Source organism: Ruegeria sp. CDSC051 (assembly GCF_059610665.1).
Window position 1 is genome coordinate 508,326 of sequence record NZ_JBXWOC010000001.1, and the last position, 109,123, is coordinate 617,448.

Genomic DNA, 109,123 nt, shown 5'->3' on the forward strand with positions numbered 1-109,123 from the left:
CATAGGCGTCTGGACTGCCGAGATTTACGCGATGTTTTCTCTGGGCCGTGCCGATGTGATTGCGCCGGGCGACCTTGCGCTGCAAGAGGCCGCGCGCATCCTCTATGATTTACCCAAGCGACCTACGGATAAAGAACTGCGCCAGATGGCCGAAGCGTGGTCACCCTGGCGGTCGGTTGCAGCGCGGGTGTTGTGGGCCTATTACCGGGTCGCAAAAGAACGAGAAGGGATCAGATGACACGGGTTTTGAATGCGCTCCGAAAAGAGCCGGTTTCGGGCGATACGCGCTCGGTCGTGGTGTTCGTGCATGGCTATGGCGCCAACGGGGCCGACTTGCTGGGCCTGGCCGATGTGTTAGGTGAGCATCTACCGGACACTCTGTTCGTTGCCCCTGACGCGCCCGAGCAGATCCCGGGTATGCCCAATGGCTTTCAGTGGTTCCCGATCCCGTGGATTGATGGCTCTTCCGAAGAAGAATCGCGCCGCGGGATGGAAATGGCGGCGGATGACTTCGACGCTTTCCTCGATGCGTTGATGGTGGACGAAGATGTTCTGCCCGAGCAGGTGGTTCTGTTCGGTTTCTCGCAGGGCACGATGATGAGCCTGCATGTCGCCCCGCGCCGCGAGGACCCAGTGGCCGGGATAGTAGCCTTTTCAGGACGCCTTCTGGAACCCGATCTGCTGCCGGATGAAACAGTCAGCCGCATGCCGGTCCTACTGGTACATGGCGACGCCGATGACGTCGTGCCGCCACAATCCTTGCCCGAAGCCGCCGAGGCCCTGCAAGCGGCTGAGTTCAAAGAGGTCTATGCCCATGTCATGAAGGGCACCGGCCACGGTATTGCCCCGGATGGTCTTAGCGTCGCACTGGCTTTCATGCGTGACAAGCTGAGCCTTTAAGCGATGATTGCGGTCCGCCCCATGATGCCCGAGGATGTCGCAGCAGCTTGCGATTTGCTCAACCAGATCATCGCCATTGGTGGTACGACTGCGTTCGAAACCCCTTTCTCCGAGGCGCAGTTTGCGCAGAGTTATCTATTGGGTCTCGATAAGATTTGCAGCCATGTGGCGATGGACGCGCAAGGTGAGGTTGCCGGGTTTCAATGGCTTGGGGTGAATGACGCACTGCCCGACGATTGTGCTGACATTGCGACCTTCACCCGCCGCGAACCGGTTTTGAAGGGGGCAGGGCGTGCCTTGTTTGAAGAAACCGCCAAATTTGCCGTAGGGGTTGGGCTCGGTTCCATCAGCGCGACAATAAGGGCTGATAACCGGATGGGCCTGAACTATTATGAGAAGATGGGATTCCAAGATTACTCGGTTGATTTTGGTGTGCCCCTTCGTGACGGCACGCCGGTCGACAGGATTACCAAACGGATTGATCTGAGATTGGAGATACCATGCTGATCGTAACCGGAACTATCGAAATTACGCCGGAAGGTGTCGAGGCTGCCAGAAAAGCTGCGCAGGAAATGGTTGCCGAGACGGTGAAGGAAGCAGGCTGCACGGTCTATGAATTCAGCCAGATTCTGGGTCATGCCAATCGGTTTCGGATCTACGAAGAATGGGAAAGTCAGGCCGCGCTCGAGGCGCATTTTGCCACACCGCACATGGCAACATTTCAGGCGGTGCTAGGCAAGGTCGGAGTGACTGAAAGTCTAATCTATCGGATCACGGGAGGTGACAAGAAACCGCTGCGGTGATCCTAGTCCCATAAGGAAGGCTCGGCGAATTCGATGGAATTCCCGGACGGGTCGCGAACGTATAAAGACAGTACTCCGTTCGGCCATTCAAATTCAGCGTCTACGGGCACGTTCCAGTCTATAAGATGTTTTCGCATCACCGCGATTTGCGCGCGCGCCATGCCAAAGCAGGCATGACCCGGACCTTGGGCGCCATGGGCGGGAACAGGCAGGCGCGGGTTGCCTGGAGGTTTTTCGGTCTCTGCCGCATTGAATAGCAGCAACACTGAACCACCCACCTTGTAGAACACATGCCGGTTGGCGACACGCTGGATTTGCTCAAGCGCCAGAACGTCCCCATAGAAATGCTCTGCAGCATCCAGGTCGTCGACATAAAGTGACGCTTCTAAAAGGCCGGTTGGCTGCGGAATGTCAGGTGATACCTTCATTCCTCTATCCTATCACAAATAGGCGTTTCGGTCACCGACGTGGGCGCCGATCCCGCTTGCGCGAAGAAGATGGCGCGAGGGCAGGCATAGATAGGCTATCCCATTGCCCCGGCTCAAGCCCGTCCAATGTCCAGTCGCCAATCCGGGCGCGGATCAGTCGAAGGGTCGGGTGCCCAACGGCCGCCGTCATCCTGCGCACTTGCCTGTTTCGACCTTCTCGAAGGACCAGTTCGACCCAACAATCCGACACCGTCTGCCGCACTCTGATCGGCGGGTCGCGCGGCCATAATGCCTCGGGCTGATCCATCAATCGCGCCTTGGCAGGGCGGGTCAAGCCCTCCTTCAGCTCAACACCATCGCGCAGGGCTTTTAGGGCGGAGGCGTCTGGCTCCCCTTCGACCTGCACCCAATAGGTCTTAGCCATTTTATGCTTGGGATCGGCTATCCGCGCCTGAAGGCGACCATTGTCGGTCAACAGCATCAAACCTTCGCTATCGCGGTCCAATCGCCCGGCGGGATACACGTCCGGCAGATCAATGAAATCCGACAGCGTACTGCGCGGAGACTCCGCATTCGCGCGATCCGTGAACTGCGGCAATACATTGAATGGTTTATTGAAGCGGATGAACCAGGACATTACCCGCCATAGCCCGGCGATCGAATTGGTGCAACCTGTGGATAACTGTCATCGGCCTGTTACGGATTCGGAATGCTCAATCCCCGAGATATTGTGGAAACTCAGGGCTTGTCAGAGCTTTAACACGATATATAGTAAAGCTAAGGCCGGGGCGGGGGTTCTCCGCTCTGATGTCAAAAGAGGCAGAGCAGAGCGTGGAGCGATTCTGATATGGACGGAGACTTCAGGACCGAATTTGTCAGGGAACCCGGTGCGCTCAAGCATCATCCGGCATTGGTTTTGAACGCCGATTACCGCCCCTTGTCCTACTATCCACTATCGCTCTGGCCGTGGCAGGAGGCCATAAAAGCTGCCTGGCTGGACAGGGTGGATATCGTCGCCGAATATGACGAAGTTGTCCGAAGCCCGAGCACCGAGATACGAATACCCTCGGTCGTTGTGCTGAAAGATTATGTAAAACCCAGAAAGCGCGTGGCCTTCACGCGCTTTAATTTATTTCTGAGGGATGAATTCCGCTGCCAATACTGTGGCAGCCGTGGGGATCTGACCTTTGATCATGTGATCCCGCGCGCGGCGGGCGGGGTGACAAGCTGGCAGAACGTTGTTGCGGCCTGTAGCCCATGTAACTTGCGCAAAGGGTCTAAATCACTGCGGCAAGCAGGAATGACATTGCGCAAGCCTCCGCGGCAGCCGGATGCCGAGGCTTTGCGCAACGTTGGACGAAAATTCCCACCGAACCACCTGCATGACAGTTGGATCGACTTTCTCTATTGGGATGCGGAACTGGACGAGCTCTAACGGCCTTCACGCCACGCGGCGAACCAGAGCAGAACCAGAACGAAAGACAAAGCGGCATTCCATCCGGCCATGGAAACACCAAATAACTCCCATGGAATATCATCACAGCGTACCAGTGGTGCCGACATGATCTGATCCAGCAGTTCTTCTGCCGACAGACCGCCGATGCTGCTTGATGTGCAGCTTGACGGACCTTCCCACAAACCGCGTTCTACACCAGCGTGATAGACACCAATGACCGCAGTGGTCAGCGCCGCCATGACGCCTAAAAGAGGGAGGATCGCCAGCCGAGGTAGCGCAAGCGCCGCAGCACCGATCAGGATGGCGACAGCATGCGGATAGCGTTGCCAGATGCACATTTTGCAGGGTGTAAGCCCGCCGAGATACTGAAACGCAAAGGCCCCAAGCAGCAATGCTACAGATCCAAACGTGGCAACCAGGACCAGTAAATTTCGTCTTGTCATAGGAATCTCACCGCTAGGAACCCGCCGAACAGAAGGATGATGAACAGGGTAAACATAAGGCCCAGCCGCTTTTCTATAAAGCTGCGGATCGGCTCTCCGAAGCCCCAAAGCAAACCTGCGACGATGAAGAACCGGATCGCTCGGGCCAGGATCGAGGTGGCAATGAAGGTGCCCAGGGGCATCCCTGTCCAGCCGGACATGATGGTGATGACCTTATAGGGAAAAGGCGTAACCCCAGCGGCCAGAACAGCCCAGAAACCAAAGTCATTGAACCGTGTGTTGAACTCTTCCATGGCGTGGGCTTTGCCCATGGATTCAAGGATGGGCTGGCCGAGGCTTTCATAAAAGAACGCGCCGATTGCATAGCCTAACATTCCGCCCAAAACCGAAGCTACCAGTGCAACAGAAGCAATCAGCCAGGCCCGGGAGGGTCGGGCAAGGATCATGGGGATCATCAGAACGTCCGGCGGTATCGGAAAGAAAGAGCTTTCGATGAAGGAAACAATAGCCAGCGCCCACAAGGCATTCGGGTGTTCTGCCAGGCGAATGGTCCAGTCATAAAGAGGTCGCAGCATCAGGTGCAATTTCCCTGTACATGTGTTGGGTAAGCCAAATCATGCGCCCCGCAGGCCGTCAACCTTGCAGGCTGGAACATTCCTCAATCAGGGTGTTTTTTGCCTCTGGACCTTCTCGATTTTGAACGCTAATTCAGTGTCCGTGGCCCAAGTGGCGGAATGGTAGACGCAGGGGATTCAAAATCCCCCGGTAGTGATACCGTGCCGGTTCGAGTCCGGCCTTGGGTACCAAAGTAAAAACAGAGGGTTAGGGGAACCTGCCTTCTGTTTTTTCTTTTCGGCAGTTCTAATTGCTCGCATTCCCAACTCACACGTTCGCGTTCTGGTCAGAATTCCCGATGTCAAAAGCGCATAATTGGATTTGTTTGCGGTCACTGCGGGGCAGATGCGCAAGAAAAGCGTCAAAGGCGGGGAAAATTCAGGAGGGCTTGTCAAATCTGAGGATACGCCTGCTTTGGTGACCTGCTGGCCTTGACAAGCTAATGCTCAGAATGAAACCTCTTACGGGTTGGGAGATTCTGAAAAATCAAAGATATGCCTGCTGCATAGCGGGCGTTGTTGCATATCGCAGGGCCATTTATCCGGCGCTTTGATGTGTCTCCCACCAGAAAAATAATGGGAGTTCACTTATGAAAAACAGCAGCAAGCTTAGCCTCGGCGCGGTTGTCACGGCGGCTCTGATGGCGCCTGCGGCCTATGCCGAAGAGTTTATCACGATCGGCACAGGTGGCGTGACCGGGGTGTATTACCCAACTGGCGGTGCAATCTGTCGTCTGGTCAACAAAGGGCGTAAGGAACATGGTGTGCGCTGCTCGGTCGAATCGACCGGCGGTTCCGTGTACAACATCAACACCATTCGCGAAGGCGAGCTGGAGTTTGGTGTTGCGCAGTCCGACTGGCAGTACCATGCCTATAACGGCAGCTCGAAATTCGAAGAGGCGGGCCCGTTTGAAAACCTGCGCGCCGTCTTCTCGGTTCACCCCGAACCGTTTACCGTTGTGGCCCGTGCCGATTCCGGTGTGACCAATTTCGAAGACCTGAAAGGCAAGCGCGTAAATATCGGTAACCCCGGTTCCGGTCAGCGTGGCACCATGGAGGTTCTGCTGGGCGAAATGGGCTGGTCCACTGACGATTTCGAACTGGCGACCGAGTTGAAGGCGGCGGAACAGTCTGCGGCGCTTTGCGACAACCAGATTGACGCAATGGTCTATACCGTGGGTCACCCCTCGGGCTCGATTCAAGAAGCCACGACGGCTTGCGACTCGGTTCTGGTCAATGTCAGCGGCGAGGCCGTGGACAAGCTGGTCAACGACAACTCGTTCTACCGTACAGCTACCATTCCCGGCGGCATGTACCGCGGGTCGGATGGTGATACCGCGACATTCGGCGTTGGCGCGACCTTCGTGACTTCGGCGGACGTGTCGGATGATGCGGTTTATGCGGTTGTCAGCTCGGTTTTCGAGAACTTCGATGACTTCAAAAAGCTTCACCCGGCATTTGCCAACCTCAAGCCCGAAGAGATGATCGCGGACGGCTTGTCAGCCCCGCTGCATCCGGGTGCCGAGAAGTACTATAAAGAAAAAGGCTGGATTCAATAAGCCAGACCTGACGTGGGGTGCCCGTCGGGCGCCCCGCACAAAACCCGTATCAAGCGGGTGATTCAGAAGGCCGCAAATGGCCACGACGGGGAGACATTTTCATGAGTTCCGAGACACAATCGAACCGCCCGCTATCCGAAGAAGAACTACAGGATCTGGTCGCATCTTCAGATGCCGGAGGGCGTAATCCGGTTGGGAATGTAGGCGTTTTCCTTGCGATCGTGGCGGCGATCTGGTCGATCTTTCAGGTCGTACTTGCTTCGCCCCTGGCGAACTATGTGTTGCCCGGCAGCGTGGTTAACAATTCGCGTCAGTTTCACCTGGCCTTTGCTATGTTTCTGGCCTTTGCAGCCTATCCGGCGCTGAAATCCAGCCCACGGGATTATATCCCTGTGCAAGATTGGATCATGGGCCTTCTGGGCGCGTTTGTGGCGCTGTACGGATATTTCTTCTATACCAAGATCGTCGATGCCGGAGGGCTGGCAGACAACACTGACAAGTGGATCGCGCTGGGTGGGCTATTGCTGTTGTTCGAGGCCGCGCGCCGTGCGCTTGGCCCGGCGATGGCGATCATTGCGACGATCTTTTTGGCCTATGTCTTCTTTGGATCATCCGAATGGGTGCCCGAAGTCATCCGCTGGAAAGGCGCTAGCCTGAAAAAGGCGATGAGCCACATGTGGATCACCTCCGAGGGCGTGTTCGGTATCGCCTTGGGTGTTTCGACCAAGTTTGTATTCCTGTTTGTTCTGTTTGGCGCCTTGTTGGATAAGGCCGGGGCAGGGAACTATTTCATCAAGATGGCCTTTGGCGCGCTGGGTCACCTGCGCGGCGGCCCCGCCAAGGCGGCGGTTGTGGGCTCAGCTGCGACCGGCCTGATCTCGGGCTCGTCCATCGCAAACGTTGTGACCACTGGTACCTTCACCATTCCATTGATGAAACGTGTTGGGTTCAGCAGCGAACAAGCAGGTTCGGTCGAGGTCGCCAGTTCGGTGAACGGGCAGATCATGCCACCCGTCATGGGCGCTGCAGCCTTCTTGATGGTAGAATATGTGGGTATTTCCTATGTCGAGGTGATCACCCACGCCTTCCTGCCAGCGGCGATCTCATACATTGCTCTGGTCTATATCGTGCATCTCGAAGCCGTAAAGCGGAACATGCCCACATTGGGCGACCGCGAAGTGAAGCTGGCACGTACCGTGGTTGGTATGTTCTCGTTCTTCATTGTTTTTGCTGGGCTCTGCTATGGCTCTCAATTCCCTGTGGAGGCGGTGACAAATTGGATGCCGAACTCGGCCGGTCTGGTCCTCAGCCTGATCATCTGCGCAATTTACGTGGCGCTGCTGTATCTGGCCGCACAGGTGCCCGATCTGGAACCCGATGACCCGAATGCCAAAGAGGTGACGCTGCCGGTCATTAGCGAGATCTACAAGGCCGGTCTGCATTACCTTCTGCCGATCATCGTGCTGGTCTATTTCCTGATGATTGAACAGAAATCGCCCGGTCTTTCGGCCTTTTGGGCCACGTCCTTGCTGTTTGTGATCCTGCTGACGCAGAAACCGCTGAAGGCGATGTTCCGGGGGCAAAGCAACCTCTACAACGCGTTCATCGACGGTGTCGCGGATCTGTGGCAGGGCATGATCGACGGCGCGCGCAACATGATCGGTATCGCGCTGGCGACGGCCACGGCGGGTGTGATCGTGGGAACCGTTACCCTTACCGGTGTGGGCCAAGTGATGGCCGATCTGGTCGAGTTCCTGTCTGGCGGCAATCTGATCCTGATGCTGATCATGGTCGGTATCCTCAGCCTGATCCTGGGCATGGGCCTGCCGACCACTGCGAACTATATCGTCGTCAGTTCTTTGATGGCCGGTGTGGTCGTGGAGCTGGGCGCGCAGAGCGGGCTGATTGTGCCGCTGATCGCGGTGCATCTGTTTGTCTTCTACTTTGGCATCATGGCGGATGTGACGCCGCCTGTGGGGCTGGCCAGTTTCGCCGCTGCTGCCGTATCGGGGGGCGATGCGATCAAGACCGGATTCATCGCCTTCTTCTATAGCCTGCGCACGGTCGCGTTGCCGTTTGTCTTCATCTTCAACACAGACCTTCTGTTGATTGATGTGACCTGGGTCGAAGGGATAATCGTTGCGATATTTGCGACGATAGCGATCCTTGTCTTTACGGCGGGCACGATGGGCTACTTCCTGACCCGCAGCCGGATCTATGAGAGCGTTGCCTTGGTCGCGGTTGCTTTCGCACTATTCCGTCCGGATTACTTTATGGACAGGATTTCACCCCCATATCAGACCGTTGAACCGGCAGCTTTCACCGAAACGATCGGGGAAACACCGCCCGGAACCGAGGTACGTCTGGTCATCAGCGGCCCGGATTTCGACACGCTTGAGATGGTGGATACCACGGTTGTCGTCTCTGTCGGCGACGAAGACGGCGGTCCTGCACGGGTTGATGCGATGGGTCTACTGCTGATCGAAGAGGACGGTCTGATCAAGCTGGAAGAGCCGCTGTTCGGCGCGCCTGTTGCCGATGATCTGAGCATCTTCGACTATTACGGGGATGAGGCCGTGCGCCTGACCTCGGTCAGCCTGCCGTCAAGCCAGCCACCCAAGCAGCTGGTCTATATCCCGGCGATGATCCTGTTGGGTCTGATCGCCTTCCTGCAACGCGGCCGTGCCGCCAGACAAGGGGTGCCCGCATGACACGTTCTGTTCTGTGTGCTGTTGATATCAGCAATGGCAAAATTGATGGCCCGGTCCTTCAAAAGGCCGCTGCATTGGCCGATTTGGAGGGGGCGCAGCTGGATGTGGTCAGTGTTCTGCCCGATTTTGGAGAAAGCTGGGTGTCCGGCTTTTTCCAGGCGGATTTCCATGAAAAGGCTTTGGCCGAGGCGCAGAAACAACTGACCGAGCTGTGCGCATCAACATTGGGCAGTGAGCGCAATGAAAAGATCCGCCATGTGGTGGCCACGGGCACGGCCTATCAGGAGATCCTGAAAACCGCAGAAAGCGCCGGATCTGACCTGATCGTCATTGGGGCGCATAAGCCGGACTTCAAGGATTACCTGCTGGGTCCGAATGCTGCGCGCGTCGTGCGGCATTCGACAGTCTCGGTCTACGTGGTGCGATGATCTAATACCCGGTCATTTCAAGATAGCCACGGCCTGAATGGCTGCCTGAGACCGTAACGGGGCCCTCCCAATAGGCAAAGCGGGTTGCCATCCAGGCTTTGGGTGTCAGGGCGCTGACGACAATATCCACCCCGCGGGCGGGGAGTGTGACACGCCATTCAATCGGGATATCCCGGTCGGCGACATGAGCGGTCTGAAGCGGTTCAAAAGAAACAGAGCCATCGGCAAGCGCGGTGGTTTCGCCATCCTTGCCGATCCACGTGGCAGAGGTGAAATCCTCAGCCTCTCCTCGCAGGCGAAAGGCCATCAGCTTGTCGCCGCCTTCAAAGCTGAGCGAGAACCAATCCCATCCGCTTTGATCCTCGGCCAAGGGCTGCGAGGACCATTCCCGATCCAGCCAACCCTGTCCGGTTACCGCAACATCCCCATCCGGCAGATGCACTGTGCCTGTCAGGTCGAAAAACGGCTGTGAATAGTAATGACTTGCCTGCCCCTGCGTAGACTTGACCGAATACCCGGCATCCCCGTGAAAGACCAAAGGCCCCGTTGCGCGCATTGACAGATCGTATCCGAACTCAGAACCGTTGGCCCTAATCTTCAGCGCATTAAAGTCGGTTCCGCGCATGTACCATTCGTCGATCCAGGCTTCGAATGGGGTGGCGGTTACCCCGGCCTGACCGATACCGCCCCGCGACAGACGTTCAGCAAAGTAATGGGCATCAGGAGTGGTCAAGGCGGCATGGCCCAACCACAACTGCGGACTTTGCCAGGATTGCTCTTCATAGGGTTTCAGCGCCGAGCGGAACAACGTCCATTGCACACCGTAATCGCGCCCGTCTTCTCCTTTCAGGTTTGCGGTCAGATACCACCATTCGATCTTGAAAGTGGGATGGGGACCGTGATCCTGCGGAAAGCTTAACTGATACCCAAGCTGGGGGACGTCGAACCCGTCGGCCTCACCTCCAAGACCGGCAAAGCCCTGCGCCCGAAGTTGGGCGGGCAATAGCAGGGCCAGAATTAGGAACCAGGCTTTAGCGTTCATTGGCAAACACTCTTAACAACTCGGCAGGCGGGATGCGCAGCAACCGAAGGGCTGGAACCGCAGCGGCGATAACAGCGGCCAGTAAGGTCAGAAGAAATAGATAGAACCAGTCGCTTGGGAATAGGTACATTGGTAACCGCCAGCCAAACGCCTCGACATTGATGACCGTCAGCAACGTCCAGGCCAGAACCAACCCAAGCGGCAAGGCCAGCGCAGCGGTCAGAGAGGCGAGAAGCACGCTCTGCGTCAGTTCAAACCGCGCCAGCTGCGCCCGCGTCAGGCCAAGCGCCCAGACCGGCGCGATCTGTGGAAGCCGTTGCGTCCAAAGCGTCAGCAGGCTGGTCAGAATTGCAAATCCAGCAACCCCGAGCGTCAGGATATTCAGCGCAGAGGTCACCACAAATGTGTCTTCGAAGATTTCCGTGGATCGGGCCTTCATGTCAGCTTGATGAACGACTGCCTGCGGAGGAAGGTCAAATTCCGCCCGAAGCCTTTCGGCAACATCGCTGGCTTGATCAGGGGGCATGCGAACGCCATATCGCCGTTCCTCGGTATTGGGTGCGATGTCTTCCAAAAGCTCCATCGACACGATGGCTTGTCCGGTTGGATTGCCATAATCAGAATAGACCCCTGCAATGACCAGCTTGTGACCCGGGCGGAGCGTGATTTGATCTCCGGGCCACAGACTGGATCTGCGCGCAAGCTGTTCGTTGATCAGAACGGCGGTTCCGGACATCACCTGATCCCATACTCCGGGCACTGAGGCGATCAGCGGCCAGTTTTCTTGATAAACCGGATTGTTCACCACCCCGTAAAGAAACAAGGGGCCGCTTCCGTGCGACAGCTCGACGCTGCGGATCGGCAAAACGGCGTCGACCTGAGGCAGCAGCCATTTCTTGATGTCCTGCGCCTGTTGTTCGTCGGATGCGGTTATATACAGTTCTGATGTCAGTCGTTGGTCAAGCCACCCAGTAAATGTCAGCCGGAAACTCGACACCATGGTTCCAACGCCGATATTTGCGGCCAATGCCAACATCAATGCCATCAGGGCCAAAGAGAGACCGGGCAGTTGCGCCTGCATGTCGGCGAATACCCATTGTCTGACCGGACCGTTCTGTAGCTTCTGAAGTCCGGTTACTGCGATCAGCAAGAGAAACGGTAAAATCAACGCAGAACCCGTCAGGATTCCGGCAACCAGCACGAACCCTGCGACCAAACCGTCGGCCACAAAGATTGAAACGATCCCCAACCCAATCAGGAATACTCCGATCAGAGCCAATCTTTTGGTTGCAGTGTCATCCCCCCGCCAGGCCTGCGGACCCGGGCTGGATAACAGCGGCAGCCGAGCCAATCGGAACAAAGCCTGAGAGCTGGCCAACAGCGTTCCAAACAGGGCCATGGCCAAGCCCGCGAGAACCCAGTGCAGTTGAAGCGATAGCTGACCTTCAACTGGTGCACCATACAACCCGCGTAGGGTCGATGCCACGTCGGGCAGCAAGGCCCCGGCCAGCAGGAAACCCAGTACCAGACCGGCGCCCCCTCCAATCAGGGCCAGCAGCGAAAGTTCGCCCAGAATGATCCATACGATCTGACGCATCGGAACGCCTAGCGCACGTATTGTTCTGATAATTGCTCGGCGCTGTGCAAAGGCCAGCCCGACGGTGCCATGGACGATGAACAGCCCGACGGCAAAGGACAAAAGAGCAAAGGCAGACAGGTTGAGGTGGAAGCTCTCTGTCAGTTGCGCCGTGTCCAATCTGGTCGAGGCTGCAACGCGTGTCAGATCGGGGGCGATCTGCTCAAGCGGCGGGATCGCTCGGGGTTGATCAGGCAGGATGACCAGACGTGAAATCTGCCACTTTTTGTCAAGCAGCTGTTCGGCAACGCCAATATCGGTAAAGACCAGATCGGGCGGCAGCGCGTCGCTGGACAGGATCGTGGGCAGGTCGCTTGCCTGCGCCAGAATCTGGGCCAGTTCCGTCGCGACTATTATCCTGCCCGGCGCGGTGAGCATATCTGCGGGATCGGGCGGCGTATCGCTTTGTTCCAAACGGCTGAGGGCCGGTAGGGGTGGAAAGGCGACCAAGTCGACCCCCATGACCTGCAGATTGCGCCCGCTATGGCGCCAACGCCCCTCAAGCACCGCAGCGACCTGCCAGCCAGCCCGACGCAAGCTGACATAATGGTCGATCGTCAAATTCCCCGAGGTGGCGTGCAATTCATCGTATTGACCAAATGAGAGTTGATCATTGGCCCGTTGATAGCTTGCCCGGGCCTCGGAATTTATGGCTTGAACTGCCGACCATAGCCCGGTCGCAAGCGCAATGCCGGTCAACAAGGTTAACAGCTGAAGCCAATGGGCACGCCAGTGCGACACCAACGCCTGTATGATGGCCAAAGTCACGAGATTAGGCCGCCGGACAGGCGGACCTGTTGGTCCAGACGGGCTGCTATGTCCTGCGAATGTGTCACCAAAAGCAGGGCTGCGCTGGTTTCGGCGACCAGCGCAAGCATCAAATCCAATACATTGGTACTTGCGACCTCATCCAGATTTCCTGTTGGTTCATCCGCGAGCAAAAGACTGGGGCGCGGCGCAAGGGCGCGTCCGATGGCAACGCGTTGCTGCTGGCCGCCTGACAGGTTCTCGGGAAAGCGGTTCAGCAGGTCCCGCAATTCCAGTTTGTCGGCAAGATGATCGCACCAGTCCGGATCATGTTTACTGGCAAGCCTGGCATGGAAGGACAGGTTTTGGCCGACCGTCAACGACGGGATCAGATTGAACTGTTGGAATACCAGCGCCACACGCTCGCGCCGAAGGGCTGCGCGCCCGGTATCGTCTAGTGTGGACAGGTTGGTTCCGTCCAGTGAGATTTCGCCCGCATCGAATATGTCCAGCGCACCTGCGAGATTTAGAAGCGTGCTTTTGCCACTGCCACTTTCCCCGGTTAGGGCAAGCGTTTGGCCATGGTCCAACGACAGAGATACTCCGTTCAAAATCGGTCGACCGTTCGCATATGATTTATGGACATCAGTTATTGTAAGCAGCATTCATAGGCGCCCTGTATTCTGCCACTCACAATTTGCAGCCGACAGAAGCGGTGTCCAGTTCAATGGCGCTATCGTTTCCATTCGTCGCAGACGCAGGGTTGCCCAATCCTGCATTTGAAGCGATTGTGACGAGACTTAAAAACAGAGGGGATGGGCGCCGGTGACCTTATCCGAGCAGATTATCTGGGGAAGCGTTTATTTGGGTATCTGCTTTTTGATCGAAATTGCCCTGCTGACTTGGTGCATGCAGATCATCCGCGTGATGTCGATCAAACTGGAAAAAAGCAAAAGGTTCGTCACCATTGCAAGCCCGCTGACTATCGCGCTGATTTTTATCGTGATGATCCATACCTTTCAGGTCTGGCTTTGGGCGATTGTCTGGGTCTTTGGGGATGTTCTGGCGGACTGGAACTCGGCGCTGTATTTCTCTTTGGTTACGTTCACAACGCTGGGTTACGGCGACATTGTTCTGGACGACGGGCTGCGCATTTTTGGTGCCTTTGCCTCGGTCACCGGGCTTTTGGCATTTGGGCTGTCCACAGCCTTTTTGGTCGCGGTCATGTCGCGGGTGCTGCAGGAAGAGTCGATCCTTTAAAGGATTGGTGCGAACAACCGCGCCAGAGGCGAGCCGAACCGAATATAGGCCGGTTGTTCGGGCAAGGTTTTGTCCAGCTCATAGCTGGATTCAAAGTCCATCAGCAGCATGTTGTGAACCGCATGGGCCGCGTCCTTGTCAAAGAACAGGGCCATCGCCTCAAAATTCAGGCGGAAAGAGCGATTGTCCAGATTGGTTGTGCCAACAGCGGTCAGAGTGTCGTCCACCAGAAATACTTTTTGATGCATGAACCCATCAGTGTACCGGTAGACCCGTGCGCCGCATTCCCTGATCTCGTCGAAATAGGCAAAGGCCGCCAGCCAAGGCAAGCGGTGATCAATCACGTCGGGAACCAGAATGCGAACATCTACCCCGCGCATTGCGGCGTGGCGTAGTGCGGTCATGATGTCGATATCAGGAACGAAATAGGGGGATGCGATCCACAATCGTTCCTTTGCTTCCGTGATTGCAGAAAAGAACATCATGGCGCCGGTTTCGGTTTCGTCCCCCGGACCTGTGGCGACGAGAAGGGCGTTCATGTCCTGATCAGATTCCTGACCCGCCCAGGCCAGTTGATCTATCAGGTCTTCTTGATGCGCCCAGTACCAGTCCTCTGTAAAGATCAGTTGTAGTTGGCGCACGATATGTCCAGTCAGCCTTATGTGTGTGTCCCGCCAATGTCCGAACTTTGCGGACTGACCGAGATATTCGTCGCCGACATTGTGGCCGCCGATAAAGCCGATTTCACCGTCTATGATCACCGTTTTCCTGTGATTGCGATAGTTTAGCTGAAATCGCTGTCCTGGATGACGCTTTTCATGCTGACCGGCAACGTGAATTCCCGCCGCGCGCAGCGACGTGATGTAGCTTGTCGGTAAGCCATAACTGCCTACGGCGTCGGTCATAAAGCGAACTTGCACGCCGCGCTCTGCGGCGGCGATCAGTTTGCTTTGCAGTTGCCGCCCCAATCCGTCATCACGCACGATGTAGAATTGGACAAGCACATAGTCCTGAGCCGCGTCGATAGCCTGAAAGATAGCGTCAAAGGTTGCCTGCCCATCGACAAGCAAATCTGCACCGTTGCCACGTGATATGGGTAGATGCGCAAGCTCTTCGAAAGGGAGTGGGTTGATCGTAATCATGCCCGGATCTGGGCGCGAAAAATCCGCAAAGCTCTTTATCCCTTCGACAACAGTCTCAGCGTGCTTTCGGGCCATGCGATACCCGCGAAAACGATGATGTCCCAGAAACAAGTACAGCGGTACGCCAGCTATCGGCGCCGAGATCAAAAACACCACCCATCCCACGGCACCCTGCGGTGTGCGCGCTGTTTGAGCCGCGCGTATCGAAAAGACCGCGGCGGTCAGGTACAAACATAGGACAAAGAGGGAAACAAAGAGTGTCAGCATGGAGGATTCGATCCTGGCATTTTCCTTAGTGTTTCAAGTTGCTTTGGGGATTGACCTGTTCAGACTGTATTCCCCGATGGCGGCCCTTCGTCGCCGAGTTCACCATTCAGGGACATTAAAATTGCGATCGGGCGCAATGCGGGAATATGGCTGAAGATGATCAGGATGCAGACGGTCAGCGGAACGCTCAGGAAGGCTCCGATCAGACCCCAGACCGTGGTCCAGAACATAAGTGCCAGAATGACCAGAAATGTCGACATGTTCAGCGATCGGCCCAGCATGGCCGGGTCCAGAAAATTACCGATCATGAACTGAAGTGTGCCACAGCCGAAAACTATGATCAGAAACGGCCCGATACTTTCAAATTGAACCAGTGCAATCGCCGCTGGAAACAGAACCGCAATAATTGACCCAATCGAGGGTATGAAATTCAAGGCAAAGGTCAGCACGGCCCATGTCTCGGAATACTCAAGACCAAGGGTTTTGAAGACCACATAGCTGATTCCAGCCGTTATCAGGCTGATAAAGGTCTTCACTCCGACATAACGCTGCAGACTAAAGGAAATCGCGTCCAGAACCAAAGCGAACTCGGCACCGGTTTTAGGGTCACCGGCGGCCATACGGATCTTTTTGCGGAATGCCAGACGTTCGGCCATCAAGAAGGCAACGTAAAGGCTGATGAGGAAAAACTGGTTCAGCAAGGACGTTGCGCTGCCCAGCAGCATCCGGGCGACGAAAGACATATCGATATTGACCAGATTGTCCCTGATGAAGGCCGTGATATCGTTGCCCACAAGGTCGTTTATGCGGTTAACGGCCTCGTCGAACTGGCTTTCGTATGTATTGATCGAGCGTGCAAACTGCGTCGCCTGATTGCCCAGAATATACATGATCATGAACAACCCGACCAAAACCACGGTCACTCCAGCCAGGTTAGCCAACCAGACCGGAGCTTTGGTCAGCGCAATAACCCGGTCACTCAGCGCGATGATCAGGACGTTGATCAGCAAGGCCATGGTCAGCGGGATCAGAAAAGCGGAACCTGCATAAAGCCCCAATACGATCAGTGACACGACAATCGCGGTGTCGCGGACAACCGAAAGGCGCAACCTGTTCGGCATGCTTGGGTTCTGGTCGCTGGTTGGCATTTTTCGCCCGGCTTTGTGTAGGTTCCGTTTCGATCCTGCACGGGACAAAGGGATTATGCAATGCAACCAAACATTTGGAGTTGGTTAATTGCGTCCAGTCGGGTTTTGCCGGTTCTGGTTCGAATACAGTCAGGGTAGAGTTTTCGGATGACGACAAGTTTGATTCCCCTGACTGGAAGAGTAATTCGAGCCCTTTGGCTGGCCTTGGGGCGATTTGGAGCCAAAAACGGCATGGTCATGAGCAGCCACGTTGCCATGTCCCTGATGCTGGCCCTGTTTCCGTTTGTTCTGTTCACTGTGGCACTGGCTGGTACGCTGTCTCAGGATTATGTCACGGACGAGCTGATCGAACTGATCTTTGGCGCCTGGCCAAAAGATGTCGCCGGCCCGATTGTGGGAGAGTTGCGCTCGGTCCTGGCGGAATCAGGTTCGGGGGTAATTACCCTGGGCGGTCTGTTGGCCATTTTCTTTGCCTCAAACGGCGTCGTTGCGGTGCGGGCAGCCATGAATCAGGCCTATCATGATCATGATGCCTGGCCATTCTGGAAGACACGCTTGCTGTGCCTTGGATTGGTGATTGTTGGCGGGGCGGCCATTCTGGCCATCGCCGCCGTCGAAGTCGTTTTGCCAGTCTACACGCGACTCGTGTCCGAAAAGACGGATGTTAACGTGTCAGACTGGTTGTCTGTGGATCGATTGCGTTGGACTTTTACCGTGGCGGTTCCTGCGGGCACGGTTATCGTTGCACATCTTGTGCTGCCGACGCGCCGCCATCGGCTGTGGCAAATCCTTCCGGGCGTTGTTCTGACACTCGCTCTGTGGGCGATGGGCGGTTGGGGCTTTTCGATCTATATCGGACAGTTCGCCTCGTACAGCGCTACTTATGCTGGTCTTGCGGGGGCGATGGCTGCGTTGATTTTCCTGTATCTATGCGCGGCCATCCTGATTCTGGGCGCTGAATTCAACGGCGCGCTGATGGATTTGCAGGATCAAAGTAACGGACAAACCTGAAGGGCAGGGTGGCTGGGGTTGTGAAATAGCAATTCAAAGCCCGGTTTGCGTCATGAAATCGGCACGTTTCTTACCCAAACTGCATGGACTGTGACCCCGTACGCATCAAGGTGAGGCCTCATGACCAAACTGCCCGAAAGCGCGAAATCGCAAAATCCATCGTCGCTGACCCGGCGGATTGAAGAATTACGGGCCAAACCGGCGACGGATATCAGTCACGGTGAGGCATTGTTGTTGCAAGGAAACGCAATATCTTCGCTGCGTGAACAGCGCCTTGCGCGATCTCTGGCTGACTTCGCAGATTAACTTCAGCCGCGAAATCCTGTTGCCACAACGAATTTTTCCGAACTGTCGGCGCGGGATGCCGGTGGTTTGACATGCGCCACCTTGTCAAACTTCTGTTTCAGAATCTTCTGCAGATCCCCTTCGGCTCCTCCGGCCAAAACCTTGGCGACAAATGTGCCGCCCTGTTCCAGCACATCAAAGGCAAAATAGGCGGCGGTTTCGCACAGGGCCATGATCCGCAAATGGTCTGTCTGTTTATGCCCCGAGGACGCAGCGGCCATATCTGACATCACCACATCCGCTTTGCCACCCAACCAGTCTTTGACCTTCTGGTCGGCATCGTCCTCCATAAAGTCCAACTGATGAACCTCGGACCCTGCGACCGGCTCGACCTCTTGTATGTCGACACCCAGAACGGTGCCGATTTTCTTACCGCTTTTCTCACCCAATGCATTAACGCGCTGGACCGCAACCTGCAGCCAGCCTCCTGGGGCGCAACCCAGATCGACGATGCGCGCACCTGGAACCAGGAAGCGGAATTTATCGTCCAGTTCCAATATCTTGAACGCCGCCCGCCCTCGATAGCCTTCGACCTGCGCGCGCTTGACATAGGGGTCATTCAGCTGACGTTCCAACCACCGGGTCGAGCTGATTTTGCGCCCGCGGGCGGTTTTGACCTTAACCTTCAGGTCGCGCTGCCCGCGGCCTGAATTGTTTTTGCCAGTAGGTGTCTTCGCCATCAGAACGGTCCGTCTTCCAATACACCGTCCGCGCTCATCTGCGCATAAAGCAGGCCTTCGCGCAGCCCCCGGTCCGCCACTGAAAGACGGTCGGTTGGCCAACATCGTAACAAAGCCTGCAATATGGCCGAGCCGGACATGATCAGGGCCTGGCGGTCATCGCCGATACGCGGATCTCTCCGCCGCCCCAGTGGGCCGAGTTCTAGATACCCGCGTATCACTTTGTCAATCTGATCGCTTGTCATGCGCAAACCGTCTACCTTGGTCCGGTCATACCGCTTCAATCCCAGATGTGAGGCTGCGACTGTCGTAACCGTGCCACTGGTGCCGACGATCTGAAAACCTTCGCGGGCTTGCTCATCCTTATAAGGCGCAAAATCGGCTAGGTTTTCTTCGAAAAACCAGCTCATCAAAGCAAACCGCGCCGCATCATCTTCGACATCATGGAACTGATCGCGCAGCGTCGCAACGCCGAGGGGAACACTGATCCAATCCACAACCTTGGCTGCAGGAAACGGGCTGTCTGTTGTATGAAATCCATTATGCAGACGCATAATCGCCGCCGGGCGATCCCGACGCGGAAGCGAGGATATGTCGATCCAGACAAGCTCTGTCGAACCGCCGCCAATATCCACAACCAACAACTGTTCTGTCTTAGTGGACACCAGTGGGGCACAGGATATTACGGCCAGACGCGCTTCTTCCTCGGGCTGGATGATCTCAAGCGTCAACCCGGTTTCACCCTTTACCTGGCGAATGAAATCACGTGAATTTTTTGCACGGCGACAAGCCTCGGTTGCGACTAGGCGCATCCGCTTGACCTTGTTGCGTTTCAGCTTTTGCTGGCAAATGCGCAACGCCTGAATGGTGCGCGCCATCGACGACCGAGACAAACGCCCCGTCCGCTCTAAGCCCGCGCCCAACTGCACGGACTTAGAAAAACTGTCCACCACATGAAACCCGCTGCCCTTGGGCTGGGCAATTAACATGCGACAGCTATTTGTTCCCAAATCCAGCGCGGCATAAAGCGCATCAGGATCGGGTCTTGCCGGCGCGGGGCTTTCGACCGCCTTCGGGAACGCGCCCGCACCTTTGGGACGCTTGGGCGCCATCTTCAACGCCCTCCGATTTACGAGTTACCCCGACCATAGGTCGGCCTTTTGGTTCGTGCAAGATACTCATTAAAGTGATGAGAATTTTGAGGTGCGGTTTACAGGAACAATTCGTTACAAGCCGTGTATCCCGTTGTAGGTGAAAACGTCGTTTGAAATGCGCCTTGTGTCGAAAATCGACCGACCTGCGACCACATTGAAGTTTAGAACCGGTCCATCTGGTTAGGAGGAATCAAAGCAGATGCCTGACGTCACCATCGTATACTGGCGCGACATTCCCGCCCAAGTCATCGTCGGCAAGGGCCGCCGGGGCGCAAAACGGCAGTTGGAAGAACGGTTCGAGCAAGCCATTGACCGCGCCGCCATGAAGGTGAACGCCAAGGACAGCGATGCCTATCTGGCCGAATGGCGCAAGGCCGCGCCTTTTGCGGTTGAGGGCGATCCGTCCGAAATTGCCGAACAGCAGGCTGTGCGTTTGGAAACGGAATATGATCAGGACCGTATCAAGGCTCTGATCGCCAATGACGGTTGGGCATGAGCTCGAAATCTATATGGGAGGCCGCTATGGCTTTGCTGAACTTCAAAAAACGTGATGCCGCCGAAAACGGTCCGGTAAATCCAACCGTCGAAGCCTTCCTGCAGGGCTATTCGATTGAGGTGATGCCGCGCACCGCCGAGAAGGTCGAGGATTTTCGCGCTTTGTTGCCTGAAGGCACACGCGTCTATATTGCCCATATCGAAGGCACTCCGATCGAAGACATGGTCAAGACCGCCAAGCGCATCGCGGCGGACGGCTATCCTGTTATGCCGCATTTCCCGGCGCGGATCATTAAAGACACGGCGACGCTGGAAAACTGGATTTCCATGTACCAGGGTGAAGCAGGTGTGGATCAGGCGCTGTTGCTGGCCGGTGGTGTCGCGAATCCTCATGGTGATTTCGACAGCTCGATGCAGCTGCTGGAAACTGGTTTGTTTGACAAGGCCGGGTTCAAGCGTCTGCACGTCGCGGGCCACCCTGAAGGCAACAAGGACATCGACCCTGACGGATCGACCAAGAATGTTGACGACGCGCTGCGTTGGAAACAGAAGTTCTCTGAGACCACGGATGCCGAAATGGCGCTGGCCACTCAGTTCGCCTTTGACGCCAAACCGATCATCGCCTGGGCCGACAGCCTGAAAGAGGCGGGGATCGACATTCCGGTTCATATCGGTATCGCCGGTCCGGCAAAACTGCAAACACTGATCAAATTCGCCATCGCCTGCGGCGTTGGTCCATCGCTGAAGGTTCTGCAAAAGCGCGCTATGGATGTGTCCAAGCTGCTGCTGCCTTATGAGCCCACGGATGTGATCACCGAATTGGCCAACCACAAAGCAGCCAACCCTGATTTCAATATTACAAACGTACATTTCTTCCCGCTTGGCGGCATCAAGACCAACGCCAACTGGGCCATCAACAACGGCGGCGCCTCGGCAAAGCCTGTAAACTCCTAAGGATCGGACATGACCCGTACAGTCGTAGAATCAAAAACAAAAACCGCCGTCCTGGGCTTTGACGAACCGTTCTGCGTGATCGGTGAGCGGATTAACCCGACAGGCCGCAAGAAACTGGCGGCGGAACTGGAAGCAGGCGATTTTTCGACCGTCGAAAAGGACGCCATCGCGCAGGTTGCGGCCGGTGCGACCGTTCTGGATATCAATGCGGGCGTTGTCTATAACTCGAACCCCAATCCGAACGAGACCGAGCCGCCGCTGATGCGCAAGATCGTTGAAATGGTGCAGGGGCTGGTCGAAGTGCCGCTGTGTATCGATTCATCAGTTCCGGGAGCTCTGGAAGCGGGTCTTGAGGCGGCAGAGGGCCGTCCTCTGTTGAATTCGGTCACGGGTGAAGAAGATCGTCTGGAGCTGGTTCTGCCACTGGTCAAGAAATACAATGTCCCTGTGGTGGCGATCTCAAATGACGATACAGGGATTTCGGAAGACCCCGATGTGCGGTTCGAAGTGGCCAAAAAGATTGTCGAACGGGCCGCTGATTTCGGCATCCCGGCCCATGACATCGTGGTCGATCCGCTGGTGATGCCTATTGGCGCAATGGCAACTGCCGGTCAGCAGGTGTTTGCTCTGGTTCGTCGTTTGCGTGAGGAACTGGGCGTGAACACCACTTGCGGGGCGTCCAATGTCTCGTTCGGCCTGCCGAACCGCCATGGTATCAACAACGCCTTCCTGCCGATGGCGATGGGCGCTGGCATGACCTCAGCGATCATGAACCCGGTGGCTCTGCCGGTTGGTCCCAAGAAACTGGCCGAGAAGAAGGCTGAGGTTGAGGCCAAAGGCATCATCCTGCCTGCGGACATGGATGATGAGACCTTCTGCCAGCTGTTTGGTCTGGGTTCGACCCTTCCGCGCGCGGGCAAAGAGATGGAGGCCATCCGCGCCGCCAACTTGCTGACCAACAACGATCCGCATGGCGGGGCTTGGATCAAGTTCAACAAAGCCCCAAGCGAAGCCGGTGCCGAAGGAACTGGAGGTGGTCGTCGCGGCGGTGGTCGTCGTCGTCGCGCATAAGCGTTATAAAACAACATGCTGGCCGGGTCTTTTGATCCGGCCATTTTTGTCTTCGCCGTCGCAAATAGCCTGACGGTTTGGATCAAAACCGCTTGAACCTGATCTTGTACCGGTGATATTCAGCTAGCAGCGGCGGGTATGATGTAATGGTAGCCTGTCAGCTTCCCAAGCTGAACGCGCGGGTTCGATTCCCGCTACCCGCTCCATTCAGTTCGATCGACGCGCTTGGTACAGGTTTATCACCGCCGGGATGTGCAGGCCGGTTTCGGATGTGAACTGGGCGAATTCCTGACAGACCTCGTGCTGGATTGCTGCTGCGTCCTGTTCGGTGCCTTCGAAATGCGCGATGGTTCGCGCGGCGGGGCCGACGCGGGTGCACAAGGCGGCTATTTCCTCTGACCCGCCAGCGCCGGGCAGATTTACGGAGATGGCTTGGGCCTGAATGTCCGACAGCCCCGCCTGTTGCATCATGCCGGTGACGTGATCCAGATCGTGAAACGCCAGCGGACCCGGCGCGTAACGATCTACCCGAGGCGGCTGCCCAAGGCGTTTTACCGCAGCAATATGGGGTATTTTGAACCACGGGTTGCCATCCAATGGCCCCCAAGCTGCAAAGGTCATCTGCCCGCCGGGTTTAAGTGCGCGGGCGATATTGGCGAATGCAGCAACCGAATCGTCAAAGAACATCACGCCGAACCGTGAAATCGCTGCGTCCAACTGATTGGCAGGAAACCCGAATATCTGCGCGTCAGCATGTTGGAAGCTGATGTTGCTCAGCCCGTTTTCCGAGGCTCGGGCGCTGGCACGATCAAGAAACGCTTGCGATATATCGGCGGCCAGAACATCGCCATCCGGCCCGACCAATCGCGCGGCTGCAAGAGAGCTTTCGCCAGTGCCACAGCCGATGTCGAGCACATGCATTCCTAGTTTAAGCTGGGCATTCTCCAGCACAAGGTCCAGAACCGAAGCCATCAGTTGATCCAACTGATCCTGATATGTCAGCCATTTGGCTCCGGATTCGGATTTTCCCCAGTATTCTGCCTGTTCCTCATTCACCGACTGCATCGAACCCCTCCGTGGTTGCCGCGACTATGACCTCCGGCGACGGCGGCGGCCAGAGTTTTCCTGATCTCCACCACCGGTGTTGAACGAGGGCGCGGGCAGGGTGACCACCTGTGCCAATTCCGGGAATGGGTCGGTTTTGTGGGGTATCGCGTTTGCTGCCACGAAATGATCCTGAAACTTGGGCTCGATGGCGGTTTCAACCTTGGTTATTTCGCGCACTACGCGTTCAATTTCACTCCGCGACCCGATGTTGCAAAGGGCGATCCGGGCGCCCGTACCGGCGGCGTTGCCCGCGCTTGAGACCTTGTTCAAGGGCGCATCGGGGATCATTCCCAGAACCATGGCATGTTTGGTCGAGATATGCGCGCCGAAGGCACCAGCAAGAACAATGCGGTCGACAGTATCCACGTTCATTTCGTCCATTAAAAGCCGCGCGCCTGCATAAAGCGCGGATTTCGCCAGTTGAATCGCGCGAATATCGCCCTGAGTGACTGTGATACGTGGGCCGCCTTCGGCGCTTGCGTCGTGGATCAGATAGGAATGGGTGCGCCCCTCGGGGACGTTGCGTGATGTGCCCGTTTGTTCTGCGGATCCGATCAGGCCACTTTCATCCAGCAAACCCGCCATACGCATTTCCGCCACCGCTTCAATAATGCCTGATCCACAGATGCCGCTGATGCCAGTGGTTGCGATGTCTTGATCAAAACCCTCTTCATCCGACCATTTCTCGGACCCAATGACGCGAAAACGGGGTTCTTTAGTGACAGGATCAATCTCGATCCGCTCAATCGCACCGGGGGCGGCACGCTGACCAGAGCTAATCTGCGCGCCTTCAAAGGCCGGGCCGGTCGGTGAGGAGCACGCCAGAACCCGGCTGGTATTGCCCAGCAAAATCTCGGCATTGGTGCCGACATCTACGATCAGAACCAGATCTTCGGATTTGCCGGGCTCTTCCGACAAGGCAACCGCCGCACAATCCGCACCCACATGACCCGCAATGCAGGGCAGGATGTAGACCTGCGCGCGCGGGTTCATCTTGGTCAGGTCCATTTCGCGTGCAGGCAAGGACATGCTCTCAGACGTGGCCAAGGCAAAGGGCGCTTGGCCCAGCTCGACCGGATCCAGCCCAAGCAGCAGATGGTGCATGACCGGGTTACAGACGAACACCGTTTCGACAATCAGGTTGGCGTCAATCCCGGCCTCATCCGCGATCGATGTTGTCAGATCGTTTATCGCTTCGCGAACGGCTCGGGTCATCTCTTTGTCGCCGCCGGGGTTCATCATCGAATAGGACACGCGGCTCATCAGGTCTTCGCCAAAGCGGATTTGGGGGTTCATAAGGCCCGAAGATGCCTTGACCTCGCCTGTGTCCAGATCGGTCAGGTGAGCTGCAATCGTGGTAGAGCCGAGGTCGATGGCCAGACCGAAAAGTCCGTTCTCGTGCAATCCAGGCCAGATTTCCACGATCCGTGCGACCTCGTCCTTGTGGCCTTTATGCACCGCAACGGTGACCTCCCACTTACCCTTGCGCAATATGGGCTGCAGTTTGGACAACAAGGAAAGATCAGCCGTAACGGCCTCGACGTTCCATTGCTCGCGCAGCGCGCGTTCCAGACGTTCCAGATCGCCGGTTGGTGAATGCATGTCGGGTTCTTCTACCGCAACAAAATACAGCCGGGTGGCCGGATCCATTGTGATGGCGCGTGCTGTGGCGGCCTTGCGTACGACCTGACGGTGCACCTGGCTTTCTGGTGGCACGTCGATCACCACATCCCCCTGAACCGTGGCCTGACATCCAAGACGGCGGCCGGGTTTCAATCCGCGCTTGTCGTCATAGCGCTGTTCAACCGCGTTCCATTCGCTTAGTGCACCGTCGGCTACGGTCACGCCGTGCTTGGGAAACTCGCCATAGCTTGGTGTGATCTGGCATTTCGAACAAATCCCGCGTCCACCGCAAACGGAATCCAGATCCACACCCAGTTGCCGTGCCGCAGTCAGAACCGGAGTGCCTACGGGAAAGTGCCCGCGTTTGCCCGATGGGGTAAAGACAACAAGAGGGTCGGTGGTCATGATTGGCCTGCCTTTTATATTCGCGCCTATGTCGGGCAAGATATGGTTTTGTACGCAAAGGGAAAGGCCATTCAGCGGCACGTTTTGTGTGCGTTGCGTCGTTTTTTGCCGCAGCACCGACCAGCAGGTAAAAACTAGTTTATGTCGGGGGCTTTTCCTTAGATGCAATCCATGCAATAGGGTCACCGTCAAACGGGCTTTTGCATGGGGTTAACAAATGCAGATTCGTGAGGCACTCACCTTTGACGACGTTCTTCTGGTTCCGGGCGCATCTTCTGTGCTGCCGGCCACGGCGGATACGACCACGCGCGTGACGCGGGAAATCACCATGAACATCCCGCTGCTCAGCTCGGCGATGGACACGGTGACCGAGGCGCGCATGGCCATCGCCATGGCGCAGGCGGGCGGCATCGGCGTGGTGCACAAGAACCTGTCGATCGAAGAACAGGCCCGAGAGGTTCGGCGGGTCAAGAGATTTGAATCCGGTATTGTTTACAACCCGGTGACACTGCGGGTGGATCAGACGCTGGCGGACGCCAACGCGTTGGTGCAGCGTTATAACTTCACCGGCTTTCCCGTGGTGGACGAAGAAGGCCGCGTGGTCGGTATTCTGACCAACCGTGATATGCGTTTTGCGACTTCGGATGATACGCCGGTTCACGCGATGATGACCTCGGACAATCTGGCGATGCTTCAGGAACCCGCCGATCTGGAAGAGGCCAAAAGCCTGATGCGCGCGCGACGGATCGAAAAGCTTCTGGTTGTGGACGGGGCGGGCAAGCTGACGGGTCTTCTGACTTTGAAAGATACCGAACAGGCGGTGCTGAACCCAACGGCCTGCAAGGACCGGCTGGGGCGTCTGAGAGTCGCGGCAGCGACGTCGGTTGGTGACTCTGGTTTCGAACGATCCGAACAACTGGTGGATTCCGGTGTCGACATTATCGTTGTAGACACCGCTCATGGGCATTCTCAAGGGGTGCTGGACGCGGTGAAGCGGGTCAAGACCCTGTCGAACGAGGTGCAGATCATTGCCGGTAACGTCGCCACTGGGGACGCAACCAAGGCGCTGATCGACGCAGGCGCGGATGCCATCAAGGTGGGGATCGGGCCGGGTTCGATCTGTACTACGCGGATGGTGGCCGGTGTGGGCGTGCCGCAGCTGACTGCGATCATGGATTGCGCCGCGGCCGCCGGCGATGTGCCGGTTATCGCAGATGGTGGTATCAAATTCTCGGGCGATTTTGCCAAGGCGATTGCGGCGGGTGCGTCCTGTGCCATGGTTGGCTCGATGATCGCAGGAACAGATGAAAGCCCGGGCGAAGTGATCCTGTATCAGGGCCGGTCGTTCAAATCTTATCGCGGCATGGGCAGTCTAGGCGCGATGGCACGTGGCTCTGCGGATCGCTATTTCCAGAAGGATGCCGCCAGCGACAAGCTGGTGCCCGAAGGGATCGAAGGGCAGGTGCCTTACAAGGGCTCGGCCAGCGCGGTTGTGCATCAACTGGTCGGCGGCCTGCGCGCAGCCATGGGTTATACCGGCTGCGCCACGGTCGAAGAGATGCGAAAGAACTGCAACTTCGTCAGAATCACAGGGGCTGGCCTGAAGGAGAGCCATGTGCATGACGTGCAAATCACACGCGAAAGCCCGAATTATCGAGTGATGTAAATTGCCGGAACCTGAACTGCGGCGCCCCGGTGAGGGCGCCGCTTTGCGTTTTTGCCCTGCACTATAACGGAGAATGAAATGACCCCCGCCGCACGTGTTCAGGCCTCCATCGAAATTCTTGATCAGATTCTTTCGGGTGCCCCGGTCGAAAAGGCCCTGACCGGTTGGGCGCGGCGCAGCCGTTTCGCCGGTTCCAAAGACAGGGCTGCTATTCGCGACCACGTGTTTGGTGCTTTGCGGTGCAAAAGGTCATTTGCGGCGGCAGGTGGAGTGGAAACTGGTCGGGGGTTGATGATCGGCGCGATGCGCATGCAAGAAGTCGATCTGGATCAGATATTCAATGGCGTAGGGTACGCTCCGGCAAGTTTGGAAGAACACGAACAGGCTAAACCATGTGATTCCGACGCCCAGAAATACGACATACCGGAATGGCTTTGGCCAACCTTTCAAGAGTCTTTGGGTGATTTGACCCTTCCAGTGGCCGAGGCATTGCGAGCTCGGGCCCCGATTCATTTGCGGGTCAATCTGGTTAAGTCACGTGTCGATCAGGCGGTCTCGGTCTTGCTGGCGGACGGCATCCAAGCGAGGCCACATCCCGCTTGTTCGACCGCACTCGAAGTTGTCGAGGGCGAGCGGAAAATCTCAGGAAGCCGTGCCTATACTGATGGGTTGGTCGAACTGCAGGATGCGGCGAGCCAGGCCGTGGTTGAATCATTAGACTTAAACCCCGGAATGCGGGTTCTGGATTATTGTTCCGGCGGTGGCGGCAAAGCCTTGGCCTTGGCCGCGCATCGCGGTGTAGATGTGTTCGCGCATGACGTTAAGGCGGCGCGAATGCGTGATTTGCCCGCCCGGGCCGAGAGAGCGGGTGCACAGATAACACTTCTGACCACTGACGAGATCTCTGCGCAGGCACCATTCGACATTGTGCTGACGGATGCTCCCTGTTCTGGCAGCGGATCCTGGCGTCGCGCCCCGGCGGGAAAATGGTCTCTTACACAAGATGGACTGAACCGGCTTACGGAAACACAGCGGACGATCCTTGATGATGTCGCGCCTTTGGTGGGGCCAGCGGGTGTTCTTGCCTATGCAACCTGTTCCATGCTCGAGGTCGAAAACGGTGCAGTGGTCGATGCGTTCGTGGCCGCGCACTCCGAATGGACCGAGACGTTTCGCAAAACGTGGTATGTATCACACGGTACTGACGGGTTTTTCACGTCACACTTGACGCGGTAGTCGGCGGACAAATAGCAACCTAAAGGAGAATTGCTCACTTTGTTGGTTAAGTGGGCGTTAACCCTTTTGCGTTGGGTTACACCTAGCCCGGCAAGTTGAGTATTTAATGTCCGATACCGCAGATTTCTATTCTGACCCAAAGTTACGAAATACACCAAGTGGTTTGCGTCTAGCACCATTGGTTGCGCTAGGGGTGTTGCTCTCACTGCTGCCGCTGGCAGGAATCATCCCCCAAGCTTGGAATCTCGGCCTTGTGGTGGCAGGTGTGTCTTTGCTTGCTGCATCACTGTTGGTCGTGGTGAGGGCGCTGATTTCCGACGACTCGGTACGTCGAGAGCTTAGGGTTATGGAGGTTTTTGCCGAAGAAGAGCTGTACCCTTGCGCGATTGCCAATGCACAGGGTGATGTTCTGATTTGCAATTCTCATGCCCGGGCTCAGCTTCATGTTTTTCCCGGCAATCGGCTGGATGAAGGTCTAAAGTCTATTTTTGCCAATCCGTCGGCAATTCTGCTGCGCCTGCAGTCTTTGGCCGAGATCCATGGCCGTGCAAGAGAAGACGTTGTCACTTTAGAGACAACCGTACCGATTTCTGTTCTCGGTGTTGGGAATAACTTTTTCTTTTGGCGGTTTCATCTGGATGGAACAGGTCAGTGGGATGCTGTGCCTGTACCCATTTTGACCGAAGGCAGAAACGGAGCATTGCTGCGGATCAACGGGGCGGCGGAACAAATCCTAGGGCAACGACCCGACAACCTTGCACAGGTTCTGACTGGCGCTCAGCCCGAATTGGGTGAGGTTGTGCAGGTACAGACGGCACAGGGGCCAATTCCGGCTACGATGGCCGAACTGTCTCGGTCGGGAACCACGCGCGATTTGCTTGTTCTACCGCTTGATCGTGCACAGGAAAGTGGAATTGGCGCGTCATTTGTGGATCTTCCGGTCCCGGTAATGACCCTGTCTCCCGACGGGAGCATCCTTGAGGCCAACAGGCTGGCAACGCGTCTTGTCGGAAACATAGAGCCCGGAGAATCCAATGTTGTGCATATCATGCATGGTCTGGGGTATCCGGTTCTGGATTGGCTGACGCAGGCTTCAAATGAGGGCGCCGTTCCACGATCTGAATTCCTGAGGCTGACACGGGAAGACCGCGAGATATTCGTACAGGTCACATTGAAACGTGTGCTGAGCGAGGGAGAAGTCAGACTGATTGCGGTTCTGAATGATGCTACCGAACTCAAGACTTTAGAGGCGCAATTTGTGCAAGGACAAAAAATGCAGGCCGTTGGCCAACTGGCTGGGGGTGTAGCGCATGATTTCAACAATTTACTAACGGCGATTTCCGGACATTGCGATCTTCTGCTTTTGCGGCACGATCAGAATGACCCTGACTACGGGGATCTTGTACAAATCAATCAGAACGCAAACCGTGCTGCAGCTTTGGTGAGCCAACTGCTGGCCTTTTCGCGCAAACAGACTTTGCAGCCGGAAATTCTGGATCTCAGAGATACGATCTCAGACCTTATTCATCTGCTAAATCGTCTGGTCGGAGAAAAGGTTAAGCTGACACTCAGCCACGATCCCGTTCTGAAAGCGGTTCGTGCGGATAAACGCCAGCTAGAGCAGGTGTTGATGAACCTTGTCGTAAATGCCCGCGATGCAATGCCTGAAGGTGGTGAGGTCAGGATCGAAACCGAAGTGGTCGTGCTGACAGAACGCTTCACAAGGGATCGCGCTACGGTACAACCTGGTGAATACGTCACCGTCAAAGTCATTGATAGCGGTACGGGGATTGCCCCCGATAAGCTACAGAAAGTGTTCGAGCCTTTCTTTACAACCAAACGCACGGGTGAGGGGACAGGTTTGGGCCTGTCGACTGTCTACGGAATTGTAAAGCAAACCGGCGGTTTTATTTTTGTCGACAGCATTCAGGGGAGAGGGACCGAGTTTATTGTGTACCTGCCGGTTTCAACCGCCCCCAAAAAAACCGAGGCAGCGCCTGCGCAATCCCCTGAGAATCCAACGGTTCGCCAGGGTGAGGGTGTCGTGCTGCTGGTCGAAGACGAAGCCCCGGTTCGGGCCTTTGCTACCCGCGCACTGAGGTTGAAAGGCTACACTGTGCTCGAGGCCGATTCGGGAGAAGAGGCTCTGAGGCTTCTCGAAGATGGCACATTGAATGTTGACGCATTCGTCACCGATGTGGTCATGCCCGGATTGGATGGTCCGACCTGGGTTCGTATGGCTAAGCAGAGCAGGCCAGATGTCCGGGTCATATTCATGTCTGGATACACAGAGGGTGCGTTTGGCGATTCCGGACCAGAGATTTCCGATTCAACTTTCCTGCCCAAACCATTTTCACTAAACCAACTGACCGAAGCTGTTTTTCAGCAGATCAATTAGGGTTTCAAAGTGCCGAGGCGTGGCAATCGAATTCCGCGGAGTGTGTGTTGCGGAACTTGGTCAATGTCTCTGCGCCCAGTGTTAGGTCTCGTGTGGGTGACACGTTTTCGCGTTGCAGCCGGATATCCATATTCAAGCGGTTTTGCAGGAAATCGAGAATTTTGTCCTGGTTTTCATATTTGAAGACATGGGTGGCGCCACGCCCGTTGTTGCGGGTGCGAAAAAATTGGCTCTGACTGCCGACATCGGCAAATTCAGGTCGGGGTGTGCGCATATAGGCCTGGATGAAATCATCAAAGCTCAGGTCATGTGTTGAATGCGGGTGGTCAAGACGCTCTTGGCGGCCGCGAAACCTGTACCAACTGCCCAGCCAATCGACCGGTTCACGAACAACCGCCATGATTTCCATCTCAGTATCGTACATTTTACGGAAAATGTTCTGGAAAAACCGATCATACCGGCGGACAGGTGCGTGTTTCAGATCTGGCGGATCGGTGACAACCAGATCGGCACGGTCCCGCAAAGCCGTATGATAAGCGGTGCTGCCGGTTTTTGGGACAGCCAGAAACGCAAGGCGTTCTTCATAAAAAACAAGCATTTATTCGTCCATCGGCAGTAATTATCTCCAGCTCAGATTGGCGTAAACGACTCCTTAATACAATTGCAGAACAGTAAGTAATGTAAGTTTTAGTTGAAATGTTCTCTTTTTGGTCCCATAAGGAACAAGAGGCGAACAAAGCAGCGATTGCCGCCCGTTCAAGGGTGTGACAAAAGGGAAGGCGACAGGACAATGGCGGATCTTCTGACGATGAGCGACAAGAAAAACGCAGATAAGCAAAAGGCGCTCGACAGCGCGCTGGCACAGATCGAACGGCAGTTCGGCAAAGGCTCGATCATGAAGCTGGGCGAGGATTCCAAGCAGGACATCGACGCCAGTTCGACCGGATCGCTGGGTCTGGATATCGCTCTGGGAATCGGCGGCCTGCCGATGGGCCGGATCGTTGAAATCTATGGCCCGGAAAGTTCAGGCAAAACAACGCTGACACTGCACTGCATCGCAGAACAGCAGAAACATGGCGGTGTATGCGCATTTGTCGATGCGGAACATGCGTTGGACCCGCAATATGCGCGCAAACTGGGCGTCGATTTGGACGAGTTGCTGATTTCGCAACCCGACACCGGCGAACAGGCGCTTGAGATTACCGATACGCTGGTCCGTTCGGGCGCGGTGAACATGGTCGTGGTTGACTCGGTCGCGGCGCTGACGCCGAAATCTGAACTCGAAGGCGATATGGGCGACAGCAGCGTTGGTGTGCAGGCCCGGCTGATGAGCCAGGCAATGCGTAAACTGACGGGTTCGATCAGCCGCTCGAACTGTATGGTGATCTTCATCAACCAAATCCGGATGAAAATCGGCGTGATGTTCGGCAGCCCGGAAACCACCACCGGTGGTAACGCCCTGAAATTCTACAGCTCGGTCCGTTTGGATATTCGTCGGATCGGTGCGATCAAGGACCGGGATGAGGTTGTTGGCAACCAGACCCGTGTGAAGGTCGTTAAAAACAAAGTGGCACCGCCCTTCAAGCAAGTTGAATTCGACATCATGTATGGCGAAGGCATCAGTAAAATGGGCGAGCTGCTGGATCTGGGCGTCAAGGCCGGTGTGGTCGAGAAATCGGGTTCGTGGTTCAGTTATGGTGATGAGCGGATCGGGCAGGGGCGTGAGAATGCCAAGCAGTATCTGCGCGACAACAACCGCATCGCGTTTGAGATCGAGGACAAGATTCGCGCGGCACATGGGCTGGAATTCGATGTACCGCCCGGCGCGGAAGAGGATGATATCCTCGAGGCATAAGTGGTTCGGGAAGAAAGTGATTTTCGCAGCTCTTTCCTAAGAACGAACCATATTCCGATCAAGGCGGTCCGTCGGGGCCGCCTTGTTCCGTTCTGCGACGCTCGCCTGTGGACTATCCCGGGGGAGGCGGATAAACCCTTTTTGAAACAAACTGATTGCGCGCCGAGAGAGCCCTATGTCAACGTTGAACGAAATCCGATCGACCTTTTTGAACTACTTTGCCAAACAGGGGCACGAAGTAGTGGCATCCAGTCCCCTGGTGCCGCGCAACGACCCAACATTGATGTTCGTCAACTCGGGTATGGTGCAGTTCAAAAACCTGTTCACCGGTGTCGAAACCCGTGACTATCAGCGCGCGACGACAGCACAGAAATGTGTTCGGGCCGGTGGCAAGCACAACGACTTGGACAATGTCGGCTATACTGCGCGTCACCACACATTCTTTGAGATGTTGGGCAATTTTTCGTTCGGCGATTACTTCAAGCCCGAAGCAATTCCATTCGCATGGGAATTGATCACCAAAGAATTCGGGGTCGATAGAAACCGCCTTCTGACAACGGTTTACCACACCGATGACGAAGCGTTCGAGATGTGGAAGAAGGTGGGCGTCCCCGAAGATCGGATCATCCGTATCGCAACCAGTGACAATTTCTGGCAGATGGGACCGACCGGCCCGTGCGGTCCCTGCACCGAGATATTCTACGACCACGGGGATCATATCTGGGGCGGCCCTCCGGGTTCGCCTGAGGAAGATGGTGACCGGTTCATCGAAATCTGGAACATCGTTTTCATGCAGAACGAACAGTTCGAAGACGGTTCGATGGTCGAGCTCGACATGCAGTCTATCGACACCGGGATGGGGCTGGAGCGGATTGGTGCCCTCTTGCAAGGAAGCCATGACAATTATGACACCGATCTGTTCAAGACCCTAATCGAGGCCTCGGCGAGTGCCACCAATGTCGATCCCTATGGGGATCAAAACGTACATCACCGCGTGATTGCGGATCACCTGCGGTCGACCTCGTTCCTGATTGCAGACGGGGTAATGCCCAGCAATGACGGGCGCGGCTATGTGCTGCGGCGGATCATGCGTCGTGCGATGCGGCATGCGCATCTGTTGGGTGCGAAGGATCCGGTGATGTATCAGCTGGTGCCGACATTGGTCCAACTGATGGGTGCTCAGTACACCGAACTTGGCCAGGCTCAGTCGCTGATCGAAGAGACGCTGTTGCTGGAAGAAACCCGCTTTAAGCAAACATTGGATCGCGGCCTGAAGTTGTTGGATGACGAGGTCTCTGACCTGCCAGAGGGTGCGGCACTGTCTGGAGAGGCCGCTTTCAAGCTGTATGATACATACGGTTTTCCGCTTGATCTGACACAAGATGCACTGCGTGAAAAAGGCCGGACGGTTGATACCGACGGGTTTGATACGGCGATGGCCGAGCAAAAGGCCAAGGCACGCGCTGCCTGGGCTGGATCAGGGGAAGCAGCGGACCAAGCCGTTTGGTTTGACGTTCTGGATATCGCGGGCGCTACGGATTTTCTTGGATACGATACAGAAAAGGCTGAAGGACAGGTCGCGGCAATGGTCGTGGATGGCGCTTTGGTCGACAAGATCGAGACAGGTTGTTCCGGCTGGGTCGTTGTGAACCAAACCCCGTTTTATGGTGAATCCGGTGGTCAAATAGGAGACACCGGCGAAATTCGTCGTCTGGAAGAGCGTGATGATGTCGCGCGGGTCGAGGACACCCGGAAATTTGCGGATGGCAAAATCTATGCGCATCGGGTCACGGTCGATCACGGTACCTTGTCCAAGGGAGACGCAGTTGAGCTTGAGGTGGACCATGTTCGCCGCACCGCCATCCGGGCCAACCATTCGGCCACACATTTGCTGCACGAAGCATTGCGGGAAACACTGGGTGACCATGTTGCGCAGCGCGGTTCTTTGAATGCGGCTGACCGGCTGCGGTTCGACTTTAGCCACGCGAAGGCGATGAACCCCGAGGAAATTCGGCAAGTTGAACGCTCGGTCAACGCTTTCATCCGCCAGAACTCGACCGTCGAGACCCGGATCATGACACCGGATGATGCCCGGGAACTGGGTGCGCAGGCCCTTTTCGGTGAGAAATACGGCGACGAAGTTCGCGTGGTTTCGATGGGCAAAGCGCCAACTGGCAAAGGCCAGGATGGTGAGACCTGGTCGATCGAACTGTGTGGTGGAACGCATGTTCGCCAGACCGGTGATATTGGCGCGCTTGTTGTATTGGGGGATAGCGCCAGCAGTGCCGGTGTCCGGCGGATCGAAGCGCTTACCGGTGACGAAGCCATGGTTTACCTGACCGACCAGGACCAACGTTTGGGGCAGATCGCATCTGAACTGAAAACGCAACCGGATGACGTTGTATCTCGTGTCAAAGCTCTGTTGGATGAACGTAAATCCCTTCAAAATGAAGTTGCGCAGCTGCGCCGCGATCTCGCGATGGCTGGTGGTTCGGGGCAGGGCGGTAGCGCTGAGGCCAAAACGGTAAACGGTATCTCGTTCCTGGCTCAATCCCTTACTGGCGTATCTGGCAAGGACTTACCCGCGCTGATCGACGAACACAAAAGCCGACTTGGATCGGGTGCTGTGTTGCTGATAGCGGATACGGGCGGCAAAGCAGCCGTCGCCGCCGGTGTCACAGCTGATCTGACGGATGCAATCTCGGCCGTGGATCTGGTTCGGGCGGCGGTTGCTGAACTTGGTGGAAAAGGTGGCGGTGGACGCCCTGACATGGCGCAGGGTGGTGGCAAGGACGCTTCGAATGCTGATGCCGCGATCAAGGCTGCAGAGAATATTCTTGGAGGTTAACAAAATGTCCGCACTTTGGATTGCACATGTCAGTGTTACTGACGCCGAATCCTATGGAAAATATGCCGAGCTCGCCGGGCCTGCGATTGCCAAACACGGTGGTGCGTTTATCGCGCGTGCTGCGCGATACGTGCAGTTGGAAGGCAAAGAACGGCCGCGCAACGTTGTCGCCAAATTCCCCTCATTGGAAGCCGCTGTAGAGTGTTATAATTCGGTGGAATATCAGCAAGCACTGGATCACGCGCGTGGTGCAAGTGAGCGGGAATTGGTGGTCGTAGAGATCACAGATTAGAATCACCCCGTGCGATCAGGGATTTAATACCCCTGTCAGCTTATTCATTGGGCGGTTTTCAGCCAAAAGATGGCCGCCCAATTATGACGTTGCGGCAAGCGTCGACCTGAAGTCCCATAAATTTTTTATTTACAAGTAGTTAACAGGTCTTGATGTCGGGCCTGCCAAGGGGTTCGTGTTTCGAATGTGGCGAGCAGCGCCAGATTCTTATCCAAAAATGCCATTTTCAATGACGGAATTCCGCCTCTTTTAGTTGCAAGATTTGAGACAGATTGCACAATTAGGCGTGTTTACCGATAGTTTCGGAAAACGGAATATGGTCCTGTTTTGCGGCAATCGCAGGGAAAACACGGATCGAGGGACAGGCATGGCGACCATGGGTACGGAATTTAGGGCCGTTAATGCGCGGATCTGGACTGGTTTTGGTAGAACTTTAGGAATCCTCGCATTGGCGTTGGGGACCTCGGTTGTGGCACCAGATGCGCAAGCGCGGGAAGGCAACTTCATCCGCACAGTCGCATCTTCGCCCCCGCCGTCTGGAGCGCGGCAACTGTGCCGTCAATACTCTTGGGCATGTTCCAGCAAGGCTTCGAATTCAATGTCGAGCCAGCAAGAGATGCAGATCATCAAAAAGGTCAACCGGCAGGTAAACGCAACCACCCGCTCGGTTACAGATCAGGCCCAATATAGAACTCGTGAACGTTGGGCACTGCCGACTTCGCGCGGTGGAGATTGCGAAGACTTTGCTCTGTTGAAGAAAAGGGATCTTATCCGTGCGGGCGTCGATCCGAGCAAACTTTTGATCGCAACTGTACTGGATACGCAGCGAAATTCTCATGCGGTTTTGGTTTATCGCTCGGCCAGTGGCGATCTGGTTCTGGATAACTTGACCAACCGCATCAAACCCTGGTCGGCGACGCGATATCTGTTTCTGCGGATGCAGGACCCTCGGCGGCCCAGTAAATGGGTCGGGGTCTTCGGCAGAAGCTGAGGAAAGCTAATCTCAGCTGGTTAGAATGCAAAAATGGCGAAGCAGCAGCTTCGCCATTTTCTGTAGTACTAAATTAGCTTACTTGGGGTTGCCCGGATTGTTGGTACCGTTCGGGTTCTGAGATTGGCCGCCTGGATTGGTTCCGTCGCTATGGCCAGAACGGTTGCCCTTGGGTCCACCGTCACCACCTTCGCCGCCGTCACCACCTTCGCCGCCGTCGCCACCTTCGCCACCTTCGCCGCCGTCGCCGCCACCTTCGCCGCCGTCACCACCTTCGCCGCCGTCGCCACCTTCGCCGCCGTCACCACCGTCGCCGCCGTCGCCACCTTCGCCGCCGTCACCACCGTCGCCGCCGTCACCACCGTCGCCGCCGTCACCACCGTCGCCGCCGTCACCACCGTCGCCGTCGTCACCATCGTCGCCGTCGTCACCATCGCCGCCGCCGCCGCCGCCGGTACCACCGCCGCCGCCGCCGGTACCACCGCCGCCGCCGCCACCGCCTGAACCACCACCGCCATTTTCATCAGCAGGGCCGTCTCCTGATCGTTGCTCATTTCCGAGAATAGATGCGGTTGGAAAGTCAGTCAGAACTGCTGCAAAAGCTGGGCAACTCTCCAATGTACGGGACAAGATGTCCTCGAAATCTGAGCGTCGCTGCAAATAGCGCAGCATCCGGGCGTCTACAACAGAACATGCACAAAGCGTTTCAGTCGATACCGACTGTTTGGCTGTTCGTATTGTACACATGTCTGAAGCTGAAGCGGATACAGCTGAAATAACTGGGAATGTTGCTGAAACAAATACTATTGAAAGTAAGCGAGACTTAATGCGCATGGCGCTACTCCTTGATACTCATTACTCAAAACTTGGCAGGCAAACAGGTGCCATACTTTGGACACAAATACATCCCTTTTGAGCCAGAATTACAAGTTTCCTAAAATTGTGAATGTTAAAAGTGAAACAACTTAAAGAAGAAAGTGTTGGTAAAACAAAAAGAAGGCCCGCTTTGAGAGCGAGCCTTCCAGGATGGGCCTTAATACGCGTGTGCGCAAATATGTCACGATTGTGTTATTGTTTCCAATCTGTGAACTGCATCACTGCAATGATCAGGCGGATCTTGCCATACGCTTGCGCTCGTGCGGATCCAGAAAGCGTTTGCGCAGACGGATTGCGTTCGGGGTCACTTCGACAAGTTCGTCATCGTCGATATAGGCGATCGCCTCTTCCAACGAGAACTGAATATGGGGTGTCAGGCGCACAGCGTCATCCGATCCGCTGGCCCGGACGTTGGTCAGCTTTTTCCCCTTCAGCGGGTTAACCTCAAGATCGTTGTCGCGCGAATGCTCGCCGATAACCATACCCTGATATACATCGGTCTGAGGGCCAACAAACATGCGGCCACGCTCTTCGAGGTTCCAAAGGGCATAGGCAACTGCCTGTCCGTTCTCCATCGAGATCAGAACGCCTGCGCGGCGGCCCGGAATTTGCCCTTTATGCGGTGCCCAGTCGTGGAACACACGGTTCAAAACGCCAGTACCGCGTGTATCTGTCAGAAATTCACCGTGATAACCGATCAACCCGCGTGACGGCACATGGGCGATGATGCGGGTTTTGCCTGTACCAGCAGGCCGCATCTCGGCCAGTTCACCTTTGCGGACACCTGTTATCTTTTCAATGACCGAGCCGGAATACTCGTCATCCACGTCAATGGTGACTTCTTCGATGGGCTCTAGGCGCTGACCGTCTTCTTCGCGGAAAAGTACCTGTGGGCGAGAGATACTCAGCTCGAACCCTTCGCGGCGCATGTTTTCGATCAGAACACCCATCTGCAATTCGCCGCGTCCCGCAACTTCGAAGGCCTCACCGCCCGGCGTGTCGGTAATGCGAATGGCGACGTTTGATTCTGCTTCTTTCATCAAACGGTCGCGAATGACACGGGACTGAACCTTTTTACCGTCTCGGCCGGCAAGGGGCGAATCGTTGATACCAAAGGTCACTGTGATTGTCGGCGGGTCGATCGGCTGCGCGGGCAGAGCGTCTTCGACCTGTGGGGCAACAAGCGAATCTGCCACGGTCGCTTTGCTCATACCTGCGATGGTGACGATATCGCCCGCCTCGGCCACATCAATGGGTTGCTGCCCCAGACCGCGGAAAGCCAGGATTTTTGAGGCGCGAAAGTTCTCGATAAGTGTTCCGTCCCGGCTGAGCGCCTTGAGGGTGTCACCTGCCTTGAGCGTACCACTTTCGACACGGCCAGTCAGAATGCGGCCGATGAACGGGTCGCTGCCCAGTGTCGTGGCAAGCATCCGGAAGGGTTCGTCCTTGCGTTCGATCTGTTTGGGAGCTGGGACGTGGTCAACGATCAGGTCGAACAGTGCTGACAGATCCTTGCGGGGTCCTTCCAGCTCCATATCTGCCCAGCCCGACCGGCCTGAGGCGTACATTGAAGGGAAATCAAGCTGATCGTCATCCGCACCAAGGTTTGCGAACAGATCAAAGCATTCGTCCAGCGCGCGGTCTGGTTCGGCGTCGGGCTTGTCGACTTTGTTCAGCACCACAATCGGACGCAGACCCAGCGCCAGCGCCTTGGAGGTCACGAATTTGGTCTGCGGCATTGGACCTTCGGCAGCATCGACCAGCAGGACAACGCCGTCGACCATGCTGAGGATGCGTTCAACCTCGCCGCCGAAATCGGCGTGGCCCGGCGTGTCGACAATATTGATCCGCGTGCCTTTCCACTCCACCGAAGTGGCCTTTGCAAGGATGGTGATACCACGCTCACGCTCGAGGTCATTGCTGTCCATGGCGCGTTCTGCGACAGCCTGATTTTCCCGGAACGCACCGGATTGTTTTAGCAGCTCATCGACCAGCGTTGTTTTGCCGTGGTCCACGTGAGCGATGATTGCGATATTGCGCAGGTCCATGAGAGGTCAGCCTTTGAACGGGAAGTTGACGCGCGCATAACGCGGCTCGGCGAAATATGCCAGCCCTAACCGATCGTCAGTGTCCTGCTGTACCGGAAAAGAGGTGTATGATTAGTATTCCACCCAAAATCATGCTGAGTCCAGCAATCCCGGGTAAATCCAGCCTCTGACCAAAGACAATGAAACCGATGATGGCAATAAGCACGATTCCAAGACCGGACCAGATCGCATAGACGATACCAACCGGCATGTATTTGAGCGTGAGGGCCATCAGATAAAAGGCGATTCCATAGCCAACAACCACAAGCACTGACGGCCAGAACCGGCTGAATTGCTGGCTGGCCTGAAGTGCAGTTGTACCAATCGTTTCGGCAACAACTGCCAACAGCAGTAGAAGATATGCTTTGGGCACGGGGGTCTCGCATTCAATAAGGTTGCATTGGGTTGAGCACGAAATGACCGATACGCGCAAGCGATAGCAGGAGTTTACAGGCATCCGTCAGGGGTCAGGATTACCCGACTATGTGGATTTTCGGCAATGTGATACTTTGTCCGCGTTTTATCGTGTTTTTTTTATGAGTATCGCCATGACGAAATTTGCAAAATACGTCATCGCTCTTTCGGCACTTATTGTTGCGCTTGGGTGGCTTGCTGGCGGGGGGTCCGTCGAAACAAAAGCAGCCCGAAATGTTGAGCGATTGATTGGTACATCGGTTTAAGCGACTGCCGAATACAGGAAAAAGGGGTGTTATGCTCCTTTTTCCGCTGTGTTTTCAGCCTTCTGCAGTCTCAGAAAAGTAACCCCGAAGCAACGGATCCAGCCATGCCCACAGGGCTGGTGCACCGGGAATAATCACCGTGCCGACACGGCTGTGGATTTGTTCGTATGTGACGTTGTAATCAATCCAGGAACCGCCTCCGGTCTCGAGGTTGCCAACCGGGGTTTGGAAGCGATCAATCGCTTTGGCGAAACAGGCATCGGGGCTTTCGGCCTGTTCAAACTCATGCCAGATCGACATGAATTCTTGATTTTGGACCTCTGGGAGCATTCCAAACAACCTTTGCGCCGCAGCAAGTTCCTCGGCGGCTTGTGCCGCGTGGTCGACCTGCCCATGAATTGGGTGATCACCGGCGTCAATTTCAACAATGTCGTGCAGCAAAAGCATCCTGAGGGCGTGGTTTACAGAAACGGAAGGGGCTGCATATTCGGACAGGACCCAGGCAAAAAGCATGATGTGCCAGGAATGTTCGGCTGAATTCTCAAACCGGTTATCATAGAGCAGACGCGATGCGCGCTGAACCGATTTGAGTTGGTCAGTTTCGGACAAGAAACCCAAACGCAAAGAAAGCTCGGAGGTTTCGAGTTTGCCTCCATTCAGCAGTGCTTGGGCAAGATTATATGCGTCCGGGAAAGCTTGTTGCAGATAGGCAGCGCGACCTTGTTTCAGGTTGTCATTCACGACAGCTAAATGCTCTGGGTTTGGCCGTTCTGCACACAGCACCTGAAACATCGGTTGCGACCGATCCAGAATCTTGGCGAATTTCGCGTCCGGAGTGGTGTCGGCCTCGAATTCTTGCCAAAGAGCCAGAAACGTCGTGGCCTGATCCGTAGGCAGCATGCCAAACAGCTCTTCAGCAGCTGTTTGTTCCGCCAATTCCAGTGCTTTCCAATCTGTTTTCAGGTGAATCGGGTGATCGCCTACGATGATTTCGACCAGATCATGCAGCAGTAGCATTTTGATCACGCGGTCGATATTCACGTCTGGCCCGGCAACCGGTTCCAAAACCAGGGCCCAAAGCGCCAGTTGCCAACTATGCTCAGCCGCGTTCTCTGGGCGAGACTGATCCAACAAGGCGTTGGCACGATTGACAGATTTCAACCTGTCCGCGCGTTTAAGAAAGTCGATTTGCGCGGACAGTCTTTGCGTCATTGTTTTTCTATAGCTTTCAGTTTTGACCGATGTTCGGTCAATTTTTCGACGACAAACTTGCGGGCCTTACGTTCGGCCATCCGGACACGGATCTCGGTCAGGAATGCTTCTTCCAATGTTTGTGAGGACGCCCCGATCACTTCGCCAACTTCCATGAAGAAGCGGTCGTTACCGGTTTCGTCCATCACTTTCATTGTGTCTTCGGCCAGCTTGGAAGCAAGCCTGATGATCGTGTCGGACATTAGCGCGTGTTCTCTGTCAGCCGCCGTTTCACATAGTCACTTACATCAGTGATCAGCGTATCCATGTGGCGATCCTGAAAGAAGTGGTCAGCACCCTCAACTTCGTTATGGGTGATTGTGATGCCCTTCTGTTCATGCAGCTTGTTAACCAAAGCAGTGGTGTCTGCAGGCGGGGCCACCCGATCAGAGGATCCGTTGATAATCAGACCCGAAGAGGGGCAGGGCGCCAGGAACGAGAAATCATACATGTTGGCTGGCGGAGAAACGCTGATGAAACCGGTTATCTCAGGGCGGCGCATAAGCAGTTGCATCCCGATCCAGGCTCCGAACGAGAACCCTGCGACCCAGCAGTGTTTCGAATTGTTGTTCATCGACTGCAGGTAGTCCAGTGCCGATGCCGCATCACTCAGCTCGCCTACGCCCTGGTCATATTCGCCCTGGCTGCGGCCAACACCGCGAAAGTTGAACCGCAACACAGTGAAACCCATGTTGTAGAACGCATAGTGCAGATTATAGACCACCTTGTTGTTCATGGTCCCGCCAAATTGAGGATGCGGGTGCAACACGATGGCGATCGGTGCGTCTTTTTCCTTTTGCGGGTGGTAGCGGCCTTCCAGGCGGCCTTCGGGTCCGGGAAAAATCACCTCGGGCATGTGTGCATAGGTCCTGTCTTTTTCTTCTGGGTGTCCGGAAATACTTGACGATAATCGTCGGACACCTTAGAACGGTTCTAATTGTGATAGTCGGCGCAAGGGCGCTGTCAGTCGGAGATACGCACTGGCAGCGGCGGCGTCAATGATTTCGCGCGTTAACTGCCATAAGGGAATGAGAATGAAGCTTTCGACCAAGGGTCGTTACGCGATGGTGGCCTTGGCTGATATCGCTCTTCAGTCTTCTGACGGACTGGTAACGCTGAGCGAAATTTCCGAACGGCAGGACATCTCGTTGCCTTATCTTGAACAGCTGTTCGTAAAGCTGCGCCGGGCCGAGCTTGTCTCGTCAGTGCGCGGTCCGGGCGGAGGTTATCGGTTGGCGCGCCCTGCGTCGGAAATCCGTGTAGTCGAAATTCTGTCCGCCGTCGACGAAACTGTAGACGCGTTGAAAAAGGGGGCAGGGGCATCGGGGGCCTCATCGGGCAGTCGTGCGCAATCGCTGACCAACCGATTGTGGGAAGGGCTAAGTGCCCATGTTTATGTGTTTCTGCATCAAACGCGGCTTTCTGATGTGATTAGGAACGACTTGGCACCCTGTCCGGCTGTTCCCAATCTGTTCGCGGTCGTGGACGAGTAAGATGAATTTGCTTTGTCCAAGTCTCTTTGGTTGCCAAAAGGTGCATCCATGAATCGTGTTTACCTTGATCATAACGCCACAACGCCAATTCGCCCCGAAGCGCGCGATGCGATGATCACGGCAATGGATCAGATCGGTAACCCTTCCTCGGTTCACGCTGAAGGACGAGCGGCAAAGGCCATGGTCGAGCGTGCACGGGCGCAGGTGGCCGAAGCTGTCGGGTGCCGACCGCAGGAAGTTATTTTCACCTCAGGTGCGACCGAAGCGGCTCGGGTCCTGCAAAATAGACCGAATAATTGCGATGTGTTCGTCGATACAACGGCGCATGACGCGCTTTGGTCGCATCTTGATCTATCGAACTGCAACGAACGCCCGTTCGGACCTGGTCACATCTTAGCAATGGGGTTGGCGAATTCGGAAACAGGTATCGTTACCTTGCCACCGAAAAAGGTCGAAGGTCAGTGGCCCTATGGCGCACGGCGCGCCGATTGGTTGTTGCTGGATATTACGCAGGCTGTTGGCCGTATACCCTTTTCCTTCGCCTGGAGCGATGCGGATATGGCGGTTCTTTCGGCGCATAAAATCGGCGGTCCTAAGGGTGTTGGCGCTCTGATCCTAAAACAAGGGCTGGACATCAACCCGCTTGCTGTTGGTGGCGGGCAGGAAATGGGCCGGCGCTCCGGGACGGAAAACGTTGTTGGAATCGCGGGTTTTGGTGCCGCTGCCGAGGCCGCAGTGAAAGATCTGGCTAACGGTGTTTGGGAAAATGTTGCTAAATTTAGAAATATTCTAGAGAACGCTCTTGAGGCCGGATCGAAAGCGACTATTTTTGTCGGGAAAGATCAGGAGCGACTCCCCAACACTTTGTGTTTTGCAACTCCCGGATGGAAAGGGGAGACGCAGGTTATGCAGATGGATCTGGCTGGATTTGCGATCAGCGCAGGTTCGGCCTGTTCAAGTGGCAAGGTAAAGACCAGCCGAGTTCTGACGGCAATGGGATATGACGAGGTAACGGCAGCCAGCGCAATTCGCGTATCGCTCGGCCCTTGGACGACAGAAGATGATGTGCTGCGTTTCGCGGATACGTGGCTGGAAAAAGAGAAAAAGCATCGCGCGCGTGCCGCGTGATCTGACGGAGGATAAGTCATGGCCGCTTTGGACCAGACTCAGGTAAAAGAAGGTGTCGATCAGGAAACCGTTGATGCGGTGCGCGAGGCCGGAACCTATAAATACGGCTGGAACACCGATATTGAGATGGAATACGCCCCAAAAGGCGTGAACCCCGATATCGTCCGTCTGATCTCGGACAAGAATGAAGAACCGGAATGGATGACCGAATGGCGTCTGGCCGCGTTCGAACGCTGGACCAAGATGGAAGAGCCGAAATGGGCGATGGTCAGCTATCCCGAAATCGACTTCCAGAACCAGTATTACTATGCCCGTCCGAAATCGATGGAGGTAAAGCCGAAATCGCTGGATGAAGTGGATCCGAAGCTGCTGGCCACTTACGAAAAGCTTGGTATCCCACTGAAAGAACAGATGATTCTGGCTGGCGTCGAAGGTGCCGAGGATATGCCCGCCGAAGGGCGCAAAGTGGCCGTGGATGCGGTGTTCGACTCGGTGTCCGTTGGCACAACCTTTCAGGCGGAATTGAAAAAGGCAGGTGTGATCTTCTGCTCGATCTCTGAAGCGATCAGGGAACACCCCGAGCTGGTCAAGAAATACCTGGGCACCGTGGTTCCGGTATCCGATAATTTCTATGCCACTCTGAACTCGGCCGTGTTCTCGGACGGGTCATTTGTCTACATCCCGCCGGGCGTACGCTGCCCGATGGAGCTGAGCACCTATTTCCGCATCAATGCGGAGAACACCGGTCAGTTTGAACGTACCCTGATCATTGCCGATAAAGGCAGCTATGTCAGCTACTTGGAAGGCTGTACTGCGCCTCAGCGCGACACTGCGCAGCTGCATGCTGCCGTGGTCGAAATCATTATCGAGGAAGATGCCGAGGTAAAATACTCGACCGTTCAAAACTGGTACCCCGGGGATGAGAATGGCAAGGGTGGCATCTATAACTTTGTGACCAAGCGCGCGGATTGCCGCGGCGACCGGTCAAAGGTGATGTGGACGCAGGTGGAGACCGGCTCTGCCGTGACATGGAAATACCCGTCCTGCATCCTGCGCGGTAATGAAAGTCAGGGTGAGTTCTATTCGATCGCGATTGCCAATAATTATCAGCAGGCCGACACTGGCACCAAGATGATCCACCTCGGCAAGAACACCAAGTCTCGGATCGTTTCGAAAGGGATCAGCGCGGGCAAGGCGCAGAACACCTATCGCGGGTTGGTCTCGATGCATCCGAAAGCCAAGGACAGCCGCAATTACACCCAGTGTGACAGCTTGCTGATCGGTGACAAATGCGGGGCGCATACGGTGCCCTATATCGAGGTCAAGAACAACTCATCGCGCGTCGAGCATGAAGCGACGACGTCGAAGGTCGATGATGATCAGCTGTTCTATTGCCGTCAGCGCGGAATGGACGAGGAAGAGGCCGTGGCCCTTGTTGTCAACGGGTTCTGCAAGGACGTGCTACAGGCACTGCCAATGGAATTTGCGATGGAGGCCCAGCAGTTGGTGGCCATCAGTCTCGAAGGATCTGTGGGTTAATCCCGACTTTCCCTGAATTCAGAACATACAGGGGGCATGACCCTCTTGCGATACGCCAAAGGAAATAAACATGCTGGAAATCAAAAACCTGCACGTCAAACTTGAAGAAGAAGACAAGCAAATCCTCAAAGGTGTCGACCTGAAGGTTGAGGCTGGCAAGGTACATGCGATCATGGGGCCAAATGGCTCGGGCAAATCGACGCTCAGCTATGTGCTGTCCGGTCGGGATGGGTATGAAGTGACCGAAGGCTCGGCGACCCTTGGTGGTGAGAACCTGTTCGAGATGGAACCGGAAGAGCGCGCAGCAGCTGGTGTTTTCCTGGCGTTCCAATATCCAGTTGAAATCCCGGGCGTTGGCAACATGACCTTTCTGCGCACCGCTGTGAATTCACAGCGCAAGGCCCGTGGGGAAGAAGAGCTTTCGGCAGCCGATTTCCTGAAAGAGGTGCGCGCCAAGGCCAAATCGTTGAAGATCGATGCGGATATGCTGAAGCGCCCTGTGAATGTTGGCTTTTCTGGCGGTGAGAAAAAGCGCAACGAAATACTGCAAATGGCCATGCTCGAGCCCAAAATGTGCATTCTGGACGAGACAGATTCCGGTTTGGATGTAGACGCGATGAAATTGGTTGCAGAGGGCGTGAACGCGCTGCGCGACGAAGCGCGTGGCTTCCTTGTTATCACGCATTATCAGCGCCTTCTGGACCACATCAAACCTGATGTCGTACATATCATGGCCGATGGGCGGATTGTAAAAACTGGCGGTCCCGAGTTGGCACTTGAGGTCGAAAACAACGGTTATGCCGACATTTTGGCCGAGGTGAACTGATGGCGTTGCCCCAAGCAAAACAGACTGCGACGGAGGAGCGGCTGGCCGTCCTGTCGTTGCCCGATGCCGGATGTACTCGCGCTGCGCGCGAGGATGCGATTGCCCGTGTGCGCCAAATGGGCTTGCCCAGCCGGCGCGACGAGTACTGGAAATACACCCAACCCGATACGCTCGTATCGGCTGATGCAGCGCATGCGGCGCTGTTCGAGTCGGACGAGCCGCAAATGTTCGATGAATTCGACCGCTTGAAGATTGTCTTCGTTGACGGAGTGTTCAATCCCGAAGAGTCCGATGATCTGACGCTCGAAGGTGTTTCGATCGACCGGCTTGAAGATATTTGCTGCAAAGATATCCATTGGGCCAAAGACTTGTATGGCGTTCTTGAAGCGAATGGACAAGTTCCGGTTCAGCGCCCGCTGGCCGCATTGAACACCGCATTTGCATCAGACGGCGTGGCCATCCATGTGACCGGTAAGCCATCGAAACCGATCAGCCTGATCTATCGCCATGCGTCCGAGGATTCGGATGCGATCCTGCATCACGTAGTACGGGTCGAAACTGACGCCGAGGTTACCATTCTCGAAAACGGGCCGGCGGCATCGCGTTTCAACAAATGTATGGAAATTGACATTGCCGATGGTGGCTCGCTGCACCATGTGCGGGCCCAGGGTCGTGACCACGAGCGTCGTGCGGCGACGCATATGTTTACACGGTTGGGTGCCAATTCTGTCTACAAATCCTTCACCCTGACCATGAACGGTGTTCTGACCCGGAACGAACAGGTGATCGAATTGACCGGCGATGATGCGGTGGCGCATGTGGCCGGTGCCTGCGTCGGAGATGGTGATTTTCACCATGACGACACGGTATTCGTCACCCATGACGCGGTTGGTTGCGAAAGCCGCCAGGTGTTCAAGAAGGTGCTGCGGAACGGCGCGACCGGCGTGTTTCAGGGCAAGATCCTTGTGAAAGAGGGCGCTCAGAAAACAGATGGGTATCAGATCAGCCAGTCTTTGCTACTGGATGATGATAGTCAGTTCCTCGCCAAGCCCGAGCTTGAGATCTATGCCGATGACGTTGTCTGTTCGCACGGTTCGACATCAGGTGCGCTTGATGAAACGGCTCTGTTCTACCTGCGGTCTCGGGGTGTGCCCGTCAAAGAGGCAACAAATTTGCTGACCTTGTCGTTCCTGGCCGAGGCTGTGGAAGAGATCGAGGATGAAGGCCTTGCGGAGGCTATGGTTGACCGCCTTGAAGGCTGGCTTTCTCGGCGAAGCTGATGCCGGTAACGTCGGATATAGTGGCCACATACCGTGGACCAGGCCGGGTTGTAAGCCGGCTTTTGGATTTGGGCGAACGTGAGGACCGCGCTTTGGTCTTTGTAATGGCGTTCTGCGTGGTGGCATTCATTGCGCAACTGCCACGTTTGTCCCGACAGGCGCATCTCGAAGACCTCGAGCTTAACATGCTGTTGGGCGGTGCCTTGCTTGGAACGGTCATTATCTTGCCGCTGTTCTTCTACCTTCTGGCCTTCGTGTCCCACGGTGCGGCGCGTCTGTTCGGCGGAAAGGGGACTGCCTATGGCGCAAGGTTAGCTCTGTTCTGGGCGTTGCTATCCTCGACGCCGTTGATTTTGCTGAACGGGCTTGTCGCTGGTTTTATCGGTCCGGGGACAACCATGACCACTGTCGGGTTGGTCTGGTTCGTCGTATTCCTGTGGTTCTGGTTTTCGGGCCTTAGGCAAGCGCAAAGGTATGCGGAATGAATCCCGCCGTGCTGAGTCAGATTGCTGTTCTGACCCTGACCAACCCTGCCGAAGCGGCAAGACGGTTGCTGGATCTGCGTCCCGGGCGTGAAGTTGTCTGGCTGGCATTCTTTCTGGCTGTCGTTCTGAACGGTGCCATCCAAATTGGTATTGAACAGATGGTCCCTGTCCCGCAGGGTGAACCGCTTCCCGTTTCTGATCCTGTTATTCTGAACCTTCTGCGTTCGTCAGGCGCGATGCTGCTCAGCGTGGTGGCTCTTCTTTTTGTTGGTCGTACTATCGGGGGCGTTGCGACATTCAAAGATATCCTGATCCTGACGATCTGGCTGCAATTCCTTCAGATCGCAGCGATGTCGGTGACGCTGATCGTTTCGATGGTTGTTCCATTTATGATGGTCATGTTTTTGCTGGCGACCGCACTTGTCAGCCTTTACGTCTCAATGCATTTCCTGAATGAAGCTCATAAGTTCAACTCGATGCTGAAATCTTTTGGGGTCATTCTGTTATCCGCACTGATTTCAATCTCATTTGTCCTCATGTTCACACCCAACGGCCCGGTCTAGGGAAGAAAAATACGATGTTCGATCTGCAGAAAATTCGCGCTGACTTTCCGATCCTGTCCCGAGAGGTAAACGGCAAGCCGCTGACCTATCTGGACAATGGAGCATCAGCTCAGAAGCCACAGGTTGTCATTGACGCTGTGACGCGGGCTTATACCGAAGAATATGCAAATGTGCATCGCGGGCTGCACTATCTGTCCAATCTGGCGACCGAGAAATACGAATCCGTTCGTGGAACTATTGCCCGATTTCTGGGCGTAACGGATGAAGATGAAATTGTTCTGAACTCGGGCACGACCGAAGGCATCAATCTGGTCGCCTATGGCTGGGCGATGCCGCGTCTTCAGGCCGGGGACGAGATCGTTCTGAGTGTGATGGAGCATCATGCAAACATCGTACCCTGGCATTTCCTGCGCGAGCGTCAGGGAGTAGTGCTGAAATGGGTGGATGTGGATGCGGATGGCGGGCTTGATCCGCAAGCTGTCATTGATGCCATCGGTCCAAAAACCAAGCTGGTCGCGGTGACCCATTGTTCGAACGTGTTGGGCACGGTTGTGGATGTCAAAGCCATCACCGAAGGCGCCCATGCCAAAGGCGTCCCGGTGCTGGTGGATGGCAGTCAAGGCGCCGTGCATATGCCGGTCGATGTCCAGGATATCGGCTGCGATTTCTACGCCATCACCGGGCATAAGCTTTATGGCCCATCGGGATCGGGAGCGATTTACATCAAATCTGGCCGGATGGCCGAAATGCGCCCGTTTATCGGTGGCGGTGACATGATCAAAGAGGTCAGCAAGGATCAGGTGATCTACAATGATCCACCGATGAAATTCGAGGCGGGAACTCCTGGCATCGTGCAAACCATCGGACTGGGCGTCGCTCTGGACTATCTGATGGATTTGGGGATGGACAACGTTGCTGCTCATGAGGCCGGGATCCGAGACTATGCGATGCAGAGGTTTGCGGGGCTGAACTGGATTCAGCTTCAGGGGACACGGCCGGACAAAGCGGCGATCTTTAGCTTCACTTTGGACGGTGCAGGCCACGCGCATGACATTTCGACGATTTTGGATAAGAAGGGCGTCGCCGTTCGGGCCGGGCACCATTGTGCTGGACCATTGATGGATTTCCTCGGAGTCACCGCGACATGCCGCGCAAGTTTTGGTCTCTATAACTCGAAAGATGAGGTCGATACCCTGATCGAAGCGCTTGAACTTGCGCATGATCTGTTCGCGTGAAACCTGTTTGATCCGGGTCGATTTTCAGTTGCACCCGGACCGGAACAAGGTTAGCTAACGGCGCAGGCACCTGTAGCTCAGCTGGATAGAGCGCTGCCCTCCGAAGGCAGAGGCCAGAGGTTCGAATCCTCTCAGGTGCGCCATTCAACAAATATTATGAATACAAATCAAATGCTTATCCAGCTGGTTTCCACTTGGTTTTCAAGCGGTTTCCCAAATTCATTCTTTGTTCGTTCTCTTTTTCGGATTGTTTTTTGCGAGGCACTATCGCTTCCTTATGTCTAGGACTTTTCTTTCGCCAGAAACCAGCGCCCTTTTGTTCACATCCCTGGTGTAATCCTCGATCTCTTTCAGGCTGTCGTGGCCGGTCCAAGCCCCGATCTGGTGTGGTGTCCATCCTGCGTAGACAAGAGATATTGCGCGGGCCTTTCGCAGGCCGTGGGCAGTCCTGTCGTCGGGCAGCCCCGCGGATGATGCGGCCGCGCTGATGAACTGAGACAATGCCTTCTGACTTCGCGGCTTTCCATTGCGCGTGGTGATCCAAATCATGTCGCCGCTGATGCTATCGAGGAACATCTTCTGGTCGGTTTCAAGTAGGGGCGGTGGCGGGGTAGTGATCGGCACAACGGCAGTCCCGCCGGTCTTTTGCTGGACGAATTCCAGTATTCCGTCTTCAACTTTCTGCCATCCTAGGGTTCGTGCATCAACGCATCTCGCTCCGGTCCAAAACACGACTTCCATTGCCTGTCGCTCCGGTGTGCCGATTGCCCAATGCTTTCGGAACTTACTGATGTCGGCGGCTGTCCAGGGTTGATGTGGCTTCGGGTCGTATTTCGAGATTACAGCATCCCGCGCCGGGTTGGTGTCGATCGCACCTTGTTCTTTTGTGTACTCCAGAAGGGCGCGCCAGATCGTCCGACGGGGGCGGGCCGCTCCGGCTGATACCTTCGCGAGATCCTTGTTGATGTGATAGGTGCGCAGATCCGTGATTTTGCTGACGCCGTAGGCTTCGCTCAATTGATCGAGAATACGCCGCCAAACTAATTGCGTGCTGGGTGCGCGGCCCTCGAAAGATTTGGAGCCCTTGAAGGCTTCAATAGCTGCGGCAATCGTCCCCGCTTTTGCGCGCATTTTTTTTTCGGGTTCAGCACTTCCGGCGGCAAGATACGCCTCAAGAAAACGCGGGTCATTTTCGGGAAGATTCGGCAGGGGAACCAAAGACCCACCGACACGGCGATAGACATAAACGCTGCCATTTGGCTTGGTTATCCGTTTGATGCCCTTCAACCGAATACCCTGTCGCATGTGTTTTCTTGCCCCTGTTTGCCCTCATAAGGGAGATTGTCGGCATAGGCGTCAAGGTCGGCGATATCGTATAACTTGTTTCCACCGTCTTTTTTGCAGGGCAATTCGAGGCCGCGGAACTTGGATGTCGAGACACCCAAATAGTACGCGGCAGCCTTTGCCTGCATCAGTCGTGGTGGAAACTGGAAGCTCATATTCCCTCCTTTGGCTCGTCCTTCTGCTCAAGGGATAAGCGGGTCATGGGGTAGGGTCATTTTCTGACCAGCCGGCCCTCACCGCCGGTATCGGATTGCCGCTTGGGCGATCACAGCGCCGCTGATCGAATGTATCTCAGTAGTCACTCGCGAATGCTCCTGTATGCTTTTGGCCGTTCCCACGGTTGTCTCCTTTTCCCCTTCCCGCCACTCACCAACGGGAAGGGGCACCCGGCACCATGCAGGGTGTTCAATCTTCATCTCTGAGAACGACACCGCCGCCGATCTTGCGTTTGAATTTGGAATTGCGACCACCGGGCAGGGGTGTCTTGCTCTGGTGGATTCCGAGATGTTTTGAGCGAATACGACGGTCCCTGGCTTTCCGAGCGACGTCGTTTGCGGTTTTTGCCTTGTGAGCCTCTTTCAGCGCCGGTTGCAGGTTGCTTTCGCGGTTCTCGCCACCGTTGGCCAATGCCTGGACGTGGTCGATATCCCAAGCGTCACCGGGTTGGATCTTGCGCCCGGTGATGCCGCACATGCCGCCGTGCGCTTCAAACACCCTCAGGCGAACGCGAGGCGGAACGCGCGTGTCAGGCGTGGCGCCGATCCATTCTTTGGTCGCTCGGCCCGTCATGCCGCGTCTTTCTGGCGATAGCGGTTCTGGTACTTGGCAAGTTCCGGATCCGGCTCGGTCAGGTGTAGCCCCATTTGAAGGCTCTCGCGCTGAATGGTATCCATGTATCGGACCATCTGGCGAACCTTCATCAGGCGGGTCACACCGAAGTCGAGATCACGCATGACGCGCAGTTTGGTCTCATAGGGCAGGGGTTTGATCATCGAGTCATATGCTTCACGGAACTCTGCGCTGTCTTCACGCATGATTGGGACACCGTGGCGCAACTTCCAGTCGGCCTGCACATCAGCCGCATCCCTGTCGCCAAGCTGTTGGGCGACCTCAGCGGCCCAGAGCCACTGCAGAGAATTTTGGTCCTTGGTGCGATCCCGCCCCTGAACCCATTCCACAGTGATCGGCAGTTTCAAGTTGCCAAGGAACCGGGTGAATTCAGAAAGGTCGTCTTTGGTGTCGATCACGCGATGGGGCATCAGTTCGCGCCCATGACTTTGGCGGCAAAGATGGCCTCGGTTAGGACATCGGTTTCGATGCCTGTTTCAGCCGCGACCTGCTCGATAAGTTCGGAATGATCCGCACCTTGAGGCGTCGCCATCGCGGCGGACTCTCGCTTGAAATACACATCAACGGCATCAGTTACGGCTTGCATTTTCATCCTCCGTTCTGTTGGTGATGATGTCGCCTTTGATGGTGGAAACACTCACGCCAAGGCGCTCTGCCATTTCTGCAATGGTCGTGGAGTGCATCATCTGTCGAACCGCCAAGCGCCTTTGAATGACAGGTTTGGTTCTCCCCTGGCCTGCGCCGTAGTTGGGCTTTTGGCCAACGCCTGTCACCGCTCTAAGGCGCCTGTTGCACTGTTCGGCGTCCGCTTTCACTTTTTCGAGAGCTTCGAGGAACGTCATGCAGCCTCCTTAGATATTTTTGTGAGCGCGTCCGTCATGGCGCCGACGTTTGCGAGAAACTGTGTCACCGCCTTAGTGATTTCCTCGGATAGTTCGGCGTTAGGCTCAACGCGCTTGACGAAAAGCTGCAGGTCATGGGGAAGGGCAGGGCAGAAAGAAACAAAGTCACACCAGTCCCGACCTGTGCAGATCATCTGCCAGTGCATTTGCAGCAGATACTTGCGGTCGATGTTTTTGCCAGTGATCGTCTTGATGTGGGTTGCAGGCTGCGGGCATTTGATTTCCACAAGACCCACATCTCCTATGAGGCCATCAGGGCTCGCGCCGGTCATGGCAAGCGATGGGTGCGGGATGAAGCCGACCTCGACCACATCAACACCGCACGACAGTTCATACATTGCCCGCGCCTGCGGCTCGGTATCTGTGCCGTGCTGCATGGCTGTGCTGGTGAAGGTCTCGGTTGGCTGGCCGGTCAGACGTTCGCAAATAAGCTGAGCTTGGTAGTTCTGATAGCCCGCCGTTGTGGGCTTCATCATCACATCAGCTATTCGCGATGCCGTAACCTTTCCAAGCCGCTCCTGGTGCCACTCTGGGCTGCCTTGCTCAACCATTAGTTTTCGCCTCCACGTACTTGTTGAGGCGACCCATGGCGTCTTCAAACAAAGTCGCCGGAAATTGCTGTAGATCTGCGGTGTCTGGGCTTTTGTGCCCAAACGCAATGTGGAACTTGCGGGGCTCCATTCCGCTTTCTTCTAGCTTGTCGCGCAGCGCTATGTATTGTTCGGGGCTGACTGTCTCGACCGCGCTAACACCATTTCCGTCATTGTCATCGCCGATGGCAATATCGAACACGGCGCAAAACAAGTAGCGGCGACCGTAAGACGTAGTGCTGCCATAGGCGTGGGTCTGTGTTTTGTTCGCAGCACCCTTCATCCCGCGGTCATCAATAGGAATCTCGGACACGTCGCTGACGGAGTGACCAGCGCGGCTCAACGTCCAACGCATGTTGATGTATCCGTCGCGCCCGCCGATGACCGGAACAGCGCTAAAGCTGAACCCGTGCTTGGCAAGGACTGGCTTGCACTCGTCGTAAATGTCTTTGAGTTTTGCGAATTTGCTGCGTGTCTGGTCGTTGTCGTGCCGCGCGGCGATAGCTGGCATTTCAGCCTGAGCATCGGCCTTGGCCTCATTGAATGAGGTCTCAGCCGCTTTGTCTTCTAAGCGTTCTTTCATCGCAAGCATTCGTTCCAGCTTGTCGATGTCTGCGCCGGGGTCTAAGGCCACGCGCTCGATCATGGAAACCATTGGATCAGCCGGAAGTGTGGGTGTCTCATCGATCTTGGCAAGGGTACTCATAGCTCAGGTCTCCTTTCAGGGCTGAAACTGGAATGTGTTGTTGACCTCGGCAGGCGGGATAGAGGCGTGACACCCGCCGAGGTCGTACTCGCAATCCCGGGACAACGGTTGCGAGATCTGGTAGGCCCAAAAAACCGTGAGAAACGCCAGGGCAATGACCATCAGTATCAAGAGGTTGAGGATGTTCCCCACCGAGCGACGGTATTCCGCGTTCTCGATTTTCGCGTCCTCGTATTTGGGGTGAGACAGGTCGGGGATGAAGCGGAAGTCACTCATTGATCCGCTCCCAATTCATTTGCAGGGCATAGGTTCGGTGCGCATGGGCGGCTGAGACTGCCAGCAGGCCGCAGAACACTCCGATCAGCAGCTTGGCCCCGAAGGGCAGGCTCTCGCGGGCGTCACGGCGCATTTGCGCGGCGTTCATGCGCTCGAAGGCAGCTTGAATAGATGAAGGACCTTCCATCCTCTGGGGCCTGGGAGTGGCCTCTGACGCGAACTCGTCACCAACAACACTGGTGACTGCGCCTAAATTGCCCCGACAGGAACGTGCCTTGGTTCCGTGAGCAGGAGTGGCTTTGGTAGGTCCTGCCGGGTCTTGCGCCTGCTCGATAGGCGCGGGGGAAAGGGGGAGGTGGGTCATCGCCATCACTCCGCCAAAATCTGTTCAGACACCAATGCGTCATAAGCATCGTCACAAGCGCAGACCTCACGACCGCAATCGGGGCAGGGCTGTTCTGGGTCGAAATCATCCGCGCAACCAAAGCAGACGTTCGGGCCGTAACGGTTGGTGAGTTCTTCCTCATGTTCCGCGAGAAAGTGATCCTTCATGTGATCGTCACGATCCAGTTCAGAACCGCAGCAGGCACATACAAACGTCTGAGGAATGATCCCGCGCTGCACCTGTGCCGCTTCTATGATTTGGATGTGTCTCATGGCCGTCTCCTTCTCGTCACAAGAAGGAGAATAGTACATAAAAAATGTACACACAAGGACTAAAGTACAAAAAAAATGTACCACAACACAAAGTGCCCGTGTGTGTCTTGATAAACAAATTCACAAAAGAAGAATCAGTTGGGATCTATCCTTGGACAACTTCACCTAGGCTGGTGCTCATGAGAGTATGGATAGGCGGCTGAGGCAGCGGAACCATCAAGAACAGCTATCCTTGGGAATAGGGGATGGCTTATTCGATCTGAGAAGCACCCAAACATAACTCGCTCAGAAGAACTCTAACTAGACTTACTGCGCGCTCCCGATCTGAGTTTTGCAGTTGTAGTAGGGTGTCCGGGAATTTGCACCAAAGGCCGTCCATGAGGCATACTGGACGAATTAAATTTGCAAACAATCAATTAAGGAAAGACCGATGGCCCCAATCGCCGTGCCGCAGCCTACTTGGCAGCAAAGGCCACTAAGCTGCCGTTCGCTGCGAGCGCAGCATTAGGTCTATCGTGGCGTCAACATTCGGAAATTTAGTGATATTTACAGATACGTCTGGAGTTTCGCGACCAGTAATCCATAAGTGAAATAGTGGTGATCTACCATGGCGTGCATTTGATTTTGATCATTTCAAGCCGGTCAAAGAAAATGTTCATTCTACTTGCTGATCAGCGCCGGCGGCCCACAACCGGTGCTCTGATTTTTAGTACCGAAGGATTGAGATAGGAGACTGGAAAATGATGAATGATTTCAACAAGGATAGAGTAACTCTTGTGAAAAAAACTGGAAAGGTAGAAAAGGAGAACATTCCCGCCCTTGTTGTCCGAGATATGATCTATTCTGCAGACGAAACTTTGCGTGTGGAAGTTGGTGATCACATTTTGCGCAAACTACCTAATGGTTTAGTCGAAGACTACGAAGTTAAGGAACCAACCTTCTTCGATCTGGATATGGGGGTTAGTGCCCACTTTCAGATCAAAGTTGTAAGAGCCGGAAGTCCAGCTGAACAGACGACCGTGGTTCAGGGTATCACCAACAATTTCCATGGCTCAAACGCGAGAGTTAACATCAACTCGACTGATAACTCTACTAACGTTTCAGCCGATATCTCAGCAGATCAAATAAAGGGTTTCATTTCTCAAGTGCGCCCTGTCCTTGCTCATCTTCCTGAAGACGTCCGTGGCCTGCTAGAAGCGCCAATCTCCATATTGGAGGGCGAGAGTTCAAAACCCGCGCCCTCGCCGCTGGAGGTTCGCAGCGCTCTTCAATCAATCAAGTCGGTTGCTGAGGGTGCAAGTGGCAACCTTGTGGCAACAGGGATAATAGGTTTGCTGGCGTCCACCTTTGGCGCATAAAGCAGAGCGTTGAAGAAACAGCACTTTACAAAGAAATTAGCTAATCCGGGCTCGAGAACCAAATTCTTAAGATGCGGCGAGCCGAAATCGCTAAAGAAGCAATTTTAGCATTTGGAACAAAGGAAAGTTATGTTTTTTGGCCAAAACTTCGACGTGATCGACGAGCAAACTATGCAGCGACTAATCACGTCAGGCGCAACTGAGTCAGTGCATCTCGACTTTAAGAGAGAAACTTACGGAAAGGCAGATGCAGACAAGAAGGAACTTCTCAAGGATGTTTCATCCTTTGCCAATACCCTAGGCGGCTACCTAATTCTTGGTATGGATGAGGATGACGGAGCAGCGTCTGCTCTAACCCCTTTGTCTGAGCTCGATGTGGATGACGAACTGCAGCGGCTAGAAGGCATTGTGAGAACAGGAATCGAACCCACAATAGTTGGGCTACGGATGAAACGTATCGATGTCGCTGGTGGGAGCCTCATATTGGTCCACGTTCCGCCAAGTTATAATCCACCGCATCGCGTCATCTTCAGAAATAGCAATCGATATTACGCAAGAAACTCTGCCGGTACTCATGAATTATCGCTGGGAGAATTACGCGAACTCTTCGGCCTTCGGAGAAACATTGAAGAAAGAGCCAAGACTTTCGTCGGCGAACGGTTCTTGAAAATACTAAGCAATGATGGAGCCATGCCTATCCCGGTGTCAAATGGTGCCGTTGTCATGCACTTCATACCGCTCTCGGATTTTGGCGCCGCACGTCGAATCGAAATCCCAGCTATGAAAGCCCAGCACAGTTGTTTTAACCCGGTAGGTGAGACCGGAGGAGCGTGGCAAATCAATCTGGACGGCTTTTGCAAGTTCCAAGGCGGTACCCGCCGAAATGGCTACACTCAAGTATTTCGGGATGGGTCTCTTGAGGCCGTTAGTGTTGGGTTGTTTCAAGAAATTGACGGTCACAGAAAATTCGGAAGCCAAGTCTTCCCAGAGGAACTTCTCAAAGCAACAAACCTCTACATGAAAGGCCTACGCTCGCTTGATGCCTCACCCCCGGTCCTGCTGCAAATATCTGCAATGAATGTGAATGACGTACGCATGTCGGTCGATCCCTCCAAGTGTGAACCACCTCCCCCGTATAATCGTGACGAACTTCACTTGCCGCCGTCTGTAATAACCGAGTATCGGGACGATGATAACTATGAGGCTGTGATCGCCGAGCAGATGGATTTCGTCTGGAACGCTTTCGGGTTTGAAAGGTGCTTCGAATTTCATGCGGACGGAACATGGATTGGCAGATAGATATTGGCAGATAGATAGCGTGTAATGACTGTCTAGAGCGATGTCATTACAGATGGCGGAAATCGTCCACTTCTTTCGTTGCACGCAAGGCAAACCTCTGCAGGTTGAGCGCCTCAAGCTCTCTAAGGCTGAAAGACGATGCAATATTGTATCGTGCCCTGGTCAACTTGTTAGTTCGCTAAGCGTCGCTTTACCTATCTCTAGCACTGCTCCGAAATCCGCCAACATTTGGGGGTGGATAACATATGCGGTGCGTTCTCCGAGAAAGAGTGCGTGAACCACGGCCGGAAGAAGGTAAGAGCTGCCTGCTCCTCTTGCAGTTGGAGGTGCTTGTCCACATCACCATTCAATAGGGCCTCCAAACTTTCCCTTTCTAGGCGATGATAGTCGTCCTCACGGTCATGCTGAACTAAATGGGGTGGAACATAAAGCGGAATTCTATGAGCCAGAGAGTGCCGGAACTCCTCAACGTGCTTAAACCAGTCTTCAAGTCGATCCAGCACAGTGTTCATATCGTCTGACAATTCGGCTCGAACAGCCTTGTTCGTCTTTCGAAGCCCAATCCAGCTTGGCGGTAAATCCGAACCATCAGGTTTAGTGATCCGTTTCTCGTGAACTAAAATCCACGCAAGATCGTCGCATGCGCCGAAGATGTGAATCACAAAACAATGAAGCTGAATAGTGACGTTATAGATCGCATCCTGATGTGGAACAACGTTCAGTTCTGGGGGGATGGTTGCAAAAGCATTCTCCACACATTTCCAGAGTATGGTGCATCTGCGAAGGAAACCATGCTTCGCAAACTCATCGCCTTTTGAGGTAGTGAATGAACGACTTGCAACACTCAAAAGTTGCTCTTCATGCTGTTTTTTTAGTTCAAAGAACTTTTCCCGCATGTGCTGTAAATCTGCTTCGCCGTAGAATCCCAATTAAACTGTCCTTCTTAGGTGGAGTAGCAGGCAGATTTATTCTGCAGTTTAAAAAACTTATGGGTTATTGCGTCACGCGGTACCCTAGGCCAGGCAGCTGCGGGTCATCAAGCAGATGTTCAACCCAGATATGATATCCGGACGGTGCGGTTTAGGCGTTGCTGCAAGAGCAAAAGATGTAGACATGATCAACGGCGGCTATGGGCTCGCAGCCGACATTCTCTGCGGATCTCATCGATTGGGGTAAGAGCCCATAGCTGACATTGGCCACAAATTATGAAGCTGCTTCGTAGCTCCGCTAATACCGGTAATTTGGCAGGACATTTTTGCCCGCTAATGTGTCATTCTCGAACTACCAGATTTTGTTGTAAAGTACGAAAAAGCCAATGTCAGGTAGTTGATCAACTGTTGCCTATTTTTCCGGTGGGCTTGTCCGAGATTGCAATACTATCCCGTTACGGCCTGAGAAAATTTGTCCAGTGTCCAAATTTCAAATTCAATTCCCAGAAGAGCTTTAACTTCTGCACAAAGAACTGGGTGTGCCTCGCCTTCACGACACCAATCAATCTTTCCGTCATTAGTCACCAGTATCAGTCTGGAGGGTGTCACCCCATCTTTCATCATTTTGCTCAGGCCAAAGAGCACATCTACCCAGACATAGAAATCACCATCGCCATCATCGCGAAAACCGGGTGGGGTTTTGACTCTTTTCCGTTGCTCGGCAATTTGATGAAACACTTGACGCGGAGCGTATGGAACAACCGCCTTCTCAGACAAAGTTTCAAGAAAAGTAAGCGTTTTATGAACTGTGTCGGGATGGAACAATTCACTATTATCGTCTTTAAAGGCTTCGAGACCTTCGCTGATTTTCAAAAACGCATCGCCTTTAGTTTGGTTGTATCTTCCGACTTCTGTTTTAAAAGAATCATATTTCTTCTGCATGCCCTTGGAGACAGTGTCTACAGCGGCAAGCTGGTTGTTCCAGTACTCTTGAATGACTTGGCCCGGCAATATTGTTGGACCGGAGTGTTGTGTTGAAAGGTAGTCGACGATGTCTGTGCTTTTGCGATGTTGAGGTATCCTGAGTACTGCATTTGCGTCAATTGCGATTGCCGCATCTTCTAAACTGGCTGTAGCAGAAGAGACTCTGAGGGCAGAAACTAGTGCGCCAAGAGCAGGAATTTCAACCTGTCGGTCAAAAACTGCTATCATGCGCTCAACTATTTCATCGGCACTTTGTGAGGCACCGTTAGTCATACCAGATTTCCCCAGCAGCCTCCGCCAAATCTCCTCCAACCGCCTTAACAGCTTCGACATTCCATTCAGCGTATTCATTCAACACATCTGTCCATTCACCTTCTGCAGCGGTAGGCATCAACACTTGCTTGAACCCAGCCCAGGTCAATGCTCCCTCCAGTCTCCTACTTTCAATTGACAGGAAGGTATTGCCAATCCGCGGCGCCCATATTGAACGTTCGTCATCATCAAAACCGGGCCAACCAGTCACTGTTCGAGGGAGGATAAAGTGTAGCGTTTCATATTCACTGGGAACAATCGTATCGCCAATTATCGAGCTTCGCAGGAATGTTAGTGTGCCTTTATTGAAGGAGCGTTTCTTTAACTGATTTACAAAGTCGTCTTTGCTGGGATTCAGATCTGAAAACTCGGTCTTCAGGAATTCCCACGTTTTCTCGTCGGAGACCTTCCTAGCGGCATCGGAGAACCGTCTTTCAATGTTGCCAGTACCAAGTGTTCCGACAACCATCCGCCGAACAACCAGTTTCAATACATATTCAAGCCCCTCATGCGGATTCACCAGATCGCTGATTGCCATCATGAGCGGACGGACAGTAATCACATTCAGCTGATTAAGTGCAAGAAACACTCTTAGTGCAAAGTCATCAGCGGGTCCTGAAAGAGCTGGGTCCATCATCTGGGAGTACAGCGGGAAGCGCGCTTCTAATAAATCCAGCAAACCGTTGGCTGTCGGCGGCTCCTTAGAAACCGATTTGCTTCGCCCAGCAAGGAATGCGAATAGGTCGCGAGGTAACACATGACCACTGTTTACAGTAACAGTGTGCCGGATGAATTGAACAAAGCTCGTAGTGCCGGAAGCTGGAAAAGCGGTCGAAAGTGATTGCCAACGATTGTAGATCTCAAGTTTATTGGCTTCTGCGGTTTGGCTCAGAATGTAGTTCTTCAGCAGATCTGCAGTTGTCAAATCTCTACCTCTTGTATTGATAACCTCAAACAAGCTGTAAACTGTGGCAGGATCGGGGTGTGCAAACACGGCAAAGTATAGCTTGTGCGTTATGAACTCCGTCCATTTACCAAGTCGCTTGAAAGGGTCCGCAGCTAAATCGGTCGCCAAAGCTTTTGAAATCAAATCAAAGGAAGCGCGCATTTGAGCTGAAACTCCTTCTGCATCCTTAGCCTTTTTAGCCTTCGGGCCATTGTCAAGGATGTCTTGAAGCGTCTCGTTATCTCTGGGATCGGTTAAGACGACGCGAGGATCTGTTTGATCGGTAGAGTAGTTAATCGAACGCAGAAAATCCGCTTTGAGGCGATCTGCCAGTGCTTCTCGGCCACGTTTCTGTGCTTCGTGGTAGAGTGCTGCAGCAAGCAAACTCAGTGTAACAATCCGCTGTTGCCCATCCACAATTTGTCGACGGGCTTTCTCTTCTGTTATTATGATCAACCCCAAGAAATAGCTCTCTTGGTCAAGGGCGCCCTGAATATCTCCAAAGAACTCTCTGACCTCATCACTAGTCCAAGAATACTCTCGCTGAAACGGTGGTACTTCGAATTCCGAACTCGCGAAGAGCGATCCGGCTGTGCTGGCACTTGCATTTAGTTCAGTCTGCACGGGAACCTCATCGTCTTTCCATTGTCGTACTTTGTGTCAGGCAACAACCTGCAGCAAGCTGTAGAGGTATTCAACGAAATTTGCCAAGCAATTACATGCTTCTCAGTGCTGATGCTAAACCCTTGTTTTATACCGCCGAAAGATTGCAGGAAAACACTGTTAACAGGAATGCAAGTTTGGGTTTTCTAACTGCGGAGCAAGAAATGTCTGTCAACCTATGCAGCCACCGTACGTGACTTGCCCTACGCAGCATTCGTCCAGTTTCCACCATGCGGAATGATCATTTTGCGTATGCAGCGATAGGCAGCTGTGTGGCCTACTTGCTTGAGTCAACCAAACCAGGGATGTCCGCCTCCGCCATATCTCGGATATCTACGGAAGGTCTGCTGTTGCGCTTTCAGGCAAATCGGCCATTCGCGCATAGAAGATGAACATTAGTTTCGGGTTCGGTAGCTTCGCTGGGTGTTGATGTTTCGGAATTCTGTTTGCATTCGCGCCCATTCGTGGAGGCGCTTTTCACAATCCACACGCAGCTCTCGGTCTTCACGCACTCTCAGATCTTCAGTGATAACGTAGTATTCAAGGCCCACAGAGCCCCATTCCTTCGCAAGATCGACAATGATGCCTTGCCGAGCGGCCTCTTTCTCGTTGTGTGTACCATTGTGATGTTTGTCGGCCCACCTCATATGAGAGCGGTTACGCCCGCGCATCGAGTTTCCCGTTTCGCCAATCCGAATAGATCGGGTAGGCCAGTGAACCTCGGCGTAAATACCGCCGTGAGCCGGCATGTTCGCCACGTTACCTTCACCTTCAATGAAGGCCAGGTTGAATTGAACATCTCTGTAGATCATCAGACAGGCACCGTATCAACGAATTCTGGAATCCCGCAACAACAGAATCCTGCCAACGGCTCATTCCGACGAAGATTTAAGCGGTTTTGGAAATCACAATCACTGCCAGACAGCTGGTGTGTCAAAGCTGACTTTCATGCATCGGGCCGCATATGTCGTTCCGGACTCAATCTGCAAGCTTAGGCGTCCACCTGCATTGATTGCTTCGATCAGATACACAGTCCCTCAGGATTGGGCGCACAGCCAAATGGGATTCACGTGCTCGGTTTGTCGGGATTATTGCAAGGACACCCTTGAAGCAAAATACCCGGTATTTCGAGGGGTATTTAGTATTGCCTAAGGGGCGAATATCCTAAGCGGCATTTCCACTTCTGCATCAAACAAGGTTGAGTTCGGCAATCAAGTAAGGGCAGCGTCCCCAAATCTCACCCTGACACCGACTTCAGTGCAATCATATATTTATCAAATGCACACGTTAATGGTGGTGGTGGGGTTCAGTAGGGGGGATGACAGTCTGCATGGCAGATCACCCTAGCGATTCGCGGCGAGCAGAACTTTGATTGGCTGATTTTCCAGATCCACGCACCCTTTCACTACCAATTGGAGTATTTGCCATCACTAGTGATAGTATTTGGTTGTATTTCCAGGATTTCCTTGACTGGCCCATGTGGCAAGCGCAGCTTTCCAGGGCGCTGTAAATCAACATCTAGGAAACGAGGCCCAAAATGCCCAATGGTTACAACATCTGGTGTCCCAGGTGGCGGGATAGTCGTGCCCTAGGCGGACTCTCACCATATCTCGTGACTAGATGTTCACTAAATGTTCCAGTATGTTGTTTTCGCAATGTGAGAGATGGTCAGCTCGGATCTATCCTTGAGCGCCTTTCACTCCTCCCTTTCCGCGAGCGCGGGATTCTGCTGCGATATTTCGATGAATAGGGGGATTTTATGAAGTGGGATGCTAGGTTTCGAAGCGCGTCTGTTTTTATGATTGGCGCTGTGCTTTCAAAGTTTGGAGTAAATCTTAATTGGGTGTTTGACCCGGTTCACTACCTTCGTCTGAAAGTCGCGCGAAGAGGCGATCCTGAACGTCCTGAGGCAGCTGAACAAACTCACCAACGATCAGGAAATTGAAGTCTATCCTGTGTTCACGATGTAAGAACAGCATCATATCTCGGCTGGGAAACGATCTTGCCTTCTCTGCGTTGCTGATAGCGGCCTTTCCTTTACCAATCGCAGCCCCAAACTGCTCCAAGCTAAAATCAATAGCCTGTCTAGCAGCTCGCAGGCGTATTCCCGCGGCCTCCATAGACGAGTCTCGAGTTCGAGCAAGTCGTTCTTTTTCTTCGAAAGTCATGTTCTATTTCTAGTGGCAGTACACAAAATGTGAACGTATTGGATTTGTTTCCCTTGAAGGTACATAATTAATGTACTAACTTGCGTTCATGATGACGGTTGAACAAATATGTGAAGAGGTAGGGCGTAAGCCGCTGGCAGACTCTCTGAACGTATCGAAGGCTGCGATTACTAACGCTATCGCTGCGGGTAAGTTCTCTCCTCGTTGGTATCGGGTCGTTTCAAACCTGTGTGCCGAAAGGGGCATAGAGTGTCCGGATGAGGTCTTTGCTTTCATCCAGCCAGAAAGAGCCAGCGTGGAGACCGCGGAATGACGGCCTCCCGGATAATGTTCTCGTACTCAAATCACTTCCTGACATGTGCTGAACATGGCACCGGATCGGCGGCGTTCCAATGAGCAATGACCTTGTCGTTTCGCAAGATGCTGCGCAAAGATCGCTCAAATCAGCTCTGTGCCTGTTTGTTGGCCGCGGCCGTCGTTACTCCTGCGCCGAGCTTGCCGCAGCCAGTGGCGTCTCTCAGCGGACCATAGAGAGTTACCGGGCAGGGGAGGCAATGCCATCGGTTGAGCGGTATCAGTCGCTCTGCTCGGTTATGGGGCAGGCCTTCTTTGCCGCAACCATCAAGCATATGCCTTTCGAGGTGCGATCGACCGAACCAACGGACATCACGCCCCAACAGCTTTTGACGGAACTCCTGTCTACAGGTGGGTTACTGGCTGAGTGTCTGGAAGATGGTCGGGTAGATCATCAGGAAAAAGCGCGGCTGAAGCCGAGGCTTGCGGACCTTCGACAGCGGATCACAGAGCTGGAAAATGCCTTATCCGAGGTCGCACTATGACGCTACCAGTTGCAAGCTTCGCGCAAGGGCAGAATAGCCTCATCCAATCCAGTAGTGTCGAATTTGACGGTAGTTTTGGATTCATTGTACGGGGTGAAGCGCATCAAAAGTTTATCAGATCCGATCAGTTTCTTAATGAACGGAATAGAGCTGCCACCACGCCAGAGCCCAAGCGCTCTGTTGTCTGTGCTGGCTTCAAAGTTCCTGTCACCTGCAGGCTGGTCATCAATGCGGTAATCCACAACTCCGAAACCTCCGTGGCCAGATGCCACGTGGCACTCTGTGATCAGAAAAATGGCCGTCGTATTCTCCATACATCTGATCATCAAAGTAGCTTTTTCCGGAGACTTATACCTACCACACTGAGCGGGCTCATTGGACCTAACCGACAGGAAAACATCGGTAGTGTCCTTAAAGTCAGATCTGTCTTTACGAAGATGCCAGTCTCCTCCGGAAGGAGAAGTTTCAATTGTCTCGGGTGTGCGACCAGAAACTTTGTCGTAGCAGCTAAGGCGATCAAGATCGTTTTCTATCGTTGCGCACTCGCCCAAAGCCAGAGCTGTTTGGCCGGAAAATGTAAGTGCAAACGCTGTAGCGGAAATCAGTTTTTTCATAAGGAGGTCCTTGGTCGTATTTTGGCTTTATGCGCCGAATTTATGAGAATCTGCGTAGATAAAATCACTAGAACTATGGCTAATCAATGGCTCAATCTGAGAGTCCTGCATAATCTCCTTGCTGGAGACATTCGTGAACTTCCTTCCCTTTCAACTGCTTGGCCTTCGGGCCGGGCTTTTCTGGGGGAGGGGTGAATGGGCAAGGTCGACATCGTCAAAACAATCACAAGCCTAGCTGAATTGGATGGGTATGAGGCCCAAGCCAAGCAGCGCGGAATTACAGGCGATGAGCTGCGCGCCATACATGACATGCGCCAGAAGCTCACACCCAAACGCAAGCGAAAGGGTAAGGGATGAGAGTCGTGAATGTACTGGAGCGCATCAAGTCCGGTGAGAAGGTCATGGTTACTGTTGCCAGCGGTCGCATGAAATACAACCAGTACAGCCTAACCGATGGGACTGAGGTTGATCACGTTCAATTTGAGAAGATACGCGGCTTTTTGACACCGGAAGACTGCGGGCTGCTTCCTGAAGTGGAGCCGCAAAGCTACGTCTGGGCTGGATAGATGAGCTTCATTCTGACACTGCCTTTGCCGCCTTCCGTAAATGCACTGTACGAGGGCAGGGGGAAGAACAAGCGAAAGACCGTCAACTGCAAAGCCTGGTTCGATGAGGCAGGGTGGCGCATCAATGAAGCGCGCGCTGCCGATCGGTACAAGCCGCTTGTCGGTGAAAGCTGGTACTGGACCGACGTTCGCCTGCCCGCCAATCATCTGGGGGACAGCGACAACCGCCTTAAGGCCCTGCACGACCTTCTGCACCAAATGGGCGCTACCCCAGACGACAAGTGGCTTCTCGGCGGCACCTATATGCGCTGCCCGGATGTGGCGTCAGGAACGTGCGTGGTTTCCGCTGTGACGGTTCCAAACGGCGTAGAGACCCATGCTGATGAAATCCGGCTTTTGGCTGATCGATTGTCCTCTGACGGGTGCCTTTCAATAGAGTGTCGGGGGATCGTCACGTGAGTCACGCCGCCACAAATTGGGCGATCAAACAGCGTGGATTAAAGCCCGCCACCAAGATCGTTCTCTGGTATCTCGCTGACTGCCACAACGGCCACACAGGTCAATGCAATCCTAAGCAATCGACCCTTTCTCATCTTTGTGAGATGAGCCGATCCACCCTGAATAGCCACCTCGACAAGTTGGAGGCGTTGGGGCTGATCCAACGCGTACAAAGCGTCGATCCAGTGACGAAAAAACAGCGCCCCACAAGCTATGTTTTGACCTTGGATGACCCTCAAAATGCCGTGTCCGAAAATAAGACACGGACACAAAATGTAGTTAAGCAACCACAAGATGTAGCGGAGCCGTGTCCGGAAACAAGACACGGAGCCGTGTCCGGAAATGAACCAAAGCCGTGTCCGGATTTTGGCCATTCCCGTGTCCGGAATCCGGACACTAAGAACCTTGGAAAGGAACCAGGAATAGAACCAACAGGCGCGCAAGCGCGCGAGTGTGTGTTTGAAGATTTCATTGAGATTTGGCCAAACAAGGAAAACCTCCACAGGGCTCGGATGTCTTGGGCGAAGCTGAACGAAGCTGAACGTTTCTTTGCAACCGAGAAGGCAGAGGCGTTTTGGGCCACCTGGCGAAAAGCCCACCCATCCGCAGCGCCGATGCAGGCTGCGACCTATCTCAGGGACCGCCGCTGGCAAGATGACTTCCACCCGTCGGAAACTTGCGAAGATGATCCTGACAAACGCGCGGCACTTATCGCTGAAATGAAAGCCAGTCCGATACCAGCTGTTCGCCAACAAGGGGAACGAATGGAGAAGTCTGGATGACCGAGACCCTTGAGCAAATGGAAGCCCGCCATGCTTCCGAGCGCGCACAACTGATCAAGCGATTGACCCGCCGCGCCTACAAAGCCGGTTCGGAAAGCAAGGTTCCGAAAGAGGGTCCGCGCCTCAATTACATCAATCTAATCGTTGCGCAAAAACACGGCGTGAAGCCTAGCGATTTGTTTTCTCATACGAGGGTTCGGAAGATTGCCTATGCCCGTTTTGAAGCGTTCTCGAGGGCGAAGAAAGCGGGTTTTTCGTTGACCCAGATTGGCAGGTTTTGGGGAGACCGCGACCACACGACGGTCATGGCTGGAATTCGACGCCACGGTGAAATCATAGCTCAGAAAACCGTCGGGTTCGACCAATGATCTCCGAGCAACATAGAAGGCAGACAATGGCCAACACAACATGCGATGCAGGCATTTGGTATCTGCTCTACGCCAAAACGAACCGGGAGTTCGAAGCTGAGGAAGAAATCCGCGATCTTGGCCTGAATGTTTGGTGTGGTCGAAAGATCGAATTCAAGCGCAGGGGAAAGCAACGTCGTCCAGAGTCTGAGGAGGGGCCGTATTTGCAGAACTACATTTTCGCTCAGATACCCTCACAGCGACTTTTCAAGGTTTTGGGGGTCAGGTGTCTTTCGAACAGCATAACCGCACTTAGCAGTGCAGACGTTTGCTCGCTGGCTGCGTTTAGATCGATTGTGGATGCCGAATACGCAGATGCTCAACGGATATCCCAAAATCGGGAGGTAATTTGCGAATACACAGCAGGTCAGGCGTTGCGTTCAATAGATCCCAAGTTTGCCGAGACTCTGATGACCTTTCGGGGCATGGTTCAGCGCTCTCACGATCTTTATCCGCGTGTCGTGGCTGAGATGGAAATGTTCGGCAGGATTGTCCGGGCGGAATTCGACCCTCTTGACGTGCGAGACGCAACCTATTGATTGCCGCTCTAGATGTGGTATGTTTCTGCCAAAGCGTGAGTTGCACCAGCCCGGCGGCGGTCAGCTAATCGGACAGCGCTAAATGTCCAAATGGTGTGTTTACAGGCGATAGCCGATAACATGCTGCATAGCGTTGATGTGTCCAAAGCAATCTGAAATCCACCCTGACTTGCGTAGTCAGGATAGCCCGTCAGCAAAAGTTGACGGGTTTTCCCATTCAGAGCCTTTCCTTCGAAACCTTCCCCTTCGGGCTGGGTGGCTGGCTTTGGAAAAGAGGCGGAGGCATCAGGTGCTTCCGTCTCGCCACGCAAGAATCAAGGGAAAGCCAACAATCTGTGGCACTCAACTAGTTGAGCCAAACTGTTTCCCCTGCGCGCAGGAGAGATTTTTCGGTAAAAGTGATATTACCCTTCTTTCGAAATTTTACTTTGGCATACCCATCATCTAAGACTTCGCTTGAACACATCGGATATGTGAATGGAACCCCATCGGCGATACTCCATTCGAAGTTTTTGTCACATACGAGATCTATAACTTCAAATGTGTAGTCAGTGCCGGTGTTGTTTTCGAATGTTATTGATATACTTTGTGCTGATGATGGGTTTGCGAAACCAACCAATAGTAAACTTGAAAGAATAACCGTTCTCATATTTTCCCTCCGAATTTTGTTTAGGATCAATTTTTATTGCAACGTTTCCAATGTTGGGCGGATATACTCCAGCCATTGACTGCAATCTTGCCTTCCATTTGGGCATAGCAGGTTCCGCAAGTTGGAGTATGGTTGCCTATACCTGTCAATCCGTGGGTGACTGAAACGTTTTTGTATTGAGGCACCCTCTTACAATCTTTGTAAAAACCGACTTCCCAACAGGTTTCGTTATAAGCTTTCATCGAATACCTACCGCTACATCTCACAGATCCAGCTGCGGCGGCAGAGGAAAAAAAAATTGATATGGTAAAGAAGATGAAAGAAATTCGAAGCAATTTCATAATCAACACCCAGAAAAATATATAAGAAATTTTATTTCGGTTTTATACCACAATTTTTCAGCTTTTTAAAGAACTGTAAAAAATTGAGATGGAGAATTGAAATGACGCTCACGGCGAAACAGGAAGCGTTTGCGTTAGCGTATTTCGAAACGGGGAATGCCGCAGAAGCATATCGCAGGGCTTACGATACAGCCGAGAATGCGCGGGATTCATGGATCTATGTTGAAGCCTGCCAACTGCTGGATAACCCTAAGGTCGCCCTAAGGCTGCAAGAACTCAGGGATCAGGCCGAAAGGCTATCTCTTTTCAACGTTCAAAAGGCGGCCGATGAGTACGAAGAGGCCCGCCAACTTGCCATCAAGGCAGGCAACCCAAGCGCAGCAGTCAGCGCAGTGACGGGCAAGGTGAAGTTATTTGGATTGGAGCCTCCTGCAAAATCCAGACTCGAGCATGTTGGCAAGAACGGCGGGCCCATACAAACAGAAGAGGTGAGTGCGCGTGACACAGTCGCTAGCAAGCTCGCTCGCCTTGCAGCCGGAAGCACAGCAGCAAGCGATACTGAAGAGCCTGACGGATGAGCAGTTAGAAGAACTCCTTTGGGACTGGCGGTTCTGGGCAAGACCCGATCAGATAGCGCCGGACGGTGACTGGCTTACATGGGTCATCAATGCAGGCCGAGGGTTCGGAAAGACGCGAGCTGGAGCCGAGTGGGTCAGGGAACAAGTTGAGGACGGCAAGCAGCGTATTGCTCTGATCGGCGAGACCTACAAAGACTTGGTTGAAGTTATGTGTTTCGGAGATAGCGGCTTGGCTTCCGTTTTTCCGTCGCACCAGAAGCCTAAGATCGTTGCCAATCCAAATGTGCAGGTCATCTTTCACACAGGGGCGGTTGCTTTAGGTTACAATGCTACACAGCCCGGCCAGCTTCGCGGTCCGCAGTTTGATGCAGCATGGTGTGATGAGCTAGCGAAATGGAGATACGCCCGTGAGACCTGGGATATGCTTCAATTCGGCTTGAGGCTGGGGGAGCGTCCACAGGCTCTGGTGACAACCACCCCGCGTCCAATTCCGGTTCTAAAGGAAATCATTGCTGACAGCACAACGGTGGTCACCTCAGGTTCAACATTCGACAACGCTGGAAACCTAGCTGCCTCATTCCTCCAAAAAATCAGGGGCAGATACGAAGGCACTCGACTGGGCAGGCAAGAACTGAATGCTGAAATGCTCGATGACTTACCTGGTGCGCTATGGACGAGGGCCATGTTTGATGGCCACCGCCTCAAGGAAGCACCGGATCTACAACGGATCGTGGTGGCGGTTGACCCGAGCGGAACCGGTGGCAGTGATGACGACGGGGACAGCATCGGTATCGTAGTTGCCGGTCTTGGGATCGATGGGCGTGGATATGTTCTGGCTGATCGGACCTGCAAGCTGAGCCCAGATGGATGGGGGCGCCGCGCGGTCGCGGCCTATCACGAGTTCAATGCTGACCGGATCGTTGCAGAACGCAATTTTGGCGGCGCCATGGTCGAACACGTAATCCGAACCGTCGATAAGCTGGTCAGCTACAAGGAAGTCGTTGCCAGCCGGGGCAAGGTTGCCCGAGCAGAACCAGTTGCGGCGCTCTATGAGCAGGGCCGCGTGTCCCATGTTGGTAGCCATCCTGAACTTGAAGACCAATGCTGCCTGATTGGACCTGACGGGTTCATCGGCGAAGGCTCACCCGACCGGGCAGACGGATTGGTATGGGCGCTAACTGAACTGATGCTGGGTGAATCGTCTTACACCCTGAACTTTCTCTGAAGGTGACCATGTCCAAGAAACCGCACTATCGCATGACAGCAGACGGGCAGGTAATGCCCGCTATCCGTGCGTCGGATGGGTTTCGCAACGTGGTTGCCAATATCGGGACGGCGCGAGACAAGTCCTACCATTCGGAGTATGTTGCAACCGACTTGTCTGCCGAACAGGCGCGCAACGCTTATCGCGGATCGTGGATTCCGCGCAAAATTGTCAATATTCCCGCGCAGGATGCCACACGCCGTTGGCGGGCATGGGACACCGACAAGGACACAATTACTAAGCTGGAAAGGGAGGAAAAGCGCCTCGGACTTAAGCTGAAGGTCAAGCGCGCTATTCGAACCGCTCGGCTTTTTGGTGGTTCTGCCATCCTGATTGGCACAAGTGACGGCAATACGCACGAGCCACTAGACCCTTCCAAGATCGGTAGAAATGGCCTCTTGTTCCTCACTGTTCTTGATCGTCGCGATCTTGTCCCAGGGCAAATAGTCTACAATCCGGATTCAGAGTTTTTCGGACTGCCTGAAACTTACGAGCTATCAACGGCCAACGGTGAGAACATGCGCCTGCATGCCAGCCGCTTAGCCATCTTTACGGGTGCAGAACTGCCCGACACCGGCGCCGCTCGCACTCATCCCTGGGGTGACAGCGTACTACAGGCCCCATGGAAGGCCCTTATGGACACTGACGCCACCATGGCAAACATTGCGTCTTTGGTGTTCGAGGCCAAAGTAGATACCATCGGTATCCCCGGAATGACGCAAGCCCTCGCATCTGACCCTCGTGCAGAGCAGCAGATCATCGATCGGGTTTCATTGCTGCAAAAAGCCAAGTCGATCTCCAATGCCATTGTCCACGACAAAGAAGAGGAAATCGGGCAGAAGACCATTCAGTTCGGTAAAATGCCTGAAGTCATCGACAAGTTCTTCCAGATCGTATCCGGAGCATCTGACATCCCCGCAACCCGGTTTTTCGGGGTTTCGCCCTCCGGCATGAATTCAACTGGCGAAAGCGACATGCGCAACTACTACGATCTTGTACAGGAAATGCAGGAGTCGGATGTAGAGCCCGCGCTGAACGTTCTGGATGAGTGCCTAATCTGGTCTGCTTTGGGAAGTCGCCCCGAGGAAATCCACTACAACTGGCGCAGCCTCTGGCAAACGACAGAGAAAGAACGGGCAGAGATTGGCAAGACGATTTCGGACACCGCAACGGCGCTCAAAGGCGTTCTCCCTGTTGAAGTTGTGGCTGATGCGGTTGCGAATGCGTTGGTAGAGGCCGGCGCTATGCCGGGTCTCGAGGCCGCCATAGACGAACACGGGCTGGAACTCGAAGAAGGCGGTGACGACGAAATCGCCGCCAATTTGATCATTGGTGCCGAGACTGAATAGGTCAAGAGAGGCAATCACATCATGAACAAATTCACCGACGTGGCCAAATTGGCTGCGCCCCGTCTGCTGGCGGATGGAACGCTGGTAGCCAGCGTCCTGTGCGCCCGTACCGGCTGTTACGAATACGCAGGGTCTGAAATCGGCCTGGTCGATCGCGACGTGGTCAACGTCTACCGTCCAGAAGCGACGGTATTCTCGCGTGAGAGCATGGGAACTTTCCCCAGCGCACCAATCACAATCGACCACCCCACTGTCTCTGTCGATTCCGAGAACTGGAAGGATCTGGGTGTGGGTACAATCCTCGGCGTCGTTCGCGAAGGCGAATACATCCGGGCGGACATTCGCATCATGGACGCCAAGGCAGTTGAGGCGGTCAGGGACGGCAAGCGGGAATTGTCTGTCGGCTACACGGTCGGGCTAGAGTTCGAGGACGGCCTGGCGCCTGACGGAACTGCATACCAGGCCATCCAGACAGGCCAAATCAAAGTCAATCACCTGGCGATCGTAGACCGCGCGCGGGCTGGGTCTGAATGCCGCATCGGAGACGGTGCGGATCACTGGGGCGCGGCCCCGATCACCACGAGCGACATAAAGGAGACAAACATGTCAAACACGCTCAAATCCGTGGTGCTGGGAGACAAGGTCGCGCAGGTAGCGGCCTCGGATACCGGCATTATTGAACAGTTCAAGGCCGACCAGTCAAAAGCGCTGGCCGACCAAAAAGCTGAACATGACAAGGCAATCGCCGACAAGGATGCGGAGATCGCCAAAAAAGACGCCGAAACCGAAGAGCTGAAGAAAAAGCTGCTTTCCGACGAGGATATGGACAAGCGCGTTGCTGAGCGCGCTGATCTGGTAAGCAAGGCCCAGAAGGTCGCAAAAGACGTCAAAACGGAAGGCCTCTCTGATGCTGACATTCGCAAGGCCGCAGTTGTTGCCGCGTTGGGCGACGACGCGGTCAAAGACAAGTCAGATGCTTATATCGAAGCTCGCTTTGATGTTCTGACCGAAGACGCCGGCAAGTCGACAACCACCAGCTCGATCAGCCAGCCCCTGCGTCAGCGCACCGCGGACGCCGATGGAGATCCTTGGGCGAAATTCCACGACAAAAAGAAGGAGGCCTGATCATGGCACCTGTAACGATGGGCAAACTGGCCACTGAGTTTCTGGTCTCTGAGGCCAACAACTACCGCAGCCGCGAAGAAGTAACCGTGGACGCCACAGGCGGCGCGCTGGAACCGGGTACGATACTCGGCCGGGTAACCGCGTCCGGTAAATACGTTCGTCACGACGCAGCTGCAGGCGATGGCAGCCAGACCGAAGCCGGAATCCTGATGTTTGGGATTGGCGCGGCCGAAGATCAACGCACGATTATCGCGCGTGACGCCGAGGTCAGCGCCGCTGATCTCACTTATGAAGCCGGTGCCGATGCGGCCCAGATTACCGCGTCCAACGCGGCTCTGGCGTCGCTTGGCATCGCTGTCCGCTGAAAGGAGGCCTGAGCAATGGCTACTATGGACGTATTCAACAACTCTGCCTTCTCGACCACGTCGCTTACCGGCATGGTCAATAAAGTGGACTTCGTGCCTTCGCTGCTGGGCAGCCTGGGTATTTTTGAACCTATGCCCGTTCGCACTCGCAACGTGTTTGTGGATCGGCGCGATGGTCAACAGGTTTTGATCCCGACGTCGGCTGATGGTGCACCGCCGGAAGAACTGGCCAATGACGGCCGGGATGCGGTACCGCTGAAAACCACCCGTCTGGCAAAGAGCTTCACGCTCTACGCTCACGAAGTGGATGGACTGCGCGCGCATGGCTCTGAAACCGAATTGGAATCGGTTCAGTCTGAATTCCGATCCCGCACAGCTCGCCTGATGGGTGACATGGACCTAACGCATGAAAATCATCGCTTGGGCGCGCTGCAAGGCATCGTTCTGGATGCGGACGGCTCCACGGTGATCTACGACTACTTCACCGAGTTTGCTGAAGCACAGGCGGCAGCGGTGTCGTTCGAACTGGATGTGGCGTCCACGGACGTGAATGGTATTTGTAAGGATATCGTTCGGGCTATGTCTCGTGCGGCGCGCGGTTCGTTTGTGCCTGGGACGCAGGTGCACGCCCTGGCCGGCGACGGGTTCTATGACGCCCTGATCAGCCACGCGAACGTCGAAAAGTTCTACATGAACTGGTTGGCTGCGTCTCAGCTTCGTGAAACCAGTGCGTTCGAGGCGTTCCGCTTCGGCAACATCACTTTCCACAACTACCGTGGTAGTGACGACAACTCGACGGTCGCTATTGCTGACAGCGAGTGCAAGTTCTTCCCGGTGGGTGCGCGCGATGTGTTCAAGGTCGCCTATGCACCTTTGGAATCCATGGAATATGTCAATACTCCGGGCCGCGAGCGCTACATGATGAATGTGCTGGATCGTGACCGCAACATGTGGACCAAGGGCGAGATTTACAGCTACCCACTGTACATGTGCCAGCAGCCACGTGTTCTGCAGCGCGCAACCCTGACCTGACCCGGATTGCGGCGGGCTCAGGTTCGCCGCTTTCCTCCAACAAAGGAGAGCAGAGATGAAAAAATACAAAATCACAAATCCAGGTGTCAAGTCAGCGGCCGTGCGTGCCTATGGCGGTCTCGAAGGCATCGCAGCCAAGCGCTCGCGCGTCTGCAGGCTGTCAGACAAGGCAGCGGAGCAGGCCAAGAAAATCGGTTTGAAACTGGCCGTGGTCAAAGATGACACGCCGCTTGGTTATGTCGGTGATATCGAAGATGAGCCAAAGAAGCCGGCTACCAACGCGAAGAAAGAAGAGGTTTAACCTTTGGCCCTCGACTCGACCCTCAGCGGCGTTAACGCGGAAAGCTACGGCGATCTTGCGGCCATCAAGGCCCGCTGGGACGCCGTGGGCTACGACTACACGAGCAAGAGCGACAATGAGATTGAGCAAGCCGCTCGGCGCGGGACAGACTGGCTTGAGGGCCAATTTCGGCCCCGCTTCCCAGGTACACCTGTTATCGCCACTCAGCGTCTGCATTGGCCAGCCACGGGTGGGACTGACTATTATGGTAACGCGATTGATGGCGCATCTGTACCAGAGGCTGTGTTCTTTGCTCAGTGCGAGGCCGCCTTTCGTGAACTGAATGTCCCAAATAGTCTCACCCCTGACTATGTGCGAGCCAAGGTTTCAAACCTGAAAAGCGCCAAGGCTGGCCCAGCATCCGTGTCTTACGAAGTGGGGGCGCTCAAGGGCGATGCAAGCGACCTTCAACCGTTGTTGACCTCTGTTGAGAACATTCTCTCACGCATCATCACGCGCCCGGCTGTGCTGGGCGTGACGGTGGTTTAACAACTGATGCCCGATGACTTTCGAGATTTCCTGAATGAAGCTGAGCGATTGATCCGGGGCGCCTATCTAGACTCGGTTACAGTAATGCGCCGACAGATCGTGATCCGGCGTCTCGTTGCGGCAATCCAGGACCATGATGATGTTCTTGTGTTTGATCTGGCTGGGGCGCAGCAGTCGTTTCTCAGGCGTTTGGCGGATGAGGTGATCGACGCCTATGCTAAGGGTGGCAGGCGGGCGGTAGCCGATCTCCCCATCCTGAAACACCCGATTTCAGGGATCACGCTCAAGCCGGACTTTGATTTCACAGCACCACGAGCCGCGGATTGGCTGCGGAACTATTCCTCAAGCCTGGTGACAGGGATTACCGAAGATACTCGGGCAGGGCTGCGCGAAGTGCTGGCTACGACGCGCGCGCAGGGACGCACACCACAATCCACGGCTCTTGACATCGCCGGGCGGGTCAACCGGGTTACTCGGCGCCGGGAGGGTGGCCTGATAGGGCTGACACAGCGCCAGATAACCGCATCTGAGCGGGCACGGGCTGAGTTGCTGTCCGGCGACCCTCAAATGATGCGGAACTACCTGAAGCGCACTGTGCGTGATCGGCGCTATGACCGGACGATCCTCAAGGCCATCCGAGAAAACCGCCGCCTGACAAAAGACCGAGCAGAGCTGATTTTGGGGCGGTACAAGGACAGGCTACTTGCATCCCGCGCCAATTCCATTGCTCAGACCGAGGCCACTCGTGCGGGGCACGCTGGGGCCAATGAAGCGGTCCAGCAGATGATTGATAGCGGGCTCGTCAACCGTCAGCAGGTCCGCAAGGTCTGGCAGGCCAACCGGGATGGCAGAACGCGAGACCCCCATATTCGTCTGCACGGCGAAAGCCACCAATTCGATGAACCTTTTGTCAGCCCCACCACGAATGCCCATTTGATGCATCCCGGTGATTTCAGTCGCGGCGCACCCGGCGAAGACGTCATCGGTTGCCGCTGTTGGATGAACGTACGGATCGATGCAAATCCGAACAGGTGAGTTATGCCAACAATCTCTGAGATCGCCGCTCTGGCCTTTGATGGCGTGAGTAGCGCCATTCCTGACGCCGTGCTGGCCGCGGAGCTCTTTGAAACCGTCCAAGGCGCTTACGATACCGCAACAGGCGCTCACGCAACGACGGATGAGAGTCGCGGTACCTGCCGGGCGCTGATGGAAACGCAAAGGCCTATTGGTGATGTGTTTCCCGATTACGTGGCTGGGCCTGGCGAGATGCTGTTTTCCCTCGAAGGGATCAACAACGTGCCGAAAGAAAACTGGATATTGCGGATCACTGGGCAGCCGGATCGCGCTATCACCAAAGCGCAAGACATTCTTTTGTCCGGTGCGATTGCCTATGTGGTGGTTCGTTGATGGCTGATGCGCACGGATTTGCATTGGAAATAGACCGGGAATTCGATCACGTTCTTGATCAGTGGCGCGAGATCATTGAGCAGATCGCGCTCGGTGCGCTGAGTAAGGTGCTGGAGCGAACACCGGTAAAGTCAGGTCAGGCAAAGGCGAATTGGCTCGTTTCCATTGGTTCTGCCAAGGTCGAAATCACAACCGACACTGATCCGAGTGGGGCCGTCACCTTGGCACGCGGCGCGCAGGTGATCGCAACCTATTCTCAGCAGGTCGGGTTCCCTAGGATCGTGATCCACAACAGCTTGCCCTATATCCAGCGCCTTGAGGAGGGGTACTCGCAAAAGCAACCTGAAGGCATGGTCGCAGTCACCATCGCGGAGCTTCAGTCAGAGATATGAGCTACGATATCGAGCGCAAGGTTCTGAACAATCACGTTCAGGCCGCAAGTTTCTATGGCATGAGCCCGTTTGCCCTAGATGGTGAGGCGATCAACGTTGAGGATCTGCCTGAAGACGCCAAGGCGGGCTTTATGGCGATCCTCCCGGGGCAGGGGCGGCAGACCTCAACCGGGGCACCGGGATCGAACCTGCACGAATATGTAGGCGTCCTGTCGTTCACCATCATCACAGAAGGCGGCAAAGGTAGCAGTGAGGGCAAGGCAATAGCCGACACCATCATTGACGACCTGACGGGCCGGAAACTGGACGAGGCCGGCGCCGCGCCTTCAGGGTCGAGCACTGTAGTCATCGACTTCGCCCGCAACGGTCTTGCCCCATACATCTCTTCATCGCGGGGCGACGCCCCTCATCACCGCACTGTCGTCAGTGCCCCCTTCGTCAGAACCGAAAGGAAATAATCATGACTGGCGCAGCTAACGTCGATCTACAGGAAGCCTATGTGAACGAGGTCACCGCAGGCACCACGCCCGCCACTCCGGCCTTCACCAAAACCAGCTTTGACACCTTGTCCCTGACCGCCAACCCGCGGATCAGCGAGTCCTTTTCCCGTGCGGCCGGAGGGCAACGCAGCGGTGTCGGCCGCAACGGCATTGCTGTCTCGGGCAGTGCGCAGGGGAAATTGATCTATGGGGTTTACGATGATTTCTGGGCGTCCCTGTTCCAAGCGGACTGGGCTTCAGACGTTTTGATCAATGCGCAAGCGCAGAACGCGATGACGATCGAGCAAGCCATCCCGCAGGGCGCAGGCGGGGCGTTTGCCTATACCCGGTTCCTCGGTGTTGAGGCTGTCACCGGCCAGCTGGCCCTGACAGCCGCGCAAGACGCGACGGTTTCCATGGACCTGATCGGCTCAGGGTCCGAGGATGCCACTCCCACGGCCATAGCAGGCGCAACCTATGCCGACCCGAGCAACACTAATATTATCGGCTCCGGTTCCGACATCGGTACCATCACCATGTCGGGCCTGACGCCTCTGGACTGCATGGAAAGCTGTACAGTGGACTTCGGCGGAACTGACAAGACCGAACAACCGCGCCTGTCCTCGGACGACGCCTGCGGCATCAACCGCGGGGCTATGCGGCCCACGGTCACCGGGCGGTTCTACATCGAAGACAATTTCATTGCCGTCTATAACGCTTCCCGCAACGGTACTGCCTTTGCTCTGACCATCCCTATCGGTCAGGTAGCCAACGAGAAATACGAACTGTTCTTTCCGGCCTGTGAATTCAGTGAAAGTCCGCTGCAGACCGGCGAGACCGGCCCGGCCTTCCAGACCTTCACCATCCTGCCGAAATACGACTCTGGTATCGGTGGAACCTGCCGTCTGATGCGGAACATCGCTTAACCCAACATGGCCAAGGTCGTAATGTCGGAGACATCGGTCTCCGCTTCGGCCTTGGCCATCTCGTAGTTGGTTTGCAGATTCATCCAGAACTGCGGAGTTGTCCCGAAGAACTTGCCAAGACGCATGGCCGTATCCGGCGTAACAGACGTCTTTTCGTCAGCCAAACGCTCCATGCGGGTGCGCGGAACATTGACGAACTGGGCCAGCTTGTACGGGCTCATCGAAAGTGGATCGAGGAACTCGTGCTTGAGAATGGAGCCCGGATGTACCGGGTTTTTAAGAATGGACATATGGTAGCCTCTACTATCAGTGATAGTCGGTGATTTCGACGTTTTCGGGGCCTTTCTTCCCCCATTTAAAACAGATGCGCCATTGGTCGTTGATCCTGATTGAGTACTGACCCTTCCTATTGCCGGTAAGCTTCTCAAGTCGATTGGCCGGGGGTGAACGCAAGTCATCCAAGATGACAGCGGCTTCGACAATTGCCACCTTCCGGAGCGCGACGTTGAAAACATCTGCAGGAAACCCTTTTCCCGGGCGACCGGAAAGTACCTGCTCGATCATCTTCCCTTTGGTGCTCTGTATCATGCCAATCATGTATCACCTCATGATACGAGTATCAAGTCGTGATACTAAAAAAGGAGTAAAAAACCATGAAGAGCAAAGGGTTCAACGTCCACATTGATGGGCGTGAGAAACGCTTTCCCAAGGGCAAATCTGTCCCGGCGAAAGTTGTTAAAGAATTCGACCTGGTCGCCAAGCGCCTGGTTGAAGGTGATCCGGAGGCGCCAGGCGGTCCTGCCTCCGGATCACGCAAGCGCAAACCAAAAACCGCCGAATAACTCTGATAAGGACCGCCACACATGCTAAATCTCGACGGTGCCGCTCTGCAAATGGACGGCAAGGAATTCACCTACGACATTCCCGCTCCATTTGGGCCAAAGCGAGGCCCGGCCACACTCATGATCATCGCCAAGCCTGCTGCTTCGGTTAATATAGAGTTTCGCGCAGGGCTGGAAGCAATCATGCACGAAGCCAAAGTCCAGGACTTGAAGTCGGAAAAGGCTTACAAAGCAAACGGCGACGAAGACGCGTTTGTCAAAGCGCGGACAGAAGGCGCCAAATGGGTGCAGAAATCCATCGCGAGTCTAAACTTCGATCACTGCATTCTGTCTTGGGAAACCACTATTCAGAATGCGGGGTCTGATCTTCAACCAACCCGGGAAAACTTCGTGGGTTTGGCGGAATTTGAACACCCCGTTATTGCAGACCTCTTTGCCGAGATTCAGGCCGACCTGACCGACCATGAAAAGTTCAGTCTCGATGCCGCCAAGGACGCACAGGAGCAAGAGGTGGGAAACTCGTAAAAGCCCTGCAATCTCATCTGAGATTCAGCAAGGGCAACGCAGATTACGAATACCTCAAGCGCAAAGCGGAGGCGGGCAGTGCGGCTGCCCTCGCAGACTTGTCTAAAATAACCCAGCCGGAAAACCAGCTGTTCTGGGAGGCATTCTCCTACCTGAGCCGAACGCGATCGACCGGGTTTGGTGGGGCAGAACCGATCCAGCCCGGCGCGATACGCGACTATTGCGATCTATTTTGCATCACCAGCCAGGCACAGCGACTTAGATTGGCTCTTGCAATCGAGAAGATGGACGCAGCACTCCTGGAATGGGCAAGGGAGGATGGTTAGGGAGGTGAAAGGAGTTACCTAACTCAGTATGGGAGAACGAGTGCTAAGCTCGATCGAGAAAGCAAATACCTTGCTCTTCGTCCGGGCCCTCGACTTTCTCGTAAATAAGTACCCAACCTTCTTCCTGTCCGTTCTTGCCCCAATAGCGGACTTTCCCGAACTCTCCCACTTGAGCAAGCAATGTCGCAGTATCACCGGCCATCAGGCTGCTAATTTGTGTTCCACCGCGTTCCGGATCTGGCAGGACCTTGAGCCCACTGGTTGTGCCCACAATTTTGACCTGAACAGGAGCCGGGTCCACTTGCTGGAAAGCATCAATACCCTGACAAACTGAAGATTCTATTGCCGGGGGCGGAGTTGAATAGCCAGGATTGTAGCGTTCGTAGAGTTCAACCCCTCCATTTACGGCCGTTACACTTGCAGCCAAATAAATGGAAATTTTGCCTAACAATCGGCAAAGAGCCAAAACTACTTTCTTAGGCGGCTTACGTTGTTTTTTGGTTTGGTCGCTCTTTTCTATTGGCGCAAGATGTTGGTCGGTAAACGCAACCGTGCGATCATAGGCTTGGCGGGGCCCTGTTGCTGGTGCGCGTCTGAGTTCTTCAGTCAAAAAATGTTGCATCACCGGGCTAAGCGAGAGCATGTCCCGGACAGTTTTTGCATCTTCAGAGATTTCGAGGGAGAACCTGTGGGTAGCCGAATAGGGATCGTCGTTTGTAACTGAACGCACTGTTAGTTCAGGGGGAGTGCCTGAACTAGCGCTTGATCCAACAGCAGTTCCAGGGCCAACAACAGCTGGAACTGCTCTGTCAGAAAATGCCAAAGCTATCTTCGCGGCTACACGCTGAGCGGCTTTAGCTGGGCGCGCAGCAGGATCAAGAAACTTTCTTCGCGCCATGACCAGAAAGGGTAGGGGGTGACTCTTGGGGACGCTGGAGGCGTCCCACGCTTGCGCAACAGCGGCCAGAAGTAAGGCTTCATTTGCTTCTGATAGAATTGGAAGTCTCGCGAGAGCAGGAACATCCGGGAATGCGCGGATCATATCCGCGCGAAAAGATTCTAAAGAAATATCCACGCTAATCACCCAACAAAAATACAGTGTTGGTAGTATAGCACAGCTGGGTTGAGTGAACCAAAAGTGGCCGGAATTTGCATTCCGGCCTTCAATACCAATACATGCTTCCGGAGGAACAGGCCCTACTTTAAGTCTTCGCCTACTGACAAGTCAGTCGTCAGGTTTGGGCAGCTTCTTCTGCTCTTCTGCTCTTCGGGTGCTTCGATCTGAATTATATGTACGTCTTGCATAGAAGCGTGGTTTCAGGGAGTCGAGATTCGTTTGGGTTTTGTAAAAGAAGATCAGGGAATTGGGTGGCAACCCGCCTGCTTGGTAGCAAGGTGAACCATTCCAGTGGGCAGAAAATCACCTCAATGGTTGGTACATATTTCCGCCCCAAATCAGAACATCGAATTTGGCCTGAAATTTTGATTCCAAATCAAGGGATCGCTGGTAGATTTCTTGGTTGGCCACGCCTTTTGCGCGTGGATCAGATATCTTGTCAACTGAACCAACCATTTCGACTAGCTCAACGGCATCGCGTATGGCCGTTCTGGCGCAAACCCACGCGCTTGCAGAATTGTCGTTAAGAGAAGCGCAGGCATCAGCGATTTCCGCTCCTGCAGCCCCAAACAGATCGTCTGAACCAATAGCGGCTAACATTCTGATGCCAACATCAGTTTCAGGAAGGCAATCTTTCACCTTCGGGAAATCGCTGAATCTGGCCTGACACTCGGCTAAGGCTTCATCGCTAACCGTCTGAGCCGCGACGGCACCCGCGCAGAACGCGAACAATACCAAAAATCGAAACATCTGTCCTCCAATCGGTTCAAAGCAATGAGCCGATAAAGACGGATGTTCTCTTCGTGAGTCAACAGGAGGCTAGATGGCCTTACTTGAACTGAACATGAAGCCTGTTGGTCAGCGGGATGTTGACCAGGCAACTACATCACTTGATCGCATGAAGCGTTCGGCAGGCGGAACCGAGAAGGCGCTTGGCAGCTATGTCGATGCGTCTGGTAGGGTGCGTACTGCCAATGGTCGTCTTGTGAGCGCTCAGGATCAGGTAACGCAATCTCTGGGTCGGAGTTTAAAAGGATACACTGCGGTGTCGCGGGCGGCGGCTGTGGCTACGGCTGCAGTTCTGGCGACAGCAAGTGCTTTCGGCGCCAGAAGCGTTGGGGCATATCGTGAGCACAGCAAGGCTTTGTCCGAAGTATCGACGCTGATTACTGGTACTGCTGAAGAACTGGATGCGATCGACAAAGCTGCAAAAAGGTTTTCAGCCACGTTCGGCGGGTCGGCTACTCAACAGGTAAATGCCTTTTATCAAGCGATAAGTTCTGGCGCTGGTAGCGTTCAGGAGGCAACTGAATTCCTGGATGCGGCCAACCTGTTGGCGGTGGGTGGTGTCACCGATATTCGCACAGCTGTTGATGGTTTGACCACGGTTACAAATGCCTATCAGGCATCAGGTTTGAAGGCGGCTCAAGCCGCGGATATTCTCTTCACCGGCGTGAAAGCAGGTAAGACAACCGTTGATGAATTGTCTGGGGCGCTTGGCAGAATTGTTCCCATCACGTCTTCGGTCGGAATCTCCTTCGAAGAAACTGTTGCTGGCGTCGCTGCGCTCACCACACAGGGGCAGTCGACGGCTGAGGCAGTCACTGGTCTTAGGGCTGCCATCGCCGCGACCTTGAAGCCAAGCACAGAAGCTCAAAAACTGGCCAAATCTCTGGGGATCGAATTCACCACCAGCGCGCTGGCTTCTAAAGGGTTCGCCGAGTTTATCGGAGGCATAGAGGAAAAAACCGGCGGGTCTCAGGAGGCCCTGACCACACTCTTTGGATCGATCGAGTCCATGCCGGCGGTAATGGCACTGGCTGGTGCTGCAGGTGACAAGTACACCGCTACAATGTCACAGATGGCAACCGCCTCCGGTGCGGCTCAGCAGGCGGCTGACAAGGTTGGTGCTAGTCTAGAAAACCGTCTCTCCAAACAGCTCGCCATTCTCAGCAATATTGGCCTCAAGGTGGGAGAGGCGCTTTTGACTGTGATTGTACCGGCCATGGAGTTCGCAACCTCCCGAACAGAAGAGTTCGGTATTGCGCTGGCCGGAATAGGGGCAGCAGTTTCCTTTGTCTTTCCGGTCATCGGCGCGGTTACTGCGCTTGCGGGTGCCGTGGTCTACGTATCGTCGCGTTGGGAACATTTTCAAGCTGTGGGAGAAGTTGCACTTGATAAAATATCTCGCGCAACCGGCATCACAACACAGGATATTTCTAAGGCGTGGGATGTGGCTACCAGTGTGATCTCAGGCGCCTGGGAAGTTCTGCAAGAGTCCGTCAGCTTTGTCATCAACAAGCTGATCGGTTCGGCCAAGGCGGCGCACACAGTCTTTACCGAGCTATTCCCACAGTTGCCTAAGGTCGTGGGATCGGCGGTCATTGAGGCTGTTAATTCAGTAATTGAGGGCGTTGAACGTATGATCAATGCCGCTGTCGAAGGTCTCAATAAAATTGTCACAGGAATAAATTCGGCAGGTGATTTCTTCGGAATTGAAAACCCGCTGACCCCCATTCCACCCGCTGATCTCGGAGGTATTCCAAACCCGCTTCAAGGCGCCGTGGAGGACTCCAAAAGCGTAATTGACACAGCTGTTGCTCAACTTGGTGAGGACTATGTTGGCGAGTTCTTCGAAGGGTTCGACAGGGCCGTACAGCGACGCAAGGGTCAAAACGCAGATTTACTGGACCCGCGAAACGGTCAGTTTGTACCCTCTGGTGCATCCGGTTCGACCGGCAGTGTTGATGTAGAAGTTCCTAGCGTCTCATCGGACATACAGAAAGTCCTAGAAAGCCTTGGAAACTCCGCAGCCGGTGGTAGCAATGGCGCCGCAAAGAAGGTCGATAAGCTCCGCGGTGCCTTTGACAGCCTCGTTGCCAGCATGGACCCGGCCTATGAGCGGTCCCTGCGTCTGAAGAACGGTTTGGAGACCATCAAAGAGGCATTGGACGCTGGCGTTATCAGCACGGAAGAGGCTGCCAGGGCGACAGACCTTTTGCGCGAGAAGGTTGGTGCGATTGATCTGTCCGAGGCACAGAGTGGGTTTACAGGGTTCTTCAAGAGCATCCTGAATGGCTCGAAATCCGCCATCGGGGCTCTTGGCGATCTGGCTGCGACTATAGCTGACCGGAGGCTCACAGAAGGCCTTGATCAGCTTTTCGCGCAGCTGTCGAGCTCGGGTTCGGCTGGCGGTGGTGGAGTTATATCCAGCCTTCTCGGGTTCGTTTTCTCGGCCAACGGTAACGTCTTCAACAATGGGTCGCTGGTTCCTTCCGCCAACGGCAACGTTTTTGACTCAGGTAATGTTGTGCCTTTCGCAACCGGCGCAGTAGTCAGCAGCCCGACCTTTTTTCCTTTGCGTGACGGTCGTACCGGCCTGATGGGTGAGGCTGGGCCAGAAGCAATCATGCCGCTCAAGCGCGGATCTGATGGCAAGTTGGGCGTGGAGTCTGGCGGTCAACAGCAATCTCCGCCGGCATTGGGTGTGTTTCTTGACGAGGGGTTGTTTGAAACATGGATCAGGCGCAATCGCGCGCAGTCCATGATTATTCGGACTATGGAAGAGGCGGGGTTCCGTCGTGCCTGACCTGTGGCCTTTCATGCCTGAGCATCAGATCACTGAAGAACTGGTTTGGGCGACAAATATCCAGCAAACGCAAACAGGTGAATACCGGAATTCACTTTCCGAGGGGCGGCAATATCTGAACAAGAGCTATCGGATGAACGCCAATGAATTGACTATTGCAGAGGGGTTGATCGAGGCAAACCCGACGTCAGATTGGTATGTGCCGCTTTGGTTCGAGGAAAGTCTGGGTGAGGTCATTTCGTCAACAGACACGAACGTAATCTGTGACACGAATGGTTCCTATAGGGCCGGTGGAAAAGCTGTTATCTATCAGAACCGTGAAACCTTCACTGTGGTAGAAATCGACACTGTCAATGTGGGGTCGATTGATTTGGCAACCCAGGTCGGCGCCAATTACACAAATCCGGTGATTGCGCCCATTGTAACGGCATTCACTCTGACCGGGCTTGAGTTTGACCGCTTGTTCCATGACGCGGTGGCAAATTCGGTGCGGTGGCAGGTTCGGGATAGAGACCAGACAGCTAACAGCCCATTCAGTCAATTCAACGGGCTGGACGTGGTGACCGATGTTTCTCTGGCGATACAGTCGGTAAAGGGCGGCGTTCGCTTTGAGGTTGATGTTCTGGATAACGGCTTCGGTGTGGTCGAATTCGAGCCAATCCGGGATATTCCCGAAAAGACTTACGAGATGAATTTCCAAGATGAAGGGCTGGCAGCCAAAATGCGTCGCCGCGAATGGCTGAATGCAGTCCGGGGCCGCGACCAGGCTTTTTACATGTCGACCAGATCACGGGAAATCATTGCCGCAAACCCAATCGGCGCCGCAGATGGCGTAATCTCGGTAAAGCCTGTGCTGCCAAATATTGCCGACTATGTCGGTCGGTCGATATCCATAGGGGGCGCGATCTATCGAACAATCACAGGCGCGGCCGTCAACGGCACCAATCATGATTTAACGATTACCGCCACAGGCGAAGCCTTCAGTAACCCGGAGATATCTTTCCTGCGCAAGTTTCGCTTTGATCAGGATGACATTTCAATAGAGCACACGGGCACCCGTTCCTTTGGCCAGATAGCGCTTAAAGAGGTTCCCGCATGAGTTTCCCCGAACTTCTCGCATGGATCAGCGGCAAGCAGCCAATATTCCTCTATCGCATCAGGCTAGGCACTAAAGAGGAATTCCTGGTCTCGCGCGCAAGCGACTTCAGCACTGTTCCGGATTTCTTTGATCGTGCGGATTTCTTCGGTGAAGAAGAATTCTTTTCGCGGACATGGAAAGGCTCGCCTACGCGGCACACGCTGATCCGGGAAACGGCTGCGACAGAGCGCGCAGAAACGCGGCTGATCGTGAGCAGAAACAGCGACATTGCTCAGGCTATTTCAGCGGACGCGGGGTTTTCGGAAACCGAAGTGACCATCTATCGCGCCTTTGCCAACGATCCGGATGAAGAACTTGTGCGTGTGTTTGTCGGACGCGTTTCCGGTGTCGAACACAAGTGGATCAGATATGAGTTGATCTGTGAGAATGAGTTCACGGCTTTCAACGCCAAGGCGCAAAATCAGGTGGCGCAAAGACCGTGCCGATGGGCGCACTATCACAAGGGGTGCGGCTTGAACCTGGCTGAGTGGCAGGTTGCTGGTACCGCTACCGAATTCGCCGACAATGTGCTGACTGTAACCGAGGCAGCAGCAGAAGTGGATGGCCACTATTCTGGTGGGATCGTTCAATACGGTTCTGCCATGGCAATGATCAGATCCCACACAGGCGACCAGCTTCTGATTTCCGGGCTGTTGCCAGGATTGGCGACACAGATCGTTAGCAGTGGGTCCGAAGCCGTTCTGATAGCACCCGGCTGCGATCTTTCCTCGTCAGATTGCGCGGGCAAGTTCAGTAATCTGTTGAATTACGGGGGCTTTGAACGCCTCAACGAAAACCCATTTGATGGCCGGAGAATAGACTGATGCCGATACTGATTAACTTGGCTATTGGCCTGATCTTTTCGGTAATTGCGTCTTACTTCGTGTCCAAACCAGAAGGTCCAAAGCCGCAGGACTTCGATAAAAACAGCGTCCGAAAGGAAGAGGGCGCGGATATTCCTTACATAGTAGGCACGGCATGGCACTCTGTGCAGCCACATTGGGATGGTCACCGCCGTAGCTCGGAAATCAAATCCAAAACAGGCAAGAAATGACTCTGATCAGGTTCTGTGATTTCCGAACCGTGGGTATCTGCAAGGATGCGCGCGTGATGTTTTTTGAGCGCCATGCTGACAAGCTGGGGATCACCTGGCGTGAATTCGTACTGCATGGGGCGACGGCGGAAGATCTACGCAAGGCGGGCGACCAACTCGACCAAATAGATGAGTTGGAGCGGGCAGCAAAGAAACGGGGGGCTGAACGTGGGCGGTAAAGATTCCGAACAGACGATTGGCTTTAAGCACTACCGTGGGTTTCACTTCATCGGCCCGACTGATTGCGATGCACTGCTTGCAATTCGTATGGATGACAAGATGGTCTGGCAAGGTGTGCAGGGGCAGGGGCGTCTAAGGATAAATCGTCCCTACATATTTGGCGGAGACGATAAGGAAGGCGGCTTTTCCGGTAACATCGACGTTCTTCTGGGCGGTGACACGCAAATGGAAAACGGTTACCTTCAGCGGGTCTGGAAGACGGACTCGATCCCCGCATTTCGGGGCGTTGTGTCTTATGTCTGGCGGCGGGTGTATATCGGAAACAGGCCCATCCTGAAGCCATTGCGCCACAAGTCGGTCGCGATCAACTCGAAATACGACAACTGGTATCCGGAAAAGGCGCGTCTGAACGCCGAAGGGCGCATCCGTAATACCGCGATCTATATTGCCATGGATGGGTCGTTCTCGATGAACGGCACGCGGATGCAGACGCAAAAAGCCGCCGTCCAGAACTTTCTGGAGTCGCTCAAAGGGTATCGGAACGATGTCCGTATTGTTCTTTGGTCAGGTTCGGTGATGAGTTCCATCCAGCGACTTGATGCAGGGAATGCCGACTATAACGATCTGAAGGATTGGGTTGCTGCTCTGTCAGATGAGCCAAGCGGCAACGGCACGGATTTTGACGCTGCGGTTTCGCAAGCCGCCTCTTTCTTTAATGTTGCGGATGGTTCAGATCAGTATGTTCCAAACTCCTTTAGCGGCTTGGTTACGCAGCTTGGAGTGGGTTCCGCCACGGTGGGTAAAGACCGGGTTTTGATCTTTGTCACGGATGGTGAGCCTGCGCCTATTTCATCGGCGACTGATGCTGCGGCGACCCTGGCGGCTATTTCAGACGTTTCTGTCTACTGTTTCAACATTGACCTCGATGATACGACCTACACGGATCTGCTCGACAACACGTCGATTGACGGAATACCCATTGTTTCAGGATCAAATCCCAACGACCTGAGCGCAGCCATGGCCAACGCGTTTGCATATTGGGCCGATATCAATCCCGCGCATGCATTCCGCGCGCTTGTGGTTGACCCAAAGATTGGCGGGAACGACGATCCAGAATCCATCGGGGACAGCTTCAAAACAGCGGCAGACATGTTCGTTTCCGAAGGGATGGGCCTAAACTTCGACTGGAGCGGTGGTACTCGGGCTGATTACAGGCGCCAACTGGAAGAGCATACAAACACGATCCTCTATCGCAGCCGTCAAACCGGAAAGTGGGAACTTTACCCAATTCGCGCTAACTATGTGAAGTCGGAATTGCCGGTCTTTGATAGGTCGATCATCGCCAAAGGGGATTGGCTGGATGGTCCAGTCAAACCGTGGCAGAGGGAATTGCCCAACCAGGTGACATTGCAATATACGCGGCGCAGCAATGGCGAATTGGATTCCATAACAAAGCACAACATTGCGGGCATCCAGATGACCGGCAAAGTGGTTCCGGTGACAGTTGAAATGAAAGGCTTCAGCTATCCACCGCTGGCAACCCAGATTTGTGAGCGGGAACTGAACGCAAGGACCGTTCCGGGCATCCGCGGTGCGTTCAGAGTGGCCTATCTTGATCCCAGCCTGCATCGTGGATCTCCGATTGTTGTCCACGAACCGCAACTCGGCATCGATAATGTCGTGTTTCGGATTAAGGAGATCGAAGGGGACCAACTGGATGATTATTCCGTCGTGCTTCGCGTGGAGCAAGACAGGTTCGACCAACTCACGGATGTTCCGGTTCCTGACCTGCCAGATACGCCTGATGCGGAATATGCTGAAGCATCGGAAACACGTCTCGTCGAGGAAATCCCGTACTATGTTTTGGTTCAAGATCAGGGGCAGGGAGCGGTAGACGATGAGCTGACGCGTGAACCTGATCTTGGCCTGTTTCATGCCACCGGAAGTCAACCGACCGACGATCACACGGATATCGATATAGCTGTCGACAGCGGGGCGGGATGGGTTCAGGGGGGCAACGCCTTCTATTCACCCGTTTGCAAGACCCTGACGCCTCTAAAGCGTGATGCTGATGATATTGTTCTGGATATTGAATGGTCCGATGGGCTTGAAGACGTTGCCCCGGGATCTCTGGCTTATATCGGCGGGGAATACATCCGGATTGACGATATGACGCGTGTCGATGATGTCGTGACCGTCACTGTTGGGCGGGCATGTCTGGACACTGTGCCAGCAGAGCACCCGGCGGGCACGCAGATGATCTTCTGGCATTCCAACGCCGGGTCGGACGAAATCCAGTACCTTGTTGCCGAAGAAATTGACATCCGGTTGCTGGGCAAGATTTCGAGTGATGTCTTGAATCTGAGTTCTGCGCCAACTGATGAGATCACCTTTGCCAGTCGCGCGGTGCGACCTTATCCCGTCGGCCAGTTGAAGGTTGAGGGGAGTTACGCGCCCTCGGCGATCATCCCGGCGATTTCAACCATCACCTGGGCACATCGGGACCGGCGGCAGCAAACCACCGGAAACATTGAGGATCACACGCACGGTTCAATCGGTCCTGAAGCTGGTGTGACCTATGATGTTGAGGTGCGGGCGGTTCTGCCGAAAGACGATTTCTTTGCAGCGCCCGACTTCTGTGCCGAAAAAGACTTCTTCTTGCAGGACGGGCCAGGGGTTCTGGTCCACACGGAAAACGTGGGGGCCGTCGACACCTGGGCATATGACGAAACAGCACCGGACTTTTTCAGCTTTGAAGATTTCTTTGCACGGCCGGATTTCTTCGGGGTCGTGGGTGGTCGTGCTGCACGGGTAGAATTTGGGGTCAAGGCCACAAGGGATGGCTATGAAAACTGGCAGACGCCAAGTGTCCGTGCCCGATATCTGGCCGCGCCTGGCAATTTGACGGGGGAGGGCTTCTAATGGGGGTTCGGTTGAAATGGTCGCCTCGTGTCATCGGTGATAGACAGAAAATCTATCGCGACACGGCTCCGTTTTCGGCTTCGAACTTGCCATCCGTTCTTGCGACAGTGGCGGCGGATGCGGGGCGCTACGAAGACGAAACCACAACAGAAGATGTCGATTACCACTATGCCGTCAGTGTCGTCTCTGGCGGGCGCGAAGCTTTGTCGGAAGTGATCAGGGTAAAAGCCGGGGCAACAGTCGTTCAGCCAGCTTACCCACCGCTTGATATTTTTGCTGGTGGCGAAAATGGGTTCCTTCTGGATTTCAGCGACACAGCAACGTTGTGGCAGGATACCGGCAAGACAACGCCTGTCGTGTCGGACGGCCAAACCATTGCGTCGGCAGTCGACAAAACGGATAACGGATATACGTTCGATGGTAACCAGGCGGGAACGTGGGGATCGCCGGACAAGTTGATTGTTGACGGCGTGAATGATGCCTATGACGCCACGGGCGGTGGTGTTTTGATGCCAGCAGGCGCGGGAACCTATGCTGCCCGCGTCCGCGCCCCTCTCAGCTCTTCCGGAACAAATACAATAGTTGGTGCAACGCTGTCGGGCAGCGCAACGGCGCGAAACTGGATGAGTTTTACCAACGGCAAGCTGTCGATGGGGATTGGCACTCTGGGCAGTAACAGCTTCCAGGATTCAATAGATCGCAGGTCGGCCACAGATTTTGTCAATGTCGCCGCTGTCTATGACAATGGGGATTGCGAGCTTTTCGTAAACGGTGCCTCTGTCGCCACATCGACCTATGGTGGAACACCAGTTTCTACCACCCCGGTTGCAGTCGGTTGTCGTTTGATCTCGGGAACCAGCAGAGATTTGTTTTGGCAGGGCGATATCAAGCACGTTCTTGCGATTGATCGTGCCCTGACTCCAACGGAAATTGCCGACCTTCATAGTTTCTGGGCCAGCTAAGCGGCCAGCTTCCACTGAAAGGAGAATAAGATGTCTCAACCCACCACGTGGGGTGTGCCGCGCATTGCGGATGCCCCGGTAGATCCAGAGGCTTATGCTGATCGGGATGACGCCAGCCTTGATGCGCTGCTGGACAGCCACTCAGGGGCTGCACGTCCCGCTTATGCCGTCGCCGGTACTGTCTGGCGCGACACTGATACCAACCGTTGGTACATGTATGACGGCACCGATGATCACGAAATCCCGGTCCTTTCGCGGTCGCCTGCTGTCCTTGGTTCGGTTTCCGGTGCGGACACCATTACCGCAGCGCTAACCCCCGCTCTGACAGCCTATACCGAATTAGTTGAGGTGCTGTTGGTTACTGCTGGGGCCAATACGGGCGCTGTGACCCTCAATATCGACAGCCTCGGTGCAAAGTTTGTGGTGAAGGCAGCAGGCACCGCCCTGGCGGCGTCTGATCTTGCGTCGGGTGAAGCCGTCAAGCTCTGGTACGACGCCGGGAACGATCGGTTCCAGGTCATAGGAAAATAACGGCGTCTCTGCGCCCTGCATTTGCCCCCGCTTTCAAGGTGCAGGGCGCAAATGCGCTGAAAGCAACGACCATAAGCTGGTGAGTTGAGGCCAAACAGCGGCCTGTTCTTGATCGGGAATACGATGACAAAGCAACAATTAAAGAGCCAGGCGCAGCGCTTTGGTGAGTGGATGGAGTATGCCCGGAAGGTGCTGCAAGCCACTCTCCTGATTGGCGGTCTCTTCATATCTCTCTGGGCTCAGTTTCTCGGGCCGGGCATTAAAACCGGGGTGCAGAACTTCGTTGGCATCACGGAAATTGTGGATCGGCTGGAATATGTTGAGCAGAACATGCCGCCGCCAGATGTGGTCGAGTGGAATGAGCGCATTGCCCGACAAGTGGGGGCCTGCAGCTCGTCCGGCTGTCTGTATGTCCTGAGCGGTGCCAAAACACGATATGGCGAGAACTGCGGTGCGTCGGCTTCGATGGTCCCTTTTGTGCGCACTTCAGCGGGCCAGAACATACAGGCTTCCTTTGACCTCAACCAAATGACGCCTGTGGAGCTGACCAGATCCCCAACCAATTTCACGGTCTACCTGCGCATCCCAAGTTATCTGCCCGATGGCGACCATAGCTGGCGGGCCAAAGTGATCTATCCGGGCTGCCCGGGGATCGGTGAGCCCGTGCCACGCTGGACGCCCTGGTTCCCGCTCAAGGTCACAACACCAAGCGATTGAAAGGTTTAATCAAGGGTGAAGCTGATGAATTTCAAAGGTGAAGCTAAGCGGCTGGATGATATTGATCTGTCTCGCATCGGTGCCGTAATCGGCGTTGGTGAAGACGAGATTCACGCGGTTCTGGATGTGGAAACCCGAGGTGGTGGCTTCTTTAAGGACGGGCGTCTAAAGATGCTTCCAGAGCGCCACATCTTCTATCGCGAACTTGGGCCGGGTGCAGAGCGCGACGCGGCAGTGCGCCGTGGTTTGGCCTATCGCAGGTGGGGAACCAAGCCTTACCCGAAATCGACCGAGGCGCGCTATCAGCTTCTCGCGGAGATGATGAGTATCAATAAAGACGCGGCACTGCGCAGCGTTTCATGGGGTCTGGGCCAAATCATGGGTTTCAACCACCGACTGGCCGGATATCCAAGCGCCCGGGCCATGGTTGAGGCCTTTGTCGATGATGAAGAAACTCACCTGCGCGCCATGGTGAAATTCATCGTTTCAGCGGGGCTGGATGATGAACTTCGGAACCACGATTGGCCGGGGTTCGCCAGAGGATACAACGGCTCAGGCTACGCCAAGCATGGATATCACACCAAGTTGGCCGCAGCGTTTCGCAAATGGAAGGCAATCCCGGACACGCCTTTCGACATCGATCGCACGGAGCCCGAACAGGTCACCGACACAAAGGCGGTCAAACGCAAGGACCAAGTCAGGGATGGCGCGGCAGCAGGGGTCGGTCTGGCCGTCGTTGCAGCAATCAAGTGGTGGGAACAGATTCAGTCGGCAGTCTCGTCCAAGGCCTGTTCCATCAGTTTCATAAACGATCTGTTTTGTGGGGGAGTGAACCTATGAATATTCTCAAGGGGTGGCGCACCATACTCGCTAATATTGCTTTGGCTGGCCCGATTGTCTGGGACCTGTTTTGGCAGATTTTGCAGACGCCCGAGTTTCACGCGGTGATCCCAGCCGAATATCTTCCGTTCTATTCTCTCGGCATGGTCATCGTGAACATGTGGCTGCGCAAGATCACCACAACGCCTGTGGGGCAGCGCTTCTGATGTTTGCCGCAATCGCTTCTTGGTTCATAGGTGGTGGCGCGAACGGTCTGGCCTCTCAGCTCCGCGGCGCCTATGCGGATCGACTGGCGGCGAAAAACGATGAGCAGCGGATTGCGTTGGACGAGAAGATTGCAACCCTGACCGCCCGCGTTGAGGCTCAGACACGAGGGGCGGGGTCGTTCTGGCCAAAGGTGGTTCGGGCAGCCTTTGCGCTTCCATTCATCATCTACAACGCCAAGCTGATTGTCTGGGATAAGGTCTTGGGGTGGGGAGCAACCGACCCGCTCAGCCCTTATCTGGAAGGGATCGCGTGGACGATCATCACCTTCTATTTCTTGGATAACACCATCCGATATCTGCGCTCTTAGGTCGGGCGTAAATCGACTGACGAACCGTCGGTGACCCATTGCAATCCCTGCGCCGGGGTGCGGCGCGTATCTTAACTGAAAAGGAGTTCGATCAACTTGTCTGGGCTCCCTCGCCCTAAGGCTTACTCAGCCCGGCCCCTGTGGTCGGGCTTTTTTGTTTCTGGGCTGTCGCTGTTTGGGGAGTAAAAAAGGGGCCCCGCTATGCGATGGGGCCCTTCTTTGTTGCGAACTAGTTAACGTCTTAAGGCTCGTGAGAATGCAGCAACTGCGAAACGCGGGGCCATAGGTGGGCGTAAACGTACATCAAGGCAAGTACCAACGGTACGAGCAGTGACATCATTACGAATACCAGGCCCGCCTTGGAGAGTAGAACTCCAATGATCTCCATCGACATTTCCTCTTTTCTGCTACTGTAAAGAACGGCTCGGGTCTCTCTTGTAGATAAGAGCTCGAAAGAAAGCTCCAACCATCAATGGTATGGTAAAGTGTGGGTCATTTGCGATCTCAAACCAGTTCTTAACCATCGACATGATTATTTTACTACCGACTTCACCATTTTGACCAGAGAACTTTAGGCTTTCGTTAAGCGCAAACAAGTCAGGGGCGCGTGAGATTAGAAAAATATATGCCCCGATAACAAGCACTTGCGCGAACACGATACGCCATGCTCGGCCGAACCTGAAATCCTGGTTGTCGCCTTTTGCATTTGGATTCAATGGCTTGGACATAATAGCTATTGTCTGAGTGTTTTCCATCCACCGGATCAAAGACTCCGCGGCTACACCTATCCAAAAAGTGACAATGAACAACAGGGGAGTTGTCTCAACATCCATCACCCATGTCACCATAAAGAAAGTAAAAAACCAAATTCCTACCCAGAATAAGCTCAGTATAAGAGCTGCAAACCACGTAGAAAGCCTGGGAAAGTTACATGAGATAGAATGTACAAAGCCATGAAAAGGTGTCATTTTTAACTTTTTAATAAGATTGTTCTGAACTCGCAATTTCTGAAAAGTTAGTTTGAAAATCAATGCTTTGTCAACTTTTTACCACCCACAAGTGTCAGGGTGATCCTTCAAAAGTTGTCGGCAATAAACCGCTTGCTGGGGTGCATTCAAGGACTCTACAACGCAGGCGCATTCTACATTGTTGGTCGAACCGCTGGTTGCGTTATGATCAAGGGTATGACAGCCGGTGCACTGATGGCCGAGGCCAACGCCGCCGATCCTGACGCCAAGCCGGTGAAGAACACCGAAAGCGTTCGTCGGTGGCTAAGGGCGGGGGCTAAGGGCTTGGAGTATTCGATTGGCGAGCAGGAGTAATTTCGTTTGTGTTGGATTGCAGAAGGCATTGCGTGGGTTAACAGCTTAGAAGGTTTTTGGGCTGATTTGGTCAAGTCATTGCTGTCAATTTTTGTGGGTGTGTGGATATCAATTCGGGTTGCTCTGAGGAAATTCGTTACCGAAAAATGGTGGGAACGCCGCGCAGACGTCTATGAGGATGTCATCACTGCCACCTATCATGCATTTCGAAAAGTCGATGAAACGCTTCACGCTGAAACTGTTGGACACACCATCTCAGAGGACTTGCAGCGCGAATTGGAGCAGATGAGTAAGCGAGCCCATGAGAAAATTGTAGAGGCGAAAACCATTGGCTCTCTCAAGCTTTCAAGTGATTTCTTGGACAGGTTACACCAGCTTGACAGGGATCTTGAGGAGGCGGGCAACATTCCCGGTGAGACATTTAGTTGGAACGTACGCCTCGCGGAATCACATGACGCTTACAGAAAATGCCTGGATGATTTGAAGACTATCGCCAGAAAAGATTTGAAGATTGTGTAGACGACGAATTGGAGAACCGAAGTGGACGATTGCCAGTATTTTGAGGTCTTTAGAAAGACCATTCAGCGTAAGCCAATTAGTGCTAACCGTCAACGACGCGCGCCGCAACACATTAGGGCGCCGTGGTGCAGCCACCCGAATTCGCCGGTGGACCGCGATATCGCCTTGTCGGCGGGCGGCGGCAGTGCATTGAAATGCGAGGGTGACTTGGATAAGTGCCCCTTAATTGAAGCCGGAAACTTTTTCGTAGACGACAAATAGGAGCCCGGCTTGAGGACCTTTATCCAGTACTTAACGGGGTACGACTACGCAAAGCCCGACGAAAGACGGGAAGTAAACAAGTTGTTCCGGTCTCTTGGATTAGCTGTTCTGTGCCTGATCATATTGATCGTTTTCAAAGATCAGTTTCTGTACCTTGCGAGATTTGAGTATTAACAAATAGGAGCGGCGCATGGGCAAGAATACCAGCAAGGCTGAACGAGTCGCGGCAGTCAAAAAACTAGAAGAAAAATGGCTTTCTCCAGGGGACCTCAAGCTTGTTCGGAAGGGTAAGAAGCCAAAGAAAAAGAAGCCACTTAACAACTCAGCGCCAGGTCAAACTGCAACGTTTGTTCAAGGCGGGAAAGTAAGTCCACGATAAGGAGTGCTTGTGGCCAAGAGTTTCGAACATACCAACCCGAGGGCCCGCAAGCCGGATGAGTTCAGGGGTACGTGGAAAGGGCGGAACTACCGCCGTGGTATATTCAGGGTCTTGGCCGTGAACTTGCTGATTTTCTGCGCGATCCTTGGTTGTGCAATCTATGTTGTTCACCTCAAGGATGAGGCGAGACAGAACCCTAGAGTTTGGACACTGGGTTTACAATAGGAATTTCGATGACCGACGAACTCAAATTTCCGATCAATTTCTTGCGGAACAATGACGTTTTGACGAAGGATGGTGAATTCATCGGAACATGGGATACCGATGAGACCGACGCCTTTTACGAGTTCACGCCGGATGGTGCCTCCGAGCCGCTGTTCAGTGATCCGTTCATGGGCTCACTTGCTGAATCGATCCTGGAGTGGCTCGATTCAGATAGTTCACAATAGGGAGAGAGCATTGAGCAATTCTGGATTTTCACTGAGCGAAGGCGCAAAAAACTTAGTTCTTAGCCGCTCGGACGAAATATTGAAACGAGCGCGTGAACTAATGCAGCGCCATGGCATAAACCCCATTGAGCCGAAGAATGGATTTTCTTTAGATGATTTCGATACAGCGATGGAGGTCATCACCTCTTTGGAAGAAGGTACAGAGGTAGAAGTAACTGAAGAAAACGCTGCGGCAGTTGAAAACTGCCTAACGACTTTGGTTGCCGTTTGCGTATCGGACGTCGATTAGAGTTTCACAATAAGGAGCGGAGAATGACCGAAGAACAGAAGCGTATCTTGGAAATCTATGACGATGTTGAGGACAGGATGCCTGACAAGAGCTTGCTGATGCTTGTGGAATTCACCGCAAACGAAGCAGAAGTCGATTCTGGTGACGTTTGGGTTGCGCTTGAAGCCCGCAGTGGAGCGCAAAACTGAAGTACACAGTATGGAGCATGGCAGATGCCAAAATTACAGATCGATGAGGTTGCGATTGTTGAGTTGGACGCCCAGCAGGCAGCGACCTTGAAGCGTCAATTTGCCAATGCAACGAGGACTTGGGTAAATCGGATCGTGCTAGAACTCAAAGAGCCAGCGGTGGATGTTTCAGGTACGATGGAAGCGCCCAAAGAGTTGTCCTACGAAAACGGCATTGCCACCATTGAAGTGCGCTGGGAATCGATAACCGGTAGTTCACAATAGGGAGGCGCCATGAAGCACCTACTAGCCATCGCCGCCCTTGTTCTCGCCACCGCTGCCCAAGCGGGCGGCACCTATGTTCGGGACGCTGACACCATCGTTGTTGACGGAACACCTGTCCGGCTGAACGGCGTCGATGCACCTGAACTCGGCACTCGATCTGGTCAGAACGCGAAACGGTGGATGGTGAACTATCTGCGCGGCAAGTCCATCGCCTGCGACCTGAACGGCGAACGTACTCACGACCGCTGGGTGGGTGTCTGCTATGCTGACGGACAGGACATAGGCGCGGCAGTCATTGCCGCCGGTCATGCTCTGGACTGCGCCCGATATTCGGGTGGGCGGTACAGGCACTTAGAGACGCGCGCGGCCAGGTCACGGCTCAAGCGGGCAGGGTATTGTAGATCACGATAAGGAGAAGGCATGGGTAACTGGAAGGGTTTCAGGCTGTGGTTAGTGGTTGCGGCCAACTTGGGATACGCAGGTTGGTCGGTAAACACGGGTGATGCCCTGAGTGCAGCTGTTTTTTCTGCTATTGGAGCGTTCTTGGCAGCTATCCTTTTGTCTCGATGGATTTGGGCCATTAGTGACGAAGAAGCGGAGATGCGTTTCGATAGGCTTTGGAGCAATGTCAACAAATAGGAGCCAAGGCCGAATGACGTATGAAGAGTGCTTTCAATCCACGTTCTTTGATTGGCAAGGCTGGACGATAGCATTCGCTGGCTTACTCGGGTCTCTAGCCTTGGCGAAATACGGAAAAAGGCGTCTCGCATTCGCAGCTGTTTGTACTGGCCTAATAGTAGGTGTTGTGTGGGGGTATTTGTACTACGAGATGAACTGCGTTGAAAAGATCCGCCCGTATGGTTTGAGTTTCGCAGCAATTTTTTGATAGTCCACAATAAGGAGGGCGAGCAAATGGGTCGCTACAGGGGAAAGTGCGTGGATTGTGGTTGGACAGCACATCCCAACGCTAGGGCTATCAATACTAAACGCTGCCCAATGTGCGGAGGGGGAGTTTACATCCCCGATGAAGACCGACCCTTGGTTGTTAAGTTTACCCTGTTTGTGGTTTTGTTTTTGCTACTTATCGCGGCTTGGACTTTCAGTCGATAGTTGCAGTACAGCCTGTAGTTCACAAAAAGGAGTGCCTGATGTCGGCTTGGCGGGACAAAGCCCGCTTTCGCTGCGGCTGCGCCAATGACGGCTATAGGAACCGGCGTTGGTCAAGAACAATCGCGTTCCCAAGCGACAGTGGCGCATGAATTTCGGCCTGCTGTCATAGTTGAAAGTGAATATGATCGTCGTGCCGTGCCGCTCTGCACCCTTGAAACCTAATACGCGGGTGGGCGACACGCAGCGACTGAACAAGGTGCGGTTCTATGAAGGTTTTTCCGACGCGTTCGTCGTTTGATAGAATTCGCAAGACTGTAGCTGTGCGTGCTCCATCGAGCTCATAATCGCGCCAAAGTGGTTGAATAAGACCAAAGTCCCATCTGAGAGTTGGCCATCTTGGGGTGCAATCGGTCGGGCCGGGTTCGAACGCAAAATACCCTATCGGTGATCGAGTTGCACCGGGCAGATAACCTGTTTCGTCGCGGTAAAATAACGCAAGATCAACCTTGTCGCCATCGTCATGAGATAGATGCGGCAGCAAAGGAAACCCATTGAGAAATGGGAAATTAGCGTCGAGCACCAGCGTTTCTGTGCCGGGATACTGTCGATCCAGTTCTTCGGCGGCCTCAATAAGTACGTCTCTCAGTTCCGGGGCCACGTAGTTACGATTGAGCGCACAATACATCCAGCTTTGCACCTGAAGCGAGCCGTTATCGAAGCAATTCAATGCTACTCGGCCAAAGTTCGGTGCAATCCAGATCGCCGCTGTCGTCAAAGCTGCGTAGGCCAGAAGGAACGAGATTATTCTATTGCGGAAGAGAAGCGCGATTAGCCACGCTAGCCCTCCAATTTGGGTAAAAATGGTGAGAAACAGAACTACACAAAAATTGGCAATGAAACGCAGCATGCGACGAATATGCCACCTCGCTCAAGTCACAACAACCGCATGAAAAACCCGCGACACTAATCCCTTGCCAAGGCCCCCTTTTTCTTACTCACGATTTTCGCGCCATTCTGACCGAGCGGACGTTCGTGCGCAACGCAGCATCCGGTACATTGGGCTCAGACCGGTCATCCGACATTTTCAGTAGGACATTGAGCCGGTTCTGAGGGTTTCAAGGTCTGCTATGCGGGACGAAGCAGTCATTGATCTTCGGCTAGCCTCTCCGCTGCAAACTCGGCAACACCCTCAGCGGTCCCATCTGTAAACGAGGCCACAGTGATTGGATCAGTAACGTCAGGAAAATGATAGACTGCGTTTACGCTAAACGGTCCACCACCGGAATGCCCTACCGCCTTACCCACACTATTCAAAGCACCAGACATCAGGCCAAGAGCATATCCACATTCTGTCCATGGACGGTTGGGAATAGCACCGCCAAGGATTTTTGCATCTAACATTTGGCGCATGGTAACTGGCTGCAACAGATGACCAGACATAAGCGCGTGCAGTAGCCGCGCGGCATCTGGCGCGTTTCCGATCAAACACCCATGGTAGACCCATTTTGGGTCGTAGTCAGTCGCGGCCTCCCAATGTACCCTCCGAAATTGTTCGCATGTTTCTGCAAGCACAATACTGTTCAGGCCCAACGGCTTGCACACCATATCGGCAATAACCTCACGAAGCGGCGTCTCCAGCGTCGCTTCGATTAGCTCGACTACAAACATGTAGCCTATGTTGGAATAAGACCAACCTTGTACCGGCTCAAACAACATTCCTTTTGCAAGCGCCACATCAAGTAGTTTGTTGCGTGTCCAAGGTGTTTCCTTGGCCGCAACGGCTGAGTGATATTCAGAAAACTGCCCGTAATCTGGGAGACCAGAGGTGTGCTTTAGAAGTTGGCGAAGGGTGTAACGTTCGCCCTTCAGCGTGGCGTCCAGGTCGAGTTTCCCGCGTTCAACTAGTTTCAAAGCACAGATTGAAATTACAGTTTTGGTGAAGCTCCAATAGGGAAAGCAGGCCTCAACCGAACCAGAGAATCCTTCTCGGCCAGAGGCTGTTATCCAATAAGAGTGAACTGTTTGAACGGTCATTTTGCATATGTCTGGCATTGCTTTGCCGGTGTCAATTTGGGCTCTCAGCGGACATTCGAGAGTTCACAAATAGGAGGCCTAGTGGAAGCCAAAAACCTTTGTTAAAGCCGCAACAGCGGTCGCCAAGAAAATAAGTAGCCAGAGCCTACTTGGCCGATAGTCTGTCGAGAAGTACCGAACTCTTCTTTGGCTTGCTGCAAATCGCTCTTGCTCCCAACCACCTGCTTTTGGACCGATAACAGGTTCGATATTCGCTCGGATGTATTCACTGATACTTTCTATGAAAACGCGATGCAGAAAGGTTCTACGCAGCGAGAATAGCGAGACAAAAGGTGGCGCAAACCATACCCATGTTTCGAACTCGTTGCTAATCAGGAAGCTATCGCTGAAAATCAATCCGTAGATGACCACTAGCGCTGCGAAGGCCCCTCGTTCGAGACGAAAGTTTCTTTCAGTGTCTGCCTCGATTGAAGCCCTTAGCGCTTTGTACTCTTCGAGAAGGTAGTTTGCTTCGCGGTCACTCAACGAAGCCTCTGCCTCAGACTTTTCAACATCCAATATATTCCCCCCCAATCGCAATCCAAAATTCCCAACGCGACTTCGTTATTGAAAATACCAACTGCTATGTCTAGCAAACTTGAAACAAATCCGAAAATCTTAGCACCAGTTGCCTGTGCAAAGCCCGTAGCACGCCTTCAACCACAAAAGGCTCACCAGATCGCGGCCAGTATGAGTGCCAGAAGAAGGAGACATAGTTCATCGTATTTGCGATCTCCAATAGTGATAGCGTAGTCTTAGATTGGATCGCGTGACACTTCGAGACCGGACATTCAATCCCTCCGCAGAATTTGTCAGAAAGGGCTCTCAGCAGACATTCGAGAGTCAACAATAAGGAGCGCCTGATGTCGGCTCTGCGGACGAAACGGACATTGAGGTCATGTCAAGTTTTGAATAGCTTTGAGTAACTGGCGACCTAAAGGAGGAATCTGCATTGCGCGAAGCAATCACAATCTCGCTTTTGCTCCCGCTGCTCGGTTGTACCTCACCATCATCTGAAAACGATGTCGCTGAAACATTCTTTCCGTTTGACGACAGACCAACGGAACAGGTCACGTTGCAGCACGATATTCAGATTGTGAAGGGATCCGTTTTTCACTTCGAGCAAGACGGTTCTAGAGTTATTCATCATTTCGCTCCAGTCGCCACTACTTTAGACAGCAATACCTATGTTGTTTCAGTATCTTCTGTTCTGGACATCGCTGACTTTATGAGTGTCGATTTCGATGCGGAAAGCGATGTTCGCGCCGTGATAGCCGCAGCGCAAGCCTATTGCGAACAAACGGGCTATATACGCCAAGGTAGTGACGCCATCATTTGGGTCGGTGAAAAATCATCATCTCTTGTTGAATTCTGTATTCCGAAAGGCATTGAGTTACCCCCCTTCTACAAAGCAGGTGATCGTGTACCAAGAGGGCAATAAGTAACAGACCGTTGCTTTATTGAGCCAAAATCTAGCAATTCGGTGCGATACTCCCGACTAACTATGGGCTCTCAGCAGACATTCGAGAGTTCACAATTAAGAGCGGCAAAAATCGGTTTGGATAAGTTGAAAATGTTCTCTACATGTTCTCATCATGCCCGCCGCGAATCCGCCGATACGAGAACACCCAGCAAAGCCGTCTCGAAAGATGGTCGACGCGGCCCGCGCTCATCAGTTAATCACGCTGCGCTGTAACCTCTGCCACAAGCGGATGAACTACCTGGCTTCTGATCTGGTTGAGATAGTGGGGCCGGAGTGGCCGCTGAATCACGCACCTTTTCCCTGCCATAAGCACGGGCGCGAATATCTCGACGTCAAGGTCTGGTCGCCAACGGCTGAGGATCTTGGCCGCGTGGCAATCAGGCGACCGGCCCGGGTTATCCAGACTTGGAAGACTGTGATGTTGGGGGATTGAAAAGATCGAAACAGTTTCCAAAGTCCCTTGTAAGCTATTGATACTTGGTGGCCACCACCAAACTTGGTTTCCAATGCAGGCCTTTGAAAAACAACAATATGCGCATACCTCTCAGGTGCGCCACTTCTTGAATATTTGGGCTCGTATTGAAAATCACCTGCAACAGCCGGTTTGCGCAGGGTTTATGAGGCTGCCTGAGTAGAATAGGCACCTCCACAATGGCAGATAAATCTGCTCATTCAAACGGTTACGTGAGTGACAAAGTTCTCTTGACGACGGGCGGGGCGGATCAACCGCCCCAGCTTCTTACTACACCGCAATCCATATGCACGAAGTTCGAGCGGTGGTATTTGCCAACACCACCAGCACGGCAAGACATCGCCGCTTTGGCCATTTGCGAGACCGAACGAGATGACAGGCGGAGGTCGGCTGCCTGGCCTTTCATGTGCAACGAATTCTTGGCAACACGGCGCGACCGTGACCGCAGCATCGCGTTGGTCTGCGGCGAGCGATAGCCCGACAGCAGCATATAGGGTTCGTTGACATCCAACAGATTATGCGACGCCGCCATGATGTCGATCGTGCGGAGGTCCATATCTTTGGCCTGGTCGGTGCGCCAATCGCGCATGAAGTGGTTCACTTCTTTGACCGCGTCTTTGATGTATTTACCGTCAACCCAATAGATCATATCGATCCGCTCGCCAGTGCGTCCGGAATACATGCGAATACGGCGAATATCACCACCGCCACGAAGGAATCCTGCTGCATTGGAGTAGGTTGGAGTTGCTACAACTGCTGTAGCTGCGAATGCGCCCAATAAAGCACGCCGGGTCAAACCCGAGGAACTGCTCGTCGTCATTTTGTGTTTCGTCCCGTACTGTTCCTGCCTGCACACGATGTTACGCGCGCTGTATTAATTTATTCCCATCCCAGATGAGGGATTTATGACACACTCGTGAAGGGCGGCCAAGAAGTCTTTCAAATTCATCTTTTCAAGGGGGAATTTTCGGCAGTTTTTTGCGCAGGTGGTGCAAAATGGCAAAGATCCAACGTCTTAGGCCGTCGCCGAAATCTGTCCGATGCAAACAAGCATCACGCTTGGGTATAAGCACGAAATTGATGCATTTGTGAATAGACAATGGGTTTCAAGCAAAACCATAATTGTTCGGCATTGCCTGAAACGGCGTATTATATTGAAAATTCAAGGGCTCCAAATGTTCTCTGTTCTTCGTGCAAGCACCGGTATTGCTTTGGCCGCATGTTTTCTAACGTCTTCGGCGATGGCGAACACTGAGGCCAAGCCTGACACCGCATTCCAGATGGCGGTTGCCGAATTTGCACCTTCCGGGTCTGAGATTGCCGATTTCTACCGTGAAAGAGGATTCGTGCCTGTTTGGGTTGGCGACACGGCTGCACATGCTGAACGTCGTCAACGGTTGATTGAGGGGCTTTCTGCGGTCGAATTACACGGGCTACCCGCGAACGCCTATGATGCGCAGGGCTTGGTTGACCGACTTCAATCAGCAAAATCAGCGCGTGAGCTTGGGGCCGTCGAGGTCGAGTTGACACGCGTTTTTGCAGCCTATGCTCAGGACATGAGGACAGGCCTTTTACGACCATCCGATATAGACGATGGATTAGTCAGGAAGGTCGAGCCGACCTCGACAGCAGGGCATCTGCGTGGACTGACGACCTCGGAGGATGCAGCCTATTTCGATCAGTTGGCGCCAAGCTCGACCCAGTACCGGGCTTTGATGAAGCAGAAACTTGCGCTGGAAGAATTGGTTCGCCAAGGCGGTTGGGGAACTACTGTTCCACAAGCAAAGCTAGAGCTGGGAGATACGGGACCCGCCGTAATAGCGATGCGTAACAGATTGGTTGAAATGGGTTTTATGAACCCAACAGCCAGCCCTGTTTTTGACGATGCCTTGCTGGCAGGTGTTCAACGGTTTCAAATCGCACATGGTCTTGCCGCAGATGGCGTCGCGGGTCCGGGCACAATTACTGAATTGAACCGCACTGCTTCGGATCGTCTGAAGGCCGTCTATGTCGCGCTGGAGCGTGAGCGCTGGTTGCCGCGCGAGCGCGGTGAACGCCACATTCTGGTCAATCAGGCTGATTTCTCAGCCAAGATTGTTGATGACGGCTTTATTACCTTTGAAACCCGCGCTGTGATCGGCAAGAACACCCATGATCGTCGGAGCCCCGAGTTTTCCGACAAGATGGAACATATGGTCATTAACCCCAGCTGGTATGTCCCACGCTCGATCATCACCAAGGAATACCTGCCGCAGCTGCAGTCCAACCCAAATGCCGTTGGGCATATTCAGATTACCGATCGCAGTGGTCGCCAGGTCAATCGCGGGGCAGTAGATTTCACTCAGTTCACCGCAAGCAACTTTCCTTTTGCGATGCGCCAACCGCCCAGCAAAAGCAATGCCCTGGGGCTGGTGAAGTTCATGTTCCCCAACAAGCACAACATCTATCTGCATGATACACCGCAGAAAAGTTTGTTTGCTCGGGAATCTCGTGCCTTCTCGCATGGTTGTATCAGATTGGCTCAGCCTTTCGAATTCGCTTACGCACTGTTGGCGAAGCAAGAAGAAAACCCAAAGGCATTTTTCCATCGGATTCTCGCGACTGGAAAAGAGACCACTGTGAAACTTGAGCAGCATGTTCCTGTCCACTTGATTTACCGCACTGCCTTTATTGGCCCGAAAGGTGAGGTACAGTACCGACGCGACGTCTATGGCCGTGATCAGAAAATCTGGAATGCTCTGCAGAAAGCAGGGGTGGCCCTGCCGGACGTTCAGGGGTAATCACCGGGGGCAGGTCCTAGTTCCGGGAAGCCCCACATGAAATATACAGTTCAACAAATCGCAGATGCCCTTGACGCTGAGTTCCAGGGCGATGCCAGCTTGGTCGTACATGCTGCTGCTGAACCGTCGGATGCAACTGCTACTGATCTGGCGATGGCGATGTCGCCAAAATATGCCGAGGATCTGGGATCGGGTTCGGCGCAGGTCGCCATCCTTTGGGAAGGTGCTGACTGGCAGGCGTTGGGGCTTAAGGCAGCAATATTCGTTCGACGACCGCGCATGGCGATGGCCGGGATCACCTCCATGCTGGATAAAGGGCAGGGCTTTGGGTCCGGGGTTCACCCTTCGGCAGTCATCGACCCAACTGCGGATGTGGCAGATGGGGTCTCAATCGGCCCTCTCGCAGTCATTGGTGCACGGGCCCGGGTCGGCAGAGGGGCGAATATCGGACCGCATTGCGTCATAGGCATGGATGCTGTGTTGGGCGAAGACGCCGTTCTGCGCGAAATGGTCAGCATTGGTGCCCGGGTGCAGATCGGGGATCGTTTTATCGCGCAACCAGGGGCAAGGATCGGTAGCGACGGGTTCAGTTTTGTTACGCCCGAAGTATCGGGGGTAGAGAACGCGCGCAAGACCTTGGGGGATGCAGGAGACGCCAGCGCGCAAAGCTGGCTGCGCATTCATTCGCTTGGTTCTGTGGAAATTGGCGACGATGTCGAGATCGGTGCGAATTGCACGATCGATAACGGGACCATTCGTAATACTCGCATCGGGAATGGCACAAAACTGGATAATCAGGTCCATATCGGCCACAACACGCGCGTTGGTAATGACTGTCTGCTGTGTGGTCAGTCTGGTATTTCCGGTTCGGTTGAGCTTGGCAATAACGTGGTTCTGGGTGGGCAATCAGGCGTCTCGGACAATATTTTCGTTGGCGACCGGGTGATTGTCGGCGGTGGTACCAAAATCCTGTCAAACGTACCTGCCGGTCGTGTGTTGATGGGCTACCCGGCTGTGAAGATGGAAACCTTTACTGATGTCTATAAGGCGCAGCGCAGATTGCCGCGGATGCTTCGTGACGTGGAGGCGTTGAAAAAGGCTGTTTCCAAACAGCCTCCGAGCGATTAAATCACATTCAACGTGATAATCAGAGGATCGATATGAGCATCACCGACCGCGTCATTGCCATCATTGCCGAACAAGCCGTGTTGGAGCCTTCGGATGTGACGCCCGAAAGTACGCTCGAAGATCTGGGGATCGACAGCCTGGGGCTGGTCGAGAGTATCTTTGCCATCGAAGAAGAGTTCGACATTACCGTTCCGTTCAATGCCAATGAACCAACGGCCAGTGACTTTGACATCTCAAATGTCGCCGCGATCATTGCTGGGATCGAAAAGCTTGTGGCAGAAAAGGTCTGACCCAAGCAAATGAAACGGGTAGTAATAACCGGGGCAGGCACGATCAATTCGCTTGGTCATTCAGTTCCAGATACGCTTGAGGCGATGCGGGAAGGCCGTTGTGGCATTTCGGAACTTGAATTTCGAGACGTCGACAGGTTGGCGATCAAGATCGGTGGGCAGGTCCGGGGGTTCGAAGCCGAGGGTCGGTTCAACCGCCAACAGATGACTCTGTATGACAGGTTTACACAGTTTACCCTGACCGCGGCCAAAGAGGCCATAGATCAGTCCGGGATCGAATTCCACGGTGAGTTGGCTGCACGATCTGGCGTGGTTCTGGGAACAGCAGGTGGTGGCGTTTCGACCTGGGACGACAATTACCGTTCAGTCTATGAGGACGGGAAGAACAGGGTTCATCCATTTGTTGTTCCTAAACTTATGAACAACGCGGCGGCAAGCCACGTATCGATGGAACATAACCTCAAAGGTCCCAGCTTTACCGTATCGACTGCTTGTGCCTCATCGAACCATGCGATGGCGCAAGCCTTTCAGATGGTGCGCAGCGGGGCGGCCCCTGCGATGATCACCGGCGGCTCAGAATCCATGTTGTGCTTTGGTGGCGTCAAGGCCTGGGAAGGGCTGCGGGTGATGTCCAAGGATGCCTGTCGTCCCTTTAGCGCCAACCGAAACGGTATGGTGCAAGGAGAGGGAGCGGGCATCTTCGTGTTCGAGGAATACGAACACGCGAAGGCGCGTAGGGCAGAAATTTTGTGCGAAGTTGTTGGTTTCGCGATGACCTCGGATGCATCAGACATTGTGATGCCCAGCAAGCAGGGCGCAGCCCGTGCGATGTCAGGGGCGTTGTCTGATGCTGGCCTGAATGCCAATCAGGTGGGTTATATCAACGCCCATGGCACAGGTACTGCGGCCAATGACAAAACGGAATGTGCCGCTGTAGCTGGCGTTTTCGGCCCGCATGCGGACGAACTTTTGATCTCATCCACCAAGTCGATGCATGGTCACTTGATTGGCGGAACCGGCGCGGTAGAGCTTTTGGCCTGTATCATGGCCCTGCGAGATGGGGTGATTGCACCGACGATTGGCTACGAAGAACCAGATCCGGAATGTGCTTTGGACGTTGTGCCCAACGAGGCACGCGATGCGAAAGTCGAGGTTGCGCTAAGCAACGCTTTCGCTTTCGGAGGTCTGAACGCAGTACTTGCCTTGAAGCGGGTTTGAGAAAGCCGCTGGGTTAAACGGCTTTCTCGAAAATGTAGTCTTCAGTTGGTTGCGACATCAACAATGTCGTAACCTGCAGTAAACCCGGACAAAGATAGGTCAAGTTCGATCACCTGATCCGGCGCGGGCGCTGGAACGATGGTCAAAGTCGCCTTGCTACCCTGCTTCATTGCGTCGATATCCCCTTGGGTCAGGCCGATTTGGGCAACACAGCCAACAGGGTTACAAAACGAATAGTTGTAGCGTTTGGCAGGCGCCCCGTCGATTGAGAGGGTCAGCTGCGCTTGCAACAGGGTTTCAAGCGGAACCAAGATATTTGCTCCGGCTACAGCCGAACCGCCTTCGGGTAGGCGGAACATGGAAAACTCAGCCATAGGCACATCTTGCGGGCCATTTATGACTTGCAGCAGCGAACACAGA

131 protein-coding genes and 3 tRNA genes (2 of these 134 only partly in view) are annotated in these 109,123 nt (G+C 54.3%); 86 read left to right on the forward strand and 48 right to left on the reverse strand.

Features of this window, described 5'->3' with window-relative positions; genetic code table 11:
- The 4 genes in view from AC2FH0_RS02495 to AC2FH0_RS02510 are tightly spaced (at most 3 nt apart) and all read left to right on the forward strand, a layout consistent with a single transcriptional unit that may run on beyond the window.
- Nucleotides 1–238 carry the final stretch of a DNA-3-methyladenine glycosylase family protein gene (locus AC2FH0_RS02495; protein WP_496788471.1) on the forward strand. It extends 395 nt beyond the left edge of the window, so the window shows 238 of its 633 coding nt (coding positions 396–633); its start codon lies off the left edge, out of view; its stop codon occupies nt 236–238.
- Nucleotides 235–900 (forward strand): alpha/beta hydrolase, encoded by a 666-nt coding sequence (locus AC2FH0_RS02500; RefSeq protein WP_496700409.1) that lies wholly within the window; start codon nt 235–237, stop codon nt 898–900. Before AC2FH0_RS02495 ends, AC2FH0_RS02500 begins: the two co-directional genes overlap by 4 nt.
- Before the next feature lie 3 nt (nt 901–903).
- Nucleotides 904–1,407: a GNAT family N-acetyltransferase gene (locus AC2FH0_RS02505; protein WP_281972058.1), complete on the forward strand. Its 504-nt coding sequence runs from the start codon at nt 904–906 to the stop codon at nt 1,405–1,407.
- Nucleotides 1,401–1,703, forward strand: coding sequence for a putative quinol monooxygenase (locus tag AC2FH0_RS02510; RefSeq protein WP_496691199.1), 303 nt, complete (start codon nt 1,401–1,403; stop codon nt 1,701–1,703). The genes AC2FH0_RS02505 and AC2FH0_RS02510 overlap by 7 nt, the downstream gene beginning before the upstream one ends.
- Nucleotides 1,704–1,705: 2 nt before the next feature.
- On the opposite strand, the gene AC2FH0_RS02515 is transcribed toward AC2FH0_RS02510, so the two are convergent.
- Complete coding sequence (locus tag AC2FH0_RS02515; RefSeq protein ID WP_142633659.1) at nt 1,706–2,131, reverse strand: VOC family protein; 426 nt, start codon at nt 2,129–2,131, stop codon at nt 1,706–1,708.
- A gap of 31 nt (nt 2,132–2,162) precedes the next feature.
- On the reverse strand, nt 2,163–2,768 hold the full coding sequence (locus tag AC2FH0_RS02520) for a pseudouridine synthase (RefSeq protein ID WP_496691200.1): 606 nt from the start codon (nt 2,766–2,768) through the stop codon (nt 2,163–2,165).
- A gap of 210 nt (nt 2,769–2,978) precedes the next feature.
- Between AC2FH0_RS02520 and AC2FH0_RS02525 the strand changes: the two genes are divergently transcribed.
- Nucleotides 2,979–3,566, forward strand: coding sequence for an HNH endonuclease (locus tag AC2FH0_RS02525; RefSeq protein WP_142633663.1), 588 nt, complete (start codon nt 2,979–2,981; stop codon nt 3,564–3,566).
- On the opposite strand, the gene AC2FH0_RS02530 is transcribed toward AC2FH0_RS02525, so the two are convergent.
- Entirely contained in the window at nt 3,563–4,030 is a 468-nt protein-coding gene (locus tag AC2FH0_RS02530; protein WP_496788473.1) for a disulfide bond formation protein B, read from the reverse strand. The genes AC2FH0_RS02525 and AC2FH0_RS02530 overlap by 4 nt on opposite strands.
- A complete protein-coding gene (locus tag AC2FH0_RS02535; protein ID WP_142633667.1) occupies nt 4,027–4,605 on the reverse strand; it encodes a YqaA family protein in 579 nt (192 codons plus the stop codon). The genes AC2FH0_RS02530 and AC2FH0_RS02535 overlap by 4 nt, the downstream gene beginning before the upstream one ends.
- A gap of 145 nt (nt 4,606–4,750) precedes the next feature.
- Between AC2FH0_RS02535 and AC2FH0_RS02540 the strand changes: the two genes are divergently transcribed.
- The 4 genes from AC2FH0_RS02540 (at nt 4,751) to AC2FH0_RS02555 (ending at nt 9,342) form a co-directional block, all read left to right on the forward strand.
- Nucleotides 4,751–4,836 (forward strand) — tRNA-Leu (locus AC2FH0_RS02540).
- Between the two features lie 398 nt (nt 4,837–5,234).
- Complete coding sequence (locus tag AC2FH0_RS02545) at nt 5,235–6,203, forward strand: TAXI family TRAP transporter solute-binding subunit (RefSeq protein WP_142633669.1); 969 nt, start codon at nt 5,235–5,237, stop codon at nt 6,201–6,203.
- Nucleotides 6,204–6,304: 101 nt separating this feature from the next.
- Nucleotides 6,305–8,914, forward strand: a complete 2,610-nt coding sequence (locus tag AC2FH0_RS02550) for a TRAP transporter permease (protein WP_496691202.1) — start codon at nt 6,305–6,307, stop codon at nt 8,912–8,914.
- A complete protein-coding gene (locus AC2FH0_RS02555) occupies nt 8,911–9,342 on the forward strand; it encodes a universal stress protein (protein WP_271947228.1) in 432 nt (143 codons plus the stop codon). Before AC2FH0_RS02550 ends, AC2FH0_RS02555 begins: the two co-directional genes overlap by 4 nt.
- A gap of 1 nt (nt 9,343) precedes the next feature.
- Here AC2FH0_RS02555 and AC2FH0_RS02560 read toward each other — a convergent pair whose 3' ends face one another.
- The 3 genes from AC2FH0_RS02560 to AC2FH0_RS02570 are packed head-to-tail and all read right to left on the reverse strand — an operon-like array spanning nt 9,344 to nt 13,432.
- A complete protein-coding gene (locus AC2FH0_RS02560; RefSeq protein WP_496788474.1) occupies nt 9,344–10,384 on the reverse strand; it encodes a lipocalin-like domain-containing protein in 1,041 nt (346 codons plus the stop codon).
- The gene (locus AC2FH0_RS02565) at nt 10,374–12,788 is read right to left on the reverse strand and encodes an ABC transporter permease (protein ID WP_496788476.1); all 2,415 of its coding nucleotides are present in this window, start codon (nt 12,786–12,788) and stop codon (nt 10,374–10,376) included. Before AC2FH0_RS02565 ends, AC2FH0_RS02560 begins: the two co-directional genes overlap by 11 nt.
- Nucleotides 12,785–13,432, reverse strand: a complete 648-nt coding sequence (locus AC2FH0_RS02570; protein ID WP_496700402.1) for an ABC transporter ATP-binding protein — start codon at nt 13,430–13,432, stop codon at nt 12,785–12,787. Before AC2FH0_RS02570 ends, AC2FH0_RS02565 begins: the two co-directional genes overlap by 4 nt.
- 160 nt (nt 13,433–13,592) lie before the next feature.
- Between AC2FH0_RS02570 and AC2FH0_RS02575 the strand changes: the two genes are divergently transcribed.
- A complete protein-coding gene (locus AC2FH0_RS02575; protein ID WP_271947221.1) occupies nt 13,593–14,027 on the forward strand; it encodes an ion channel in 435 nt (144 codons plus the stop codon).
- On the opposite strand, the gene cls is transcribed toward AC2FH0_RS02575, so the two are convergent.
- Nucleotides 14,024–15,436, reverse strand: coding sequence for a cardiolipin synthase (gene cls, locus AC2FH0_RS02580; protein ID WP_496788477.1), 1,413 nt, complete (start codon nt 15,434–15,436; stop codon nt 14,024–14,026). The genes AC2FH0_RS02575 and cls overlap by 4 nt on opposite strands.
- A gap of 59 nt (nt 15,437–15,495) precedes the next feature.
- A complete protein-coding gene (locus AC2FH0_RS02585) occupies nt 15,496–16,584 on the reverse strand; it encodes an AI-2E family transporter (protein WP_496788480.1) in 1,089 nt (362 codons plus the stop codon).
- Between the two features lie 147 nt (nt 16,585–16,731).
- Between AC2FH0_RS02585 and AC2FH0_RS02590 the strand changes: the two genes are divergently transcribed.
- Nucleotides 16,732–17,595 carry a YihY/virulence factor BrkB family protein gene (locus AC2FH0_RS02590; protein ID WP_142633688.1) on the forward strand — a complete coding sequence of 288 codons (864 nt, stop codon included), beginning with the start codon at nt 16,732–16,734 and terminating at the stop codon, nt 17,593–17,595.
- Nucleotides 17,596–17,715: 120 nt separating this feature from the next.
- Nucleotides 17,716–17,901, forward strand: a complete 186-nt coding sequence (locus AC2FH0_RS02595) for a hypothetical protein (RefSeq protein WP_142633690.1) — start codon at nt 17,716–17,718, stop codon at nt 17,899–17,901.
- 2 nt (nt 17,902–17,903) lie between these two features.
- On the opposite strand, the gene AC2FH0_RS02600 is transcribed toward AC2FH0_RS02595, so the two are convergent.
- Both AC2FH0_RS02600 and AC2FH0_RS02605 read right to left on the reverse strand, forming a co-directional pair.
- The gene (locus AC2FH0_RS02600; RefSeq protein ID WP_142633692.1) at nt 17,904–18,620 is read right to left on the reverse strand and encodes an RlmE family RNA methyltransferase; all 717 of its coding nucleotides are present in this window, start codon (nt 18,618–18,620) and stop codon (nt 17,904–17,906) included.
- Nucleotides 18,620–19,732, reverse strand: a complete 1,113-nt coding sequence (locus AC2FH0_RS02605; protein WP_496788482.1) for a Ppx/GppA phosphatase family protein — start codon at nt 19,730–19,732, stop codon at nt 18,620–18,622. Before AC2FH0_RS02605 ends, AC2FH0_RS02600 begins: the two co-directional genes overlap by 1 nt.
- A 241-nt stretch (nt 19,733–19,973) precedes the next feature.
- Between AC2FH0_RS02605 and AC2FH0_RS02610 the strand changes: the two genes are divergently transcribed.
- The 4 genes from AC2FH0_RS02610 (at nt 19,974) to AC2FH0_RS02625 (ending at nt 22,500) form a co-directional block, all read left to right on the forward strand.
- On the forward strand, nt 19,974–20,270 hold the full coding sequence (locus AC2FH0_RS02610) for a virulence factor (protein WP_142633696.1): 297 nt from the start codon (nt 19,974–19,976) through the stop codon (nt 20,268–20,270).
- Between the two features lie 26 nt (nt 20,271–20,296).
- Nucleotides 20,297–21,223, forward strand: coding sequence for a methylenetetrahydrofolate reductase (locus tag AC2FH0_RS02615; protein WP_271948061.1), 927 nt, complete (start codon nt 20,297–20,299; stop codon nt 21,221–21,223).
- A 9-nt stretch (nt 21,224–21,232) separates the two neighbouring features.
- A complete protein-coding gene (locus AC2FH0_RS02620; RefSeq protein ID WP_271947214.1) occupies nt 21,233–22,294 on the forward strand; it encodes a methyltetrahydrofolate cobalamin methyltransferase in 1,062 nt (353 codons plus the stop codon).
- 132 nt (nt 22,295–22,426) lie between these two features.
- Nucleotides 22,427–22,500 (forward strand) — tRNA-Gly (locus AC2FH0_RS02625).
- Nucleotide 22,501: 1 nt separating this feature from the next.
- Here AC2FH0_RS02625 and AC2FH0_RS02630 read toward each other — a convergent pair.
- A complete protein-coding gene (locus tag AC2FH0_RS02630) occupies nt 22,502–23,359 on the reverse strand; it encodes a class I SAM-dependent methyltransferase (protein ID WP_496691211.1) in 858 nt (285 codons plus the stop codon).
- A 24-nt stretch (nt 23,360–23,383) separates the two neighbouring features.
- Complete coding sequence (locus AC2FH0_RS02635; protein ID WP_496788483.1) at nt 23,384–25,429, reverse strand: ASKHA domain-containing protein; 2,046 nt, start codon at nt 25,427–25,429, stop codon at nt 23,384–23,386.
- Between the two features lie 217 nt (nt 25,430–25,646).
- On the opposite strand from AC2FH0_RS02635, the gene guaB reads away from it, so the two are divergent.
- The 3 genes from guaB (at nt 25,647) to AC2FH0_RS02650 (ending at nt 30,729) form a co-directional block, all read left to right on the forward strand.
- Nucleotides 25,647–27,095: an IMP dehydrogenase gene (gene guaB / locus AC2FH0_RS02640; RefSeq protein ID WP_281972072.1), complete on the forward strand. Its 1,449-nt coding sequence runs from the start codon at nt 25,647–25,649 to the stop codon at nt 27,093–27,095.
- A gap of 78 nt (nt 27,096–27,173) precedes the next feature.
- Nucleotides 27,174–28,331 carry an RsmB/NOP family class I SAM-dependent RNA methyltransferase gene (locus AC2FH0_RS02645; protein ID WP_496788484.1) on the forward strand — a complete coding sequence of 386 codons (1,158 nt, stop codon included), beginning with the start codon at nt 27,174–27,176 and terminating at the stop codon, nt 28,329–28,331.
- A gap of 106 nt (nt 28,332–28,437) precedes the next feature.
- Complete coding sequence (locus AC2FH0_RS02650) at nt 28,438–30,729, forward strand: hybrid sensor histidine kinase/response regulator (protein WP_496788486.1); 2,292 nt, start codon at nt 28,438–28,440, stop codon at nt 30,727–30,729.
- 4 nt (nt 30,730–30,733) lie between these two features.
- Here AC2FH0_RS02650 and AC2FH0_RS02655 read toward each other — a convergent pair whose 3' ends face one another.
- Nucleotides 30,734–31,327, reverse strand: coding sequence for a sulfotransferase family 2 domain-containing protein (locus AC2FH0_RS02655; protein WP_281972075.1), 594 nt, complete (start codon nt 31,325–31,327; stop codon nt 30,734–30,736).
- Nucleotides 31,328–31,519: 192 nt separating this feature from the next.
- On the opposite strand from AC2FH0_RS02655, the gene recA reads away from it, so the two are divergent.
- From recA to AC2FH0_RS02675, 4 genes are all read left to right on the forward strand, one after another.
- On the forward strand, nt 31,520–32,584 hold the full coding sequence (recA, locus tag AC2FH0_RS02660; RefSeq protein ID WP_142633714.1) for a recombinase RecA: 1,065 nt from the start codon (nt 31,520–31,522) through the stop codon (nt 32,582–32,584).
- A gap of 175 nt (nt 32,585–32,759) precedes the next feature.
- Nucleotides 32,760–35,432, forward strand: coding sequence for an alanine--tRNA ligase (gene alaS / locus AC2FH0_RS02665; protein WP_496788488.1), 2,673 nt, complete (start codon nt 32,760–32,762; stop codon nt 35,430–35,432).
- 4 nt (nt 35,433–35,436) lie between these two features.
- On the forward strand, nt 35,437–35,724 hold the full coding sequence (locus tag AC2FH0_RS02670; protein ID WP_142633718.1) for a DUF1330 domain-containing protein: 288 nt from the start codon (nt 35,437–35,439) through the stop codon (nt 35,722–35,724).
- Between the two features lie 376 nt (nt 35,725–36,100).
- The gene (locus AC2FH0_RS02675) at nt 36,101–36,715 is read left to right on the forward strand and encodes a transglutaminase-like cysteine peptidase (RefSeq protein WP_496785792.1); all 615 of its coding nucleotides are present in this window, start codon (nt 36,101–36,103) and stop codon (nt 36,713–36,715) included.
- A gap of 78 nt (nt 36,716–36,793) precedes the next feature.
- Here AC2FH0_RS02675 and AC2FH0_RS02680 read toward each other — a convergent pair whose 3' ends face one another.
- Nucleotides 36,794–37,462 (reverse strand): hypothetical protein, encoded by a 669-nt coding sequence (locus AC2FH0_RS02680; protein WP_496788489.1) that lies wholly within the window; start codon nt 37,460–37,462, stop codon nt 36,794–36,796.
- Here AC2FH0_RS02680 and AC2FH0_RS02685 point away from each other — a divergent pair.
- Complete coding sequence (locus tag AC2FH0_RS02685; protein ID WP_185956608.1) at nt 37,461–37,631, forward strand: hypothetical protein; 171 nt, start codon at nt 37,461–37,463, stop codon at nt 37,629–37,631. The genes AC2FH0_RS02680 and AC2FH0_RS02685 overlap by 2 nt on opposite strands.
- 190 nt (nt 37,632–37,821) lie before the next feature.
- Here the strand turns inward: AC2FH0_RS02685 and typA are convergent, their stop codons facing one another.
- Nucleotides 37,822–39,639: a translational GTPase TypA gene (gene typA, locus AC2FH0_RS02690; protein WP_271947178.1), complete on the reverse strand. Its 1,818-nt coding sequence runs from the start codon at nt 39,637–39,639 to the stop codon at nt 37,822–37,824.
- 76 nt (nt 39,640–39,715) lie between these two features.
- The gene (locus tag AC2FH0_RS02695) at nt 39,716–40,051 is read right to left on the reverse strand and encodes a DMT family transporter (protein WP_142633723.1); all 336 of its coding nucleotides are present in this window, start codon (nt 40,049–40,051) and stop codon (nt 39,716–39,718) included.
- Between the two features lie 175 nt (nt 40,052–40,226).
- Here AC2FH0_RS02695 and AC2FH0_RS02700 point away from each other — a divergent pair, with 175 nt between their 5' ends.
- Complete coding sequence (locus tag AC2FH0_RS02700; RefSeq protein ID WP_271947174.1) at nt 40,227–40,358, forward strand: hypothetical protein; 132 nt, start codon at nt 40,227–40,229, stop codon at nt 40,356–40,358.
- 54 nt (nt 40,359–40,412) lie between these two features.
- On the opposite strand, the gene AC2FH0_RS02705 is transcribed toward AC2FH0_RS02700, so the two are convergent.
- Genes AC2FH0_RS02705 through AC2FH0_RS02715 form a run of 3 tightly spaced genes read right to left on the reverse strand, consistent with a single transcriptional unit; the run spans nt 40,413 to nt 42,465 of the window.
- A complete protein-coding gene (locus tag AC2FH0_RS02705; protein WP_496788492.1) occupies nt 40,413–41,570 on the reverse strand; it encodes an HD domain-containing protein in 1,158 nt (385 codons plus the stop codon).
- Nucleotides 41,567–41,812 carry a hypothetical protein gene (locus AC2FH0_RS02710; protein WP_142633727.1) on the reverse strand — a complete coding sequence of 82 codons (246 nt, stop codon included), beginning with the start codon at nt 41,810–41,812 and terminating at the stop codon, nt 41,567–41,569. Before AC2FH0_RS02710 ends, AC2FH0_RS02705 begins: the two co-directional genes overlap by 4 nt.
- The gene (locus tag AC2FH0_RS02715) at nt 41,812–42,465 is read right to left on the reverse strand and encodes an alpha/beta hydrolase (RefSeq protein WP_142633729.1); all 654 of its coding nucleotides are present in this window, start codon (nt 42,463–42,465) and stop codon (nt 41,812–41,814) included. The genes AC2FH0_RS02710 and AC2FH0_RS02715 overlap by 1 nt, the downstream gene beginning before the upstream one ends.
- Nucleotides 42,466–42,643: 178 nt before the next feature.
- Between AC2FH0_RS02715 and iscR the strand changes: the two genes are divergently transcribed.
- From iscR to AC2FH0_RS02760, 9 genes are all read left to right on the forward strand, one after another.
- Nucleotides 42,644–43,102 (forward strand): Fe-S cluster assembly transcriptional regulator IscR, encoded by a 459-nt coding sequence (iscR, locus tag AC2FH0_RS02720; protein WP_142633731.1) that lies wholly within the window; start codon nt 42,644–42,646, stop codon nt 43,100–43,102.
- A gap of 48 nt (nt 43,103–43,150) precedes the next feature.
- The gene (locus AC2FH0_RS02725) at nt 43,151–44,230 is read left to right on the forward strand and encodes a cysteine desulfurase family protein (RefSeq protein WP_496691220.1); all 1,080 of its coding nucleotides are present in this window, start codon (nt 43,151–43,153) and stop codon (nt 44,228–44,230) included.
- An 18-nt stretch (nt 44,231–44,248) separates the two neighbouring features.
- Nucleotides 44,249–45,769, forward strand: coding sequence for a Fe-S cluster assembly protein SufB (sufB, locus tag AC2FH0_RS02730; protein WP_142633735.1), 1,521 nt, complete (start codon nt 44,249–44,251; stop codon nt 45,767–45,769).
- A 70-nt stretch (nt 45,770–45,839) separates the two neighbouring features.
- Nucleotides 45,840–46,595 carry a Fe-S cluster assembly ATPase SufC gene (gene sufC, locus AC2FH0_RS02735; RefSeq protein WP_142633737.1) on the forward strand — a complete coding sequence of 252 codons (756 nt, stop codon included), beginning with the start codon at nt 45,840–45,842 and terminating at the stop codon, nt 46,593–46,595.
- Entirely contained in the window at nt 46,595–47,875 is a 1,281-nt protein-coding gene (gene sufD, locus AC2FH0_RS02740; protein ID WP_271947165.1) for a Fe-S cluster assembly protein SufD, read from the forward strand. The genes sufC and sufD overlap by 1 nt, the downstream gene beginning before the upstream one ends.
- Nucleotides 47,875–48,360 carry a YIP1 family protein gene (locus tag AC2FH0_RS02745; RefSeq protein ID WP_282027397.1) on the forward strand — a complete coding sequence of 162 codons (486 nt, stop codon included), beginning with the start codon at nt 47,875–47,877 and terminating at the stop codon, nt 48,358–48,360. The genes sufD and AC2FH0_RS02745 overlap by 1 nt, the downstream gene beginning before the upstream one ends.
- A complete protein-coding gene (locus AC2FH0_RS02750; protein WP_496695491.1) occupies nt 48,357–48,923 on the forward strand; it encodes a YIP1 family protein in 567 nt (188 codons plus the stop codon). The genes AC2FH0_RS02745 and AC2FH0_RS02750 overlap by 4 nt, the downstream gene beginning before the upstream one ends.
- A 14-nt stretch (nt 48,924–48,937) precedes the next feature.
- Nucleotides 48,938–50,158: a cysteine desulfurase gene (locus AC2FH0_RS02755; RefSeq protein WP_496701050.1), complete on the forward strand. Its 1,221-nt coding sequence runs from the start codon at nt 48,938–48,940 to the stop codon at nt 50,156–50,158.
- A gap of 66 nt (nt 50,159–50,224) precedes the next feature.
- Nucleotides 50,225–50,301, forward strand: a tRNA-Arg gene (locus AC2FH0_RS02760).
- A 121-nt stretch (nt 50,302–50,422) separates the two neighbouring features.
- Here the strand turns inward: AC2FH0_RS02760 and AC2FH0_RS02765 are convergent.
- From AC2FH0_RS02765 to AC2FH0_RS02815, 11 genes are all read right to left on the reverse strand, one after another.
- The gene (locus tag AC2FH0_RS02765) at nt 50,423–51,445 is read right to left on the reverse strand and encodes a site-specific integrase (protein ID WP_496788494.1); all 1,023 of its coding nucleotides are present in this window, start codon (nt 51,443–51,445) and stop codon (nt 50,423–50,425) included.
- Nucleotides 51,442–51,657 carry a hypothetical protein gene (locus AC2FH0_RS02770; protein WP_496700388.1) on the reverse strand — a complete coding sequence of 72 codons (216 nt, stop codon included), beginning with the start codon at nt 51,655–51,657 and terminating at the stop codon, nt 51,442–51,444. Before AC2FH0_RS02770 ends, AC2FH0_RS02765 begins: the two co-directional genes overlap by 4 nt.
- A 250-nt stretch (nt 51,658–51,907) precedes the next feature.
- Nucleotides 51,908–52,291 (reverse strand): HNH endonuclease, encoded by a 384-nt coding sequence (locus AC2FH0_RS02775; protein ID WP_496788495.1) that lies wholly within the window; start codon nt 52,289–52,291, stop codon nt 51,908–51,910.
- Nucleotides 52,288–52,761 carry a NinB/YbcN family protein gene (locus tag AC2FH0_RS02780; RefSeq protein WP_496788496.1) on the reverse strand — a complete coding sequence of 158 codons (474 nt, stop codon included), beginning with the start codon at nt 52,759–52,761 and terminating at the stop codon, nt 52,288–52,290. The genes AC2FH0_RS02775 and AC2FH0_RS02780 overlap by 4 nt, the downstream gene beginning before the upstream one ends.
- On the reverse strand, nt 52,761–52,937 hold the full coding sequence (locus tag AC2FH0_RS02785) for a hypothetical protein (protein ID WP_496788498.1): 177 nt from the start codon (nt 52,935–52,937) through the stop codon (nt 52,761–52,763). Before AC2FH0_RS02785 ends, AC2FH0_RS02780 begins: the two co-directional genes overlap by 1 nt.
- Nucleotides 52,921–53,193 carry a hypothetical protein gene (locus AC2FH0_RS02790; RefSeq protein WP_496788499.1) on the reverse strand — a complete coding sequence of 91 codons (273 nt, stop codon included), beginning with the start codon at nt 53,191–53,193 and terminating at the stop codon, nt 52,921–52,923. Before AC2FH0_RS02790 ends, AC2FH0_RS02785 begins: the two co-directional genes overlap by 17 nt.
- Nucleotides 53,190–53,804: a lambda exonuclease family protein gene (locus tag AC2FH0_RS02795; RefSeq protein ID WP_496788501.1), complete on the reverse strand. Its 615-nt coding sequence runs from the start codon at nt 53,802–53,804 to the stop codon at nt 53,190–53,192. Before AC2FH0_RS02795 ends, AC2FH0_RS02790 begins: the two co-directional genes overlap by 4 nt.
- On the reverse strand, nt 53,797–54,549 hold the full coding sequence (locus AC2FH0_RS02800) for an ERF family protein (protein ID WP_496788502.1): 753 nt from the start codon (nt 54,547–54,549) through the stop codon (nt 53,797–53,799). Before AC2FH0_RS02800 ends, AC2FH0_RS02795 begins: the two co-directional genes overlap by 8 nt.
- 15 nt (nt 54,550–54,564) lie before the next feature.
- The gene (locus AC2FH0_RS02805; protein WP_496788503.1) at nt 54,565–54,825 is read right to left on the reverse strand and encodes a hypothetical protein; all 261 of its coding nucleotides are present in this window, start codon (nt 54,823–54,825) and stop codon (nt 54,565–54,567) included.
- On the reverse strand, nt 54,818–54,973 hold the full coding sequence (locus tag AC2FH0_RS02810; protein ID WP_496788504.1) for a hypothetical protein: 156 nt from the start codon (nt 54,971–54,973) through the stop codon (nt 54,818–54,820). The genes AC2FH0_RS02805 and AC2FH0_RS02810 overlap by 8 nt, the downstream gene beginning before the upstream one ends.
- A 221-nt stretch (nt 54,974–55,194) precedes the next feature.
- Nucleotides 55,195–55,482 (reverse strand): hypothetical protein, encoded by a 288-nt coding sequence (locus AC2FH0_RS02815; protein WP_496788506.1) that lies wholly within the window; start codon nt 55,480–55,482, stop codon nt 55,195–55,197.
- Between the two features lie 740 nt (nt 55,483–56,222).
- Between AC2FH0_RS02815 and AC2FH0_RS02820 the strand changes: the two genes are divergently transcribed.
- Together AC2FH0_RS02820 and AC2FH0_RS02825 are read left to right on the forward strand one after the other, a co-directional pair.
- Nucleotides 56,223–56,840, forward strand: coding sequence for a hypothetical protein (locus AC2FH0_RS02820; protein WP_496788508.1), 618 nt, complete (start codon nt 56,223–56,225; stop codon nt 56,838–56,840).
- A gap of 129 nt (nt 56,841–56,969) precedes the next feature.
- Nucleotides 56,970–58,139: an AlbA family DNA-binding domain-containing protein gene (locus AC2FH0_RS02825; protein WP_496788510.1), complete on the forward strand. Its 1,170-nt coding sequence runs from the start codon at nt 56,970–56,972 to the stop codon at nt 58,137–58,139.
- Between the two features lie 200 nt (nt 58,140–58,339).
- On the opposite strand, the gene AC2FH0_RS02830 is transcribed toward AC2FH0_RS02825, so the two are convergent.
- The 5 genes from AC2FH0_RS02830 to AC2FH0_RS02850 form a co-directional block, all read right to left on the reverse strand.
- Entirely contained in the window at nt 58,340–59,068 is a 729-nt protein-coding gene (locus AC2FH0_RS02830) for a hypothetical protein (RefSeq protein ID WP_496788511.1), read from the reverse strand.
- Nucleotides 59,069–59,515: 447 nt separating this feature from the next.
- Entirely contained in the window at nt 59,516–60,325 is an 810-nt protein-coding gene (locus AC2FH0_RS02835; RefSeq protein ID WP_496788512.1) for a PIN-like domain-containing protein, read from the reverse strand.
- Entirely contained in the window at nt 60,318–61,934 is a 1,617-nt protein-coding gene (locus AC2FH0_RS02840) for a DUF262 domain-containing protein (RefSeq protein ID WP_496788513.1), read from the reverse strand. The genes AC2FH0_RS02835 and AC2FH0_RS02840 overlap by 8 nt, the downstream gene beginning before the upstream one ends.
- Before the next feature lie 434 nt (nt 61,935–62,368).
- Nucleotides 62,369–62,785 (reverse strand): hypothetical protein, encoded by a 417-nt coding sequence (locus AC2FH0_RS02845; protein WP_496788515.1) that lies wholly within the window; start codon nt 62,783–62,785, stop codon nt 62,369–62,371.
- A gap of 1,023 nt (nt 62,786–63,808) precedes the next feature.
- A complete protein-coding gene (locus AC2FH0_RS02850) occupies nt 63,809–64,141 on the reverse strand; it encodes a helix-turn-helix domain-containing protein (RefSeq protein ID WP_496788516.1) in 333 nt (110 codons plus the stop codon).
- A gap of 392 nt (nt 64,142–64,533) precedes the next feature.
- On the opposite strand from AC2FH0_RS02850, the gene AC2FH0_RS02855 reads away from it, so the two are divergent.
- Nucleotides 64,534–64,980, forward strand: a complete 447-nt coding sequence (locus AC2FH0_RS02855) for a helix-turn-helix domain-containing protein (RefSeq protein WP_496788517.1) — start codon at nt 64,534–64,536, stop codon at nt 64,978–64,980.
- Nucleotides 64,981–64,982: 2 nt separating this feature from the next.
- Here the strand turns inward: AC2FH0_RS02855 and AC2FH0_RS02860 are convergent, their stop codons facing one another.
- A complete protein-coding gene (locus AC2FH0_RS02860) occupies nt 64,983–65,594 on the reverse strand; it encodes a type VI secretion system-associated protein TagO (RefSeq protein WP_496788518.1) in 612 nt (203 codons plus the stop codon).
- Between the two features lie 195 nt (nt 65,595–65,789).
- On the opposite strand from AC2FH0_RS02860, the gene AC2FH0_RS02865 reads away from it, so the two are divergent.
- The 6 genes from AC2FH0_RS02865 to AC2FH0_RS02890 are packed head-to-tail and all read left to right on the forward strand — an operon-like array spanning nt 65,790 to nt 68,386.
- Complete coding sequence (locus tag AC2FH0_RS02865) at nt 65,790–65,951, forward strand: hypothetical protein (protein ID WP_496700365.1); 162 nt, start codon at nt 65,790–65,792, stop codon at nt 65,949–65,951.
- 5 nt (nt 65,952–65,956) lie between these two features.
- On the forward strand, nt 65,957–66,160 hold the full coding sequence (locus AC2FH0_RS02870; RefSeq protein ID WP_496700364.1) for a hypothetical protein: 204 nt from the start codon (nt 65,957–65,959) through the stop codon (nt 66,158–66,160).
- Nucleotides 66,161–66,619, forward strand: coding sequence for a RusA family crossover junction endodeoxyribonuclease (locus AC2FH0_RS02875; protein ID WP_496788520.1), 459 nt, complete (start codon nt 66,161–66,163; stop codon nt 66,617–66,619).
- Nucleotides 66,616–67,440 carry a helix-turn-helix domain-containing protein gene (locus AC2FH0_RS02880; protein WP_496788522.1) on the forward strand — a complete coding sequence of 275 codons (825 nt, stop codon included), beginning with the start codon at nt 66,616–66,618 and terminating at the stop codon, nt 67,438–67,440. Before AC2FH0_RS02875 ends, AC2FH0_RS02880 begins: the two co-directional genes overlap by 4 nt.
- Nucleotides 67,437–67,808 carry a helix-turn-helix domain-containing protein gene (locus AC2FH0_RS02885; protein ID WP_496788523.1) on the forward strand — a complete coding sequence of 124 codons (372 nt, stop codon included), beginning with the start codon at nt 67,437–67,439 and terminating at the stop codon, nt 67,806–67,808. The genes AC2FH0_RS02880 and AC2FH0_RS02885 overlap by 4 nt, the downstream gene beginning before the upstream one ends.
- Nucleotides 67,809–67,834: 26 nt before the next feature.
- Nucleotides 67,835–68,386, forward strand: a complete 552-nt coding sequence (locus AC2FH0_RS02890; RefSeq protein ID WP_496788524.1) for a transcription termination/antitermination NusG family protein — start codon at nt 67,835–67,837, stop codon at nt 68,384–68,386.
- A 346-nt stretch (nt 68,387–68,732) separates the two neighbouring features.
- Here the strand turns inward: AC2FH0_RS02890 and AC2FH0_RS02895 are convergent, their stop codons facing one another.
- Nucleotides 68,733–69,035, reverse strand: a complete 303-nt coding sequence (locus AC2FH0_RS02895; protein WP_496788526.1) for a hypothetical protein — start codon at nt 69,033–69,035, stop codon at nt 68,733–68,735.
- 442 nt (nt 69,036–69,477) lie between these two features.
- Between AC2FH0_RS02895 and AC2FH0_RS02900 the strand changes: the two genes are divergently transcribed.
- The 13 genes from AC2FH0_RS02900 to AC2FH0_RS02960 are packed head-to-tail and all read left to right on the forward strand — an operon-like array spanning nt 69,478 to nt 79,122.
- Nucleotides 69,478–69,954, forward strand: a complete 477-nt coding sequence (locus AC2FH0_RS02900; RefSeq protein ID WP_496788527.1) for a terminase small subunit — start codon at nt 69,478–69,480, stop codon at nt 69,952–69,954.
- A complete protein-coding gene (locus tag AC2FH0_RS02905; RefSeq protein ID WP_496788528.1) occupies nt 69,875–71,179 on the forward strand; it encodes a DNA-packaging protein in 1,305 nt (434 codons plus the stop codon). Before AC2FH0_RS02900 ends, AC2FH0_RS02905 begins: the two co-directional genes overlap by 80 nt.
- Nucleotides 71,180–71,187: 8 nt before the next feature.
- Entirely contained in the window at nt 71,188–72,567 is a 1,380-nt protein-coding gene (locus AC2FH0_RS02910) for a DUF1073 domain-containing protein (protein ID WP_496788529.1), read from the forward strand.
- A gap of 21 nt (nt 72,568–72,588) precedes the next feature.
- On the forward strand, nt 72,589–73,692 hold the full coding sequence (locus AC2FH0_RS02915) for a DUF2213 domain-containing protein (protein ID WP_496788531.1): 1,104 nt from the start codon (nt 72,589–72,591) through the stop codon (nt 73,690–73,692).
- Between the two features lie 2 nt (nt 73,693–73,694).
- Entirely contained in the window at nt 73,695–74,057 is a 363-nt protein-coding gene (locus AC2FH0_RS02920; protein ID WP_496788532.1) for a head decoration protein, read from the forward strand.
- 15 nt (nt 74,058–74,072) lie between these two features.
- Nucleotides 74,073–75,089 (forward strand): major capsid protein, encoded by a 1,017-nt coding sequence (locus AC2FH0_RS02925; RefSeq protein ID WP_496788533.1) that lies wholly within the window; start codon nt 74,073–74,075, stop codon nt 75,087–75,089.
- Between the two features lie 55 nt (nt 75,090–75,144).
- Nucleotides 75,145–75,390, forward strand: coding sequence for a hypothetical protein (locus AC2FH0_RS02930; protein WP_496788534.1), 246 nt, complete (start codon nt 75,145–75,147; stop codon nt 75,388–75,390).
- A 3-nt stretch (nt 75,391–75,393) separates the two neighbouring features.
- The gene (locus AC2FH0_RS02935) at nt 75,394–75,918 is read left to right on the forward strand and encodes a DnaT-like ssDNA-binding protein (protein ID WP_496788535.1); all 525 of its coding nucleotides are present in this window, start codon (nt 75,394–75,396) and stop codon (nt 75,916–75,918) included.
- 6 nt (nt 75,919–75,924) lie between these two features.
- Nucleotides 75,925–76,953: a phage minor head protein gene (locus AC2FH0_RS02940; RefSeq protein WP_496788537.1), complete on the forward strand. Its 1,029-nt coding sequence runs from the start codon at nt 75,925–75,927 to the stop codon at nt 76,951–76,953.
- 3 nt (nt 76,954–76,956) lie between these two features.
- On the forward strand, nt 76,957–77,325 hold the full coding sequence (locus tag AC2FH0_RS02945) for a hypothetical protein (RefSeq protein WP_496788538.1): 369 nt from the start codon (nt 76,957–76,959) through the stop codon (nt 77,323–77,325).
- The gene (locus tag AC2FH0_RS02950; RefSeq protein WP_496788539.1) at nt 77,325–77,717 is read left to right on the forward strand and encodes a hypothetical protein; all 393 of its coding nucleotides are present in this window, start codon (nt 77,325–77,327) and stop codon (nt 77,715–77,717) included. The genes AC2FH0_RS02945 and AC2FH0_RS02950 overlap by 1 nt, the downstream gene beginning before the upstream one ends.
- On the forward strand, nt 77,714–78,175 hold the full coding sequence (locus AC2FH0_RS02955) for a hypothetical protein (RefSeq protein ID WP_496788540.1): 462 nt from the start codon (nt 77,714–77,716) through the stop codon (nt 78,173–78,175). Before AC2FH0_RS02950 ends, AC2FH0_RS02955 begins: the two co-directional genes overlap by 4 nt.
- Nucleotides 78,176–78,177: 2 nt before the next feature.
- Nucleotides 78,178–79,122 carry a phage tail tube protein gene (locus AC2FH0_RS02960; protein WP_496788541.1) on the forward strand — a complete coding sequence of 315 codons (945 nt, stop codon included), beginning with the start codon at nt 78,178–78,180 and terminating at the stop codon, nt 79,120–79,122.
- On the opposite strand, the gene AC2FH0_RS02965 is transcribed toward AC2FH0_RS02960, so the two are convergent.
- Together AC2FH0_RS02965 and AC2FH0_RS02970 are read right to left on the reverse strand one after the other, a co-directional pair.
- Nucleotides 79,119–79,412: a HigA family addiction module antitoxin gene (locus AC2FH0_RS02965; RefSeq protein ID WP_496788543.1), complete on the reverse strand. Its 294-nt coding sequence runs from the start codon at nt 79,410–79,412 to the stop codon at nt 79,119–79,121. The genes AC2FH0_RS02960 and AC2FH0_RS02965 overlap by 4 nt on opposite strands.
- Nucleotides 79,413–79,428: 16 nt before the next feature.
- Nucleotides 79,429–79,710, reverse strand: coding sequence for a type II toxin-antitoxin system RelE/ParE family toxin (locus AC2FH0_RS02970; protein ID WP_496788544.1), 282 nt, complete (start codon nt 79,708–79,710; stop codon nt 79,429–79,431).
- A gap of 65 nt (nt 79,711–79,775) precedes the next feature.
- Here AC2FH0_RS02970 and AC2FH0_RS02975 point away from each other — a divergent pair, with 65 nt between their 5' ends.
- The 3 genes from AC2FH0_RS02975 to AC2FH0_RS02985 all read left to right on the forward strand — a co-directional run bounded on the left by AC2FH0_RS02975 (nt 79,776) and on the right by AC2FH0_RS02985 (nt 80,815).
- The gene (locus tag AC2FH0_RS02975; RefSeq protein WP_496788545.1) at nt 79,776–79,964 is read left to right on the forward strand and encodes a hypothetical protein; all 189 of its coding nucleotides are present in this window, start codon (nt 79,776–79,778) and stop codon (nt 79,962–79,964) included.
- Between the two features lie 21 nt (nt 79,965–79,985).
- Nucleotides 79,986–80,489 carry a hypothetical protein gene (locus tag AC2FH0_RS02980; protein ID WP_496788546.1) on the forward strand — a complete coding sequence of 168 codons (504 nt, stop codon included), beginning with the start codon at nt 79,986–79,988 and terminating at the stop codon, nt 80,487–80,489.
- A 98-nt stretch (nt 80,490–80,587) separates the two neighbouring features.
- Nucleotides 80,588–80,815, forward strand: coding sequence for a phage tail assembly chaperone (locus AC2FH0_RS02985; protein ID WP_496788547.1), 228 nt, complete (start codon nt 80,588–80,590; stop codon nt 80,813–80,815).
- A 43-nt stretch (nt 80,816–80,858) separates the two neighbouring features.
- Here AC2FH0_RS02985 and AC2FH0_RS02990 read toward each other — a convergent pair whose 3' ends face one another.
- Together AC2FH0_RS02990 and AC2FH0_RS02995 are read right to left on the reverse strand one after the other, a co-directional pair.
- Nucleotides 80,859–81,890, reverse strand: coding sequence for a hypothetical protein (locus AC2FH0_RS02990; RefSeq protein WP_496788549.1), 1,032 nt, complete (start codon nt 81,888–81,890; stop codon nt 80,859–80,861).
- A gap of 345 nt (nt 81,891–82,235) precedes the next feature.
- On the reverse strand, nt 82,236–82,682 hold the full coding sequence (locus AC2FH0_RS02995) for a hypothetical protein (RefSeq protein WP_496788550.1): 447 nt from the start codon (nt 82,680–82,682) through the stop codon (nt 82,236–82,238).
- Between the two features lie 73 nt (nt 82,683–82,755).
- On the opposite strand from AC2FH0_RS02995, the gene AC2FH0_RS03000 reads away from it, so the two are divergent.
- From AC2FH0_RS03000 to AC2FH0_RS03055, 12 genes are all read left to right on the forward strand, one after another.
- Nucleotides 82,756–85,521, forward strand: a complete 2,766-nt coding sequence (locus tag AC2FH0_RS03000) for a phage tail tape measure protein (protein ID WP_496788551.1) — start codon at nt 82,756–82,758, stop codon at nt 85,519–85,521.
- A complete protein-coding gene (locus AC2FH0_RS03005) occupies nt 85,514–86,620 on the forward strand; it encodes an RNA-binding protein (RefSeq protein WP_496788553.1) in 1,107 nt (368 codons plus the stop codon). The genes AC2FH0_RS03000 and AC2FH0_RS03005 overlap by 8 nt, the downstream gene beginning before the upstream one ends.
- The gene (locus AC2FH0_RS03010; protein ID WP_496788554.1) at nt 86,617–87,483 is read left to right on the forward strand and encodes a phage BR0599 family protein; all 867 of its coding nucleotides are present in this window, start codon (nt 86,617–86,619) and stop codon (nt 87,481–87,483) included. Before AC2FH0_RS03005 ends, AC2FH0_RS03010 begins: the two co-directional genes overlap by 4 nt.
- Nucleotides 87,483–87,713 (forward strand): hypothetical protein, encoded by a 231-nt coding sequence (locus tag AC2FH0_RS03015; RefSeq protein ID WP_496788555.1) that lies wholly within the window; start codon nt 87,483–87,485, stop codon nt 87,711–87,713. The genes AC2FH0_RS03010 and AC2FH0_RS03015 overlap by 1 nt, the downstream gene beginning before the upstream one ends.
- Complete coding sequence (locus AC2FH0_RS03020) at nt 87,710–87,931, forward strand: hypothetical protein (RefSeq protein ID WP_496700336.1); 222 nt, start codon at nt 87,710–87,712, stop codon at nt 87,929–87,931. The genes AC2FH0_RS03015 and AC2FH0_RS03020 overlap by 4 nt, the downstream gene beginning before the upstream one ends.
- Nucleotides 87,921–90,854: a vWA domain-containing protein gene (locus tag AC2FH0_RS03025; RefSeq protein WP_496788556.1), complete on the forward strand. Its 2,934-nt coding sequence runs from the start codon at nt 87,921–87,923 to the stop codon at nt 90,852–90,854. Before AC2FH0_RS03020 ends, AC2FH0_RS03025 begins: the two co-directional genes overlap by 11 nt.
- Nucleotides 90,854–91,816 carry a LamG-like jellyroll fold domain-containing protein gene (locus AC2FH0_RS03030; RefSeq protein WP_496788557.1) on the forward strand — a complete coding sequence of 321 codons (963 nt, stop codon included), beginning with the start codon at nt 90,854–90,856 and terminating at the stop codon, nt 91,814–91,816. The genes AC2FH0_RS03025 and AC2FH0_RS03030 overlap by 1 nt, the downstream gene beginning before the upstream one ends.
- Before the next feature lie 30 nt (nt 91,817–91,846).
- Nucleotides 91,847–92,347 carry a hypothetical protein gene (locus AC2FH0_RS03035; RefSeq protein WP_496788558.1) on the forward strand — a complete coding sequence of 167 codons (501 nt, stop codon included), beginning with the start codon at nt 91,847–91,849 and terminating at the stop codon, nt 92,345–92,347.
- A gap of 123 nt (nt 92,348–92,470) precedes the next feature.
- Entirely contained in the window at nt 92,471–93,064 is a 594-nt protein-coding gene (locus AC2FH0_RS03040) for a hypothetical protein (RefSeq protein ID WP_496700332.1), read from the forward strand.
- Nucleotides 93,065–93,088: 24 nt separating this feature from the next.
- Nucleotides 93,089–93,904, forward strand: coding sequence for an N-acetylmuramidase family protein (locus AC2FH0_RS03045; protein WP_496700331.1), 816 nt, complete (start codon nt 93,089–93,091; stop codon nt 93,902–93,904).
- Nucleotides 93,901–94,110 (forward strand): hypothetical protein, encoded by a 210-nt coding sequence (locus AC2FH0_RS03050; RefSeq protein ID WP_496700330.1) that lies wholly within the window; start codon nt 93,901–93,903, stop codon nt 94,108–94,110. The genes AC2FH0_RS03045 and AC2FH0_RS03050 overlap by 4 nt, the downstream gene beginning before the upstream one ends.
- The gene (locus AC2FH0_RS03055; protein ID WP_496788559.1) at nt 94,110–94,478 is read left to right on the forward strand and encodes a hypothetical protein; all 369 of its coding nucleotides are present in this window, start codon (nt 94,110–94,112) and stop codon (nt 94,476–94,478) included. The genes AC2FH0_RS03050 and AC2FH0_RS03055 overlap by 1 nt, the downstream gene beginning before the upstream one ends.
- A 407-nt stretch (nt 94,479–94,885) precedes the next feature.
- Here the strand turns inward: AC2FH0_RS03055 and AC2FH0_RS03060 are convergent, their stop codons facing one another.
- Nucleotides 94,886–95,446 (reverse strand): hypothetical protein, encoded by a 561-nt coding sequence (locus AC2FH0_RS03060; RefSeq protein ID WP_496700328.1) that lies wholly within the window; start codon nt 95,444–95,446, stop codon nt 94,886–94,888.
- 216 nt (nt 95,447–95,662) lie between these two features.
- Here AC2FH0_RS03060 and AC2FH0_RS03065 point away from each other — a divergent pair, with 216 nt between their 5' ends.
- From AC2FH0_RS03065 to AC2FH0_RS03105, 9 genes are all read left to right on the forward strand, one after another.
- A complete protein-coding gene (locus AC2FH0_RS03065) occupies nt 95,663–95,800 on the forward strand; it encodes a hypothetical protein (RefSeq protein WP_496700327.1) in 138 nt (45 codons plus the stop codon).
- Nucleotides 95,801–95,806: 6 nt separating this feature from the next.
- Complete coding sequence (locus tag AC2FH0_RS03070) at nt 95,807–96,319, forward strand: hypothetical protein (protein ID WP_496700326.1); 513 nt, start codon at nt 95,807–95,809, stop codon at nt 96,317–96,319.
- A gap of 451 nt (nt 96,320–96,770) precedes the next feature.
- Entirely contained in the window at nt 96,771–96,959 is a 189-nt protein-coding gene (locus AC2FH0_RS03075; RefSeq protein WP_496700325.1) for a hypothetical protein, read from the forward strand.
- Between the two features lie 233 nt (nt 96,960–97,192).
- Nucleotides 97,193–97,408, forward strand: coding sequence for a hypothetical protein (locus AC2FH0_RS03080; RefSeq protein ID WP_496700324.1), 216 nt, complete (start codon nt 97,193–97,195; stop codon nt 97,406–97,408).
- 10 nt (nt 97,409–97,418) lie between these two features.
- A complete protein-coding gene (locus AC2FH0_RS03085) occupies nt 97,419–97,697 on the forward strand; it encodes a hypothetical protein (protein ID WP_496700323.1) in 279 nt (92 codons plus the stop codon).
- Between the two features lie 23 nt (nt 97,698–97,720).
- Complete coding sequence (locus AC2FH0_RS03090) at nt 97,721–97,885, forward strand: hypothetical protein (RefSeq protein ID WP_496700322.1); 165 nt, start codon at nt 97,721–97,723, stop codon at nt 97,883–97,885.
- A gap of 24 nt (nt 97,886–97,909) precedes the next feature.
- Complete coding sequence (locus AC2FH0_RS03095; RefSeq protein ID WP_496700321.1) at nt 97,910–98,149, forward strand: hypothetical protein; 240 nt, start codon at nt 97,910–97,912, stop codon at nt 98,147–98,149.
- Between the two features lie 9 nt (nt 98,150–98,158).
- Nucleotides 98,159–98,560 carry a thermonuclease family protein gene (locus AC2FH0_RS03100; protein WP_496700320.1) on the forward strand — a complete coding sequence of 134 codons (402 nt, stop codon included), beginning with the start codon at nt 98,159–98,161 and terminating at the stop codon, nt 98,558–98,560.
- A 9-nt stretch (nt 98,561–98,569) separates the two neighbouring features.
- Entirely contained in the window at nt 98,570–98,788 is a 219-nt protein-coding gene (locus AC2FH0_RS03105) for a hypothetical protein (protein WP_496700319.1), read from the forward strand.
- Between the two features lie 634 nt (nt 98,789–99,422).
- Here AC2FH0_RS03105 and AC2FH0_RS03110 read toward each other — a convergent pair.
- The 3 genes from AC2FH0_RS03110 to AC2FH0_RS03120 all read right to left on the reverse strand — a co-directional run bounded on the left by AC2FH0_RS03110 (nt 99,423) and on the right by AC2FH0_RS03120 (nt 101,851).
- Nucleotides 99,423–100,166, reverse strand: a complete 744-nt coding sequence (locus tag AC2FH0_RS03110; protein ID WP_496774785.1) for a hypothetical protein — start codon at nt 100,164–100,166, stop codon at nt 99,423–99,425.
- A 236-nt stretch (nt 100,167–100,402) separates the two neighbouring features.
- Nucleotides 100,403–101,293 (reverse strand): serine hydrolase domain-containing protein, encoded by an 891-nt coding sequence (locus tag AC2FH0_RS03115; protein ID WP_010443740.1) that lies wholly within the window; start codon nt 101,291–101,293, stop codon nt 100,403–100,405.
- 78 nt (nt 101,294–101,371) lie between these two features.
- On the reverse strand, nt 101,372–101,851 hold the full coding sequence (locus AC2FH0_RS03120; RefSeq protein WP_496688766.1) for a hypothetical protein: 480 nt from the start codon (nt 101,849–101,851) through the stop codon (nt 101,372–101,374).
- 433 nt (nt 101,852–102,284) lie between these two features.
- Between AC2FH0_RS03120 and AC2FH0_RS03125 the strand changes: the two genes are divergently transcribed.
- Nucleotides 102,285–102,773 (forward strand): hypothetical protein, encoded by a 489-nt coding sequence (locus AC2FH0_RS03125; RefSeq protein WP_496788560.1) that lies wholly within the window; start codon nt 102,285–102,287, stop codon nt 102,771–102,773.
- Nucleotides 102,774–102,927: 154 nt separating this feature from the next.
- Complete coding sequence (locus AC2FH0_RS03130) at nt 102,928–103,248, forward strand: hypothetical protein (protein WP_496788561.1); 321 nt, start codon at nt 102,928–102,930, stop codon at nt 103,246–103,248.
- Nucleotides 103,249–103,537: 289 nt separating this feature from the next.
- Here AC2FH0_RS03130 and mepK read toward each other — a convergent pair whose 3' ends face one another.
- Nucleotides 103,538–104,107 (reverse strand): peptidoglycan L,D-endopeptidase MepK, encoded by a 570-nt coding sequence (mepK, locus tag AC2FH0_RS03135; RefSeq protein WP_142633747.1) that lies wholly within the window; start codon nt 104,105–104,107, stop codon nt 103,538–103,540.
- Nucleotides 104,108–104,462: 355 nt separating this feature from the next.
- On the opposite strand from mepK, the gene AC2FH0_RS03140 reads away from it, so the two are divergent.
- The 4 genes from AC2FH0_RS03140 to AC2FH0_RS03155 are packed head-to-tail and all read left to right on the forward strand — an operon-like array spanning nt 104,463 to nt 108,703.
- Nucleotides 104,463–106,067 carry a L,D-transpeptidase family protein gene (locus AC2FH0_RS03140; RefSeq protein ID WP_496701048.1) on the forward strand — a complete coding sequence of 535 codons (1,605 nt, stop codon included), beginning with the start codon at nt 104,463–104,465 and terminating at the stop codon, nt 106,065–106,067.
- 36 nt (nt 106,068–106,103) lie between these two features.
- Entirely contained in the window at nt 106,104–107,195 is a 1,092-nt protein-coding gene (gene lpxD, locus AC2FH0_RS03145) for a UDP-3-O-(3-hydroxymyristoyl)glucosamine N-acyltransferase (protein WP_496691225.1), read from the forward strand.
- 32 nt (nt 107,196–107,227) lie between these two features.
- A complete protein-coding gene (locus AC2FH0_RS03150) occupies nt 107,228–107,485 on the forward strand; it encodes an acyl carrier protein (RefSeq protein WP_142633752.1) in 258 nt (85 codons plus the stop codon).
- Between the two features lie 9 nt (nt 107,486–107,494).
- Nucleotides 107,495–108,703: a beta-ketoacyl-[acyl-carrier-protein] synthase family protein gene (locus tag AC2FH0_RS03155; RefSeq protein WP_496708460.1), complete on the forward strand. Its 1,209-nt coding sequence runs from the start codon at nt 107,495–107,497 to the stop codon at nt 108,701–108,703.
- 41 nt (nt 108,704–108,744) lie between these two features.
- On the opposite strand, the gene AC2FH0_RS03160 is transcribed toward AC2FH0_RS03155, so the two are convergent.
- On the reverse strand, nt 108,745–109,123 hold the 3' portion of the coding sequence (locus AC2FH0_RS03160) for an invasion associated locus B family protein (protein ID WP_142633757.1). It continues 239 nt past the right edge of the window; 379 of the gene's 618 nt are visible here — the last part of the coding sequence; the start codon falls outside the window, past its right edge; the stop codon is at nt 108,745–108,747.

Coding starts and splice junctions, on each gene's coding strand:
- AC2FH0_RS02500 (WP_496700409.1), top strand. CDS start 235: ATGACACGGGTTTTGAATGCGCTCCGAAAAGAGCCGGTTTCGGGCGAT.
- AC2FH0_RS02505 (WP_281972058.1), top strand. CDS start 904: ATGATTGCGGTCCGCCCCATGATGCCCGAGGATGTCGCAGCAGCTTGC.
- AC2FH0_RS02510 (WP_496691199.1), top strand. CDS start 1,401: ATGCTGATCGTAACCGGAACTATCGAAATTACGCCGGAAGGTGTCGAG.
- AC2FH0_RS02515 (WP_142633659.1), bottom strand. CDS start 2,131: ATGAAGGTATCACCTGACATTCCGCAGCCAACCGGCCTTTTAGAAGCG.
- AC2FH0_RS02520 (WP_496691200.1), bottom strand. CDS start 2,768: ATGTCCTGGTTCATCCGCTTCAATAAACCATTCAATGTATTGCCGCAG.
- AC2FH0_RS02525 (WP_142633663.1), top strand. CDS start 2,979: ATGGACGGAGACTTCAGGACCGAATTTGTCAGGGAACCCGGTGCGCTC.
- AC2FH0_RS02530 (WP_496788473.1), bottom strand. CDS start 4,030: ATGACAAGACGAAATTTACTGGTCCTGGTTGCCACGTTTGGATCTGTA.
- AC2FH0_RS02535 (WP_142633667.1), bottom strand. CDS start 4,605: ATGCTGCGACCTCTTTATGACTGGACCATTCGCCTGGCAGAACACCCG.
- AC2FH0_RS02545 (WP_142633669.1), top strand. CDS start 5,235: ATGAAAAACAGCAGCAAGCTTAGCCTCGGCGCGGTTGTCACGGCGGCT.
- AC2FH0_RS02550 (WP_496691202.1), top strand. CDS start 6,305: ATGAGTTCCGAGACACAATCGAACCGCCCGCTATCCGAAGAAGAACTA.
- AC2FH0_RS02555 (WP_271947228.1), top strand. CDS start 8,911: ATGACACGTTCTGTTCTGTGTGCTGTTGATATCAGCAATGGCAAAATT.
- AC2FH0_RS02560 (WP_496788474.1), bottom strand. CDS start 10,384: ATGAACGCTAAAGCCTGGTTCCTAATTCTGGCCCTGCTATTGCCCGCC.
- AC2FH0_RS02570 (WP_496700402.1), bottom strand. CDS start 13,432: ATGCTGCTTACAATAACTGATGTCCATAAATCATATGCGAACGGTCGA.
- cls (WP_496788477.1), bottom strand. CDS start 15,436: ATGCTGACACTCTTTGTTTCCCTCTTTGTCCTATGTTTGTACCTGACC.
- AC2FH0_RS02585 (WP_496788480.1), bottom strand. CDS start 16,584: ATGCCAACCAGCGACCAGAACCCAAGCATGCCGAACAGGTTGCGCCTT.
- AC2FH0_RS02590 (WP_142633688.1), top strand. CDS start 16,732: ATGACGACAAGTTTGATTCCCCTGACTGGAAGAGTAATTCGAGCCCTT.
- AC2FH0_RS02595 (WP_142633690.1), top strand. CDS start 17,716: ATGACCAAACTGCCCGAAAGCGCGAAATCGCAAAATCCATCGTCGCTG.
- AC2FH0_RS02600 (WP_142633692.1), bottom strand. CDS start 18,620: ATGGCGAAGACACCTACTGGCAAAAACAATTCAGGCCGCGGGCAGCGC.
- AC2FH0_RS02605 (WP_496788482.1), bottom strand. CDS start 19,732: ATGGCGCCCAAGCGTCCCAAAGGTGCGGGCGCGTTCCCGAAGGCGGTC.
- AC2FH0_RS02610 (WP_142633696.1), top strand. CDS start 19,974: ATGCCTGACGTCACCATCGTATACTGGCGCGACATTCCCGCCCAAGTC.
- AC2FH0_RS02615 (WP_271948061.1), top strand. CDS start 20,297: ATGGCTTTGCTGAACTTCAAAAAACGTGATGCCGCCGAAAACGGTCCG.
- AC2FH0_RS02620 (WP_271947214.1), top strand. CDS start 21,233: ATGACCCGTACAGTCGTAGAATCAAAAACAAAAACCGCCGTCCTGGGC.
- AC2FH0_RS02630 (WP_496691211.1), bottom strand. CDS start 23,359: ATGCAGTCGGTGAATGAGGAACAGGCAGAATACTGGGGAAAATCCGAA.
- AC2FH0_RS02635 (WP_496788483.1), bottom strand. CDS start 25,429: ATGACCACCGACCCTCTTGTTGTCTTTACCCCATCGGGCAAACGCGGG.
- guaB (WP_281972072.1), top strand. CDS start 25,647: ATGCAGATTCGTGAGGCACTCACCTTTGACGACGTTCTTCTGGTTCCG.
- AC2FH0_RS02645 (WP_496788484.1), top strand. CDS start 27,174: ATGACCCCCGCCGCACGTGTTCAGGCCTCCATCGAAATTCTTGATCAG.
- AC2FH0_RS02650 (WP_496788486.1), top strand. CDS start 28,438: ATGTCCGATACCGCAGATTTCTATTCTGACCCAAAGTTACGAAATACA.
- AC2FH0_RS02655 (WP_281972075.1), bottom strand. CDS start 31,327: ATGCTTGTTTTTTATGAAGAACGCCTTGCGTTTCTGGCTGTCCCAAAA.
- recA (WP_142633714.1), top strand. CDS start 31,520: ATGGCGGATCTTCTGACGATGAGCGACAAGAAAAACGCAGATAAGCAA.
- alaS (WP_496788488.1), top strand. CDS start 32,760: ATGTCAACGTTGAACGAAATCCGATCGACCTTTTTGAACTACTTTGCC.
- AC2FH0_RS02670 (WP_142633718.1), top strand. CDS start 35,437: ATGTCCGCACTTTGGATTGCACATGTCAGTGTTACTGACGCCGAATCC.
- AC2FH0_RS02675 (WP_496785792.1), top strand. CDS start 36,101: ATGGGTACGGAATTTAGGGCCGTTAATGCGCGGATCTGGACTGGTTTT.
- AC2FH0_RS02685 (WP_185956608.1), top strand. CDS start 37,461: ATGTCTGAAGCTGAAGCGGATACAGCTGAAATAACTGGGAATGTTGCT.
- AC2FH0_RS02680 (WP_496788489.1), bottom strand. CDS start 37,462: ATGTGTACAATACGAACAGCCAAACAGTCGGTATCGACTGAAACGCTT.
- typA (WP_271947178.1), bottom strand. CDS start 39,639: ATGGACCTGCGCAATATCGCAATCATCGCTCACGTGGACCACGGCAAA.
- AC2FH0_RS02700 (WP_271947174.1), top strand. CDS start 40,227: ATGACGAAATTTGCAAAATACGTCATCGCTCTTTCGGCACTTATTGTT.
- AC2FH0_RS02705 (WP_496788492.1), bottom strand. CDS start 41,570: ATGACGCAAAGACTGTCCGCGCAAATCGACTTTCTTAAACGCGCGGAC.
- AC2FH0_RS02710 (WP_142633727.1), bottom strand. CDS start 41,812: ATGTCCGACACGATCATCAGGCTTGCTTCCAAGCTGGCCGAAGACACA.
- AC2FH0_RS02715 (WP_142633729.1), bottom strand. CDS start 42,465: ATGCCCGAGGTGATTTTTCCCGGACCCGAAGGCCGCCTGGAAGGCCGC.
- iscR (WP_142633731.1), top strand. CDS start 42,644: ATGAAGCTTTCGACCAAGGGTCGTTACGCGATGGTGGCCTTGGCTGAT.
- AC2FH0_RS02725 (WP_496691220.1), top strand. CDS start 43,151: ATGAATCGTGTTTACCTTGATCATAACGCCACAACGCCAATTCGCCCC.
- sufB (WP_142633735.1), top strand. CDS start 44,249: ATGGCCGCTTTGGACCAGACTCAGGTAAAAGAAGGTGTCGATCAGGAA.
- sufC (WP_142633737.1), top strand. CDS start 45,840: ATGCTGGAAATCAAAAACCTGCACGTCAAACTTGAAGAAGAAGACAAG.
- sufD (WP_271947165.1), top strand. CDS start 46,595: ATGGCGTTGCCCCAAGCAAAACAGACTGCGACGGAGGAGCGGCTGGCC.
- AC2FH0_RS02745 (WP_282027397.1), top strand. CDS start 47,875: ATGCCGGTAACGTCGGATATAGTGGCCACATACCGTGGACCAGGCCGG.
- AC2FH0_RS02750 (WP_496695491.1), top strand. CDS start 48,357: ATGAATCCCGCCGTGCTGAGTCAGATTGCTGTTCTGACCCTGACCAAC.
- AC2FH0_RS02755 (WP_496701050.1), top strand. CDS start 48,938: ATGTTCGATCTGCAGAAAATTCGCGCTGACTTTCCGATCCTGTCCCGA.
- AC2FH0_RS02770 (WP_496700388.1), bottom strand. CDS start 51,657: ATGAGCTTCCAGTTTCCACCACGACTGATGCAGGCAAAGGCTGCCGCG.
- AC2FH0_RS02775 (WP_496788495.1), bottom strand. CDS start 52,291: ATGACGGGCCGAGCGACCAAAGAATGGATCGGCGCCACGCCTGACACG.
- AC2FH0_RS02780 (WP_496788496.1), bottom strand. CDS start 52,761: ATGCCCCATCGCGTGATCGACACCAAAGACGACCTTTCTGAATTCACC.
- AC2FH0_RS02785 (WP_496788498.1), bottom strand. CDS start 52,937: ATGCAAGCCGTAACTGATGCCGTTGATGTGTATTTCAAGCGAGAGTCC.
- AC2FH0_RS02790 (WP_496788499.1), bottom strand. CDS start 53,193: ATGACGTTCCTCGAAGCTCTCGAAAAAGTGAAAGCGGACGCCGAACAG.
- AC2FH0_RS02795 (WP_496788501.1), bottom strand. CDS start 53,804: ATGGTTGAGCAAGGCAGCCCAGAGTGGCACCAGGAGCGGCTTGGAAAG.
- AC2FH0_RS02800 (WP_496788502.1), bottom strand. CDS start 54,549: ATGAGTACCCTTGCCAAGATCGATGAGACACCCACACTTCCGGCTGAT.
- AC2FH0_RS02805 (WP_496788503.1), bottom strand. CDS start 54,825: ATGAGTGACTTCCGCTTCATCCCCGACCTGTCTCACCCCAAATACGAG.
- AC2FH0_RS02810 (WP_496788504.1), bottom strand. CDS start 54,973: ATGAACGCCGCGCAAATGCGCCGTGACGCCCGCGAGAGCCTGCCCTTC.
- AC2FH0_RS02815 (WP_496788506.1), bottom strand. CDS start 55,482: ATGAGACACATCCAAATCATAGAAGCGGCACAGGTGCAGCGCGGGATC.
- AC2FH0_RS02820 (WP_496788508.1), top strand. CDS start 56,223: ATGATGAATGATTTCAACAAGGATAGAGTAACTCTTGTGAAAAAAACT.
- AC2FH0_RS02825 (WP_496788510.1), top strand. CDS start 56,970: ATGTTTTTTGGCCAAAACTTCGACGTGATCGACGAGCAAACTATGCAG.
- AC2FH0_RS02835 (WP_496788512.1), bottom strand. CDS start 60,325: ATGACTAACGGTGCCTCACAAAGTGCCGATGAAATAGTTGAGCGCATG.
- AC2FH0_RS02845 (WP_496788515.1), bottom strand. CDS start 62,785: ATGATCTACAGAGATGTTCAATTCAACCTGGCCTTCATTGAAGGTGAA.
- AC2FH0_RS02850 (WP_496788516.1), bottom strand. CDS start 64,141: ATGACTTTCGAAGAAAAAGAACGACTTGCTCGAACTCGAGACTCGTCT.
- AC2FH0_RS02855 (WP_496788517.1), top strand. CDS start 64,534: ATGAGCAATGACCTTGTCGTTTCGCAAGATGCTGCGCAAAGATCGCTC.
- AC2FH0_RS02860 (WP_496788518.1), bottom strand. CDS start 65,594: ATGAAAAAACTGATTTCCGCTACAGCGTTTGCACTTACATTTTCCGGC.
- AC2FH0_RS02865 (WP_496700365.1), top strand. CDS start 65,790: ATGGGCAAGGTCGACATCGTCAAAACAATCACAAGCCTAGCTGAATTG.
- AC2FH0_RS02875 (WP_496788520.1), top strand. CDS start 66,161: ATGAGCTTCATTCTGACACTGCCTTTGCCGCCTTCCGTAAATGCACTG.
- AC2FH0_RS02885 (WP_496788523.1), top strand. CDS start 67,437: ATGACCGAGACCCTTGAGCAAATGGAAGCCCGCCATGCTTCCGAGCGC.
- AC2FH0_RS02890 (WP_496788524.1), top strand. CDS start 67,835: ATGGCCAACACAACATGCGATGCAGGCATTTGGTATCTGCTCTACGCC.
- AC2FH0_RS02895 (WP_496788526.1), bottom strand. CDS start 69,035: ATGAGAACGGTTATTCTTTCAAGTTTACTATTGGTTGGTTTCGCAAAC.
- AC2FH0_RS02900 (WP_496788527.1), top strand. CDS start 69,478: ATGACGCTCACGGCGAAACAGGAAGCGTTTGCGTTAGCGTATTTCGAA.
- AC2FH0_RS02910 (WP_496788529.1), top strand. CDS start 71,188: ATGTCCAAGAAACCGCACTATCGCATGACAGCAGACGGGCAGGTAATG.
- AC2FH0_RS02915 (WP_496788531.1), top strand. CDS start 72,589: ATGAACAAATTCACCGACGTGGCCAAATTGGCTGCGCCCCGTCTGCTG.
- AC2FH0_RS02920 (WP_496788532.1), top strand. CDS start 73,695: ATGGCACCTGTAACGATGGGCAAACTGGCCACTGAGTTTCTGGTCTCT.
- AC2FH0_RS02925 (WP_496788533.1), top strand. CDS start 74,073: ATGGCTACTATGGACGTATTCAACAACTCTGCCTTCTCGACCACGTCG.
- AC2FH0_RS02930 (WP_496788534.1), top strand. CDS start 75,145: ATGAAAAAATACAAAATCACAAATCCAGGTGTCAAGTCAGCGGCCGTG.
- AC2FH0_RS02940 (WP_496788537.1), top strand. CDS start 75,925: ATGCCCGATGACTTTCGAGATTTCCTGAATGAAGCTGAGCGATTGATC.
- AC2FH0_RS02945 (WP_496788538.1), top strand. CDS start 76,957: ATGCCAACAATCTCTGAGATCGCCGCTCTGGCCTTTGATGGCGTGAGT.
- AC2FH0_RS02950 (WP_496788539.1), top strand. CDS start 77,325: ATGGCTGATGCGCACGGATTTGCATTGGAAATAGACCGGGAATTCGAT.
- AC2FH0_RS02955 (WP_496788540.1), top strand. CDS start 77,714: ATGAGCTACGATATCGAGCGCAAGGTTCTGAACAATCACGTTCAGGCC.
- AC2FH0_RS02960 (WP_496788541.1), top strand. CDS start 78,178: ATGACTGGCGCAGCTAACGTCGATCTACAGGAAGCCTATGTGAACGAG.
- AC2FH0_RS02965 (WP_496788543.1), bottom strand. CDS start 79,412: ATGTCCATTCTTAAAAACCCGGTACATCCGGGCTCCATTCTCAAGCAC.
- AC2FH0_RS02970 (WP_496788544.1), bottom strand. CDS start 79,710: ATGATACAGAGCACCAAAGGGAAGATGATCGAGCAGGTACTTTCCGGT.
- AC2FH0_RS02975 (WP_496788545.1), top strand. CDS start 79,776: ATGAAGAGCAAAGGGTTCAACGTCCACATTGATGGGCGTGAGAAACGC.
- AC2FH0_RS02980 (WP_496788546.1), top strand. CDS start 79,986: ATGCTAAATCTCGACGGTGCCGCTCTGCAAATGGACGGCAAGGAATTC.
- AC2FH0_RS02995 (WP_496788550.1), bottom strand. CDS start 82,682: ATGTTTCGATTTTTGGTATTGTTCGCGTTCTGCGCGGGTGCCGTCGCG.
- AC2FH0_RS03000 (WP_496788551.1), top strand. CDS start 82,756: ATGGCCTTACTTGAACTGAACATGAAGCCTGTTGGTCAGCGGGATGTT.
- AC2FH0_RS03010 (WP_496788554.1), top strand. CDS start 86,617: ATGAGTTTCCCCGAACTTCTCGCATGGATCAGCGGCAAGCAGCCAATA.
- AC2FH0_RS03015 (WP_496788555.1), top strand. CDS start 87,483: ATGCCGATACTGATTAACTTGGCTATTGGCCTGATCTTTTCGGTAATT.
- AC2FH0_RS03020 (WP_496700336.1), top strand. CDS start 87,710: ATGACTCTGATCAGGTTCTGTGATTTCCGAACCGTGGGTATCTGCAAG.
- AC2FH0_RS03030 (WP_496788557.1), top strand. CDS start 90,854: ATGGGGGTTCGGTTGAAATGGTCGCCTCGTGTCATCGGTGATAGACAG.
- AC2FH0_RS03035 (WP_496788558.1), top strand. CDS start 91,847: ATGTCTCAACCCACCACGTGGGGTGTGCCGCGCATTGCGGATGCCCCG.
- AC2FH0_RS03040 (WP_496700332.1), top strand. CDS start 92,471: ATGACAAAGCAACAATTAAAGAGCCAGGCGCAGCGCTTTGGTGAGTGG.
- AC2FH0_RS03045 (WP_496700331.1), top strand. CDS start 93,089: ATGAATTTCAAAGGTGAAGCTAAGCGGCTGGATGATATTGATCTGTCT.
- AC2FH0_RS03050 (WP_496700330.1), top strand. CDS start 93,901: ATGAATATTCTCAAGGGGTGGCGCACCATACTCGCTAATATTGCTTTG.
- AC2FH0_RS03055 (WP_496788559.1), top strand. CDS start 94,110: ATGTTTGCCGCAATCGCTTCTTGGTTCATAGGTGGTGGCGCGAACGGT.
- AC2FH0_RS03060 (WP_496700328.1), bottom strand. CDS start 95,446: ATGACACCTTTTCATGGCTTTGTACATTCTATCTCATGTAACTTTCCC.
- AC2FH0_RS03065 (WP_496700327.1), top strand. CDS start 95,663: ATGACAGCCGGTGCACTGATGGCCGAGGCCAACGCCGCCGATCCTGAC.
- AC2FH0_RS03075 (WP_496700325.1), top strand. CDS start 96,771: ATGGGCAAGAATACCAGCAAGGCTGAACGAGTCGCGGCAGTCAAAAAA.
- AC2FH0_RS03080 (WP_496700324.1), top strand. CDS start 97,193: ATGACCGACGAACTCAAATTTCCGATCAATTTCTTGCGGAACAATGAC.
- AC2FH0_RS03090 (WP_496700322.1), top strand. CDS start 97,721: ATGACCGAAGAACAGAAGCGTATCTTGGAAATCTATGACGATGTTGAG.
- AC2FH0_RS03095 (WP_496700321.1), top strand. CDS start 97,910: ATGCCAAAATTACAGATCGATGAGGTTGCGATTGTTGAGTTGGACGCC.
- AC2FH0_RS03100 (WP_496700320.1), top strand. CDS start 98,159: ATGAAGCACCTACTAGCCATCGCCGCCCTTGTTCTCGCCACCGCTGCC.
- AC2FH0_RS03105 (WP_496700319.1), top strand. CDS start 98,570: ATGGGTAACTGGAAGGGTTTCAGGCTGTGGTTAGTGGTTGCGGCCAAC.
- AC2FH0_RS03110 (WP_496774785.1), bottom strand. CDS start 100,166: ATGCTGCGTTTCATTGCCAATTTTTGTGTAGTTCTGTTTCTCACCATT.
- AC2FH0_RS03115 (WP_010443740.1), bottom strand. CDS start 101,293: ATGACCGTTCAAACAGTTCACTCTTATTGGATAACAGCCTCTGGCCGA.
- AC2FH0_RS03130 (WP_496788561.1), top strand. CDS start 102,928: ATGCCCGCCGCGAATCCGCCGATACGAGAACACCCAGCAAAGCCGTCT.
- mepK (WP_142633747.1), bottom strand. CDS start 104,107: ATGACGACGAGCAGTTCCTCGGGTTTGACCCGGCGTGCTTTATTGGGC.
- AC2FH0_RS03140 (WP_496701048.1), top strand. CDS start 104,463: ATGTTCTCTGTTCTTCGTGCAAGCACCGGTATTGCTTTGGCCGCATGT.
- lpxD (WP_496691225.1), top strand. CDS start 106,104: ATGAAATATACAGTTCAACAAATCGCAGATGCCCTTGACGCTGAGTTC.
- AC2FH0_RS03150 (WP_142633752.1), top strand. CDS start 107,228: ATGAGCATCACCGACCGCGTCATTGCCATCATTGCCGAACAAGCCGTG.
- AC2FH0_RS03155 (WP_496708460.1), top strand. CDS start 107,495: ATGAAACGGGTAGTAATAACCGGGGCAGGCACGATCAATTCGCTTGGT.